At 40.3% G+C, this 115,343-nt stretch carries 83 protein-coding genes, 5 tRNA genes, 1 pseudogene and 1 CRISPR repeat array (1 of these 90 running past the window's edge); of the genes and pseudogenes, 44 read left to right on the plus strand and 45 right to left on the minus strand.

Annotation, left to right across the window (positions count from 1 at the left end; genetic code table 11):
- The 6 genes from BP549_RS06280 to BP549_RS06305 all read left to right on the plus strand — a co-directional run.
- On the plus strand, positions 1-245 hold a 245-nt coding region (locus tag BP549_RS06280; RefSeq protein ID WP_394339068.1), incomplete at its 5' end, for a hypothetical protein.
- 43 nt (positions 246-288) lie between these two features.
- The gene (locus BP549_RS06285; protein WP_349682358.1) at positions 289-2,604 is read left to right on the plus strand and encodes an RND family transporter; all 2,316 of its coding nucleotides are present in this window, start codon (positions 289-291) and stop codon (positions 2,602-2,604) included.
- Positions 2,604-3,752 carry a COG1361 S-layer family protein gene (locus tag BP549_RS06290; protein WP_292379128.1) on the plus strand — a complete coding sequence of 383 codons (1,149 nt, stop codon included), beginning with the start codon at positions 2,604-2,606 and terminating at the stop codon, positions 3,750-3,752. Before BP549_RS06285 ends, BP549_RS06290 begins: the two co-directional genes overlap by 1 nt.
- A complete protein-coding gene (locus BP549_RS06295; RefSeq protein WP_349682345.1) occupies positions 3,739-4,797 on the plus strand; it encodes a hypothetical protein in 1,059 nt (352 codons plus the stop codon). Before BP549_RS06290 ends, BP549_RS06295 begins: the two co-directional genes overlap by 14 nt.
- A 259-nt stretch (positions 4,798-5,056) precedes the next feature.
- Positions 5,057-5,398, plus strand: a complete 342-nt coding sequence (locus BP549_RS06300; RefSeq protein WP_292379129.1) for a hypothetical protein — start codon at positions 5,057-5,059, stop codon at positions 5,396-5,398.
- 140 nt (positions 5,399-5,538) lie between these two features.
- Positions 5,539-5,982, plus strand: a complete 444-nt coding sequence (locus BP549_RS06305; RefSeq protein WP_292379132.1) for a universal stress protein — start codon at positions 5,539-5,541, stop codon at positions 5,980-5,982.
- 213 nt (positions 5,983-6,195) lie between these two features.
- Here BP549_RS06305 and BP549_RS06310 read toward each other — a convergent pair whose 3' ends face one another.
- Together BP549_RS06310 and BP549_RS06315 are read right to left on the minus strand one after the other, a co-directional pair.
- Positions 6,196-6,438 carry a hypothetical protein gene (locus BP549_RS06310; RefSeq protein ID WP_292379134.1) on the minus strand — a complete coding sequence of 81 codons (243 nt, stop codon included), beginning with the start codon at positions 6,436-6,438 and terminating at the stop codon, positions 6,196-6,198.
- Between the two features lie 540 nt (positions 6,439-6,978).
- Positions 6,979-7,608 (minus strand): hypothetical protein, encoded by a 630-nt coding sequence (locus tag BP549_RS06315; protein WP_292379137.1) that lies wholly within the window; start codon positions 7,606-7,608, stop codon positions 6,979-6,981.
- An 866-nt stretch (positions 7,609-8,474) separates the two neighbouring features.
- On the opposite strand from BP549_RS06315, the gene BP549_RS06320 reads away from it, so the two are divergent.
- The 3 genes from BP549_RS06320 (at position 8,475) to BP549_RS06330 (ending at position 13,338) form a co-directional block, all read left to right on the plus strand.
- Positions 8,475-10,862 (plus strand): glycosyltransferase family 4 protein, encoded by a 2,388-nt coding sequence (locus tag BP549_RS06320; protein WP_292379140.1) that lies wholly within the window; start codon positions 8,475-8,477, stop codon positions 10,860-10,862.
- Between the two features lie 7 nt (positions 10,863-10,869).
- The gene (locus BP549_RS06325; RefSeq protein ID WP_292374277.1) at positions 10,870-11,904 is read left to right on the plus strand and encodes a glycosidase; all 1,035 of its coding nucleotides are present in this window, start codon (positions 10,870-10,872) and stop codon (positions 11,902-11,904) included.
- A gap of 93 nt (positions 11,905-11,997) precedes the next feature.
- The gene (locus tag BP549_RS06330) at positions 11,998-13,338 is read left to right on the plus strand and encodes a glycosyltransferase (RefSeq protein ID WP_292379143.1); all 1,341 of its coding nucleotides are present in this window, start codon (positions 11,998-12,000) and stop codon (positions 13,336-13,338) included.
- Between the two features lie 124 nt (positions 13,339-13,462).
- Here the strand turns inward: BP549_RS06330 and BP549_RS06335 are convergent, their stop codons facing one another.
- Positions 13,463-13,807 carry a hypothetical protein gene (locus BP549_RS06335; RefSeq protein ID WP_292374280.1) on the minus strand — a complete coding sequence of 115 codons (345 nt, stop codon included), beginning with the start codon at positions 13,805-13,807 and terminating at the stop codon, positions 13,463-13,465.
- Between the two features lie 294 nt (positions 13,808-14,101).
- Positions 14,102-14,854: an MBL fold metallo-hydrolase gene (locus tag BP549_RS06340; RefSeq protein WP_292379144.1), complete on the minus strand. Its 753-nt coding sequence runs from the start codon at positions 14,852-14,854 to the stop codon at positions 14,102-14,104.
- Between the two features lie 239 nt (positions 14,855-15,093).
- Here BP549_RS06340 and BP549_RS06345 point away from each other — a divergent pair.
- A tRNA-Leu gene (locus BP549_RS06345) sits at positions 15,094-15,178 on the plus strand.
- A gap of 36 nt (positions 15,179-15,214) precedes the next feature.
- On the opposite strand, the gene BP549_RS06350 is transcribed toward BP549_RS06345, so the two are convergent.
- Positions 15,215-16,075: a hypothetical protein gene (locus tag BP549_RS06350; protein WP_292379147.1), complete on the minus strand. Its 861-nt coding sequence runs from the start codon at positions 16,073-16,075 to the stop codon at positions 15,215-15,217.
- Positions 16,076-16,556: 481 nt separating this feature from the next.
- Between BP549_RS06350 and BP549_RS06355 the strand changes: the two genes are divergently transcribed.
- A tRNA-Leu gene (locus tag BP549_RS06355) sits at positions 16,557-16,641 on the plus strand.
- Between the two features lie 431 nt (positions 16,642-17,072).
- On the opposite strand, the gene BP549_RS06360 is transcribed toward BP549_RS06355, so the two are convergent.
- Both BP549_RS06360 and BP549_RS06365 read right to left on the minus strand, forming a co-directional pair.
- Entirely contained in the window at positions 17,073-17,861 is a 789-nt protein-coding gene (locus BP549_RS06360; RefSeq protein ID WP_292379149.1) for a hypothetical protein, read from the minus strand.
- 139 nt (positions 17,862-18,000) lie between these two features.
- Positions 18,001-18,123: a hypothetical protein gene (locus tag BP549_RS06365; protein ID WP_292379151.1), complete on the minus strand. Its 123-nt coding sequence runs from the start codon at positions 18,121-18,123 to the stop codon at positions 18,001-18,003.
- 705 nt (positions 18,124-18,828) lie between these two features.
- Here BP549_RS06365 and fxsT point away from each other — a divergent pair.
- The 11 genes from fxsT to cas2e all read left to right on the plus strand — a co-directional run bounded on the left by fxsT (position 18,829) and on the right by cas2e (position 31,511).
- Positions 18,829-21,792, plus strand: coding sequence for an FxSxx-COOH system tetratricopeptide repeat protein (gene fxsT, locus BP549_RS06370; RefSeq protein WP_292379152.1), 2,964 nt, complete (start codon positions 18,829-18,831; stop codon positions 21,790-21,792).
- Between the two features lie 123 nt (positions 21,793-21,915).
- Positions 21,916-22,000, plus strand: a tRNA-Leu gene (locus tag BP549_RS06375).
- 140 nt (positions 22,001-22,140) lie between these two features.
- A tRNA-Leu gene (locus tag BP549_RS06380) sits at positions 22,141-22,223 on the plus strand.
- 582 nt (positions 22,224-22,805) lie between these two features.
- On the plus strand, positions 22,806-25,538 hold the full coding sequence (cas3, locus tag BP549_RS06385) for a CRISPR-associated helicase Cas3' (RefSeq protein WP_292379154.1): 2,733 nt from the start codon (positions 22,806-22,808) through the stop codon (positions 25,536-25,538).
- A 30-nt stretch (positions 25,539-25,568) separates the two neighbouring features.
- Positions 25,569-27,149 (plus strand): type I-E CRISPR-associated protein Cse1/CasA, encoded by a 1,581-nt coding sequence (gene casA / locus BP549_RS06390; protein ID WP_292379612.1) that lies wholly within the window; start codon positions 25,569-25,571, stop codon positions 27,147-27,149.
- A 19-nt stretch (positions 27,150-27,168) separates the two neighbouring features.
- On the plus strand, positions 27,169-27,675 hold the full coding sequence (gene casB / locus BP549_RS06395) for a type I-E CRISPR-associated protein Cse2/CasB (protein WP_292379156.1): 507 nt from the start codon (positions 27,169-27,171) through the stop codon (positions 27,673-27,675).
- 30 nt (positions 27,676-27,705) lie between these two features.
- Positions 27,706-28,794, plus strand: a complete 1,089-nt coding sequence (cas7e, locus tag BP549_RS06400; RefSeq protein ID WP_292379157.1) for a type I-E CRISPR-associated protein Cas7/Cse4/CasC — start codon at positions 27,706-27,708, stop codon at positions 28,792-28,794.
- Positions 28,795-28,815: 21 nt separating this feature from the next.
- A complete protein-coding gene (cas5e, locus tag BP549_RS06405) occupies positions 28,816-29,559 on the plus strand; it encodes a type I-E CRISPR-associated protein Cas5/CasD (RefSeq protein WP_292379160.1) in 744 nt (247 codons plus the stop codon).
- Position 29,560: 1 nt separating this feature from the next.
- Positions 29,561-30,286 carry a type I-E CRISPR-associated protein Cas6/Cse3/CasE gene (gene cas6e, locus BP549_RS06410; RefSeq protein ID WP_292379614.1) on the plus strand — a complete coding sequence of 242 codons (726 nt, stop codon included), beginning with the start codon at positions 29,561-29,563 and terminating at the stop codon, positions 30,284-30,286.
- A gap of 27 nt (positions 30,287-30,313) precedes the next feature.
- On the plus strand, positions 30,314-31,225 hold the full coding sequence (cas1e, locus tag BP549_RS06415) for a type I-E CRISPR-associated endonuclease Cas1e (RefSeq protein WP_292379163.1): 912 nt from the start codon (positions 30,314-30,316) through the stop codon (positions 31,223-31,225).
- The gene (gene cas2e, locus BP549_RS06420; RefSeq protein ID WP_292372743.1) at positions 31,203-31,511 is read left to right on the plus strand and encodes a type I-E CRISPR-associated endoribonuclease Cas2e; all 309 of its coding nucleotides are present in this window, start codon (positions 31,203-31,205) and stop codon (positions 31,509-31,511) included. The genes cas1e and cas2e overlap by 23 nt, the downstream gene beginning before the upstream one ends.
- A gap of 117 nt (positions 31,512-31,628) precedes the next feature.
- Positions 31,629-35,500: a CRISPR direct-repeat array (repeat unit 29 nt; unit sequence GAGTTCCCCACAAGCGTGGGGATGAACCG).
- A gap of 96 nt (positions 35,501-35,596) precedes the next feature.
- On the opposite strand, the gene BP549_RS06425 is transcribed toward cas2e, so the two are convergent.
- From BP549_RS06425 to BP549_RS06435, 3 genes are all read right to left on the minus strand, one after another.
- Positions 35,597-36,091, minus strand: coding sequence for a hypothetical protein (locus tag BP549_RS06425; protein WP_292379165.1), 495 nt, complete (start codon positions 36,089-36,091; stop codon positions 35,597-35,599).
- A gap of 2 nt (positions 36,092-36,093) precedes the next feature.
- Positions 36,094-36,378: a hypothetical protein gene (locus BP549_RS06430; protein ID WP_292379167.1), complete on the minus strand. Its 285-nt coding sequence runs from the start codon at positions 36,376-36,378 to the stop codon at positions 36,094-36,096.
- Positions 36,379-36,594: 216 nt separating this feature from the next.
- Positions 36,595-36,753: a hypothetical protein gene (locus BP549_RS06435; protein WP_292379169.1), complete on the minus strand. Its 159-nt coding sequence runs from the start codon at positions 36,751-36,753 to the stop codon at positions 36,595-36,597.
- Between the two features lie 538 nt (positions 36,754-37,291).
- Between BP549_RS06435 and BP549_RS06440 the strand changes: the two genes are divergently transcribed.
- Positions 37,292-37,525 (plus strand): hypothetical protein, encoded by a 234-nt coding sequence (locus BP549_RS06440; RefSeq protein ID WP_292379171.1) that lies wholly within the window; start codon positions 37,292-37,294, stop codon positions 37,523-37,525.
- Positions 37,509-37,655, plus strand: a complete 147-nt coding sequence (locus BP549_RS06445) for a hypothetical protein (RefSeq protein WP_292379173.1) — start codon at positions 37,509-37,511, stop codon at positions 37,653-37,655. The genes BP549_RS06440 and BP549_RS06445 overlap by 17 nt, the downstream gene beginning before the upstream one ends.
- Before the next feature lie 109 nt (positions 37,656-37,764).
- Here BP549_RS06445 and BP549_RS06450 read toward each other — a convergent pair whose 3' ends face one another.
- The 7 genes from BP549_RS06450 to BP549_RS06480 form a co-directional block, all read right to left on the minus strand.
- Positions 37,765-37,968 carry a hypothetical protein gene (locus BP549_RS06450; protein ID WP_292379174.1) on the minus strand — a complete coding sequence of 68 codons (204 nt, stop codon included), beginning with the start codon at positions 37,966-37,968 and terminating at the stop codon, positions 37,765-37,767.
- Between the two features lie 21 nt (positions 37,969-37,989).
- Complete coding sequence (locus tag BP549_RS06455; protein ID WP_292379178.1) at positions 37,990-38,184, minus strand: hypothetical protein; 195 nt, start codon at positions 38,182-38,184, stop codon at positions 37,990-37,992.
- Between the two features lie 792 nt (positions 38,185-38,976).
- Positions 38,977-40,692: a DNA polymerase gene (locus tag BP549_RS06460; RefSeq protein ID WP_292379179.1), complete on the minus strand. Its 1,716-nt coding sequence runs from the start codon at positions 40,690-40,692 to the stop codon at positions 38,977-38,979.
- Entirely contained in the window at positions 40,689-44,411 is a 3,723-nt protein-coding gene (locus BP549_RS06465) for a toprim domain-containing protein (protein ID WP_292379182.1), read from the minus strand. Before BP549_RS06465 ends, BP549_RS06460 begins: the two co-directional genes overlap by 4 nt.
- A gap of 155 nt (positions 44,412-44,566) precedes the next feature.
- A complete protein-coding gene (locus tag BP549_RS06470) occupies positions 44,567-44,821 on the minus strand; it encodes a hypothetical protein (protein ID WP_292379183.1) in 255 nt (84 codons plus the stop codon).
- Between the two features lie 272 nt (positions 44,822-45,093).
- Positions 45,094-45,258, minus strand: coding sequence for a hypothetical protein (locus BP549_RS06475; RefSeq protein WP_292379184.1), 165 nt, complete (start codon positions 45,256-45,258; stop codon positions 45,094-45,096).
- Positions 45,249-45,500 carry a hypothetical protein gene (locus BP549_RS06480; protein ID WP_292379186.1) on the minus strand — a complete coding sequence of 84 codons (252 nt, stop codon included), beginning with the start codon at positions 45,498-45,500 and terminating at the stop codon, positions 45,249-45,251. Before BP549_RS06480 ends, BP549_RS06475 begins: the two co-directional genes overlap by 10 nt.
- Before the next feature lie 129 nt (positions 45,501-45,629).
- On the opposite strand from BP549_RS06480, the gene BP549_RS06485 reads away from it, so the two are divergent.
- Positions 45,630-46,775 carry a hypothetical protein gene (locus tag BP549_RS06485; RefSeq protein ID WP_292379188.1) on the plus strand — a complete coding sequence of 382 codons (1,146 nt, stop codon included), beginning with the start codon at positions 45,630-45,632 and terminating at the stop codon, positions 46,773-46,775.
- Between the two features lie 212 nt (positions 46,776-46,987).
- Here BP549_RS06485 and BP549_RS06490 read toward each other — a convergent pair whose 3' ends face one another.
- The gene (locus tag BP549_RS06490; RefSeq protein WP_292379190.1) at positions 46,988-48,103 is read right to left on the minus strand and encodes a site-specific integrase; all 1,116 of its coding nucleotides are present in this window, start codon (positions 48,101-48,103) and stop codon (positions 46,988-46,990) included.
- A gap of 150 nt (positions 48,104-48,253) precedes the next feature.
- Positions 48,254-51,391 carry a PGF-pre-PGF domain-containing protein gene (locus BP549_RS06495; protein WP_292379192.1) on the minus strand — a complete coding sequence of 1,046 codons (3,138 nt, stop codon included), beginning with the start codon at positions 51,389-51,391 and terminating at the stop codon, positions 48,254-48,256.
- A gap of 476 nt (positions 51,392-51,867) precedes the next feature.
- On the opposite strand from BP549_RS06495, the gene BP549_RS06500 reads away from it, so the two are divergent.
- Positions 51,868-51,952: transfer RNA gene (locus BP549_RS06500), tRNA-Leu, on the plus strand.
- Positions 51,953-52,164: 212 nt separating this feature from the next.
- On the opposite strand, the gene BP549_RS06505 is transcribed toward BP549_RS06500, so the two are convergent.
- The 3 genes from BP549_RS06505 to BP549_RS06515 all read right to left on the minus strand — a co-directional run bounded on the left by BP549_RS06505 (position 52,165) and on the right by BP549_RS06515 (position 58,149).
- Positions 52,165-52,410 carry a PKD domain-containing protein gene (locus BP549_RS06505; RefSeq protein ID WP_292379195.1) on the minus strand — a complete coding sequence of 82 codons (246 nt, stop codon included), beginning with the start codon at positions 52,408-52,410 and terminating at the stop codon, positions 52,165-52,167.
- A gap of 74 nt (positions 52,411-52,484) precedes the next feature.
- On the minus strand, positions 52,485-54,755 hold the full coding sequence (locus BP549_RS06510; RefSeq protein WP_292379197.1) for a PKD domain-containing protein: 2,271 nt from the start codon (positions 54,753-54,755) through the stop codon (positions 52,485-52,487).
- Positions 54,756-55,197: 442 nt separating this feature from the next.
- The gene (locus tag BP549_RS06515) at positions 55,198-58,149 is read right to left on the minus strand and encodes a PKD domain-containing protein (protein ID WP_292379200.1); all 2,952 of its coding nucleotides are present in this window, start codon (positions 58,147-58,149) and stop codon (positions 55,198-55,200) included.
- 638 nt (positions 58,150-58,787) lie between these two features.
- Between BP549_RS06515 and BP549_RS06520 the strand changes: the two genes are divergently transcribed.
- Complete coding sequence (locus tag BP549_RS06520) at positions 58,788-59,750, plus strand: glycosidase (RefSeq protein WP_292379202.1); 963 nt, start codon at positions 58,788-58,790, stop codon at positions 59,748-59,750.
- A gap of 518 nt (positions 59,751-60,268) precedes the next feature.
- Here the strand turns inward: BP549_RS06520 and BP549_RS06525 are convergent.
- Positions 60,269-60,538 (minus strand): hypothetical protein, encoded by a 270-nt coding sequence (locus BP549_RS06525; protein ID WP_292379204.1) that lies wholly within the window; start codon positions 60,536-60,538, stop codon positions 60,269-60,271.
- 469 nt (positions 60,539-61,007) lie between these two features.
- Positions 61,008-61,328 carry a hypothetical protein gene (locus tag BP549_RS06530; RefSeq protein ID WP_292379207.1) on the minus strand — a complete coding sequence of 107 codons (321 nt, stop codon included), beginning with the start codon at positions 61,326-61,328 and terminating at the stop codon, positions 61,008-61,010.
- Between the two features lie 351 nt (positions 61,329-61,679).
- Here BP549_RS06530 and BP549_RS06535 point away from each other — a divergent pair, with 351 nt between their 5' ends.
- On the plus strand, positions 61,680-61,997 hold the full coding sequence (locus BP549_RS06535) for a hypothetical protein (protein ID WP_292379209.1): 318 nt from the start codon (positions 61,680-61,682) through the stop codon (positions 61,995-61,997).
- A gap of 68 nt (positions 61,998-62,065) precedes the next feature.
- Here BP549_RS06535 and BP549_RS06540 read toward each other — a convergent pair whose 3' ends face one another.
- Positions 62,066-62,326, minus strand: coding sequence for a type II toxin-antitoxin system RelE family toxin (locus BP549_RS06540; RefSeq protein ID WP_292379210.1), 261 nt, complete (start codon positions 62,324-62,326; stop codon positions 62,066-62,068).
- Between the two features lie 2 nt (positions 62,327-62,328).
- The gene (locus tag BP549_RS06545) at positions 62,329-62,589 is read right to left on the minus strand and encodes a DUF2683 family protein (protein ID WP_292379213.1); all 261 of its coding nucleotides are present in this window, start codon (positions 62,587-62,589) and stop codon (positions 62,329-62,331) included.
- 1,208 nt (positions 62,590-63,797) lie between these two features.
- Here BP549_RS06545 and BP549_RS06550 point away from each other — a divergent pair.
- The gene (locus BP549_RS06550; protein WP_292379215.1) at positions 63,798-64,517 is read left to right on the plus strand and encodes a CDGSH iron-sulfur domain-containing protein; all 720 of its coding nucleotides are present in this window, start codon (positions 63,798-63,800) and stop codon (positions 64,515-64,517) included.
- 560 nt (positions 64,518-65,077) lie between these two features.
- Here BP549_RS06550 and BP549_RS06555 read toward each other — a convergent pair.
- Positions 65,078-65,722, minus strand: coding sequence for a YggS family pyridoxal phosphate-dependent enzyme (locus BP549_RS06555; protein WP_292379217.1), 645 nt, complete (start codon positions 65,720-65,722; stop codon positions 65,078-65,080).
- 741 nt (positions 65,723-66,463) lie between these two features.
- Here BP549_RS06555 and BP549_RS06560 point away from each other — a divergent pair.
- The gene (locus BP549_RS06560) at positions 66,464-66,601 is read left to right on the plus strand and encodes a hypothetical protein (RefSeq protein WP_292374290.1); all 138 of its coding nucleotides are present in this window, start codon (positions 66,464-66,466) and stop codon (positions 66,599-66,601) included.
- A gap of 105 nt (positions 66,602-66,706) precedes the next feature.
- Here BP549_RS06560 and gpmI read toward each other — a convergent pair whose 3' ends face one another.
- Complete coding sequence (gene gpmI, locus BP549_RS06565; protein WP_292374291.1) at positions 66,707-68,254, minus strand: 2,3-bisphosphoglycerate-independent phosphoglycerate mutase; 1,548 nt, start codon at positions 68,252-68,254, stop codon at positions 66,707-66,709.
- Between the two features lie 90 nt (positions 68,255-68,344).
- Entirely contained in the window at positions 68,345-70,792 is a 2,448-nt protein-coding gene (ppsA, locus tag BP549_RS06570) for a phosphoenolpyruvate synthase (RefSeq protein WP_292379219.1), read from the minus strand.
- Between the two features lie 215 nt (positions 70,793-71,007).
- On the opposite strand from ppsA, the gene BP549_RS06575 reads away from it, so the two are divergent.
- The gene (locus tag BP549_RS06575) at positions 71,008-71,922 is read left to right on the plus strand and encodes an aldolase (RefSeq protein WP_292379221.1); all 915 of its coding nucleotides are present in this window, start codon (positions 71,008-71,010) and stop codon (positions 71,920-71,922) included.
- Positions 71,923-72,537: 615 nt separating this feature from the next.
- Positions 72,538-74,853 (plus strand): CDC48 family AAA ATPase, encoded by a 2,316-nt coding sequence (locus BP549_RS06580; RefSeq protein WP_394339069.1) that lies wholly within the window; start codon positions 72,538-72,540, stop codon positions 74,851-74,853.
- 98 nt (positions 74,854-74,951) lie between these two features.
- Here BP549_RS06580 and BP549_RS06585 read toward each other — a convergent pair whose 3' ends face one another.
- Positions 74,952-75,581, minus strand: coding sequence for a matrixin family metalloprotease (locus BP549_RS06585; protein WP_292379225.1), 630 nt, complete (start codon positions 75,579-75,581; stop codon positions 74,952-74,954).
- 376 nt (positions 75,582-75,957) lie between these two features.
- On the opposite strand from BP549_RS06585, the gene BP549_RS06590 reads away from it, so the two are divergent.
- From BP549_RS06590 to BP549_RS06620, 7 genes are all read left to right on the plus strand, one after another.
- Positions 75,958-76,368, plus strand: coding sequence for a hypothetical protein (locus BP549_RS06590; protein ID WP_292374296.1), 411 nt, complete (start codon positions 75,958-75,960; stop codon positions 76,366-76,368).
- A 288-nt stretch (positions 76,369-76,656) separates the two neighbouring features.
- Positions 76,657-78,642: a glycoside hydrolase family 15 protein gene (locus tag BP549_RS06595; RefSeq protein WP_292379228.1), complete on the plus strand. Its 1,986-nt coding sequence runs from the start codon at positions 76,657-76,659 to the stop codon at positions 78,640-78,642.
- Between the two features lie 82 nt (positions 78,643-78,724).
- Positions 78,725-78,835 (plus strand): C2H2-type zinc finger protein, encoded by a 111-nt coding sequence (locus BP549_RS06600; protein ID WP_292374300.1) that lies wholly within the window; start codon positions 78,725-78,727, stop codon positions 78,833-78,835.
- A 408-nt stretch (positions 78,836-79,243) separates the two neighbouring features.
- Complete coding sequence (locus tag BP549_RS06605) at positions 79,244-79,570, plus strand: DUF2769 domain-containing protein (RefSeq protein WP_292379229.1); 327 nt, start codon at positions 79,244-79,246, stop codon at positions 79,568-79,570.
- 496 nt (positions 79,571-80,066) lie between these two features.
- A complete protein-coding gene (locus tag BP549_RS06610) occupies positions 80,067-81,305 on the plus strand; it encodes a phosphoglycerate kinase (RefSeq protein ID WP_292379232.1) in 1,239 nt (412 codons plus the stop codon).
- 338 nt (positions 81,306-81,643) lie between these two features.
- The gene (locus tag BP549_RS06615; RefSeq protein ID WP_292374306.1) at positions 81,644-81,871 is read left to right on the plus strand and encodes a ferritin family protein; all 228 of its coding nucleotides are present in this window, start codon (positions 81,644-81,646) and stop codon (positions 81,869-81,871) included.
- A gap of 147 nt (positions 81,872-82,018) precedes the next feature.
- A complete protein-coding gene (locus BP549_RS06620; protein ID WP_292379233.1) occupies positions 82,019-83,035 on the plus strand; it encodes a type II glyceraldehyde-3-phosphate dehydrogenase in 1,017 nt (338 codons plus the stop codon).
- A 338-nt stretch (positions 83,036-83,373) separates the two neighbouring features.
- On the opposite strand, the gene BP549_RS06625 is transcribed toward BP549_RS06620, so the two are convergent.
- Complete coding sequence (locus BP549_RS06625; protein WP_292379236.1) at positions 83,374-85,311, minus strand: DNA/RNA non-specific endonuclease; 1,938 nt, start codon at positions 85,309-85,311, stop codon at positions 83,374-83,376.
- A 390-nt stretch (positions 85,312-85,701) separates the two neighbouring features.
- On the opposite strand from BP549_RS06625, the pseudogene BP549_RS06630 reads away from it, so the two are divergent.
- Positions 85,702-85,881, plus strand: a pseudogene (locus tag BP549_RS06630) (IS5/IS1182 family transposase); the annotation flags it as partial.
- A gap of 341 nt (positions 85,882-86,222) precedes the next feature.
- Here the strand turns inward: BP549_RS06630 and BP549_RS06635 are convergent.
- From BP549_RS06635 to mtaA (BP549_RS06650), 4 genes are all read right to left on the minus strand, one after another.
- The gene (locus BP549_RS06635; protein WP_292379238.1) at positions 86,223-87,269 is read right to left on the minus strand and encodes an ATP-grasp domain-containing protein; all 1,047 of its coding nucleotides are present in this window, start codon (positions 87,267-87,269) and stop codon (positions 86,223-86,225) included.
- Between the two features lie 562 nt (positions 87,270-87,831).
- Entirely contained in the window at positions 87,832-88,197 is a 366-nt protein-coding gene (locus BP549_RS06640) for a DUF6951 family protein (RefSeq protein ID WP_292374314.1), read from the minus strand.
- A gap of 73 nt (positions 88,198-88,270) precedes the next feature.
- Positions 88,271-89,905 (minus strand): methylamine methyltransferase corrinoid protein reductive activase, encoded by a 1,635-nt coding sequence (locus BP549_RS06645; RefSeq protein ID WP_292374316.1) that lies wholly within the window; start codon positions 89,903-89,905, stop codon positions 88,271-88,273.
- Between the two features lie 410 nt (positions 89,906-90,315).
- Positions 90,316-91,350: a methylcobamide:CoM methyltransferase MtaA gene (mtaA, locus tag BP549_RS06650; protein WP_292379240.1), complete on the minus strand. Its 1,035-nt coding sequence runs from the start codon at positions 91,348-91,350 to the stop codon at positions 90,316-90,318.
- Positions 91,351-91,625: 275 nt separating this feature from the next.
- On the opposite strand from mtaA (BP549_RS06650), the gene BP549_RS06655 reads away from it, so the two are divergent.
- Positions 91,626-91,814 carry a hypothetical protein gene (locus BP549_RS06655; protein WP_292379241.1) on the plus strand — a complete coding sequence of 63 codons (189 nt, stop codon included), beginning with the start codon at positions 91,626-91,628 and terminating at the stop codon, positions 91,812-91,814.
- Between the two features lie 496 nt (positions 91,815-92,310).
- Here the strand turns inward: BP549_RS06655 and BP549_RS06660 are convergent, their stop codons facing one another.
- The 8 genes from BP549_RS06660 to BP549_RS06695 all read right to left on the minus strand — a co-directional run bounded on the left by BP549_RS06660 (position 92,311) and on the right by BP549_RS06695 (position 107,281).
- A complete protein-coding gene (locus BP549_RS06660) occupies positions 92,311-94,206 on the minus strand; it encodes a uroporphyrinogen decarboxylase family protein (RefSeq protein WP_292379243.1) in 1,896 nt (631 codons plus the stop codon).
- Between the two features lie 828 nt (positions 94,207-95,034).
- Positions 95,035-95,808, minus strand: a complete 774-nt coding sequence (locus BP549_RS06665; RefSeq protein WP_292374322.1) for a helix-turn-helix transcriptional regulator — start codon at positions 95,806-95,808, stop codon at positions 95,035-95,037.
- 648 nt (positions 95,809-96,456) lie between these two features.
- The gene (locus BP549_RS06670) at positions 96,457-98,055 is read right to left on the minus strand and encodes a TCP-1/cpn60 chaperonin family protein (RefSeq protein ID WP_292379245.1); all 1,599 of its coding nucleotides are present in this window, start codon (positions 98,053-98,055) and stop codon (positions 96,457-96,459) included.
- Positions 98,056-98,119: 64 nt separating this feature from the next.
- Positions 98,120-100,054, minus strand: coding sequence for a hydantoinase/oxoprolinase family protein (locus BP549_RS06675; RefSeq protein ID WP_292379247.1), 1,935 nt, complete (start codon positions 100,052-100,054; stop codon positions 98,120-98,122).
- 650 nt (positions 100,055-100,704) lie between these two features.
- Complete coding sequence (locus BP549_RS06680; protein WP_292379250.1) at positions 100,705-102,609, minus strand: methyltransferase cognate corrinoid protein; 1,905 nt, start codon at positions 102,607-102,609, stop codon at positions 100,705-100,707.
- A 913-nt stretch (positions 102,610-103,522) separates the two neighbouring features.
- On the minus strand, positions 103,523-104,323 hold the full coding sequence (locus BP549_RS06685; protein WP_292379252.1) for a helix-turn-helix transcriptional regulator: 801 nt from the start codon (positions 104,321-104,323) through the stop codon (positions 103,523-103,525).
- Positions 104,324-104,386: 63 nt separating this feature from the next.
- The gene (locus BP549_RS06690; protein WP_292372370.1) at positions 104,387-106,495 is read right to left on the minus strand and encodes a GAF domain-containing protein; all 2,109 of its coding nucleotides are present in this window, start codon (positions 106,493-106,495) and stop codon (positions 104,387-104,389) included.
- Positions 106,496-106,633: 138 nt separating this feature from the next.
- Entirely contained in the window at positions 106,634-107,281 is a 648-nt protein-coding gene (locus BP549_RS06695; protein WP_292379254.1) for a PAS domain-containing protein, read from the minus strand.
- Between the two features lie 692 nt (positions 107,282-107,973).
- On the opposite strand from BP549_RS06695, the gene mtaA (BP549_RS06700) reads away from it, so the two are divergent.
- Positions 107,974-109,011, plus strand: coding sequence for a methylcobamide:CoM methyltransferase MtaA (gene mtaA, locus BP549_RS06700; RefSeq protein WP_292379256.1), 1,038 nt, complete (start codon positions 107,974-107,976; stop codon positions 109,009-109,011).
- 329 nt (positions 109,012-109,340) lie between these two features.
- On the opposite strand, the gene BP549_RS06705 is transcribed toward mtaA (BP549_RS06700), so the two are convergent.
- The gene (locus tag BP549_RS06705) at positions 109,341-110,204 is read right to left on the minus strand and encodes a helix-turn-helix transcriptional regulator (protein ID WP_292379257.1); all 864 of its coding nucleotides are present in this window, start codon (positions 110,202-110,204) and stop codon (positions 109,341-109,343) included.
- 890 nt (positions 110,205-111,094) lie between these two features.
- Here BP549_RS06705 and BP549_RS06710 point away from each other — a divergent pair.
- Entirely contained in the window at positions 111,095-111,421 is a 327-nt protein-coding gene (locus tag BP549_RS06710; RefSeq protein ID WP_292372381.1) for a hypothetical protein, read from the plus strand.
- Between the two features lie 53 nt (positions 111,422-111,474).
- On the plus strand, positions 111,475-111,957 hold the full coding sequence (locus tag BP549_RS06715; protein WP_292379258.1) for an Ig-like domain-containing protein: 483 nt from the start codon (positions 111,475-111,477) through the stop codon (positions 111,955-111,957).
- Between the two features lie 268 nt (positions 111,958-112,225).
- On the opposite strand, the gene BP549_RS06720 is transcribed toward BP549_RS06715, so the two are convergent.
- On the minus strand, positions 112,226-115,343 hold the 3' portion of the coding sequence (locus BP549_RS06720) for a hydantoinase B/oxoprolinase family protein (RefSeq protein WP_292379261.1). The gene runs 656 nt beyond the window's last position; the window shows 3,118 of its 3,774 coding nt (coding positions 657-3,774); its start codon lies off the right edge, out of view; it ends in the stop codon at positions 112,226-112,228.

Raw genomic sequence — 115,343 nt, forward strand, 5'->3', positions numbered from 1 at the left:
AAATGCTCCTTAAGCTTAAAGAAAACCTAACAAAATTGGGTCACACCATAGATAAAATTGTTATCTACTCACCTCTTGTCGTTTTAAAGCAGGTACCAGCAAGAGAAAATAGTAAAACTGCTGTAGTTCCGAGTTCCAAGATTTGCTGGGCTTTAAAAATGATTAAAAGTAAGAATCTATTAATAAATTTCTTAAGTATTTTGCAACTACAGTTTAAAAAATTAATGGGGGAAATTTGCCATTAAGAATTTTTTTGAAAAACTTGGAGTATTTATCCAGAATAATCGCATAACCATACTTGTGGTCTTTTTCCTTCTGATCTTGTTATCAGTCCAAGGTGCACAGATGATCTACATGAAATCTGGGACAGATACCTTTGTCAGCAAAGATACCCAGGTGTATAAGGACTATGATCACCTTTACAAAAACTTATTTCAAACGGAATCTATTGTAGTGGTGGTGGAAGGAAATGACGTAAGGACAGTAGAGGTAATGCAAGCTATTGATCGGCTTGACAAACAGCTTCAGCCTGTTAACGGGGTTAAAGAGATCATAAGTCCTGCATCTGTCATTAAGCAAATAAACTATAAAATGACAGGCAGGTCCACTATTCCGGATAACGAGAAGGATATCAGGGCGATTGTTGACGGAAACCCCAGCATATTCGGAAAATTGATCCCTGACAATTACCACACGGCGGTTTTTGTACAGTTTAATGGATCCACAACGGAAGACAAAAGAAAAGAGCTTATGTTGGCTACGCAAGAAGCTGTCGAACTTTCTGATTTTCCGCCTTCATACAAGCTCAAAGTAACAGGCGATCCTGCCTTTAAAATCCAGATGAACGATGCGGTGGGTTCAAGTATGGCACCCTTACTTGCGCTTGCTTGCGTTTTTATGCTCATTGTGCTAATGATTGTTTTCGGGCATGTTCGCTGGAGATGGTTACCTTTACCCGTCGTTTTATTAGGCGTATTATATACTTTCGGCACCATGGGCTTTCTGGGAATTCCACTTACCATGGTTTCAATGGCAGCCTTTCCGGTATTAATAGGGCTTGGCATAGATTATGCAATTCAGTTCCATAACAGGATTGAGGAAGAACTGCACAAAGAAGGAAATAAATCTAATGCTATTGTAAGAACGATAAAACAAACAGGGCCCGCTGTACTCACAGCCCTTTTCATGACTTGTCTTGGTTTTATTTCCTTGTTTACATCTACAGTTCCAATGATTCAGGATTTTGGAAAACTTCTCCTGATTGGCGTACTAATGTGCTACCTTTCAGGTCTCTTTGTCGGTGTGATAACTGTTTCTCTCTTTGATGACATATCAGAAAAAGGGATACTAAAGAAATTTAAAGGGAAATTAATACCTCAAAAAACAAATGCAGAAAAAATAACAAATGAAGAGAAAATATCTTCCAAGAAGCCAAAAGGTCGATTAATAGGAGATTCTATCAGAAAGCTTGTAGATATTACAATAAAGTATAACCTAATCGTTATCGGAATTGCACTTCTACTTTGCGTCGTAGGTCTCCATGCTGATGAGTCAGTTGGCATCCAAACTGATGTTTATAGTTTTGTTCCCCAGAACATGCCTTCTCTTGTAAATCTGTACCATCTGAAGAATTACATAGGTGGAACCGATGAACTTAATCTCATTATAAAAATTCACGATAATGCTGATCCTAATATTCTAAGATGGATAGACAAGTTCAGCGAACATGAGATCCAAAGAGACCACATATACAGTGCTTCAAGTATTGTAACTCTTGTAAAACAATACAATGGTGGCACAATTCCTGATAGTAGCGACGAGATTGAGACTATCTATGAAAAAATTCCGGAGTCTGAGAAATCAAAATATCTTTACGGCAACAACATGCTTCTCCTAAATTTCAATATTGGAAATGCTGAGAGAGACATAAAGGCCGTTGGTGTTCAAGATTTAAAAAATAACGTAGAACAGGATATTAAGTGGATGCAGCCTCCTCCTGCTACTGCAATAACTATCACTGGAAGCTCAGTTGTCATGATTGAGGTTATAAGCGCTCTTACAAGCGGAAGAGTCGCAATGACCTACATTGGGCTTATCCTGATATTGAGTGGTCTAATAGTAGTATACAGGGACTGGGTCAAAGCCCTTGTTCCGATTATCCCAATGTTTATGGTAACTGGCTGGTCAGGCCTAGTTATGACTTATATGAAACTTGACTACACTCCCATGACTGCTACCCTGGGAGCACTGATTCTTGGAATTGGATGTGAATACTCAATCCTCATGATGGAAAGATACTTTGAAGAAAAAGGTGAAGGGGCCAGTCCTCTTGAAGCTATACATAAGACAGCTGAAAGTACTGGGGCTGCCCTTCTTGCCTCGGGAGCCACGGTTGTTTTCGGGTTTGCAGCTTTGATCGCATCTCCGTTTCCTATTATTAGTGACTTTGGGCTTGTGACAGTTATCGACATTGTGCTTGTCATGGTTTCAACCTTCACAGTATTCCCGCCCCTAATTATAGTACTGGACTCATGGAGGGAAAAGAAAAGAGGAACACGGGTGTTAGATGGAAAAGCAAATAAGATTCAGGGGGCTGAGCTCTAATGAATAAACCCAATAGTTACAGACCAAAGAAATTAGTAACAACATTTGTTTCAATTGCAGTTCTCCTTTCAGTCCTCTCAATAACTACTGTGTCTCCGGCTCTTGGAAGTGCCGATATAGGAGATTTCCTGATTCCGGGCAATGGGTACTCCGTGGACTATTATAGAAGCTATGGAGAACCAACCATTGAAGCCTCTGTGAGAGGAGATCCAGAATTAGAGAGGGGAGAGATTGCAGATATTCAGGTAATGCTTGTAAACAAAGGTATGGTTGAGGGCATGAAGCGGCTGAATGTAAATCAGAACCTTATCCCTGATTCCAAAGAAGAATTAATTGCTCAGGCCGAGATGAGTGCAGAAAAGAACTGCACAACAGCCAAAGGCATAAAAGCAAACCTGATCTCGGAATCTGATTACATCCATATCGAACCCACAACAACTCCCCAGATAGTAGATGAACTTAAAACTGGGTATATACAGCCTATCAAGTTTACAATACGCATTGATGACAACACCCCTGAAGGAGAGTATGAACTCAAGCTTCCGGTAACTTATCAATACCAGAACAATGTCAGAACGATTACTCCAAATGCTGTAGATATCGGACTAATCTCTGATTCTGTAGCATTCACACAGCAATATGTTACAAAAGAAGTTACCCTTCCTCTTCACATGTCCATTAAAAAAGAGCCGAGGTTTGAAGTAAGTAAGATCTCGGGCAGTCTGAAGCAGGGTTCAACAGGTTTGATTAATGTTACTTATACAAATCGTGGAGAGACTTCAGCCGAAGATGCTCAGGCCAAGATTGTTGTCATGAAACCCCTTAGCACCAGCAAGTCAACTGTCAGGCTCGGGACAATTGGCCCTGGAGAAAGCCAGACAGCTTCATTCAATATTGCGGCTGAATCCGGCGCAGTGGTGAAGAATTACAGTGTTGACAGTGAAGTGAAGTACATTGACGATGACGGGAAAACCAAGTTTTCCGATAACATAAAATTGAATATTCCAATTGAAAAATCAGAATCCAGATTCAGCACAACTATGATAATTGGTTTATTACTAGCTCTTGTCTTTATTTACCAGATTATAACGGTGCTCCGGAACAGAAAAAATTACAGCAAAAATGAGTCAGGTGATGAGAATGATTAAAATAAAAAGTATCTCTGCTATTGCAACTCTTCTTATGTTATTGCTTGCAACAATGCCTGTACAGGCAGAGTTACCCAAAAATTTCGATTTCGGTGATAATTTTTATACCGTGTACGGAGGGCCAAGTTTAGAAGCAACTCCAATTGGAGATAATGAGTATTCCAGAGGAGATACTGTTACCCTGAATGTAGGACTTATGAACAAAGGAGTAGTTGAGGGCTTTAAATCAGAAAAAGATGCTGACACTCAAGTTAATACAGTGCTCCAGCAGGCGGAAATGAAATATGAATCCCAGGCTGTGACAGCTGTTGGTATTCTTGCAACTCTTACATCCGACAACCCGAATATAAAGGTAAAATCAGGTCCTCAGGAAGCGGGCACCCTTCAGCAAGGAAAACAAAGCCAATCTCCAACACAATTCACTCTCAAAATTAGTAAAAACGCCCCTGCAGGTATATACCCTTTGAACCTGAATCTTTCATATAAATATCAGAGTAATACTCAGGTTAGCGGAGATGAATATGATGCTACTACAGGCCTTGTAACTAACCAGGGTGTAGGTATTTGGTATGAGAATAAAACGCAGAACCAGACAATAATGGTCACGGTCAAAAAAGAACCTTACTTTGAGGTCACAAATGTAACAGGTGATCTGTACCCCGATGAAGGGGGAATGCTCTACGTAACTTACAAAAACACAGGTGAAGAACCTGCAAAGGATGCAACTGTAAGAGTAAGTGCCAGCGACCCATTCAGCACAACCGATGATCAGGCATTCCTCGGCACCTTGAAACCTGGAGATAGTGCAGTTGCAGCTTTTGACATGTCTGTAGACAGTACTGCCACGCCGAAACCCTATTCTTTAGACAGTGAAATTCTCTATGAGGATACGGAAGGGCATAATCAGGTATCTGACAGTGTCAAAATCAACACTCAAGTCCTGGCTTCAAAAAGTGAACTTCCAGGATTTGAACTTGGAGCAGGTATTTCATTTGTGGCTCTTGCTGCCTGCTTTATTATGTTAAGAAAGAAGAAACAGGACTGAGATTGAAGAGCTAAAAAAAGCTAATCACAAATAAATATTATGCAAAAATCTCACAAGTTTATAGAAATCAATATGGGGCTTATGCACTTGGGAAACAAAATCAAGTACGGCAATCACTGTTGATTAAAGTCACATTTCAGACAGTTAACGGTCTAAGACAGTTAACAGTCTAATGCTGTTGATTTTTCAGTTCAATTGCGTAAGTCCTACAATCTAAAAAAGGAAGAAAATATAAAAGGTAGTTGAAATGGAAAAAAATTTGAAAATCATAGCAATGCTTCTTGTTATTGCTGCTGTTGTTTCTGCAGCCGGCTGTGCTGAAAAGACAAACACAGCAGAAAATCAAGCTCAGAACGCTTCAGGACAAGTAGCGCCTACACCTGCAGTAACATCTGAAGAAACACCTGCATCAGCAGAAACTTCTGCAGAAACACCTACACCTGCAACACCTACAGTAACAACCGAAAATATAACAGAAAATACTACTGGAGATAATACAGCTCAAACTGTAACTCATATAAGTAATACTGTGCGCAAACGACAAATAGCAATGAATCACACATTGAGCTCCGGCACAGTCACAGTGAATAGCAACAAGTAAAAAAACTGCTGTTTGAGTTACAACAATACCTCTAAAGAAATATGAAAATAGCCTTTTAAAAAGGCTATACATTTTTTGGGAATAATTGAACTATTTCTGTCAATCGATACTTTATACATGAAGCAAATGGAGAACAACATATGACCAGCGATTTTTTCCGAAGTATAGTGATTGCAACAGACGGATCCGAGAATACACAGAAGGCCATTTCTCACGGTATTAAGCTTGCAAAACTCAGCGGAGCCACGGTTCATGCTCTTCACGTCGTAGATACATTTTCCGTTACTCAAAGCTGGACCGCAGGAAAGGGAACAATGAACGAGATCCTGAGAGAGGATGGACTGAAAGCGATTTCTAAAGTTAAAAAATGCGGAGAGGCCTCAGGTGTAGAGGTAAGAGAGATCCTTTTAGAAGGGCGCCCAAGTAATGAGATTATTGATTTCGCCGAGAATAATGATATTGACCTAATAGTAATGGGCACACTCGGAAAAACTGGACTCGATAGGTTTCTAATGGGAAGCGTTGCAGAAAAAGTAGTAAGACAATCAAAAGTCCCAGTTCTCGTAGTCCGGAGTAAAGAATAAAGCTGAAACTTCCTATTTTACTTCGTAGATGTACATAGATGTAAATTTTATTCATTATTTATGGAGTATCCAATTTCATCATAGGCCGAGGTATCAACAGGCATTTCAAAGTCACTGCTAGCATATGGCAGTGTCTAGAATTTGCTGTAAATTTGAAGTCAAGTTTTTGAGTACTATGGAGAAAAATTAATCTTCCGATAGAGAATTTTCTATTCAATAACTTTTTGAGATTTGTGATTTTACAAAAAAATAGGCATGCTGCCCAGTATATGCAGTTAAAATTAGCATTGACAGGGCACAGACAAGAGCATCTATTCTGTCAGGTGACTTTTGATTTCCTGGAATCAAACACATCTGATCTTCCAGCTTAGGAAACGTTCCATAATGATGAACTCTGCCCTGCTCGTAAAATGCACTTACAGGTTCTGCTTTCCTCTGCTTGCATGCTTTCTCCATTGTATACTTTATTTTAATCTATTGGCTGGTTTTCCACCAACGTTGCCTCTTTATGAGATTAGTCAGCCCTTTATCTATTTCGTCTTCTATACCACCCAAGATAGGTATCGCTTCCATTTCGATCTGCCATTTGTTAGGAACTTTTAATACCTCCAAAAAGAGAGACTATATTTAATTTTACAAGTGTTTAATTTTACAAGTGTAGTAGTGTAATAGTCCCAATATTGCCTGGTATGAAACTTTAACCACTCTTATCTCTCGTATTTAAATTCCAAGTTTGATTACACGCTCAACAGTTATTCGGTTTTACTACAACAGTCGGCTGTCTTAGGGTTGTCTTGAGTGATGTATTGAACAAGATTCAAAACCATGTTTCCTATCAAATTAAGTATGTACTATTATAATAATTTTTGGCGACATCGAATATTTAATTTTTATTTAAGTGTTATTATTAGCAAATAAAAACACTTATGTATTAAGTTTGAAAATGAATTAGGTAGAGTAAAATAAGTAAAGGCTATTTAGTAATTATTTTAGAGTTTATAACTTTCCGGCTATTAGTTCTGCAATATAAGGCTCAAAAGCTGCAGTTGAGCCACCTGAGCAACGTGCAATATAATAATCTGCAACAATACAGGCTTGTTGCTCGCGATTATACTCCTGAAAATGCTTTTTTGTCCCAAGCCTGTAGGCATATCCTTCACCTACCTGCGCATGAAACGCTTCAACAAGATATTGCGAACCTACGTGTTCCATCTGAGCGACATGAGCTAATTCGTGTATAAGCCATTTCATATCCGGGTTGCCTGCAGCCGTGTTAAGTTTTCTACTGAAATTAATTGTATGGAAGGTTGTAGTTCCCATGCCTGAATACCCTTTTAGCTTCGCTCTCATCAAGGCAGTTAGTGAAGTTTCGTCGATACGCACCTTCCGGTAATTGATTCTGTTTCCAAATATGCTTCGAGCTTCCTGTTCTTCTATTATGGTAAGACTCCGTGTATCAAGCTTAACAATTTGCCACAAACGATCCATAAACTCAGGGAAGGCACAAACATCGAGAATTTTTGAGATAATCAGGCCGACACATATTGTAAAGGATAACAGCATACATAGTATCGATTTGTAGAAACTTCCATCGTCCTGCCAGATAAGGATTCTGACGGCTTTCAAACAATCACCTGCATTATGAATTAATTTTTCCAAGTCCCATGTTTTTATTCCTTGTTATACTCTGCATAATATCTAATAATATATAATAAAAGCCATAATAAGCATGAAGCTTTAAGAAAGACTTTCTTGAAAAGTCTTTCCTAATTAAACTTTCAGTACTCCATAATTTAAAAATAAGGGTTTACTATTCAAAATACTCAAAACCATCCCATAGCTTTTATTTTATATTTCACTATTAATACTTAAATATATCAGATTTTGATAAAGCAAATATGAGTAAAAAAGCAATACATATCAAAAAATTTGATGTTTATTGTCATAAAAAGACTATGAAAGAAGAAGCAGTGAATACAAGCTAAGATTCAAAGTTAAAATAAGTGATGATTTGGAAAAGGCAAGTGATAGAAAAACCTTCACAGCTTCTAGGGAGTTGTCTGTCCTTAATATTGTTTTAACTTGTTCCATTAACACACACAATTATATTTATAAATAATATTAAATAGCATTGAATACAATTATTAGATCTAATCAATATTTTATTACCATTTTGCTGAAGTTTAGCAAAGTGAGTGATTGGGTGGGTATTATAAATTTATCGCTATTTAGTAACCACTTGGATATTAATCTACGGCTGACAGATAACTATATTCCACAAGTTCTCAGCCATATATTTTTCATTATAAGAAGAATATGTAAGAGTAAATATATAGCTGTATTACCAGATCGAAATAATCCTTTTCGATATGTGTCATATAAATTTACATATAAACTATCTATTGTTATGGGGAATGAACTTATGTAACCAAATAACTATATCGTAAGATCGAAAACGCTACTGAGTTACTTTGAGTTTGGGGGGATATTAATTGAATAAGCAACTGAAAGTGTTATTTATAGGAACCTATGTTCCAAAAGAATGTGGGATTGCCACATTCACATCCGATCTATTAAATTCAGTTTCTGGAGAAAATAACAATGTCCATTGTGAAGTAATTGCTTTGAACGATCCTTCTGAGACCTATAATTATCCCGAAGAAGTCGTTTTTCAAATACAGAGGGATAGGATCGAGGATTATTACCGGGCTGCGGATTATATAAATCAATCTGATATTGATATCGTATGCCTGCAGCACGAATTCGGGCTTTTCTGGGGAAACGCAGGAGACTATATTTTTTCTCTTATTTCAGGAATCAACAAGCCTGTAATAAGCACAATGCATACTGTAATCCGGGAACCTGAACCTGAGTACAGGATAGCCATCGAAAAACTCATCAGGTATTCCCAAAAGCTGATTGTAATGAGCCAAACTGCAGTTGAGATGCTAAAAAATGTATATAAAGCTCCTGATGACAAAATAGAATTAATCTTTCATGGAGTACCTGACTACCCTTTTAACAATTGTGATAAATATAAAAAGAAATTGAATTTAAAGGGAGCCCCTCTTGTTCTTACTTTTGGCCTTCTGAGCCAGAATAAGGGTATCGAAAGTATGCTTGAGGCTCTTCCTGAAGTCGTAAGCCAGTATCCTGACCTCGTTTATCTCATACTGGGTGCTACACATCCTATAATTAAAAAGAACTTTGGAGAAACATACAGACAATATCTCCAGAATAAGGTCTCAGAACTCGGACTTGAGAAAAATGTAGTGTTCCACGACAAGTTTGTTGAGAAAGAAGAACTCTGCAATTATATCCTCGCCAGTGATATTTACGTATCACCTTACCTCTCCAAAGAGCAGATAGTAAGCGGCGCTCTGACCTATGCGATTGGCATGGGAAAAGCGATAGTTTCCACCCCATATTGGTATGCCCAGGAAATGCTTTCCGATAACCGAGGGTTGCTTGTAGATTTCGGAGACACGGAAGGCTTTAGAAAATCTCTTTTGCATTTAATAGAAAATCCAGAAGAGTGTGATAATATGCGCAAAAAAGCATATGATTTTGGTCGAAAAATGACTTGGAAAAATGTAGGTAAGCAATATAATACGGTTTTCATCAAGGCTTTAAAGAACTACGGCACCTATTCCACTTCGAACAAGTTTAATTTCCTTCCAAACCAGCTGCCTGAAGTAAAACTTGATTACCTTAAATTATTGACCGACGACGTGGGCATTATTCAGCATACCAATCTTGGTGTACCGGCTCGTCATCATGGGTATAGTACTGATGACGTAGGCCGTGCGCTTGTTGCACTGACACAGTTGATAGATAGCCAGAAAAAAGCCGAGGAGTTATGGAAGTTAATTACTACATATATGAGCTTTCTTGAACATGCTCAGACCGACACAGGACACTTCCATAACTTCATGAGTTATAAACGAGAATTTTTGGATGAGAAGGGAAGTGAAGATACTCTCGGACGTGCCATATACGGGCTTGGGCATGTGGTAAGCTGCCCTTACCTTTCAAAAAATATACGTACGCTTGCCCATACTCTTATGAGTAAAACCAGGCCTGAAATGGAGAAGCTTAATTATCCGAGGGCAAAAGCCTATACTATTTGTGGTTTGTACGAAATGCTCAGAGCAGGTGTGGATGCCGACGAATTCGAGTCGGTCTTCAACTCTCGCAGGGATGCCATCAAATCCGTAGACTCTCTTGTAAGTAAAGACACCTTTGAATCCATATTTATCAACCACGCGAATTCTTTGGTTGACTTATATGAGGCTAATCACAAAGAAGACTGGGACTGGTTCGAACCTACGGTAACCTATAGTAATGCAAAACTGAGTGAATCTCTTTTATTGGCATATAATTATACCAAAGACCGAACCTACCGGAATGTGGGACTTGCTACCATGGACTTTCTTACTGAGATTCAGTGGAAAGGCGATTTTTTTGACATTGTTGGAAACCAAGGCTGGTACTCTTATAGCGGGAAAAAGCCGATTTTTGACCAGCAGCCTATCGAAGCAGGTTACCTGACTCAGGCTTATGTTTCGGCTTATGAAATATTGCGTGAGAAAAAGTATCTGGAACTTGCAAGATATTCCTTTGAATATTTCCTGGGAAGAAATCGTTTGAAAACTGTTATGTATGACTATTCCACAGGTGCCGTCTGTGACGGGCTCAACTGTGATGGTATGAATTATAACCAGGGTGCAGAATCTGTTATTTGTTTCCTTATGGCTTTGAGCTCTTTAAATAAACACTTTAATAATGCTTCCAGTACAATACTGCAATCCAGCAACGAAGTCAATAACGAAACTCTGCAGAAAAGAAAGAGCCTTTTGTCAGTAAATCATATGGAGTGAGGGAAACATGATCTGGAAAGACCATGGGGAGCTATTCGTAAGATACAATAGGAATCCTATATTAACTGTTGACGATTGGCCTTATCGGGCTCACTCGGTGTTTAACCCTGCAGCTGCTATAGTTGACGATATAACCCTATTGATGGTCAGGGTTGAAGATCACAGGGGTTTTTCTCACTTTACAATAGCAAGAAGTAAAAATGGGGTTGATGACTGGGAAATTGATCCTGAACCAACCTTTGCTCCGGACCCTGTAAACTACCCTGAAGAAATATACGGTATAGAAGACCCACGAATAACATATATCGATGAGATGAGAAAGTGGGCTGTGGCATATACGGCTTTTTCGGACTCGGGCCCCTTAACTGCACTTGCCTTTACAGAGGACTTTCGTAATTTTGATAGAATTGGAGCTACCATGCCCCCTGAAAACAAGGACGCTGCGGTTTTTCCTGTAAGGTTTAACGGCAGATGGGCAATGTTACACAGGCCTGTATCTTTAATAAGCGGAGCAAAGGCAAATATCTGGATTTCCTTTTCTCCGGATATGAAATACTGGGGAGAACATGAAGTCCTTCTGTATGCAAGAGAAGGTGGATGGTGGGACGCAAACAAAATAGGCTTATCCCCCCAACCAATCCGTGTATCTGACGGATGGTTAATTATGTACCACGGGGTACGCCAGACAACGGCTAAGGCAAGTTACAGACTAGGACTTGCCCTTCTTGATCCCGATGATCCTACAAAAGTGCTTCATAGGTCGGAAGGCTGGATTTTTGGACCACGTGAAATGTATGAACGCAGTGGAGATGTCAATGACGTTGTTTTTCCCTGTGGGTGGGTCCTTGTAGGCGATGAGCTTCGTATTTACTACGGGAGTGCGGATACATCGGTATCGTTGGCTACCGCAAAAGTGCGGGATGTTCTGAAGTATATTCATGAGTGTCCTGAGAAACAGTGCCCTGATGAGTATTGTAGATGGTTTGAAGAGGATATAGAAAGTTCCACGGACCCGAAAAGAGGGTATTTTAAATTGAAATGAAGCAATAAAATTAAGAGTTTAAATTAAAATTGAGAATTAAAAATTCAGTTTGGGGATGGGAGTGATTTTGGGGGTATTAGTATAAGAATTGCAATGTTGTCTCCGATTGCCTGGAGCACGCCGCCTAAAAAATATGGTCCCTGGGAGTCCATAGTATCTTTGTTAACAGAAGGACTGGTAAAACGGGGTATTGATGTTACTTTATTTGCGACAGCCGATTCTCATACTGCAGCGAAACTTCATGCCGTGTGTCCGAGACCCTATGAAGAAGATAAAGATATGATCAGAAAGGTGTATGAAGGTCTGCATATATCAGAAGTTTTCGAGAGAGCAAATGAATTCGATATAATCCATAATCATTTCGATTATCTTCCTCTTACCTACAGCGCGCTTGTCGATACGCCTGTTGTAACAACAATCCATGGTATTTCCTCAAGGAAGATTTTGCCTGTGTACAAAAAGTACAATAATAGAACTTTCTACGTATCCATAAGTGACGCCTACCGGTGCCGCGATCTAGACTATATAGCAACGATTCGGCATGGAATTGACATAGAAAGCTTCCATTTCAATGAAAAACCGCAGGATTATCTTCTCTTTTTATCACGCCTGCATAAAGACAAGGGAGTAAGGGAAGCAATCGAAGTCGCAAAAAAGACCGGCAGAAAACTTAGAATAGCCGGTTTCATTGCTGACCAAGCTTATTTTGAAAAGGAAGTACAGCCCTATCTGGACAATGAACAGATTATTTATGAGGGGCATGTTGATCCTGAGTTTAAGAAAGAACTCCTGTCAAATGCTTATGCTTTGCTACATATGATTAATTATGATGAGGCTTTTGGGATTGGCGTAGTTGAAGCTATGGCCAGCGGTACACCGGTAATTGCAATGAACAGAGGCTCAATGCCTGAGCTTATTCGGGATAAAGAGACCGGATTTCTGGTCAATAGTGTTGAGGAAGCTGTTGAAGCTGTACAAAAACTTGGTTCCATATCCCGCAAAACCTGCCGGGAAAGCGTGAAAAAACGTTTTTCGGTTGACAGGATGGTAGATGATTATATTAAAGTGTATGAAACTATCCTCAAAAAGTGCAAACGGGAAGAAGAAAGGCCCTGGGGTTTTTATGAAGTTCTTATGCAGAAGCCAGGATATAAAGTCAAAACCCTTACTATTCTCCCGCAGGGTGAAATATCCCTCCAGCGCCATTCTCATAGAAGCGAGCACTGGTATATAATCAGTGGGGAAGGGCTTGTAACTAAAAACGGGAGTGAAATCAGGGTTCTCCCAGGGGACTCGGTCGATCTTCCGGTAAATGAGATACATCGAGTTGAGAATATAGGCGGCGAAAACCTCGTTTTCATTGAGATTGCACAGGGAGACTACCTTGGAGAAGATGATATTGAAAGACTTGAAGACAAATATGGAAGAGTATAACTAATTTTTAGCAATAAAACGTGTACAGATGATAATGTACAGATGATAATATCGATTATAAAACAGTCTAGCCTTTCCTTGTACTATCCCTGTACATTTCGATTTTTATATTGTTTAATTTACATTAAGCAGGACATTCTGAGTTCTCATAAGATTTTCTTACCTGAGCCGCCATTTCTTCACCCAGCCTTTCAGAGACATTTCCAATAAAAAGCTCGATGTATTCGAATGGTACGCAGCCGAGACTTTCTTCTCCTGATAAGATAAGCCTGACAAGATATTCAAGGTCATACCGGGATAGCAGTTTTATTCTCCTCAGGAAATCCTGAGCATCTTTTGCATAGTGGTTTGCCAGAGGAGGAAGTATGGAACGATAGGCCATTCCTGAGCCTGAACAGAGATATCCCTCGCACTCCGGGGCAACAGTTTTCAGAATACCGATATCCGTTTCTGATAGTAGTCTTGCCATGATAATCACCAGTGATAAAGGTATAAAAGTTTGTATTTCGAGATAACAGATGCATACAGCTGGAATTTCATATATAATAGCTGTATACAAATTAAACGCATTGGACTTATGAGTATGAAGATTTAAAGTGTTCGAAGAGTAAAGTCTGAGGATTGCCGAATGGTTTGCTATTGTTCGGGTTGCCTCTCATTTTAACATTATAGCCCTACTTTACAGCCGGAATTTCGCCATGTAGCTCTCATCATTTTACGCTTCAAACTTCGCTTTATACCTCATATTCCACTTTGCGCTACATCATAATTCAAGTTTCATCAGGTCTTCAGCAAGAATCACTTCTTCAAAATATCCTTGCAGGTAGTTCACTGCTTCTCTTTCATGCCCCCGCATTTCCGGATAAAAATGTGTAAGGCAGATACTTCCGATTTCGTTATTGTATTCTTTAAGGATGCCGGCAAGTGAATTAGGGGTGGTATGGTTTGTGACTTTCATGCTCGGAGGAAACGAGCACTCGTGGATCAGGAGATCAGCCTCGGCTGCAAGGTCCATTATTTCCCTGGAGGGTTCGGTATCTCCTGAGTAAACAAATTCTCCATCTTCTCCGGTCACGCGGTAAGCCAGTGCCGTAACACTGTGCGTGGCTGCTGCGCAGCTGATCTCACAGTCGAATCCCTCGGGAGTAAATTCTTTTCCTGGGACGAGCTCAATAACGTCTACATCAACTTCTTCCTGAAGGTATTCGTATGCTTCAAGCACTTTTAAAAACCATTCTTCTGTTCCTTCCGGCCCGTAGATCTTCATACTAGTGCTCCCTCGGAGCCAGTTTGCCTTGATGAGAGGATGCAGGTCAGCTACGTGGTCAAGGTGAAGGTGTGAGAGCAATACAGTATCTACTTCGGTATGGGAAATCCCAGCCTCAGGAAAATGACTCAATACACCGCTTCCGCAATCAATAAGCAATGGCTTTTCTTCCAGCCTTACAAGCATTCCGGATTGTACCCTATTCTTCTGCGGGATCGCAACTCCAGTGCCAAGAAATGTAATTTCCATATTTTAAAGAATAAACTTTAAATAATTTAACTTTATTTAAAGCATGTCCGCATGACCAATCTTTGCGGTCCAAAACAAAATGTTTTTTTAAAGAGCGAGGGTTGCCCAGCTAGGTCAAAGGCGCCGGACTTAAGATCCAACATACAGGACTAAAAAAAAGCAGGAAGTAAATCCAACCAAAAGGATAAAAAGCAAAGAAATGTAAGAACAGGCAAAAATAAAAATATATTTATCATTGTGCGAGGGTTGCCCAGCTAGGTCAAAGGCGTCAGACTTAAGATCTGATTACGAAGGTATTCGTGGGTTCGAATCCCACCCCTCGCACTAACTTTTTTACATCGAACTTTGGATTTTGCTTTTTTACTTCTTTTTATACAGGAGTACTGCAAAAAGACTGGCTATTCCGGAATATATCTCAAAACTTGGTGTACTCGGAATATGTAATCCTTTATTTTCTGTATCGTTTTCAGGTGATGTAATCCGTGTTTCAGATTGTGTTTCGAGATTACATAAATAGGTTCCTATATTGTTAGTACTATAGCCGTAGTTGGTATCGAAGCCCCAAACAACTATGTCACCATACACATCCGGTGTTGTGTACGTTCCCGGTGGATAATTATATAGTAGAGTGCTTTTTCCTGAAGTGATGTTATACACATAAACGCCAGCTGAGCCTTCGGGGTCAGTACTAATTTTATTATATACAATTTTATCACCTTGTATCGCGATATGTGTTCCTGTACTTGCACCGTACTGATTGCCATTTGCATCAACGTCAGCTTCATGTGTCACATCTATTGTTTTCCCTGTCGATGTGTCATACATCGCAATGTATCCCATAAGATTATACCAGTCTGCCCAAATAATCTTTGTACCCCAGATGTGTGGGTCTTCTGGATCTCCAGATGAATTGACAGTTATTTTTTTCTTTGTATTGATGTCATACATTCTAATATTCATATCCACTTCTGGATCTTCTGAATCAGAGTGGTACACCACTTTGGTATCATAAATATCAGGGCGGCTGCCGTCACCTATTTGAGTCTGTGTGGAAGTTGATATGTCGCGTATATACACATTGGAATCATGATTTGATTCATTGTATTTTGCACTCCACACAATTCTGTTGCCGTAAATGGCAGGAACACTGCGGTTGTCTATATCTTTTGTAATGTAAGACCGAGCACCTGAAGGTATGTCATAAACCGTAAGTCTTGGCACTCCACTACTTTCATCATGCCAAACTAATTTGTTATCGTAAATAGCTGGATGAGATGCTGCAGAAGAGCTAACTGTAGTGTCTGTTTTCGAGGTTAAATCATAAACATGAATAACACCGCTGTCTGTCCACACCACCCTGTTACCATAAACAGCAGGATCAGATCCATTACCAATTCTCGTCACCTGTTCCGCTGACGCCACGGATAAAATCAAAACAGAAAACAAAAAAATTAAAGTTGCTGAAGCTAAAGCTATTGAATACAACTTTTGCTTATTTTTCATTTATTCTCAAGACTCCCATATGATTTTTATCCTGTTGATACTGTATATACTCTAATATTCTTTATACCTATTGTTTTCAAAACTGAATGATACTTAAGATATCGCATACAGGATTAAATAAAAGTCACAGGTAACCCAGAACGAAAGAGTAAAAAGTAGAGAAATATATGAACAGACAAAAAAATTATCCCTTCAATATGCGAGGGTTGCCCAGCCAGGCCAAAGGCGATAGGTTCAGAGCCTATTCTCGTAGGAGTTCGTGCGTTCGAATCGCACCTCTCGCATCAAACTTCTTTATACATTTTTTTGCGGTTTAAGTGGACTTGAGCTAGATTATCTTTCATTTTCACCAGCCGAGTTTTAAATTATCTCTGTTTGTTTTTTTAGTGCCTCTTAACACCTGTGTTTTTTGCCACACAGCCCATGAAGGCTACGTTTTGTTTTAGCCCTACTTGCCTGACCATAACAGAGACTCTTCTGGCAATGCTTTGTATGAGTCCAGCTGCAATATCTTCTTTTTTAAACCTCTTGCCCGAAGAAATATAGCCTCAGACTCGGCAAATACAGTACAACATACTTGTTATGCTTGCAAGTGTTTTTGAGGTCAGAGCTAAAGGCCCAAATTCATCTATAGGCACTTCAAGCGTCCTTGCTGTGTACTACTTGACAGTACCTAATGAATGTCAATTACAAAACATTTGATATATTGCTAGGATTATTCTGTAACCCATCTTATGGGAGCAACTTTTGTTAAGTAAACCCAATATAAATAAAGCTCTAATAATCCAACAAAGAAAGTAACTAGAGTAGCTGTACTTACTCTTCCTAAAATACCATCAAGCCATTCGGCCCAATCTAAAGGAATTAACCATTTACCTGAAAAAATAAAACTGCAATATGGCGAAGTAACCACAAATAATAATAAAGTAACTAAACCTGAACTTAATACAATAATTGCTTGATTAGATTTATCAGCCATAGTAGCTTTAATAAGACTCTCATTCAATATTTCTCCATAGAAAGACTCATGATCTGTATCTTTTTCTAATATTTGAATGGGTGTGGAAAGTTTAAATAAGACCTTATTGTATTCATTGAAAATTTCATGTGTATTTTCGGCTTCATTATTTAGTTTATTTTTTAATGTTTTGTAGGGTATATCTGACCTAAGCTGACTGACAAGTGATTCACATGCTTTCTTAAGTCTACTTGATATCGGATTTTTCAATCTAAACGTTATTCTATACTTGTTTGTTCTTGTAACAATACCCCAAGTTTTAGTATCTCCATCATAGATTGTAGCAAAGGTTGTAGCTTTGAGTGTCGTTATTATTTCAAGAGGAATATTAATGAAAATTTCCTCTTTTCTCTCAGCTATATCTTTCTCTAACTGTGGTAGTTCTTCTGAATTCACACATGTATTGGGGACCCAATTTATATCGCTCAGTATTGCTATTATTTCTTCGTTACTTAAAGGTGTAGTACATGAAATAATTGCTCTCATGAAAACCTCCTCTATTAAAAATAACTCGAAAATAAATTAAGAACAAAATTTATTGGGCAGTATGTTGATTTATTGGCAAATGTACTAAATATAAGTCAAACACTTTACTACCTACTAATGAGCCAAAAAATAATGTAGATCAATCAACAATTGATTCACTTTTACCACCGATCCTTTCTGCGGAGGTGGTCGCTACGACAAGGGCAACTGTAACAATTGCAATAAATGCTAATTTATTTAAGAAGTTGTTTGTTTTACCCACTAAAAATCAACTCTCTAAGTTTTTGTTTTCAATTCGTTACTTATTTTTATTTTTTCATAGTTTTATTTAACGTAACTTGTTCACTTACAAAAGATGCCTCTTATTAATATTCAAACCTTGAAAGGGGCTTTGCATCGTGAACAAATTGATACCTACTTCCCGAATTATTACTTAACTTCTCAGTTAAGATAGATACTTCATTTATAATCAAAGTAAGACCTATGTAGTTGAACTTAAAAATCACTAGCAATAACACTAAATGTTTAAAGTTTAATTTTAAACTACGTGTTTATTGTAGTTGACTTGTATATCCAATATGTAAGCCCTACTGGAGCATTCCGTTTTCGAAACAAACTCCAGTTAATAGTATAGTTGGTGCTTGAAAATGATGATAACGGGTAGTAAACGAATAATTGTGGGGAGTGGGCCTTAAATCAGTTCAGATGTATAACTCTAGAATCTCTGTGTTTTGGATCATTTTTAGAATTAAGTCCCATAAAACTCTCAAATATTACGTATCGTCCCTGTCTAATCATTGACATATCTATCGGAAAAGCTATACCAAAAAAGTCTATTCTAAAAGACGACGTATTTCTTTCTCCAAAAGCGCTCTTATGATTTAAATTATATTGAGCTTATCCACAATTGCACACTCTCGATTTAATTTAACAAATTATATAAACGAATAGCAGCGAATCATCTTTTATGGACTTAAACTCAGAGAAGGAAATAAAAGTACCTTTGATCGAAGAAATAAATGACTTCCATAAAGATAAACCAGTTACGTATAAAGGAAAAAGCATTTCTATTATATCAATGCTTTCTGATATATATGAGCTATATTATAAAAACTGTGGATCTCCAATAACTACAGTAGACTTAGTAAAAAAATCATACGATTTTGATAAAGCTGAGAGATTCTTTGACAAAGTCGTAACACGTCATCTATATCCAGAACATGACAGAGATCGCAGACCTAGTAAACTAGGTCCTCCAAATCTAATAAATCTTATACATAGTGATGATGGAAACTTCATATATCCTTTGGCTATCAGTTTAAAAACTAAAAATGGCAATATATATGATTTCACAGCAATTGATAGCTTTAATACTAATTTTGATAAGATTTCTGAAAAAATAGTAGTGAATATCTGCAAAAGTTCGGTTACATTAAAAGAATTTGTAAGCTCATATAATGAAGATCCTAAAAATGTAACAAATATTTTAATGAGTATAGCTAGGAATGTAAATAAAGCCAAAACTGAATATTTATATGATACTATAAATAAGTTAAAAGGAGATGTATCCAAACGATTAAAAGAAAATAAGTCTTTTTGGAACTTGGATTATTCTAGAAATAAATATTTTGTCGGTAGAGAATTGATATTAAAGGTTATTGATGAATCTCTCTCATCCAGTGAAGGAAATTCGGTAGCAATTGTGGGTCTTAGTGGGCTTGGAGGTGTTGGTAAGTCACAACTTGCAATAGAGTATGCATATCAACACAAAGAGGATAATAGGATTACATGTTGGTTGAGAGCTGAAAGCTCCGACAGCCTTGAAAAAGATTATTTTGAATTGGCTTCATTTTTAAAGATTCCTTTTAACAAAGATATGAAAAAGGAAGAACGTATCAAAAGAATTAGGCGCAAATTGGAAGAGCGAAAAGATTGGTTGCTAATCTTTGACAATGCGCTTACAATAAAAGATATTGACGACTACCTACCAAAGTCGAAGGTAGGTCGTGTCCTTGTGACTTCTCGTAATCCAATTTGGCGAAATATGACAAAGGTTATCGAAGTAGATGTATTTACTCCAAGTGAGTCGATAGATTACATTTTAAAATTACTATTGATAGACGAGACAAATAAAGAAATGGCTAATAATCTAGCAGTTGAACTTGGATATCTTCCATTAGCCCTCTCACAGGCTTGTGCATACATTAAAGCTACCAGGAAAGAAATATCTAATTATTTAGAGCTGTTTAAGGATAAGAGATATCAAAAAGGAATTTTTAACAGAAAAGAAAGCTTATTGGAAGATTACCAGAACACTGTTGAAACCACATGGTCTATCTCTATAGAAAAGATAGAAAAATCTTGTCCTGATGGTGTTTATCTATTGAATCTGTGTGCATTCATGGCTCCTGAAGGTATTCCAATAAGACTGATTAAAAAAGGCTCTAATCTTCTTCCCTGGAACGGTACTGAGATCTTTTCAGATGAGTTTAGAATGGATGACGCTTTATCGTCTCTGATAGAGTATTCCCTCGTACAATATGGAAATGAAATGTTGTCAGTACACAGGCTTGTACAACTTATTACCAGAAATTCCATAGAAGAAGATAAAATGAGTATATGGATTGGATCACTTATCAAGACAATAAGCACAATACTGCCAGTTAATATCAATATAAAAGAAAACAGGGATATATATTACCAGCTACTACCGCATTTATCAAACATTATAAGACTAACTGAGGAACACCTGATTCAATATAAAGGCATCAATAAAGATATAGTATCTTTAGTAAATAAAGTTGGGATCTTTTTATTTAATACAAGCGATTTCAAAAAAGATATAGAATACCAAGAAAAGAGCTTAAAAATCTGCCAAGAGATTGGTGACAAACAGGGAGAAGCAAACTGTTATACTAAACTTGGTACCGATTATAATAGGCTCGGCGATTATCAGAAGGACAAAGAATACCAGGGTAAGAGTCTAAGAATCTGCCAAGAGATTAGCTACCGTGAAGGAGAAGCAAACTGTTATACTAATCTTGGTAAAGCTTTTCATAATCTGTGTTATTTTAAAGATGCCATAGAATACCAAGAAAAAGGACTAAGAATCTGCCAAGAGATTGGTGACAAACAAGGAGAAGCAAACTGTTATATTAATCTTGGAGTTGCCTATTATAGGCTTGGTAATTTTTCGAAGGATATCGAATACCAGGATAAAGGCCTAAAAATCTGCCAAGAGATTGATGACCTGTCAGGAGAGGCAAAATGTTATACTAATCTTAGCAATGCCTATCTTAGTCTTGGCAATTTTAAAGATGCCATTGAATATCAGGAAAAAAGCTTAAAAATCTGCTTAGATATTGGCGACAGACAGGGAGAATCAACATGTTACAATAATCTTGGTGTGGCCTATCACAGTCTTGGTGAATATGAGAGAAATATCGAACACCTAGAAAATGCCGTTGAATACCAGGAAAGAAGCCTAAAAATCTGTCAAAAGATCGGTGACAGAGAAGGTGAAACAAAATGCTATGGAAACCTTGGCAATATATACCATAGCCGTGGTGATTATACGAAGGATATAGAGCACCAGGAAAAAAGCCTAAAAATCTGCTTAGATATTGGCGACAGACAAGGAGAATCAACATGTTATAATAACCTTGGAAATGCCTATTATAATCTTAGTGATTACAAAAAAGACATCGAATACCAAGAAAAAAGCTTAAAAATCTGTTTGGAAACCGGCGACAGATTAGGTGAATCAAAATGTTATACTAGCTTTAGAAAAGCTTATGATAGTCTTAGTGATTATGAAAAGGCCAGAGAATACGAAGAAAAAAGCCGAAAAATCGGTATAGAGATCGGTAACCAGCAAGGTGAAACAAAACATTATACTATCCTCGCAGATGTCTATAACAGACTATCCTAAATTACTTGCAACTATGTGTAATTAATTTTGCTGAAACTTTATAATAAATGAATCGCTATTAGGGTTCATTTCAGAGTTCAACATAGAGGACTATATTTTATTTAGCAGTAAACAAACCAAAATGCAAGAGTTGTCCAGCCAGGTCAAAGGCGCTAGGTTCAGAGCCTATTCTCGTAGGAGTTCGTGCGTTCGAATCGCACCTCTCGCATCAAACTTTTTTCTTTTTTATTAAATTATCTGGTTCTTATTACATCTTTTTTGAGTGCGGTAAGATGGATACTAAGGGGTCAAACTCAAGAGATAATCAGGAAGACTAAATAATATTTAGACAAACATATAAGACAACAAGCGGGAGTAACCAAGCGGTCAAAAGTGAACGACTCAAGATCGTTTCGTGAAGGCGTTCAGGGGTTCGAATCCCTTCTCCTGCACTAAAATTATTATGGTTTTTCTATTCTTGATTAAGATCTTTTTCTCTTTATTTATCTAATCCGGTTTTAATTTCGCTGAGTTACGGCAAGGAACCAAGCCAAGAGCAGCGGATTTAAGATCTGATATAAAAGGATTTCGTGGGTTCGAATTCCATCCCCTATTACTAATTTATATATTAGGAACGGTGGCAAATAAACAACTGTATACCTTTTCTCAATCTCAAGCGCGTTTTTAAAAATTAATTCAATCATTTCCTCAGACCGTAACTTCTTGCCATCCGCCCCTCCTCTGACAGCAGTATAATTTTCGAAGGGGAAAGCCTAGTCACGCAGATAATAACAGGTTCAAGGGAATAGATTGTAGAGATGAGTGTGAGCTTTGACATTAGATGTTTATTATTGTATATTAGGTTAAACGCTTTACTATGTGATTATTGTCCTATATTTCAGTTTAATTCATTTATTATTATAATTAATTTTAGAAATACATATATAAGATATTGGTAATGAGCGTGTAAGGTACACTAGTTTTATTTAATTTGAAAAATACGTGATAATATGGACAACTCATTCAATAATTTAATGTTTAACAATTGGGGAAAATCCGGTCCTATTAAAGAAGATAAGAATAGTTATCACTTACTTGCATATCATTGCTTGGATGTTGCAGCTGTTGGAACTCTATTATTGGAAAAAGACAAGCTTTTGGCAAAAAGAATTACAAAATTAACAGGCTTTAATAAGGAAGAAACTCAATCTCTGATTCCCCTTCTTTTAACTCTTCATGATTTAGGAAAATTTTCAGAAAGGTTTCAGAACCTTAAGCCAGATCTGTTAAAAGAACTTCGCCATCATGAAAGTAACAGGGCTTATATACTGCGGCATGATAGTATGGGACTTTTTATATGGAGTTCTATATGGAAGAGATTGTGGGATGAGAATTGTCTTAATTTAAATAATCTGGATTATGATATCTATGACTGGGATCTAGCGATTGAACCATTGATAAAAGCAGTTGCTGGCCATCATGGAAAACCTCCGGAGTATGAAATTCACGGTGTTCCTGTAAACTGCAAAGAACTTTTCACGGAAGAGGATACTGAGATTGCCTATATTTTCGTAAAGAGTGTACTCCAGTTGTTTTCAGGCATAGACTTCAATGCTGTAATAAGAGATGATGACAGTGGAGACCCTTTTGAGAACCTTATATTAAAATTTAAAAAATCTTCCTGGTTACTTGCGGGTCTTACTGTATTGTGTGACTGGATAGGATCCAATAACAATTATTTCAAATATGTTTCTGAGCCGATGCCACTTGAGGAATACTGGAACAAACATGCGCTTAAAAGCGCTAAGGAAGCTTTATACGATTCGGGAGTTTTGCCTTCTACAGTTTCTTTAAATACAGGAATGGAAGTTCTGTTCCCTAATATAAAAACTCCAAGTCCACTGCAGTTACATGTATCTTCGTGTCCCATAGAAAAAATTCCTCAACTCTTCATAATCGAAGAAGCAACAGGAAATGGAAAAACTGAAGCTTCATTAACTCTTGCACACAGACTGATGTCAGTGGAGCTTGCTAATGGTATATTTATTGCACTACCAACTATGGCAACATCCAATGCGATGTATGAAAGGTTGGTAAAGACCTACAGAAATTTTTTCCAGGAAAACTCAGACCCTTCGCTAGTGTTAGCTCACAGCAGTAACTATCTCTCTGATGAATTTCGGACTTCAATAGGTTTTAGCGAAGTAGAGGAGCTTAAACAATACAGCAGGATTGGAACCACAGAAGATGAAACGATCTCTGCCCAGTGCAGCAAATGGATTGCAGACAGTCGAAAAAAGGCTCTGTTAGCTGACGTAGGAGTAGGAACTGTAGACCAGGCTATAATGGCAGTTCTTCCTACATATCACCAGTCCCTTCGAATCCTTGGTTTGACTCGCAGTATACTGATAGTTGACGAAGTTCATGCCTATGATTCATACATGAACACTTTATTATGTAAATTATTGGAACTTCATGCCTCTCTAGGGGGCAGCGCAATTTTGCTCTCTGCAACTATTCCTGCAAAACTCAGACAGAGATTGGCAGATAGCTTTTGCAAAGGATTAGGAGTAGCCTGCGGAAATCTGAAAGAAACAGCTTATCCGCTCCTGACTCATGTAAGTGAGATGGATGCAAAAGAAATTCAAATTGACACTCGCGAAGGAACTGGAAGAACAATCTACGTAGAATTTTTTAATGAACAGGCTTCAGTCGAAGAAAAAATTGTTAGTACCTCAAAAGAAGGCAAGTGTGTTTGCTGGATAAGAAATACTGTTGATGATGCAGTTGATGCTTATGAAAAACTCGTAAATATACTGGGAGAAGAAAAAGTCGATCTTTTCCATGCTCGTTTTGTCATGGGCGAGCGCTTAGAAATCGAGAATAGGGTTTTGAAGACTTTTGGAAAAGAATCCAATGAATCTATACGCAAAGGAAAAGTCCTGATCTCAACTCAGGTAATAGAACAATCATTGGATCTTGATTTTGATTACATGATAAGTGATCTTGCACCCATTGATCTGCTAATCCAAAGAGTTGGGAGACTCCAGCGGCACTCGAAACATGGTAGCCAGAGAGTGCTCATATTTGGTATTTTTGCTCCAGAGCTTACAGAAAGTCCACAGGAAAACTGGTATGCTGACTTTTTCCCTAAAGCTGCTTTTGTATACCCCAACCATGGAAAACTCTGGCTTACAGCTCGTCTGCTAGCGGAAAAAGGAAGATTTACTGTCCCTGAAGACTTGCGCTTTCTAATTGAGGGTGTTTTTGGAGAACATTCAATAGAAAAAGTTGCTCCAAATTTAAGGATATGGGAAGATAAAGCGGAAGGAGAATCAAGGGCAAAAATTGATGCGGCTAATCTGAATTCATTGAATTTTCAGGAAGAGTACAAAAGGACACTTACTCAGTGGGTTGATGATCTAATAACGCCAACCCGGCTTGGTGAAGAAACGCTATTAGTTAGACTTGCAAAATGGGATGGAAAACATCTTACTCCTTTCTTTAAAGATAAGCGTTATTCCTGGGAACTAAGCCAGGTAAGTGTAAGAAAAAGCAAGATTAAAAAAGTTAGAAACTATGAAAAAACACTGGAAGTTGAAGTTAAAAAAGCATTGGATTCAATGCCGGACAAAGGAAAGTGGTCTATACTTGTTCCAATGTCCCCAGCGGGCGACAATGAATGGACAGGTATTGTTTTAGATGAATACAATCACGAAGTACAGGTACGCTATAAACAGAAAATGGGCTTAAGTGTAGAAAAGTAAGAAGGAGGGAAAAACATCGCATTTAATCTGATTCATGAAAAGTGGATACCAGTCCAAAAAAAAGACGGAACAAAAGAAACCATTGCACCCTGGCAGCTTACTGAAGGCCTCGAATTAGAAAACCCAATTGTGGAATTGGCGTCTTCTCGTCCCGATTTTAATGGAGCACTTATACAGTTTCTTATAGGTCTTGTGCAGACAACAATGCCTCCAAAGAATGAAAGAGCCTGGAAAAATGTGTTAATGAATCCACCATCCCCAAAGATCTTGAAAACTGCCTTTGAAAAAGTAGCTCATGTTTTTGATCTTGATGGAAAAGGAGCACGTTTTATGCAGGATTATGAGCTTAAGGTTGAAGATTTTAAGAAAAAAGACGAAATTCCTATTGAAATGCTCTTACTTGAGAGCCAGGGAAGAGACCTATTTATTAAAAGTGGGACCGTAAAACAGATTTGCAGGCCCTGCCTTGCCACGGCTCTATTCACATTACAGACAAATGCACCTCAAGGAGGGCGTGGGCACCGTACATCATTAAGAGGAGGTGGACCACTAACAACAATAGTTGGAGGAAAATATCTCTGGCAAACTATCTGGTTAAATATTATTGAAAGTGAAGAATTTAATAATGAAAAACATGGAAACGCCATGAAAATTAATGATGCCGATATTTTTCCCTGGATGGCACCAACATGTACAAGTGAAAATGGCAGAGAGGTTTCTCTTTCCAATGTAAATCCTGCCCGGATTTTCTGGGCTATGCCTCGAAGAATAGTAGTCAACTATCCCCCAGATGAAAAAGACTGCGTATGTGATGTTTGTGGGTCTAAAATAAAAAACCCGATAAGCAGTTATTTTACCAAATCCTATGGAGAGGCATATGGAGAATTGTGGAGGCACCCGCTTACTCCTTATTATAACAATAAAGATAGAAAATTTCCCTATCATGTGAATGAAGGAGGAATAACCTACAAATACTGGCCTGGATTTGTTTTTAACAGTAGTGAAATAGGGGAAAATGCCTTAACAATTCACAAATTCCATGAAAGAAGATTAAAACTTTCATATGTAGACTCCTTTTTTAAACATGAACCTCGAATTTGGTTTTTCGGGTATGATATTCACAATAACATTCTTACAAGATGCTGGTATGAAGGGCAAATGCCCTTAATTACAGTGGAAGAAAATCTCAAAATCGAGTACGAGCAAACGACAATACAATTAGTTAAAATTTCTGAATACATTGTAAATAACATAAAAAGTTGCATAAAACTTGCAATTTTTGACTCAAATCATAATGTAAATGGAAGTTTTTCTTTTGTAGAAAGTCGATTCTGGAAAGATACAGAACCCGAATTTTATAACATTCTCTATGAACTGCATAAAATAATACTTAATGGAGAAAATAAAGCTGAAACAAAGCTGAAATGGTTGAATTATCTGTCAAGGAAGGCTGTGGATTTGTTTGATGAATATTCCCAGTCAGATTTCATAGGAATTGCAAACCCTAAGCGCATAGCAGATGCCCGCAGAGACCTTCTCAAATACAATTCTAAGAACGGGAAAAAAGTAAAGGAGATATTAGATTTGCCTCTTAAGAATCCAACAAAATGATAAATGCAGGTGATCCAGATTGGAAAATAAGAACACGATATCCTTTTCCGACCCAGAAACCCGCCAGATATTTCTTGAGTGGTGGGAAAATCTTGATGAAAGTCGGGGTAAGAGAGCAGAGTTAAGACGCTGTCATAATATTAATGAAGTTGCATTTACTCCTTCTTTTCATAGTCTGAGAAAAGAGCTAAGCCGATTCAGAATAAACCAAGAAGCATTAGCTGCAATAGCTGGTGTTCTTTCTCATGTAAAAAGCAATGATACGAATTCAAGTCTTCCAGCCCAAATGGCGACACCTAAACTCGGAAGTAAGAAAGCTGCTGTAAGCGACCTCCGATTTAGAAGACTGCTCACGATAGAAGACAGAAATGAGCTGTTTATAACAATGATACGCATAGTCCGGCTTTTAGATGGATGTGTAAATATTTTCGATCTTGCAAAAAGCATTTACTTCTGGAATGAGTACACAAAGAAGCAATTGGCTTACGAATATTACGAAAACATACCTGTTGAAAGGAAAAAGTAAATTGTTTAAAAATATAAGGAGGAAAATAAATTGACAAACTTTGTACAGTTACACATGCTTACGTCGTACCCGCCATCAAACCTTAACAGGGATGACCTTGGAAGGCCAAAAACTGCAGTCATGGGCGGGACCCAACGCCTGAGAATCTCTTCGCAGAGCTTGAAAAGAGCCTGGAGGGCTTCGGATATTTTTAAAGAAGCGCTTTCAGGTCATGTAGGTATCAGAACAAAAGAAATGGGAAATTTTGTATACAAGGCCCTAACAACTGGTGTAAAATTGACTGATATTCTTGAAGGAAAATCTGAGTTTTCAACTACATATCCAAAAATGGAGAAAAAGAAAGCTGAAGAACTTTCAAAGCAGATTGCATCAGTTTTTGGAAAATTGAAAAAAGAAGGATTTGAAATAGAACAGCTTGCTCACTTCAGTCCTGAAGAAATGGGGACTATTGAGAAGTTAATTATAGACCTTGCACAAAGCGGCAGCGAATTAAATGGAGAAGATAATAATATTTTGAGGACGAATAATACTGCCGTTGATATTGCAATGTTTGGAAGGATGCTTGCAGCTAATACTCAGTACAACGTGGAAGCTGCAGTGCAGGTTTCCCATGCAATAACAGTCCATAAAGTTGCGGTCGAAGATGATTTCTTTACGGCAGTAGACGACCTAAATAATGGAGAAGAAGATATGGGTTCTGGGCACCTCGGAGAAACTGAGTTCGCAGCAGGCCTGTTTTATATTTATATATGCATAAACCGTGATTTACTCAAAGAGAATCTGGGAGAAGATGAGGAACTCACAAAAAAAGCACTCCAAGCCTTTACAGAATCGGCTTTAACAGTCTCACCTACTGGAAAACAAAATAGCTTTGCTTCAAGGGCTTATGCCTCGTACGTGTTGGCAGAAAAAGGAAAACAACAGCCGCGTTCACTTTCGGTTGCATTCCTGAAAGCCCTAGATGAAAAAGATCTCCTTGCTAGTGCCATAAAAGAACTCAATAGTACTCATGAGAAAATAGAGAGTGTTTATGGGAAATGCTGTGAGAACAAAACTGAAATGAACGCTTACACAGGTAAAGGATCAATCCAAGAAGTTTTGAAGTTCGTAACAGAGTAAAGCCAGTTGGAAGGTGAAATTATGAAAAAATATCTTCTCTTTCGGCTTTACGGACCACTTGCTTCCTGGGGAGATATAGCTGTAGGGACACATAGACCTTCATATGACTATCCTTCAAAATCGTCAGTGATGGGACTTCTTGCAGCGGCAATTGGTATCAGAAGGAGTGAAGACGATAAACACAGGAAACTTGCAGAAGCCTATAACTTTGCCGTGCTTGTGAATTCTCCGGGAACTTTTTTGAGGGATTATCACACAGCCCAGATCCCGTCGACAAGTTCGATAAAAAAGCAGAAACATATCCTTTCCCGAAAAGATGAGCTTGCAGTTGAGAAAGAGGAGGTAACAGCAGTCCTTTCTACTAGAGACTACTATAGCGACTCTTTATACACAATTGCTATCTGGGCAAAAGAAAAATGCCCTGAAGCTTGTCCTTACTCTTTGGAACTGATTGAAAACAAATTAACTGAACCTGAGTTTGTCTTATATCTTGGAAGAAAGTCCTGTCCTCCAGCTCTGCCTGTAGAAGCTCAAATAATTAGCGGAGAAAGTCTAAAAGAAGCTCTCGGAAAAGCTGAGTTTAAGTGTGAAGAATTTCTCAAATTACTGAAAAAATCAAAACAAGTAAGGCTTTACTGGGAAGATAAAGAGGACGGACTTGTACCAGTTCATACGGTTACGCGCAGAGATCTTACTCTGAGCCGAAAAAGGTGGCAGTTTGCTGATAGAAAAGAGCACTATACGATGCTGGAATTGGGGGAATAAGATGTATCTAAGTAAAGCAAACTTAAAACCTGATGTTGTGACAAATAAAGAGTTCTGGAAGCTCTCTAAGGATTTTGGAGATAGTTACCGGGTTCATCGTGTCATATGGTCACTATTTGCAAGTAATCCTGATAAACAAAGGGATTTTTTGTATAGGCAGGACGAAAAAAACGGTTTTCCTTTATTTTATATTGTGTCGGAGCAGGAGCCTGAAGCAAATGCAGATCTATGGCATATAGAATCAAAGGAATACAGACCTCTGCTTTCCACAGGTCAGAGACTCGTTTTTTCATTGCGAGCTAATCCTATTGTAACAAGATGGGATGAGGATAAAAATGGGAAACCTCATCAGCATCGGCATGATGTTGTGATGGATGCAAAGACCAGAATGGAAAAAGAAATTATTCCAAAAAACAAGAAACCTCAAGTTCCAGAAATAGTCCAGAAAGAGGGATTTGAATGGCTCCGAAAAAAAGGAGACAACAATGGTTTTGAAGTAGAGGAAGGGCAGGTAATAGCTACAGGATATAGATGTAGTAGGTTCTTTAAGCCCAAAGAGAAAAATAGTGAGGCAAAAGGGAAACACAGTGTAAATATAAGTACCATTGATTTTTCTGGGATATTAACTGTAACAGATCCTGAATCTCTAACAAATGCACTGTATAAAGGGATTGGACCAGCAAAAAGTTTTGGATGCGGATTAATGCTTATCCGCCCTGCAAGATGAGAATTAACTGTGATGAGGACTACCAGCATGCTACCAAAATTGAAACCTATTACAATAAAAGAGAGATTTTCTCTTTTGTTTCTTGAGAAGGGAGAACTCGATGTTATAGATGGAGCCTTTGTCCTTGTGGATAAAAATGGAGTCCGAACTCAGATTCCTGTTGGGGGGATCGCATGCCTGATGCTTGAGCCAGGAAGTCGAGTTTCGCATGCGGCCGCAGTTCTTGCAGCACAGGTTGGTTGTCTCCTGATCTGGGTTGGGGAAGCTGGAGTAAGGCTTTATTCTGCCGGTCAACCGGGAGGAGCGAGAGCAGACCGTCTGCTTTACCAGGCACAACTTGCCTTGAACGATGAAGCACGAAGGAAAGTTGTTCGAAAAATGTATGAGATGCGTTTTAATGAGAAACTTTCAGAGGACTACAGTGTAGAACAAATGAGGGGAATAGAAGGATCAAGGGTAAGGAAACTTTATGAGATTTTAGCGAAAAGAGCCGGAATCAAATGGAATGGACGCTACTATGACTATACAGATTGGGATACTGGAGATCTGCAAAACAAATGTTTGAGCTCTGCCACTTCTTGCCTATATGGAGTCACCGAAGCGGCGGTTCTTGCAGCTGGCTATTCGCCTGCAATCGGATTCATTCACACCGGGAAGCCCAGATCTTTCATTTATGATATCGCTGATCTTTTTAAATTTGAAACTGTTGTCCCTGTGGCTTTTCAGGTAGCAGCCAAAAATCCTTCAAATCCTGAAAGAGCCGTAAGGATCGCCTGCAGAGATGCATTCAGAGAAACAAGGCTGCTGAAGAAAATAATCCCGGCCATAGAAGAAGTTTTAGCTGCTGGAAATCTCCCTATTCCTGAAGAGCCTCCTGAATCCCTTCCTCCTGCAATTCCAAATGAAAGGGGACTTAATGATGTTGGTCATCGTCCTTGAAAACACAACACCCCGGTTAAGAGGAAGATTGACTCTCTGGCTTCTGGAAATCAGAGCTGGAGTATATGTAGGAGAATATTCGGTCAAAGTAAGAGACATGATATGGGAGAATGTAGAAGCCGAATTCAATGATGGGAACATTGAAGGAAGCGCAATTATGATCTGGTCCGCAAGAAATGAAATTGGATTTGATTTCAAAGTCCTCGGAGAAAACCGCAGAATTCCAAGAGAAATGGATGGAATAAAGTTAATATCCTTCATGCCCGAAACTAAAGTAGAAGAGTAAATTAACCGGAGATGTTATGTTTTTTAAATACTTCGTTTTTTATGTTAACTATATCATAAAGGATATTTTATATGTTGACGGAAAATTTACTCCTATTCATAGTATAAAAGACAAACAGAGTTCCCCACAAGCGTGGGGATGAACCGATCAATGTGCGACATGGACTCAGATATCATTCGAGTTCCCCACAAGCGTGGGGATGAACCGGGAGCACAAATTGACGGATTATATACAGTATAGAGTTCCCCACAAGCGTGGGGATGAACCGACGCAGTAATTACCTGGAAGGTAGGCACTGGGGAGTTCCCCACAAGCGTGGGGATGAACCGTATGCAATCGCCTTATTCAAGACGCAATGGCAGAGTTCCCCACAAGCGTGGGGATGAACCGAGTGAATTTGTAGTTACAGGGTCTAATTTTGTGAGTTCCCCACAAGCGTGGGGATGAACCGTAGTGAGCTTCGGGCTTATTCAAAAAAGAAATGAGTTCCCCACAAGCGTGGGGATGAACCGGGTCATGGACTTTGCAAACGACACCTTATGCAGAGTTCCCCACAAGCGTGGGGATGAACCGGAGGCTCTAAAATGTATTACTGTATAGCAACGGAGTTCCCCACAAGCGTGGGGATGAACCGAAATAGAGATCGCCAGGCGAAAGTCCCGAAGAGAGTTCCCCACAAGCGTGGGGATGAACCGTTGATATAATCCGTGCCGTCATAATCTTCGTTGAGTTCCCCACAAGCGTGGGGATGAACCGGTGGAGAACAAGTAATACAAAAAATAAAAGAAGAGTTCCCCACAAGCGTGGGGATGAACCGCTGTATAACTCGTTTTCGGATGGTATCTACATGAGTTCCCCACAAGCGTGGGGATGAACCGAGATTCAAACCTTACTGCTGATGGGTCGTCATGAGTTCCCCACAAGCGTGGGGATGAACCGTCCCCAAATTCCCAAAGAGCACCCCGAATGGAGAGTTCCCCACAAGCGTGGGGATGAACCGAGGGATTGAAACTTATGAATGATTTCGAAATAGAGTTCCCCACAAGCGTGGGGATGAACCGTATTTGCATAGTGCAGTGCTTGGATGATTCCTGAGTTCCCCACAAGCGTGGGGATGAACCGCTGCAATCTTTGAGAAAGCAAAAGAAATAGGAGAGTTCCCCACAAGCGTGGGGATGAACCGCAGCCAATAACGGGGGGAGTGAATTATCCAAAGAGTTCCCCACAAGCGTGGGGATGAACCGTTCCGCTATGATATTGAAAGAATCGTTTCAGAGAGTTCCCCACAAGCGTGGGGATGAACCGCATCTTTTGGCGCGAGATATCCTTCTGCTGTGGAGTTCCCCACAAGCGTGGGGATGAACCGCATCCCTTCTATTTCCAGAAAATGTTAGTAAAGAGTTCCCCACAAGCGTGGGGATGAACCGACATATACCATCTGGTAATAATTATAAAAGTGGAGTTCCCCACAAGCGTGGGGATGAACCGACGATTGGTATATGAATGATATGTGGAAAGCCGAGTTCCCCACAAGCGTGGGGATGAACCGCTCCCAAGTCCCGCGCGCGTCCAGTACTTAGCGAGTTCCCCACAAGCGTGGGGATGAACCGCGTGGTGACATGTCCAGTATGTAACGAAAAAAGAGTTCCCCACAAGCGTGGGGATGAACCGGAAACAATGTCGTTCAACCCATAAATGCAAATGAGTTCCCCACAAGCGTGGGGATGAACCGGCGACAAAAGCACTTATAACACTTGCTACGATGAGTTCCCCACAAGCGTGGGGATGAACCGCTTACTTCCTCTTCCTTGCCTAATGCTTCATAGAGTTCCCCACAAGCGTGGGGATGAACCGCCTTTACTATAGTTATTCTTGCCCTTGCTCTAGAGTTCCCCACAAGCGTGGGGATGAACCGCTGAACCCCCCGCTGTAGTTCATCGGTTTCAAGAGTTCCCCACAAGCGTGGGGATGAACCGGTGAACGTATCGATATACTCAGGTTGATATCCGAGTTCCCCACAAGCGTGGGGATGAACCGAATTAATTCTATAAACTACAATGCTGGAATCTGAGTTCCCCACAAGCGTGGGGATGAACCGTGGATTTAAAAGAGGGACTCCATCCAGATAATGAGTTCCCCACAAGCGTGGGGATGAACCGTTAAGGGCTGAAGCTAGAATAGATGGGTTTGAGAGTTCCCCACAAGCGTGGGGATGAACCTATTTTTGAATACTTGTAATCATGTAAACTTAAGAGTTCCCCACAAGCGTGGGGATGAACCGTAACGAGAGTAATTATTCGATACTGACTAACAGAGTTCCCCACAAGCGTGGGGATGAACCGCACCGGTGCAAGATCCACACTTCGCAGGATCAGAGTTCCCCACAAGCGTGGGGATGAACCGGCAACTGTTCATTTTGCGCTTGAAAAATCGTAGAGTTCCCCACAAGCGTGGGGATGAACCGCTTTTGGGCATCTGAATTAGCTGAAATCATACGAGTTCCCCACAAGCGTGGGGATGAACCGCAAGAAGAATGTGACCTCCTGCGTTTGTGAAAGAGTTCCCCACAAGCGTGGGGATGAACCGAGACTTTTGTAGTTCGAGCAATTTTCGGAGGAGAGTTCCCCACAAGCGTGGGGATGAACCGGGACCTTTTTTTGCAGGGGAATTTGGCATGAGGAGTTCCCCACAAGCGTGGGGATGAACCGTCCTCAATATGGCGTGGGAAAATCCCCTAAAAGAGTTCCCCACAAGCGTGGGGATGAACCGGATGAAATTGTCCGTAGAATCTGGCAGGCCAAGAGTTCCCCACAAGCGTGGGGATGAACCGATCTTAAAATCAGATGTCAGGATGTGATGAAAGAGTTCCCCACAAGCGTGGGGATGAACCGTATACACTAAACAAAACAGGGTTGCTATATAAGAGTTCCCCACAAGCGTGGGGATGAACCGAAGGAGCAACCTGCACAACTATTACAAAAAACGAGTTCCCCACAAGCGTGGGGATGAACCGAGATAGGCATAAGCCCGACCCTCTGGTCCAGAGAGTTCCCCACAAGCGTGGGGATGAAACGGAAAATTGTATGCTTCTGGGCCTGGATAGGAGGAGTTCCCCACAAGCGTGGGGATGAACCGTACGATGATATTTTGATGACAGTTCTTAGGTAGAGTTCCCCACAAGCGTGGGGATGAACCGGGTATCCGATTCCTAAATGTCCCTACGTTAAAGAGTTCCCCACAAGCGTGGGGATGAACCGCTGCTTCAAGGGTTCTGGCTGTTATTGGGATAGAGTTCCCCACAAGCGTGGGGATGAACCGGCATATACATGCCACGAGAGGGAGCGCGTAAAGAGTTCCCCACAAGCGTGGGGATGAACCGGTAACCACATGACGACATACCAGACAAGCGCAGAGTTCCCCACAAGCGTGGGGATGAACCGATATTTCAAATTACTATTTATGCAGCCAAAAAGAGTTCCCCACAAGCGTGGGGATGAACCGAGGCAGCTAAAATACTCGGAATTAAAACAGTCGAGTTCCCCACAAGCGTGGGGATGAACCGTAGGGTAAACGCCCGTAAGCGAGTGGAAAACGGAGTTCCCCACAAGCGTGGGGATGAACCGACGGGAATTAAGGGATTATTCTTTGATCTCCTGAGTTCCCCACAAGCGTGGGGATGAACCGAAATCACGGTAAATTCCTCGGTTGACGACTCCGAGTTCCCCACAAGCGTGGGGATGAACCGTTCGCATGCCGGATGACACCCCGGTCCGTATTGAGTTCCCCACAAGCGTGGGGATGAACCGATACTCTATGAGATTTAAAACACCTTCTCGCTGAGTTCCCCACAAGCGTGGGGATGAACCGCCAAGGGAACCATTTAGATAGTTATCATAAACGAGTTCCCCACAAGCGTGGGGATGAACCGCGTTCAAGGTTGTTCATATTAGAACACTCCCAGAGTTCCCCACAAGCGTGGGGATGAACCGACATCTGAGAAGGTTTTACCTGCTGCTCAACAGAGTTCCCCACAAGCATGGAGATGATGTAGTTTTTTGATATCTCTTTTAAAATATATATGGCCTTCAGACTTCAGTTAAGGACTTAAGTTCTTCTGTTAGCCTATTTAGTTCAGCCTGTGCTTTATTGATCTTAGCTTTCAGTTTCGTTATCTTCACTTCTTGGTCCAGGCCTTTCTTAACCTCTTCAGGCTCCTGCAGATGCAGGATGATGGTAACATCTTTTCCAGCCATGGGAAGTCCCACAGAGGATAACAGGCCCCTTGAATCTGCAACACAGGAAAATACCTGATCATTATCTGAGACTTCCAGGCTTTGCCCAGTGAACATTTCAATAGGTCCAGATCTCTCAGCTTCCTGAAGGCCTTCAACATCCTTATGCCCGGTAATTACAGTGCATCTCTTCCCATGGTGAGCACTGCCTACAGATTCAGGAAGGCCTCTGTCTGTTACCTTCCGAAAGAGCACCCTATCTGAAGGCTTCAGGTGCAGGGTAAGCCTGCCATGATCTGCAGGCCATTCCTGCGTTTTGCTTGGCCTGGTTGAAGGTCTTTGACTCATCTTTATCCCTCGTAAACTTCCGTTTTCCACATCTCATAAAGCTGCCGTTTTTGCTCTGCATCCCTGGCCACCCTCAACAATGTTTCAGCCCGCCCGGATTCCAGAAGAGCAATTATCAGAGCTGGAGTTATTGCAGGTATGCCTCCTTCGGAAAAGGATTGACCAAGGAAAAAAGAATCTTCTTCCAGCATCCTTCTGATACGTTCTGATCCTGGGAAGGCTGATAATACAGCTGCCCTGAATTCCTCTGAATATATAAAGGGTTCGCGCGGTTTTGGATGTTTCATTATATTTTACCTAGGCCAATTATCAGCAATCTCTGATAAATTCTTAATCGCACATTCTCCGTTATCGCCAAGCCAGGCACATTGAAAAACATCACATGGGCCAAATTTTATTCCGGGTCCTTCTGGATCAGGGTAAGCTTTCATAGGACATAACATAATTATTCAAATTCACCTCTTTTATTCACAGGAGAGCAATAAACACACAAAAAAGGAGGCTTAGAAAGGCCTCAGATAATAAGGGTCAATGTGCTCAAGTGCTCCGTCTCCCTCAAAAATAACTTCAATTTCCTCTTTCCCAATTCCCATAACAGTGCCTTTCCACTTCTGATTTTCGTATCTTACAGCCATTCCGATTTTGAAGTCTTGCTTGTTCATTGTGTTACTCCCCAGTTTATTTGTCTTCACTCCATATAACAAATAAGTATTTAAATTTATACGTTGATACATATTGGTATTTATACTAATATGTTAAAGTTGAAAAGAAGTTATTCAAAATCTCTTATTCTAAGCCTCTACAGGACGTTTTTAGACCGGTCCAGGCTTGTCTAATATAACCATGTAACAAAAGCGGGATAGTATGGCTTAGAATGAGACTCTTTTGTTTCTAATTTTTGACCAGTCCGGTTTTAAGTAAGTATAAAGCGTCAAGAGTAGCAGGAGGATTTTTTACGGTATTGAGTGAAGAGGAAATGAGAGAGCGGTGGCGAGATTTTGACCCTCGAAATTTAAGACGATTGAAGAACAATATGCATACATGGATGAAATTTGGCCCCGGAAGGCAGACCCCTTGACCGAGGAAGATCACAGAAGACAGAAGAAAATTCAATGTTGAATACCTTTAGAAACATGGGATCAGATTGTATCCCCGGGATATACCAGCCCCACTATTGCAGTAACTAAAGCCTTTGAGAAATTGCTTGGAGAGAACAGCGAAGATCCCCAGGTATCCCCGGAAGATTATCAGAAGATCCCCGAAATATCCCTGGGAATCCCCATATTAAAAACCAGGAATGAGGTGCTTGAGAGGCAGATAAAAAACCTGAAAGAGAACTTAAGGAAAGCTCCGGACCTATCGGAGTTGTCGCGCCTGCAGGGCAGATCTGAAGAGTTAGAAAAACGCAATTTCTACTTTGAAGGCAGAACTTGAGAAGGCCAGCCAGAGAGAAGAAAACCTGAGGACCATGCACAATAATTACATGCTGCAGGTTCAGAGCTTGATTAATCAGAAAGCCATTGAAGCACCAGGAGAAAGAAAGCCCTGGTGGAAGTTCTGGTAATAGGTTATTTTCAGAAAAATCTAACTACGGATACTGTTTTTGATCATCATACCCTTACTAACAGGCACAAAAACATTATTATTCACATATGAATATGTTTTTGAAAACATCAACCTGGGCCAACTTCCTCAAAGATTATTACATGAGCCTGCCCCCAGGGGTGAGCCTGCTCCCAAGACTTGACAGCTTCCCGTTGGGCCTTTGTCAAAGCCTGGTCTTCACCTTCCTCTATAAAGAAAATCTTTGTTTCCTGAGTCCCAGGGCCACGCTCAAGAGCATCTATTCTTCTTCTCAGGTCTGTAGCTGTGACCATATGATAATTCCCCTACATTGCTTAATCTGTGTACTCCTCATCCTGCTCTTCATCATATTTAGGGTAAGCAAGTTCTTCTTTGTCCTGGCTTCCAGCCTTCTGCAAAGCTTCCAGAACTTCCAGCCTTTGCTTAAGGTCCTCAAGTTCCGAATCCTTCAAGATCGCATTTTGAACCTGGAAGGCCTGCAGAAGTACACGCATATACCCCAGTTTCAAGTTGTCCCCCTCCTGGGGCCTGAAACGTTTTGCCTTCAGTCTGCCCTGCAGCTGTACTATTAAATCAGAGTTAGCCTTTAATAGTGATTCACGAGTACTCAATTCTGTGGGACTTATACGGGAGATGATTGCGCTTTTCATAGTATCGCTTTATAAAGATATGTCTTATATCTTACAATGTAAATTATTTCAAAGATTAAATAGGTTTTTGTTTTTTTCCGTAGCTTCTGGCCCTTTTACGCTGAAAACCACAAGCTCTCATTTCTTGTGGCAAAATTAAAGAAGAAAAGAACATCACAATTGCTCCTTTACAAAATTAAAAGCTAAATATATTACTCTTGGATGGACCTGCGTTTCTTTTCGAATCTACTATATCCAAAGCTGCAAAAATCTGCACTTGGAGAGTCCTCATTATTGCTTTATGGATAGCTAAAGTGTCGTGTTCTTTGTAAACAAAAATTCCAAATAACCCCATGTGATACCTCATTATATCGTCTTCTTGTGGTATTAGCTAAATGTGTTCTTGGATTCTTGCTATGAATAAAGTAGCATGGCCCTTGGGACCTTTAACTGATGTGTAACCCCTGCCAGTCTTAATATATGCATCAACTTTACAGAGATCGTTTAAGAATCATGATAAACTTACAGGCACTATGAAATAATCGGAGTCCAACAAATATTTTATTAAGCTGTCAACCCGAGGCCTTTTTAGCTTTTAAAAAGGATAAGGATAAGTCCTTACTTAATTCAGGATCTACTCGCTAGTTAGTGAAAAATAGTGACTGCATCCCATCACCCCTTCTTCCAACAATCAGAGATAGAAACATCTGCCACACAAGGAATCTGTTTTAAGTATTTGTTTCCTACCTCTTCCATTATTGTTTTTACTTTGATCGCCACCTCATCAGCCTGCTCAGCTCTGCATTCAAAAACAAGTTCGTCATGAATTGTATTAATGAACTTCACCCCCATAGGCTCAAGCTTAGCCTGGATTTTCGGAAGGGCCTCTTTTATCATATCCGCACAGAGAGACTGGATTGGAAGATTCATTGCTTCCCTGCCTGCTGCCCCTTCCTCTTTATCAGTATCAATAATTAAGAGCCTGCCTGCAACATTTCTTAATATTCTATTTTGAATCCCTTCCTGGCTTATCCTGTCAAGATACTTGCTTATGGAAAGATAGCCCCCTTTAAACGCCTCTATGTAGCCCTGTGCCTGTGTTTTTGTGAGTTCAATCCCGGCCTCTGTCTTTAACTTCTTTATTAGCCCAAGGGCAGACATACCATAATTTAGTCCGAAGTTAATTGTTTTTGCAATACTGCGCTCTTTACTGTCTTTTCCCACTTCCTTAATAGGAATATTGAAGACCTTTGAAGCTGTCAAAGCATGAAGGTCAATATTTGCAGCATAGGCCTTAATGATCTCGAGTTCATTTGCTATCTCTCCTAATATTCTGAGTTCTATCTGGGAGTAGTCGCAGGCTATGATTTTATTTCCTGGCTCAGCTGTGAAAATAGTTCTCCATTTCTTGAATTTACTGGGTTGTTGCTGAAGATTGGGGTACTTACAGCTAAGCCGCCCTGATTTAGTACCATATTGGAAAAAGTCAGCGTGTACTCTGCCTGTTAATTTGTTTCTGTGAGCCGGTAGCTTTGAAGAAAAACTAGTTATCAGGTGTTTTATTTTCCTGTACTCTTGGTACTGGTTTATCAAAGGATCCTCATAATTTGCGAGCTCATCCACACTTATAGAAGTGACAGGAATCCCCTTCATGTTGAACTGCTTTACCATATCCTTGGGAGAACTGAGATTGATCTTGCTCGTCCCGAAAGCTGCGTATAACTCATATCTCATGCTCTTCTCCAGGCTCTCAAGCTCTGCCGTTATCTCTCTTAGCTTCACAGGATCATAGTGCAGCCCTGACAGCTCAAGCCACACCATTACAGGGATCATAGCCATTTCTGTTTCTATTACAGATTCAAGATTGAGCTCTTCTATCCTCTCCTGCTGCTTTTTCATGATAATAGGAAGATACTCAAGGTCTTTCTGGCAATAATCAATCTGCTCAGCTGTTAGCTCTTCCCCAAGCTTGAAAGAGCACTGCAGTCCTTTATTCATCCTTTCCCCGTCACAATAACGATAAACTAAATCCTGCAGCTTCATACCTTTTTTATCATGGTCCTCTTGAGTGCGAAAACTACCCCAAGGTGCAGGGCCTCCAGATAAGGTGAGTTCTGCTATCATAGTGTCATAGACAGAGTGAATATTGATTCCGTACTGCTGTTTTAGCATACCACAGTCAAACTTCAGGTTATGGCCTACAATAGTAAAACTTTCTAAGAGTTCTCGATACTCAGGTAAATCATTGAGCTCATCGCCTTTAATGATGTAAAAATCCCCATATTCAGTCAAAAACTGGACTGTGATTATCTTGTCTCTGTGGTAATCCGGCTTCTTGCTTTTGGGGTCAAATCGCATTGTTTCAATATCAAGAAAAAGGAAGCTCATACTACAGCCCCCTTCTTCTCTGCCTGCAATGCTTTTTTGAGAATCTCAATGCCTTTCTTCTCAGCTGCAGGCTTTGAAAGCGTCTTTTCTTCTTGCTGGTTCTGCTCTAAAACAGATGTTTCTCCCCTTTTCGGGCTATTGTCTGAGGAAGAGATTGATTTCAGGACCTTGTGGAAAACATATTCTAGGTGATCCCTGTCCACCCGCTCAAACTCAGGACAGTATTTCTTAAAATCTGTTATATGGCAATCCAGGGATTTGGTTATAGGGTTTCCGTGGCACTCTTTATTCAGGTATTCTTTTATTTTTTCTGTGGTATACCTTAAATTAGAAACTTCTGGTCTATCTGTCACCATTTTGATTTCGGCATCATTAGATGACCCATCACCACTGTCATCAAGTGTCATCAGAGAGCTTGATAATATTATTTCAGTATCATCAGGCCTTTTGGATGAAGTGTCACCGTGATTTTCAGAAAAGAGAGTATTACTAGAATTTTCACACATATTGTCTTCAAGATTTTTGATTCCAAAATTTTCTTTATTCTCGAAAGCAGTGTGTGTGTGAATTTGTGGCTCGGGGGCATTTTCCTTTTTTACGGTGACAGTAGTATCATCTAGATTATTATTATGCATATTGATATTGTTTTTACCTTTTTTATCTGTAATCATATCGTTTGATGACAGTATGGTGGCAGTGATGATATTTCGGCTGCTGCTACTGAAACGATCTCGGTGACAGTTAATAATAGGCAGGGAAGGCATAGCATCCACTAAATCCTTAAAAGCTTCCTCCTTGATCTCATTTATTTCGGAAGTTTCCTGTGCAAAGATTTTTTCTGCGTTTTCTATGAAGGCAGAAACTTCTTCATCACTTTTGAGGCTAGAAAAGGTCTCGTAGGTTTTGAACTCTACGTTTCCTGTGTAGTAAATCAGAGTTTGCCTGGTTCCATCCTTAGAGTCCTCAGACCCAAATCCCATAACTTTACCTTCCAGCCCGTAACCTCTATCCTCCCTGTTACTGAACATATTTCTAACAGTTCCGGTTGCTATCCCTACCTTGTCCGCTATTTCTTTGTAGGTCAACCTTTTTGCTTTCGCAGGGTTCATTTTATTGGCTTTATCATAAAATCCGCTCTCCTGATTCTTTTTTATAAAAAGGTCAATTACTTCCTGTTCTTTTTTTGTAAGGTTTGTATTATTTTGGACAGCGGTCTCTTTATATATCTCACAAGCTTTTTTGTAGTCTTCTGGCTCTGCAAGATAAAATCCATTAATGCACTTTCGCTGATTTATTTTATAAAGGCAGACAGCCCTGATAATGTCAAAAAATTTAGGCTGGTTCCTGCGGTTGTGGGTGTGAGTCCAGTTGATAGCTTGCGCAAAAGGTATTTTAATTTCATATGTAAGCAGCCCAAGCAGGTCATAAATACATTTGCAGATTTCTATTCTATTTTTGAATTTCTTTGAAGTGTCTGCAATTTCTCTGTTTCGTTGCTGTTCTGCAACATCTGCGTCCTGCTCAGCACTTGAGTCTATTTCACACTGCAGGCACCTGTTCTCCATTTGGTCGTCATTGAGTCCAGCAACAGAAGAAAAAATGAAAACATTCCTTTCAGGGGCAGTTAATTCCTTGGGTTCCCCATTGATGACAGTCCCCCACACAGCAGGTTTTTGAAAATTAGTCATGGAGTTTTTACAGAACTCCTTCATCTGTGGGGACAACTCTCTATCATCAAGAAAAGAAATACTCCCTGGAAGAATACTTTCCGAATAGTAGAGATATTTATCTGAGAACCCGGATCTTACGGCTATACCAGGGGGAAGCAAGTCAAAAAAATCATTAACAGCGTTGGACTTACCTTTTCCGCTAGGTCCTGTAATTATTAACGAAAGTCCAGCATTGTCCCCAATAATATAAGCACTGGCGACACACACAGGCAAAGTTTTCCCCACTGCATTATCCCCAACATGTGATTTTTTCCATGTGTTTTGAATAAACTTAAGAGGGTTCCCCTTTATGAGCACCCTTTCAGCTTTGCTTCGGACATATGGAGAGTAGTTTTGAAGCCGGATTAATATACTACTTAATCTTCTCTTTTCTTGATGGTAAGTGTCATTTATCCCCCGGATTTTTTTATAAATCTCTTCAGTCTCATATACAGATAACTGGAAGCTTGCTTTAACTGCAATCATGAACTTTTCATGACTATAGACTTTAGTTCTCGGGTCCACAAGCTTCTTGCTTAAGTATTCCGGTTGCAGCTTCGCAATACTGTACTTAAACTCATTTACCCATGTTTCACAAGCAAACAGACCTTTCCCGGTGTGGGATTTAAGAGAATCAAGTAAAGTGCTTTCAAGGCCGTCTTCCTGTTGATTAGAGCTATCTTCTTCAAAACCAGATTTTTCTGTTTTGCTCTCTTGAACCAAGGAATTAGCTAGTTTGATAAGACACGGCGTTTCTTTGTTGGTAAAGCCGAAATAACGTTTAATATCGTCTGTAATATATGCTTCCCGGTGCGCTGGGCTGATGCTAAGCATTCTTTGTTTTATGAATTCCTCGGCAGTTTCCAAATTTTCTACTTTCGAGTCAGACTTAGGACAGAATCCCAAGGCATAAGGTATGAATCTCAGAGCCTTCTCTTTAAGAGCCTCAAAGTCCTCAGCTGCTTTGCCTTTCATAAACTCGGCAATATCCATCTTCTTCTCTGAGCCTCTGGGGAGATCAATGATTTTTACCTTGATACCTGCATCAAAAAGAAGCTGTCCTACAGCTAGGGCTCCTTTTTGCCCTGATCCGTTCTCGTCATCATCAAAACAGATGTAAACCTGGACCTTAGTTTGAAGAAGATTTATTAAGTGAGGTATTTTTTCCTTTGAGACCCCAGTGGATCCAACTGCCATACAGGGAGACCCAAATTGGTTGACAACAATGCAATCAGCCAGGCCTTCTGTAAGGCAACAGGTTTTCTCTCTTTTAACTTTGTCTTCACCAAAAAAGCTGGTACCTCCCACAAACTCAGAAATCTGCTCATTTTTGTTCTCAGATTTTGTCCGGAGGTACTTGTATCGTGCATGGTCGTCAACTGGGGTTTTCGGGGTTTGCCTGCCTGCCATGTTGACAACTTTCCCATTGATCGTAAAGGGGAAAATGACTCTGCCCCTGTAAAACTCCCCACCAAGGTTTCCAGTGCTGGTTGGATTGGCTAAGCCTGTCTTAACCAGGTTTGCAGGATTAAGCTCTTTGAGGTTTCTTTCAGTGGAAGCATACCCCAGGTTCCACTCGTTTGCTGAATCTTTGGTGATCCCCCACTGATGAAAGATGAAATCATAACTCTCTTCATTCAGGCCTGTGTGATAGATGTTAGCAGCTGAAGTGAGGGTATTGTAGACGTCTTCTCTTTCGGTTAGCTTGTCTACTTGCTCTTCTGAGAGAGAAGCTGGCTGGATTCCTGAAATTTCTGCAGCTTTCTCAAAAGCTTGCCTCTTGGTGAGGTCTTTATCCATGTATTGGATGAAATCGAGAATCCCTCCCCCTACATGATTTTTGTTGCAGTACCAAGTGTTTGTACTAGACCAAACATGGAGGCTTTTCCCGGTACTGCCAACAGGGGGGATAGATCCGTACCATATATTCCCTTCTTTTGTTAGCCTAATTCCATAATATTCAATAATTTTTATTATATCCATTTGGTCAAAAATAGAACCAGAAACCATTTTCAAGTCTCCGGATTTAAAATTAAGTCGGAGGTGAATAGATTTCTCATAGCGTTCTCATTTTCTCTTAAAGCACAACATTCAGAACAACAGCGTTTTTTGCAGTTCACAGGTTGCTTTTTGCAGGGTTTGATATTTTCTCGGCGAGCCATATGTTAAGCCCTCCTGTCCAGTTTCGCTTCCTGCTCTCTGTACACATCACAAAGGTATACAGACCTATTATTCTGCCTTTCACTATAGAAGACTTCCAGAGCTTTTAGAATCATTAAAAAAGCCTCCTGAAATACCCTTGGACCCGCCGTCTTTAGTTCCTTGTGAGCCTGAAGGCTTTTGCGGAATTCCTCAAGAGCATCATAGTCAATATACTCACTGAACACAGGTTCCGTGGGAAAGATATCACAGGCCTGCATTTAAAATCCCCTTCCAGTCGGTAAGATCTGGTAATTTGCGCCCTGTTGTAGTTCTCCGACTCTTTCTTTAGCCTCGCCCAATAATGATAAATACTGTTGCAGTTCTTGCTTTTAATTACCTCGACTCCTGTGGAATTGCATATCACAGGTTTCCCCATCATGCTATCATCCCAGATGCTGAACAGCTAATAAACCAAATGGGCAAATATAACAAAGGGTTATAATAAACGGTTTTGACCTGTGGCCAACTACCCATGGCCACGGTTCCGTTTTTAAGCATTGATTTCAGCCCCCGCATATTGTTTTATTAAAGTACCTATTGCTTTTTCAAAGGGGTCTAAGCTGTTTTCTAGGAAATCTACGGCTTCTTTTTTTGTTGCATAAGTTTGTGCTGCCCAAGTAGCAAAACTTATATTTTCTTGTGTTATTATCTGCATGCTAGCACCTCTTTTTTATTAGCTGGTGTTGAGCTTTCGGCTCCTTTCTCATCTTGGCGGGTGACCGGAGCCGGAAAAATCTTCAAACTATCATCGGTCTGCATTTCTATATTTAGTGAGTCGCTTTTGCCTATTCCTTTATGCTTTATCCATTCAACAGGTAAGGAGACTAGGTAGGAGTATCTTACTTTCTGAATTTTTCGAGTTACAACTTTAAAGATATTTATCACCATTACTAGCATATGCTTTTCAGTTTAAATGTATTTTTTTCAATTTTAATACCCCCCGGGGGTATTAAAAACAAGATATATGTCATATAATAAATCCATAAAATCAAAACATATTAATATCCCAAAACATATGCTGTTTATATGGAAGAAAATGAAATAACTAAAAGAAGTCAAGGGCAACATTATAAAAAGAATGAGATAAAAATCGAAATTATCAAGTATATTCTTGATAAAAACGATGCTGTACCAGGGTCAGAAATACGAAATCACTTAAGAGAAAAATACGGAATAGTAAACAAGAGAAACATCAAAGACCACTTGGAAAAATTAAATAAGGATCATTGTATAGAAAAGTTTGACCTTGTCGCTGATGATTACGGGAACAAATGGGATATAACAAAGTTTGAGAATTTGAAAAAGATTAAAAAGTATTTCTCTGAGATAAGGCTTAACGAATATGGAAAGTCTTTATCTCTAATGTCAGTTGAAGAAATCGGGGCAGATCTAGATTTTTTGCCAAATTTTTTGAGCGATTATAAATTACGAGTTCAATTACGAGTGTCCCCTAAATTTTTTGATATGTGTTTAGATGGCGATTTTAAGACTGTTTACTCTCAAACGTATAGATTTTACCAGCTTTCCGGAGGTTATTTTGAAGATAAATCTCTTAGAACAAACATTAATGATGTTTATGAAACGTTTATAAAAGGAGTTACTATAACCCCAGATATTGAAATATCAAAAGAAATGTTCGAGAAAATGCTGGAAGAGAATTCTTCTCTTTGGGGTATTGAATCACAAGAGGACTCCCAAAAAACATTAATTATTAAAATGTCCCATACAATGGCCGAAGAGATAATAAATGAAATGCTGGAAAAAAACTCTAACATTGTAATAAATATATCTGAAGAAGTCCGGAAAGAAATGTCTAATAAAATAGCTGAAAATGTGTACAAAACAATAGTTGAAGACTATCCTAAAGAACTGTACCATAAAATTATAGAGATAAAATCTCGCCAAGCAATTAGTCATATTTTATGCTACAACGAATTTTTAAAAAGCTACCTTCTACAAGATTTCCAAAATAATTTAGAATCCCCTATAGAAAAAGCTTTCTTGGCTTCATTAGAGAGATCTTTTGCAAAATTTGCTGCTAACCTAGAAACAGATTTAGTGTCCGCATATAGGGCTTATCATAATTTTCGAATGGGAGAAAATAGCTTTTATCTGTCGTTCTATAAATTATACTTTGATCCGGAAGATAAAGAAGTTCTCTTTTTAGCATAACTTCAATAATTATTAGGATTAAACATCAAATTGCATACTGCCGTCCCTAAAGAGGCTGTCCGACAGTTCAACTTCAAGGAATAAACATGTAAAAAATAAGACCTATAAAGCCTTTAAATTGAAAAAGAAGGAATTCAGTAATTATTGATAGTAATTGTCAGACCATATGTAAAGGACTGGCAGTTACCTTCCCCACTCTTGATATAGCAAAATTATTGTTTTTCACTGAATTTTTTCACAAAGTTTAATAATTCCAACATCTTAGCGCTGTCAACCTCTCCCATTGTTTCAGTTTTTACGTCCTGCACTTCTACCGCGAGCTTATGATCCAAGATCATAGAGCAAGTAAAACAGTATTTCGCGCCTGCTGGATTCTTTGTCTTGCACCTGGGGCACTCCATAGGCTTAAGCTCCTCTTCCCTTTCCTTGCTATTATCTTCAATGATTCCATTTTTTTCAAGGATTTTTTTCTCAATGTCTGCTCCGGAGAGATGCAGGTAGGTTGCAGGCATCCCGCTTTCTTTAGTCCATCCTGCAAATATCCTTAACTCCATCTCATTAAATCCTCTTTTAGCAAGATCCGTTAATCTGCCATGCCTAAATGCATGGGGATAAACATTTTTCTTTACTCCGGCTTTTTCGGCAAGTCCGTTAAGCATATTATTTACAGTTTGCTCATTGAGTCTCCGGTAATTCCCATCGTATTTCCTGTCTGTGATAAACACAGGTGCGTTAGGATCGTCTCTTAACGGATGCATGTTAAGCCATAGCTGTAGGTCAGGAACACTGTCAATGAGCCTTATCCTTCTTTTTCCTGTCTTCCCATTAACTATAACAGCAGCTCCGTATTTGTCAAGCTGAATATGCCCTATATTTATGTTCAAGAGCTCGCCTTTCCTGGCCGCAGAGTCCCAGAGCACCATTACTAAGGCCCTGTCTCTCTGATTATTTGCTGCATCCCTGAGCATAATTACATCATGTGATAAAAGAAGTTCATCTACAGGTAAATTATTTTTAGGTTGCTTGCTCTTTATTCCTGAAAAGAAGTCATTACCTGGCTTCAGCCATTTAAAGAATGATCTTAGCGAAATGATTCCATTGTGTACTGTGGTTGGGCTAACCTTCTTTTTTCGGTCAATAATATACTCTTCGATATCCTCCCGGCTGGTTTCATGGACAGGTCTTCCTTCAAGGAAATCAAAAAAAGGTTTTAAGTTCCAGCTTTCGCCGTAAATTGTGCGCTCTCTCTTTCCGATTAAGTGCATATGCTTAAGGTACCTATCCATGGTTTCTTTATTAGGTTCGCTAAACTCCGCTAGCTTTCTCATAAATAATTAAAGGCACACATCCAATAAATAAGTATCTAGGTCTAGTATCGTATTTCATATTAGACTTAAGATCCGGTATCGAAGGATTTCGTGGGTTCGAATCCCACCCCTCGCACTAACTTTTTTACATAAAACTTTGAATTTCGTTTTTTACTTTCTTTTATACAGGAGTACTGCAAGGAGGCTAGCTACTCCATAATATATTTCAAATCCTGTCGTTTTCAGGATATCTTTTTGTTCTGCTTGTGGTTCTTTATTTTCTGTATTGTTTTTATTAATTGTTTCAGGGTAATCAATCTCTATTTTCGTTACAGCTTCTTCAGATGGTTTCACTGTGCCAGTTATTGCAAATGAAGAGAAACCTGAAGTTTTGGCTGTGAAATATAAGTACTTGTTGTCTTTCATTAACAGGTTTACTGGGAATTGTTCCCATTTTTTATCGTTGTATCTGTTAAGAGTGATAGAATCCTGATCAATATTTTTGTCCGTTACCCAAAATCTTTCAACCTTGAGGCAAACAACTGGGTTTTCGATATTCTTTGAGGTTGCAATCCCTCCGTTTCCGACCCAGATATTAAAGGATTTGTAGACTTCACCTTCGGGCAGTCCGGAAACCAGAGAAGATTTCCCTTTGAGCTGTTCAGCAATGGTTGTAGTCTTACCAAAGGTCTTTTTTGCATCAAAGATTACATATACGACACAGGTTGCATTCTTTGGGAAATCAAACTTTACAGTTTTTCCGCTTGTAACATAAGCCTGTGAAAGTTCTTTTACCTGAACACTACTTGCAGGTTCAAGAGAGCCACCTGCTCCACCAATAAAACTGCTATGGCTACTTCCTCCACTACTGCCACCGTTTGAGCTACTTTCCTCAAATACAGTTACTATATTAGTTTTATAGGCAGTTCCTTTTGCATTATTCACTGTTAGATTAACTGTATAGTTTCCTGCTGTTGAGTAAGTATGCATTGGATTCTTTTCGGTTGAAGTTACCCCATCTCCAAAAACCCAGTTCCATCCTGTTGCATTTCCCGACCTATCTGTAAACTGGACGGAAAGAGGAGCATATCCACTTGTAACATTGGCGCTGAAGTCTGCTATATAAGATACTGGTGCATTAATAGGAAGGGTTGATTTTTTCCCTATAAACTGTCCAAAGGCGATAGGAGTGTATCCTACTGCAACTACTGTTTTAACGGTATTTGTGTCTGTGTCAATTACAGAGACATTATGATCAAAGTAGGAAATATTTTCAAAGTACATACCTTTGTTTGCAACATATACATTTTTCCCATCGGGGGTAACTGCAATTCCAAAAGGCTCACTTATCACGTTTACTACGGCTATAACTGTGTTTGTGGCAGTGTCAATTACAGAGATAGTTTTGTCCTCGTTTGCCACATATACCTTTTTTCCATCCGGCGTGACTGTAAGTCCAATGGGACCATACCCCACCTCTATTGTAGCTATAACTGTGTCTGTAGCAGTGTCAATTACAGAGACGTTCTTGCTGCGGTAGTTTGCCACATATACCTTCTTTCCATCTGGACTGACTACAACTCCATAGGTGCCATCTTCCGTGTTCACCGTGGCTGTAACCTTGTTTGTTGCAGTATCAATCACGGAAACATTTCTATTCCAAGAGTTCGTCACGTATACTTTTGTTCCGTCAGGAGTAACTGCAACTCCATAAGGCGAGATTCTGGTATTTACCGTATCTGTTACCTTACTTGTAGCTGTATCAATTACAGAAACATTATTGCTGCCTTCGTTTGCCACATATACCTTTTTTCCATCCGGACTGACCGCAATTCCATAAGGCCATTTCCCTACAGGCACTGTGGCTGTTACAGTATTTATGGAGGCATCAATTATAGAGACAGTGCTATTATCAGTGCTACTGACATCATTAGTCACATATACTTTTGTTCCATCCGGACTAACTGCAACTCCATGAGTAGATGATCCTGTATTTATCCTGGCTGTAACAGTATTTGTGGTAGTGTCAATAACATAAACACCCGTGGAAGTAGTAATGTATGCATAAGCAACAGGTCGTATTACAGTTATTTTATCAAGTTTTGAGTCTATTGTATAAAGTTTTGAATCCGTACTGTTTCCATTGGTTGCGGTTAAGTTAATGGTGTAGTTCCCTGCTGAAGAATAAGTATGCATTGGATTCTGGTCTGTTGAATTATTCCCATCCCCAAAGTTCCAGTTCCATTCTGTTGCATTTTCTGAAAGATCTATAAATTTCACAGAAAGAGGAGGAAAACCCCCGGTTACATTGCTACTAAAGTTTGCTACAAGTGTTTTGAATCCTGAGATAGTACCCATGTAGATATCGTCATTATTATCATTTCGATTATCCAACCATACAATCCTATCATTGTAGACTGAAGGTTGTATCTGATTTGATTTAGCGGTGGTGATACGAGTTATTTTAGGAGTAGAAAGATCATAAATATAGACAACAACGTTTTCGGAACGCCCATTCCGCCATACTATCCTGTCGCCATAAATATCGGGATTGTATGCTATTCCGCTGGTGGTTATCTGAGTTTCTTGGGAAGTAGAAAGATTGTACATGTAGATGTTATGACCACTACGATAATCTTCCCATACTATCTTGTCTTCATGAATAGCAGGATTGTATGCTGTCTTGCCAGTTGTTATCTGGGTTTCTTTGGAGGTGGAGAGATCATACAAGTAAATGTTCCCTTCAGAAATCCACGCTATCCTGTCACCGTAGATAGCAGGATAGTATGCTGTTCCGCTGGTGGGAATTTGAGTTTTTTTGTGAGTAGAAAGATTGTACATGTAGATACTGTTATTAAGATTATCATGCCACACTATCCTGTCACCATATATGTCATAGTCCGTTGGATAGCCCGTTCCATTAGTTATCTGAGTTTCCTTATGAGTGGAGAGATCATACGTGTAGATATCGGGTTCTCCATTGAGATAATTCTTCCACACTATCCTGTTCCCGTAGATAGCAAGCTCACCCTTATATGAGCTATTGGTTGTGATCTGAGTTTCTTTAGAAGTAGAAAGATTGTACATGTAAATATCGTGTTTTCCATTACTCTTATTTATCCACACTATCCTGTCACCATAGATATCAGGACTGTATGCAAATCCACTAGTGGTGATCCGAGTTTCAGTGATCTTGGGCCAAACATTTTGTTCAGTAGCTGCCGAAGCTGTAGACAGAACGATAATTAAAAAAGAAACAGCGGTTATCGAAGCTAAAGCTATCGGATGGATATTTTCTTTATCTTTCACTTATTTTTCCTTCTTCATAGGTCATTAAAATAGTTTCAACAGTTTATACTTTTCAATAATCTTAAAACCATCTCCTTTGAATTTTAACCTGTAACAGTTGCTCAATACGATGATAATTTAAAGTTCTAAAATATAACTGCAAATTTGCATAAAAATGAAAATTCTTCCCTTTTGTTATTGATAAAGGTAAACTTACGACTTGCAAATTAGAGTGAGTTCAGGAAAGAACCAATGTTTACTCATGTGGAAAAGATTTTTTATTTCAAGAAAGACTTTAAAAAGGAGTATCACTTGTGAGTCTTCAATTATCTACTAACTAGTTCTTTATTCCTATTTTTTGCAAAACTGAATAAAACTGAATAATACTTAAGACCTAACATGCAGGACTAAATAAAAGCAGGGAGTAAATCCAACCAAAAGAATAAAAAGCAAAGAAATGTAAGAACAGGCAAAAATAAAAATATATTCATCATTGTGCGAGGGTTGCCCAGCCAGGTCAAAGGCGTCAGACTTAAGATCTGATTACGAAGGTATTCGTGGGTTCGAATCCCACCCCTCGCACTGACTTTTTACGTAGAGTTTTGGATTTTACTTTTTACTTCCTTTTATAAAGAAGTACCGTAAACAGACTTGCTATTCCGTAATATATCCCAAAAACTGGTGTACTCGGATACACAATACAGGTTGCATTCTTTGTGAAATCAAACTTTATAGGCTTCCCATTTATAACAGTAGCTTGTGAGAGTTCCTTTACTTGGACACTACTTTGAGGTTCAGGGGAGCCCCACACCTCCTCCGCTGCTGTGGCTATTTTCCCCACTACTGACACTGCTTGAGCTACTTTCTTCAAATATAGTTATCACAGCAGTTTTTGAGACATTTCCATTTTCGTTGCTTACAGTTAGATTGACAGTATAAGTTCCAGCATTTACGTATACATAAACCGGATTTATATCACTGGAATCGAGCTGTCCGTTGCCACTGAAGTCCCAGATCCTTGAAGTTGTTTTCTGGGACATATCTTAAACTTTACTATCAGGGGAGCATGACCCTCTATAACGTTGCTATTGAGTCTGCAACAGAGAAATATTGGTTATGCTTGGAGAGAACCTATAAACTGCCCAAAGGAGATAGGACCACGTCCTACATTCATAGTTGCTGTAACCTTATTTGTCGATGTGTCAATTACAGAGACATTATTGCTAAGGTAGTTAGTCACATATACCTTTGATCCATCCGGTGTGACTGCAACTCCACTCGGAGTATTTCCTACAAGTACTGTGGCTGTAACCTTGTTTTTTACTGCGTCAATTACATAGATATATCCGTTATTGCTTCCTTCGTCGCACGCCACATATACTTTTTTCCCATCCGGACTTATTGCAACTTCATGAGGATAGTTTCCTACAGGAATTGTGGCTATAACAGTGTTTGTTGCTGTGTCAATTACAGAGACAGTACCCTCGTAGCTTGGATAGCTGCCTGAATTCGCCACATACACCTTTGATCCATCCGGTGCGATAGCAACTCCAGTAGGGCTAATTCCGACAGGAATTGTGGCTGTAACCTCGTTGGTAGCCGTGTCTATAATGAGGATCGTATTGTTGCTGGAATTTCCCATATCGGAATGTGGCATATATACTCTTTTCCCATCAGGGGAAACTGCAACTCCACGAGGAGCGTCATCTACAGGAATTGTAGTTGTAACTTTGTTTTTTGTTGCGTCAATTACAGATATAGTATGGTCAAAAAAGTTAGTGACATATACCTTTTTTCCATCCAGTGTAACAGCAACTCCCACAGGATCGTCTCCTACAGGAATCATAGCTGTAACCTTGTTAGTAGCCGTGTCAATTACTGAGACATTGTTGTCGCCGGAGTTCGTAATATATGCATATGGACCTACACCAACTAGCTGCATTACTGTTATTGTAGTTGACTTTGAATCTGTACCATTTTCATTGGTTGCTGTCAGATTAGCTGAATAGATTCCTGGATCTGCATATTCATGAATTGGATTTCTTTGTGTAGAATTACTTCCATCTCCAAAATCCCAGTTCCATCCAGTTGCATTTTGTGAAAGGTCAGTAAATTGAATTGAGAGAGGAGGATAACCATGGGTAACGTTGCTACTGAAGTTTGCAACTGGAAATGGATTAGTAACGACTATGTAATTTGGCTTCATTACTTTATTATTACCGGCGTTATTTCCCGCAATCAGACTGATTGTATAATTCCCTGGTTTTGTAAACGTGTGGGTTGCATTCATGGCATGTTTTGAGTAAGTCCAGTTACCAAAATCCCAAATCCAGGAAGTCGGTACTCCACCAGTGCTGGTATCGGTGAATAACACAACTAGAGGTGCAGCTCCATAGGTTCTGTTTGCAGTAAATTCAGCTACAGGTGGTAAGGTGTTTGTGACAGAAAGATCACACATATAGATGCCAGTATCATTAACCCCACCATATCCACTATGATCACCGTCTATTCCCCATACAATAGTATCGTTGTAGATATCAGGCGTTGTGTCAGTCCCTCTTGGATAAATATAGACTGGAGTACTTTCTGCTGAAGGAATACCATAAACGTATACACCCGCATAACCAAATTGGTTATCGGCAGATTTTGAATATACGATTTTGTCCCCATTTATATCAAAATGAGTACCGGTATCACAGCCAGTCTCAAGACCCTCGGACCCATTCAAGGTATTAACTGTATGGTCACTTGTAACCTTTGTTGCTTTTTTAGTAACAACGTCGTACATGTCAATATATCCACTTCCTATGAAATTGTCTATCCAAATTACTTTATTGCCATACATATGTGGAATTTGAATAGAACCTGAATACGGGCTTACTGTTATGGTTTTCTTGTTAGTTATATCATACAAAAAGATGTCTCTCATACTTCTACCTTCGGCTGAGTACACTATTTTCGTGCCGTATATATCCGATGAATATCCTTCTCCTTCTGCTATCCAGGTTTGTGTTGAATTAGAGATATCCCTCATATATATGCTGTGATTATGAGTTGATTCATTGTAATTTGCACTCCAAACGATTCTGTTATCGTAAATAGCAGGGATGCTCCTGATGTCTACATCTTTAGTAATGTAAGATCTGCCAGCAGTTTTAATGTCGTAGACAGTTAATCTTGGCATTCCATTACTTTCATCGTGCCACACTACTACATTGCCATAGATAGCTGGATGAGATGCTGCAGAAGAGCTAACTGTAGTGTCTGTTTTCGAGGTCAAATCATAGAGGTGAATAACACCCCCACTTGTCCATACTACCTTGTTACCATAAATAGCAGGATCAGATCCATTACCAATTCTCGTCACCTGTGCCGCTGACGCCACGGATGAGATTAAAATTGAAAACAAAAAAATTAAAGTTGCTGAAGCTAAAGCTATTGAATACAACTTTTGCTTATTTTTCATTTATTCCCAATACCCCCCTAAAACTTAAGTTATGTTAACACTAAATGTACTCTCATATTCTTTATACCTCGATTTTCAAAACTGAATAATATTTAAGATCCGTTTACGAAGGTTTTCGTGGGCTCGAATCCTACTCCTCACACTAAATTAAAATTTTTATCTACCACTTAATGTTTTTCTATCCAACACTTAATGTTTTTTATTTCCATTATTTAGAAACACGTAAAGAAATCCAGTTATCACATAAATTATTCCAAACCCATGAGTACTTTTACTTCAACTTGTCTTTTCGTTATTAGTCGGTTGTTTTTTTCAATTTCCACAACTTCATTTCATTATAAAAGAGTAGGTTTATCACTGGTTACTTTGGAACTACGGTTTTTGTGGCAGAAAACATCTTTTTCCCATCTGGGGCGACTGCAACTTCTCTAGGATAGCTTCCTACTTTAACTGTAGCTATAGCAGTATTTGTCTCTGTATCAATCACAGAAACAGTTTTGCCGGAAAGATCATAGCCTAAGTTTGTTACATATACTTTTTTCCCATCCGGAGTGACTGATACTCCGTAAGGACCATCTCCTGGCAATGTGGCTATCACGGTATTGGTTGTTGTGTTAATTACAGATGTAGTATTTCCCCTATAGTTTGTCACATATAACTTTGTTCCATCTGGAGTGATCGCAACTCCAACAGGATTATCTCCTACAGGTACCGTAGCTGTAACATTATTTGTTTCTGTATCAATTACAGAGACGTTGTCGCTGCCACCATTGGCCGCATATACCTTTGTTCCGTCCGGACTGATCGCAATCCCATCAGGATACTGTCCTACATTGAGCGTAGCTGTAACTTTGTTTGTTGCTGTATCAATTACAGAGACTGTTTTGTCCTCATTTGCCACATATATCTTTGCTCCATCCGGGCTAACTGTAACTCCATGAGGGACGCTGCCTACCTTAACTGTATCCGTAACAGTATTAGTGCCTGTGTCAATGACAGAGACTGTGCCATTTTCAAAGACAGCGCCTCTGTTGTTCGTAACATATGCCTTTTTTCCGTCTGGAGTAATTGCAATTGCATAAGGCGAACTTAATCCTTTAACGGTGGCTATAACCTTGCTTATGTTTGTATCAATTACAGAGACCGTGTTGTTGCCACTGTTTGTAACATATACCTTTGCTCCTGTCGGATTGACTGCAAGTCCCAATAAACTACTTCCCATATCCATTGTGTCTACTACTTTGTCTGTGGCTGTATCGATTACAGAGATATTGTCGCCACTAGTAACATATGCAAATGGTCCTGTGGTTTTGAATACATCGATTACTCTAAACGTTGAATTTGTACTGTTATCATTACTTGCTGTGAGGGAAACCGTATAGTTTCCTGCTGCAGAATATGTGTGGGTTGGATTCTGTTCGGTTGAAGAATCTCCATCTCCAAAATTCCAGTACCAAGAAGTAGGCTTTCCAATGCTTGTATCAGTAAATACTATTGTCAGTGACTTTGGAACAGACACCTTTTCTGAAGTAAAAGAAGCAAATGGCCTTGTAAGTCCGGTTACAGTAATATAATGATATTTTGTTATCGCAGCTCTACCGCCGGCATTGTACTCATCTAAGCTCACGGTATATTGTCCAGGCTCCAGATATGTGTGCTCTACTGTTTGGTTCTCACCAACGCCTTGTTGAGAACCATCTCCAAAAGTCCAATCATTGGAATATCCGGTTCCTCCATAGAACGTTACTTTCAGTGGTGCATCTCCGGATGTTACACTTGAGGAGAAAGATTCTCGAGCAACAGACCCATCACCCAAGCCAACAAGTACATATCCATACTTACTTGTCGTATTACTACCCACAGCGTTCTTAACAGTTAGATTAACGGTATATCCTCCTCCTACATCATACATATGGGTTGGATTTTGCTCTGTTGAGGTATTACCTTCCCCAAAGTCCCAAAGCCAGGAGGTAGGCGAACCTGTGCTATTATCTACAAATGATACGTTTTTTGCGGGAATTGACCCTCCATAAGTGTCAGCGTGATATACTTCTGGAGAAAAGAATTCCGCGATAGGGGCTTGTGGAGGAGTGACAGTAATATAATTTGATTTCTTCAGCGTACTATTGCCTGCGAAATTGGTTACTGTAAGACTAACATCATATGTCCCAGGTTTTTTGAATGTGTGTGTGGCTGTTTGAGCATGTTTTGAGTTTATACCGTCTCCAAAATCCCAATACCAGGATGTTGGAGTTCCACCTGTGCTATTATAAGTAAATAATACAGTTAACGGCATATTTCCGGATTTAGATGTTATATTAGCAGAAAAAGAAGCAAAGGGCATTGTAGGTTTAGCTGAGAAATCGTACATGTATATACTGCAATAGTACCTGTTTTCTCTATCATTACGATAATCTTCCCACACTATTCTGTCACCGTAAATAGCAGGGTTAAGTTGATCTGATTCATCACTGGTAATCTGATTTTCTTTATGGGCAGAGAGATCATACACGTATATATCCCAATTTCCGTTGCGGTAATCCTGCCACACTATCCTGTCACCATAGATAGCAAGCTTATCCTTTCGTGACCCATTGAAGGTTATCTGAGTCTCTATAGAAGTTGAGAGATTATGGAAGTAGATATTGTTACCTTCCATGTACACAATCCTGTCACCATAGACTTTAGGGCTTGATGCTAATTTATTGGTTGTAACTCGAGTTTCATTGGAAGTCGATAGATTATACACGTAAATATTACCAGATACACTTCCAAAACCAAAGCTAGGCTCGTCCTGCCATACTATCTTGTCTCCATAGATAGCAGGGTCCTTGGTTAATTGGTTAGTTGTAATTCGAGTTTTATTATAAGTGGAGAGATTATACATATAGATGTCTCGGTACCTACCCCAGTCTCTCCATATTATTTTGTCATCATAGATAGCCAAAGAGTCTTTTGACCCCTGGGTTTGTAGATCAGGAATTGAAAGCAGAGTTTTATTATTTGTAGAGATATTGTACAAAGAGATATTTTGTCCTCCATATTCCCAGACTATTTTATCGTTATATATAGCAAGATATGAGTACCATGGATCTTCAGTGATCTGTATCTCTTTGCCTGTAGACAAATCCCGCAGGTGGAGACTTCCATTGAAGTAATTGTCCAACCATACAATTTTATTATCATAAATGGCAGGATTAAAGCCTCTCTCGCCATACGGTGTAATTTGAATTTCCTGTCCAGCTGATGCGACTGTTGTGACCAGTAACAAAAGAGCAAAAGCTAACGAAGTCGAAAAAATCTTACTTCTCATTTATTTTCCCCAGATCCCAAAATTAAGTAAATATTTCCTACTATTTTTATCTATAGTAAAGCCTAATATTATTTTCAATATATTTCATCATTTGTTTCAGATAAGTAACTATATTCACGAGGTAACTATCTACAAAAGATAATCGCATTCAACTGCCGCAAATCAAGTACCATATCTGAAAGGATGAGATAAACATCACTCTCTTCTTCTACCTGAGAAAGCAGGGAAGGCAACATTCTGGATACGCAATCATCAGAAACGTGCAAAAGAAAGAGTATCGTGTTTGCTTGAGAAGCTTAAAATGAATAAAGTTGAAGAATTTATGGGCGAGGTTAGACCGATTCTCCCGTCAGGGATTGAAAGGGATAGGCTGAAAGAGTTCCTGCTCCAGACGTAGTTGTGGATTCCCTGCAGATTGTATCTACATTACATAATGAGTTTATCCCCAAACTTAGAGCTTATCCAAAAGTCAGTAAGAGTGTGTTTTAATCTCACAATAAGTCTATAATATTTAGTATAATCAGATATCTGGCATTACCCAGATTGTATATGTGTGGCCAATTGTATAATTTACAGTTGATCACAGCAATTTACAGTTGATTCAAGATAGGTTCTAAATCAGGAGGAATGGGGATAATATGATATGGAAAAATCGTGGGGAACTATTTGTTCGACATAAAAATAATCCGATACTCACCGTTGATTACTGGCCGTATAAAGTCAGTTCGGTGTTTAACCCTGCAGCGGTTATGGTTGACAATACAACTATATTACTGGTACGGGTTGAGGACCACAGAGGTTTTTCTCATCTTACAGTAGCTAGAAGTAAGAATGGAATTGACAATTGGGAAATTGATCCCGAACCGACCTTTACCTCGGATCCAACATATCATTCTGAAGAGATATATGGTATTGAAGATCCGCGTATAACTTACATTGATGAGATGGAAAAATGGGCTATAGCATATACGGCTTATTCGGACTCTGGTCCATTAACGTCTCTTGCCTATACAGAAGATTTCGATAATTTTGAACGAGTCGGACCTATCATGCCACCTGAAAATAAAGATGCTGCTCTCTTTCCTGTACGGTTTAATGACAGATGGGCAATGTTACACAGGCCAGTATCTAACATTATGGGTGCAAAGGCAAATATCTGGATATCTTTTTCGCCTGATATGAAATACTGGGGAGAACATGAGGTTCTTCTGTATGCTCGAGAAGGAGGATGGTGGGATGCCCGTAAAATTGGATTATGCACTCCGCCATTGCAAACATCTGATGGATGGTTAATCATGTATTATGGAGTACGTCAGACAACATCTAAAAGGAGCTATCGGCTCGGACTTGCCCTTCTTGACCTTGAAGATCCCACGAAAGTGCTCCATAGATCAGAAGGCTGGGTTTTCGGGCCTCGTGAAATGTATGAACGTACTGGAGACGTTAATGATGTTGTTTTCCCGTGTGGATGGATCCTTATGGATAATGAACTCCGCATTTATTACGGAAGCGCAGATATGTCTGTAGCAATGGCCAGCGCGAAAATGAGTGATATTATGCAGTACATCCGTGAATGTCCTGGAGAACAATGCCCTGAGTAATACTACAAATAGTTTGAAGAAAACAGAAGAAAGCAGGAAAAATTGGCTCTTCGATGTTTTTATGAGTTGAAAATAATTGTCCAGTTATTAAGTAGCTAGACCAAAAAGAAAAACATCAAGCTTGAATGTGATTTTTAACCGTAATTTACTAAATTTTTTAGACATATTACACAGATATTTAGAGATCAATGTAAGTTACCCGCTCAAAACATCGAAGAATAAAACATTTTTTATGGCATCTGATGATTCTACTTTTCTTAGTTTTTGCCAGTGACCACCAAAAATCTGCTCACTTCTTGAGCGTGTGGGTGTGGAGGGAAGTTTTCAGATAAATTTTAAAAAAGAAATCTGACAACTCCTCCAGAGTCAACAAGGCACTGTGGGACCCTTACGCCTGAAATTTCTCTTTTTTCGTCATCGAAACTATTGTGTTATCCACGCTGAAAACGGGGATGGGGATAGGTTCACATTAACGATTATTGAAAAAACCAAAATGGAAAAAGAAGTGATGAAAATTGTTATTTTTTCTTAAGTTCTTTTTTGTTGACAAACATAATGTAATTTACTGCCGCTATTAGTATGCCACCCAATGCACCAATTAAAAGTGTAGATTGAGAATCTATAGTTTGATGAGTTAATGCTTGATAAGAGATAATCAAAATGTCTATGAAAACCATCGATTTAAATGCAAGTTGAAAAGCACCTGTAACATTTTGATCTGCAACAGCCCAACGATTAGCTGTTGAATTTCCTTTATTATTTGGAGAATTACTTCTAGTAAGAGTCATATTTAATTTGTATTGGCAGTTATTGCATAAATACTTAATTAAAAAATTGAAGAATATTTTACCAAATTTTCCACTAACATTTCTAGTCCCTCATGATCAAAAGCGGTATAATTGGAATCACTGCCAGACAAACAGTATCTTTTTAATATTAACGTGACAAGTTATTATTAATAAAGCAGACTATTTAACAGCAAAGATTTCGATATTTCTATCTAAGCGCTTAAGTTTTCCAATAACAGATTTGACTATTTATTGACAAATACCTTTACATTTTATATCTTGTGCGATAACGTTATTTTTGTTACTACAATAATTTTGACGCAAATTTTACTGTATATTGCATTATACATGATAACTTTTATTATTAAGCATAATTAACCGCAATTGACCGTATAATAAATATGCTTTTACATAGTAATTATGATTTAAAGTAATATTTTCTGGGCGGCAATTTCTGAAAGAACAATTTTTACGATGCAAAATAAATCACAAAGCCTGTTGCGAAAAGAGTTAACCCTATCTGAAACATTTCAGGTGAACGTTTAGTGATTTCAAGGATATTGTATTCAATTATAAATGGTATAAATTGTGATTCGTTATTATAAGGTTGTACAGTGAAAGAATAACTGCCGTCACTATCTATATTGAAAATGCGAGTACTATTGGCTTTTAATCGTAGAAGTTCATTTGTAATGTGATGTCTATAACCAATGGATTGCGCTATAAGTGTTGTTTTACTTAGTCCAAAGTAAACTTCTTGTTTCCAATTCCCCTTCATTTTTAATTTCAAGACAGTCTTGGTAGGGTACTCAAAACTATCTGTTTGTCTTTTTTCTTTTAAGTCTAAGATGCTTTCCTTAAGAACTTGTATTTTCGGTCTACCATAGTATACAGCGGTACTGCTCCGATGAATGATATAAGAAGTCCTAATTGATGCAAAGGAACAACCTCGTTGAATAAGTATAACCATCTTTCTAGTATCAAAGTTTCGGTTTTCAGTAAGTCCTGGAGCCAGTTCGAAGGTCAGCTCCCGAAAACTTTACAGTACTTTGGACAGCATGACTGTGTGTTCTCCTTTGAAATGTCTTGAAGGTCGTGGATTATTTTGGAAACGAGACCTGAAATCTTTTAACGAAACCAGATGTTGTACTGCTCTCATGGAGTACTGGACCTTGAAGATCTCAAGGATTTCAAGGAACCTAAAAAGGGTTTTGAAACAAATCTGAACAATATTGAAAAGCTGGAAGTAGAGAAAGGGGAAAGAACGGAAACGTTCCATATCCTTATTCTGGCGGTTTTGGATGGGCTGAAGCGTTCCCTTTTACTGCATACCCCAAAGAAACCAATGAATATTAAACATTTTAAAAATATGTTGAAACTGGATAACTGTGAAAAAAGGAAAGCAATACTCCAGAAACGCATCCGTAATTTTTACAAATTTTTAGTGCATAATCTTTGAGATAAAACTTCTAGCACTTTGGCTGTTTTAGCTTCAAGTTCAACGATTTACATGAACTTATCTTTTGATTAATAAGCTTCTTTGTGATGGGCCAATTTTACTAACGTCACAGTTTGTTCTTTTTCATCAACAGAAAAACATAGCACGAAGTTAGAATCAATGTGTACTCGCTTGTACTTATTCAAAGGATAGTTGAGATTTTTGTAATGTTGAGGATTGATGCAAATTTCATCAACTTTTTTGAATACTGCTTCAAAAAGTATATGATTCTTTTTGTTTAACTTTCTCAGCTCTTTTGAAAGTTTTCCTTTGATTAATAACTTGTACAAGCTTACTCATCCTCATCAGGCAAGCTTTTGATATATGCTTTTAGTTCATCGGCATTTTCGAATGGCCCGATTACCTCATCATTTTCCGAACTAAGTATTTCTTTTATGAACTCAGGACTGTATTGAGGCTCAAGTATTTTCTCTTCATATTGAGCTACAACTAAGTCAAGAGCTGCACTCTTATCCTTTAGATTATATTTGGCTTTAACAATATTCAGAACCTGGTTTGTCCTGTCTGATATTTTAACTCTAGCTTGTACCATGTGCATTCCCTATGCATATCATATGCACACGCTAAATATAAAACTATCTTATAATTAGATTTTCCTTGAGGTTGAGAAATATAGAGATTTCGCGATGAAACCTCGGCATGTTAGTTGTTTCAGCTACTGAGTTTAAGAACATTTTTATCTAAAAATCGTAAAATTTATGGCAGATATCGATTCTTCTTTTCTTCCTTTTTCCCAGTGACCACCCGATATCTGCTCACTTCGTGAGCATGCGGGCGTGGAGGGAAGTTTAAGATAGTTATTTAAAAAGAGATTTGATAACTCTTTCAGAGTTAATAAGGCGCTGCGGGGTCTTTACACCTAAAACTCTCCTATTTTTCACCGTTGAAATTATTAGCGTTATATCCGTGTATAACAAACTAAACAAATGTTTTTGCAATAAAATTTTAATTTCAAGACCCTCTCTAAGCTGGTTTACGATAACAGTTTATTATTAATATACTCAGAGTTATGAATAAGTACGGAAAGATAGATTCCCATATAGATGCAGCACTTGCACTTATAATAATAAAAATAGGATTGGTAAACCAGAAAGTGTTACACCATGACTTGGTATAGACATTGTAAAACCATGAACTATTATAAACATTATGCAGATTATAAAAGAATAGTGGGATAAAGAAAGCAAAAAACAGTTTTAAGTAACTAGATTTACTCATACAGTGTCTTTCTTTTTTGTCATCCTACAGTATAAATATAAAAAACCAAATAATACAAATAATGCTGGCAATAACAATGTAAACAACCGGTATCCCATATAATGTTACAGCGTGACTCGAAACTACTACTTCTCCTGTACCAGAGCCAATGATTGCACTTTCATTGTTCACGCTTCTTTATATGTTTTAAAAAGTTAAAAGATTTTTTGTTTCACCCAGCACCCTTAGACTTGATAAACCTTATTTTATTTCCAGTGGAGAAGTGAGATTTAGGAATCCGTAATCATCGTCTGTCTCTGATCCCTCTCACTCAGTATTGAAACCGTCAGTTGAGCTGATAGCTATCGAATATGTCCGCAGCAGTAACCATCTTATTGCCTGGTTGAGGATTTGATCAATCCTATTACATGCTCTCTTATTGGGAACAGTATGAATTGGAAAACTATAGAATTTATCAAAGAGGCAAATAGTCAGACTAAATATCCATTACTGCATTATAAGAGATAATGGGGAATTATGATTATGGAAGTCAATGAGAAAGAAATAAGGATTAAGATAATCAAAGATGGACCGTATCGCGTTACAGGTGGAGTACCGCTTTTGGAACAGGTAATTGTCACCGATGATGCTGGCCACACCAGAGAATTAATTGATATAAAGGAACACCCTCGGCGGGAGGCCTATATTTTATGTCGCTGTGGATCATCCAAAAACAAACCCTTCTGTGATGGGACCCACAGCAAAGTCGGTTTTGATGGTAGCGAAACAGCCAGCAGGAAGCCTTACCTGGAAAAAGCGGAAACGTTTGAAGGTCCTGATTTGAAACTCACCGATGTCCACGAGCTCTGCGATCATTCCCGTTTCTGCCAGCGGTCTGGCGGAATAAGGAATCTTATACAAAAATCAGACGACCCAGAAGCCCGACAAACCGCCATAGAGGAAGCCATGATCTGCCCGTCGGGACGGCTGGTCATGTGGGACAAGAAGACAGGTAAACCCTTTGAAAAAGAATTTGAACCATCTATTGTACTGGTTCACGACAAACAAAAAGGTTGTGAAGGCCCCCTCTGGGTTCGAGGCGGTATCCCCATTGAATCTGCAGATGGCAGCATGTACGAATCCCGGAACAGAGTAACCCTCTGTCGATGTGGGAAGTCAGAGAATAAGCCCTACTGTGACGGCAGCCACTGGATGAACAGCCAACAGAAGCTCGAGTTCAGGAAGAAGTGGGGCCTGGAATGAGTGAATTCGTTAACTCATAGAGGTTGTTAACTTGCGGAAATAGTAATCTCGCATAACAATCAGGCAATCCAAAAGCCAAAATGAAGGATCTACGACTCTATCCTCATGAGACGGCAGGTCGATAATAAACTATACTGCATGGAGTGTACCCTTGATAATGGGCTTATCTGTAAGGACTGCGGGGTCAATAAGGATATTTACTCTCCAGTTCGTAGATCTCTCCAATGCTTTTTGATACACAAACTGAACGAATTGCGAATTTCCAAACTGCCTACTCTATTTTTTCTTTTTTTTGCAGGTAACCACCCGAAATCTGCTCAAAAAGTGAGCATGCGGGCGTGGAGGGAAGTTTTCAGATAAATTTTAAAAAGAAATCTGACCACTCTTTAAAAGTCAATAAGGCGTTGCGGGATCTCTATGTATAAAAAACATCTTTTTTCGTCATTGAAGATATTGCGTTATCTACGCTGAGTACTGGATGAGTTTGGTCTCATTTCCAAATTATGATTTTACAGAAAGCATACCAAAATTTTGTAGAAAATGAGAATGATTCTACGTTATCATAATACATCGAAAATTTTCCTACCGACGCGGACGATGCTTGCACTTTCTTCTATTGCTATTTGATAATCGTCTGTCATTCCCATTGAGAGATGCTGAAGATGTTTTTTTAAGTGCTTCTCTGCTTTGTCTTTTAAGTCTTTTAATTCTTTGAAATATTTTCTTGAATCTTCGGGGTCTTCGTTTTTTGGCGGGATTGTCATCAGGCCTTCAAAACTTAAGTATTCGAGGGTTGATATTTGGTCTAGAAGCTTTAAGAGACTACCGGGCTCTAATCCGGTGTGTTTTTTTTCGTCTGTCTTCACTTGTATGAGGATTTTCTGGATTCTTTTATTTTCTTTTGCTGCATTATTTATCTTTTCTGCAAGTTCGTATGAATCAACACTCTCTATCAAGTAGGGATTCAGGTTTACTACTTTTTTTGCCTTGTTTAACTGAAGTGTGCCGATGAAGTGGGTTTTTATCTCAGGTGGAAAATATGGGGCCAAATCTTTCATCTGTTGATAATGATTAAAGCCGATATCTGTAACACCTGCTTTTATGGCTTCTTCTATTTGTGTTTTTGATGCGTATTTTACTGCGGCGACAAGTGTTACATCAGATGGGAGCGCTTTTAAAAGTTCTTTTACGTTGTCTTCTATCATATGTTATCATTCTATGGTTATCATTCTGTGCAGAAATTTTCAGTATTTTGTCTCTTTTATAATAAGTATTTCTGGTAGAAATAATCGTCTTATGGCATCTGAATCGATACTATATAGGAAACTAGACTAAGTATGCCTAAAAGAAGGTTTACATCGATCGTGTAATAGAGCCAGATTTTTTGCACCAGAAACCTTTAACAAATTATATTTAACAATCCTGATCAAAAGATAAAACTTCCAGATATTATCAAAAACTTTCATCAGGACTTTTTTATGATGCATGTATACAGTTGTTTTTCTAAAATATTTCATTATGGATTGAATAAAGCTGTAGTTAAAGACCATTTATCAAGATTAAGAGGAAGAATACAGTAATTTTTCAGGAAAAGTTACTGTATTTTCTTGCCTGCTCTCTGGTAGCTCTTGATCTGGTTTTCTACAGCATTATTCTGCGTGTAGAAGTAATAGCCTGCCTCAGTGGTTCAGGGAATGTCAGTTAATCTTGCGGATACCGAATGGACATACGAAAAAATTCGACCTTGAGTACCTAATTTACAACGATTATCGACTGAGAGAAAAAACCTTGAAGATATTGAGGTATATAAGTGCTTTAAATATTCCAACACAGGAATCTCTCTTCTTGCGATCCCTTGAGTAGCTGGAAAGCACCTCGTTATAGCGGATAGCGGCGAACATGACGAGGAGGGACATATCGTAGAAGATTCCGAGACACGGATCAAAATGGTTCAGAAAAGGCTGTTGAAGAAACTGCCTCTTATAAAGAAAGAGATCGAACCTGCAGTGTATGGTTTTTTACTTGCACTTTACAGAATAAAATTAAAACTTAAGAATAAAGAGAAAGCGAAGGAGAATGAATAATGGGAGTAAAAATTGAATATGAGCTAGTGCTGTCGTTTTTCAGTTCAAGTGCATAAGCCATATCTTAATTGCAGAATCAAACCTAATTTTCATACAGGCTCTTAATCACTCTTTCACTAAAAGTGATTTTCCTGTCATCTCTTGCGGCTTAGGGAGTCGAAGAAGCTCAAGAATTGTCGGTGCAACGTCACACAGTTTTCCATTCCTGAGGGCTTTTACCTCAGCGTTTCCGAAGTAAATGCATTTTACCGGATTTGAAGTGTGTGCAGTATGTGGCTCTCCTGTTTTTGGGTCTATCATCTTCTCTGCATTTCCGTGATCTGCAGTAATAAGTGCCACACCTCCTATTTCTTTTAGAGCTTCAACAATCCTGCCGATACAATTATCCACGGCTTCTACTGCTTTAACTGCAGCTTCAAATATCCCAGTATGCCCGACCATATCCATGTTTGCAAAGTTCAGGATAATAACATCATACTTTCCTGACTGAATTCTTCTGATAACTTCATCCGTAATCTCATATGCGCTCATTTCTGGTTTAAGGTCATAAGTAGCGATTTTCGGCGAAGGGATAAGGCAGCGGTCTTCACCCTTATAGCGCTTTTCTTCGCCGCCGTTAAGGAAATAGGTCACATGGGCATATTTTTCTGTTTCAGCTATGCGTAGCTGGATGAGTCCATGCTTGCTCAATACCTCTCCAAGTACATTTACCAGCTTTATTGGAGGAAAAGCAACGGGCACATCAAGAGTTTCATCGTACTGGGTCATGCAGACAAAGTAAACCTCAGGACGTTTTTCTCTCACAAAGCCATCAAAGTCCTCTTTTACAAAAGCCCAGGTTAACTGTCGTGCCCTGTCTGGCCGGAAATTGAAGAAAATAACAGAATCTTTATCCTGTATTGTTGCAACAGGTTTTTCTTCGGGATTAGTAATTACAGTCGGTTTTACAAATTCATCAGTTTCTCCCCTGGTGTAGGCATTAGAAATTGCAATTTCTGCATTTGGAGCTGTATATGGAGCTACTCCTCTTGTCAGGGCATCGTAGGCAAGTTTTGTCCGATCCCAGCGCTTATCTCTGTCCATTGCATAGTAACGACCTGAAACGGTTGCTATTTTAGCATTTTCATGCTCTTTACAAAATGCGTCCAGTTCCTTTATGTCTCCTATAGCAGCTTTTGGAGGTTCGTCCCTCCCATCGAGAAAAGCGTGTACGTATACGTTTTTTAGCTCATTCTCCTGTGCAAGTTTTATAAGGGCATATAGGTGAGGCATATAACTGTGAATGCCTCCATAGGAAGCAAGGCCTATGAGATGAAGGCTTGAATCGTTAGCTTTAACATTTGAAATTGCATTCAGAAAAACCGGGTTTTTGAAAAAATCTCCGTTCCTGATAGAGATGTTTATTCGGGTCAGATCCTGATATATAACTCGCCCTGCCCCTATTGTCAGATGCCCAACTTCAGAATTCCCCATCATACCCTTTGGAAGGCCTACAGCTTCCCCTGAGGCTTCTAAAAAACACCAGGGATATTCTTTTTCCAACCGATCAAGGTTTGGAGTTCGGGCTGCCAGGATAGCGTTTCCTTCTTTTGCTTTCATGTAGCCCCAGCCATCAAGAATAATGAGCATAAGGGGTCTTCTTGCCTGAGTCATACCACGAACTCCACACATCCATAAGATAGGTCTCTATTACGGATGTGATAGATCTTATCCGTCACGCACAGCAATTATTTTTTTGCCTCTTTATTGTCTTCCAGCTATTTTTTCCACTTCTTTATACCCTTCCAGTTCCTTTTCCGTATCCAAAACTTTAAGAGTGACTTTCATAACCGAGTCCGGATTAAGTGAAATGGAATCTATGCCCTGTTTTACCAGGAACTCTGCTATTTCGGGATAGTCGCTAGGTGCCTGTCCGCAGATCCCGCTATGCCTTCCATTCTGCTTTGCCCCCTGTACGGCCATTGCCATTATTTTCAGAACACCCGGATCCCGTTCATCAAATTCTGCAGCAAGAATTTCCGAGTCCCTATCAACTCCGAGGGTCAGTTGAGTCAAGTCATTTGAGCCTATCGAGAAGCCATCGAAATATTTGCTGAATTCGTCAATTTGAAGAACGTTATTTGGAATCTCGCACATAACATAGACCTGGAGCCCATTTTCTCCCCTCTTTAGCTCATTTTTCTCCATTTCAGCAATTACTTTCTGAGCTTCTTCAACCGTCCTGCAGAAAGGAATCATAATAATGAGATTTTTAAGCCCCATATCTTCTCTGACTTTTTTCAGAGCTCTGCATTCAAGGGCAAAGCCTTCCCTGTAACGCTCATCAAAATAGCGGGAGGCTCCCCTGAAACCAAGCATGGGGTTATCTTCCTTCACTTCAAAATAGCTACCCCCAAGCAGGCTTGCATATTCATTGGTTTTGAAGTCACTTGTGCGGACTACAACATCTTTTGGGTAAAAGGACGCAGCAATGGTTCCAACTCCCTGAGCAAGCTTATCTACGAAATACTCTTCTTTGTTATCGGAGGTTTGGGTAAGTTCCTCGATTTCCTGAAGGACTTTAGGATCTTTGACCTTTTCAGGATGCACTAGAGCCATTGGATGGATCTTGATATAGTTTGAGATAATAAATTCCTGCCTTGCAAGCCCAATTCCGTCATTTGGGATCATGGAAAGGCTAAAAGCCTCGTCAGGATTTCCAAGATTCATCATAATTGCGGTTTTAGGGCGTTTTGTGTCTTTAAGGCTCAACGTATCTTTGTGGAAAGGAAGAATTCCCTCGTACACAATCCCCTCTTCACCTTCTGCACAACTTACGGTAATTTCCCTACCTGTCTCGAGAACTTCGGTTGAGTTGCCTGTCCCCACAACTGCCGGAATTCCCAGTTCCCGGCTAACAATTGCAGCATGAGAGGTTCTACCTCCCTGGTTTGTGACAATTGCAGCCGCTATTTTCATCACAGGCTCCCAGTCCGGAGTTGTGGAATCGGCGATCAGGATCTCTCCCTGTTTAAAAGAAGGCAGATCTGAAACATTAGGGATTACATGTGCCTTTCCAGCAGCAATTTTGTCTCCTATGCTTTTGCCTTTTGCAAGGACATCAGATTTCTTTTCGAGCACATAAGTTTCCAGAACATCTCTTCTTTTCTGGGATTGGACGGTTTCCGGTCTTGCCTGCACTACAAAGAGTTCTCCTGTTATACCGTCTTTTGCCCATTCGATATCCATCGGCATGGGTTTCTTGTCTTTATTTGAGTAATAATCTTCAATGGTAATAGCATACCATGCAAGTTTAAGCACTTCTTCGTCATTGATGCAAAAGCGACGTCGATCAGCCTCAGGAACCTTCACATTCCGAGTAAACGTTTTAGAGCCACCTTGCCCATAGATCATCTTAATTTCTTTATCTCCTAAATTCTTCTCGATGATTGGCTTATATCCTTCCCTGAAAGTTGGCTTGAAAACGTAGAACTCATCCGGATTTACCTGTCCCTGCACGATATTTTCCCCAAGCCCGTAGGAACCTGTAATGAAAACTACGTCCCTGAAGCCGGTTTCCGTATCAAGAGTGAATATAACCCCGCTAGAAGCCATATCAGACCTGACCATTTTCATTATCCCTATCGACAGTGCCACTTTGAAATGATCAAAGTGATTTATTACCCGATAGGAAATAGCCCTATCAGTAAAAAGTGAGGCAATACAGCGTACGCAGGCATCTCGAAGTGCAGGATAGCCACGGATGTTAAGGAAAGATTCCTGCTGGCCTGCAAAAGAAGCAGTGGGTAAATCCTCAGCTGTAGCCGAACTCCGCACGGCTACATCCGTATTTTCTCCATACTGCTCACATAGTCGGTCATATCCATTTTTGATCTCATCCCAGAGGTCATCCGGAATTCCTGCCCCAAGAATCAGGTCCCTTGCAGTTTTTCCCCTTTTTGCAAGTTCTGATACATCCGAGATATCAAGCCCTTCCAGGGTTTGCTTGAGCTTTTCGAGAATCCCTCCGGCTTTGAGGACATGCCAGTAAGCCTCAGCAGTCACTGAGAAGCCGTTTGGGATCTTTACTCCTTTTGGAGTGAGTTCTCTGTACATTTCTCCAAGAGAGGCATTTTTCCCACCTACAAGCGGAACATCTTCAATCGAAGTCTCATCAAACCAGCGTATATACCTACTTTTGTTCTCAGACATTTCCCCTAAATCCCCTTTAAAATGATTATATTTCAAAATATACTTCTAAAAAATTTGAAAATGTATCTAAGGTCCCATACTATTGTCCAAATATTATAATAGATAGGACTTATGCGTTTAGATAATTATTCTATAAATTACATTAAATACCATTATTTATATAAATGGGACTTGCCTGGTTGACTAGAAATGCAAGTACAAAAGTTAGGGGTTTTATGCATATGGATATGGAAAGAATACCGCTAGATGTCCCGAAAACAGAGAGAGAAACATACCTGAAAAACTACACGGAGATTACTCGAGAAAGTGGGAAACTAATGCTGTTTGCAGGGGACCAAAAAGTAGAACATTTGAATGATGACTTTTATGGGAAAGGAATACCCGAAGATGATGCTGATCCAGAGCACTTTTTTGAAATAGCATCAAAAGCAAAGATAGGGGCTTTTGCAACCCAGCTCGGACTAATTGCACGCTATGGTATGGATTACAGAAACGTACCTTATCTTGTGAAGATAAATTCGAAGACCAATCTCATAAAAACTTCTCAGACTGATCCTTTTAGCAATCTATGGTATGATGTTGATCAGGTAGTCCAGTTTAAGGAAAATAGCGGGCTTAAGATCCTTGGGGTAGGTTATACTGTCTACCTTGGTAGTGAGTTCGAAGCTGAGATGCTCGTGCAGGCTGCCCAGGTAGTTTATAATGCCCATCAACACGGGATGGTCTCAGTACTCTGGATCTATCCGCGCGGTACTGCTGTAAAAGATGAAAAAGATCCCCACTTAATCGCTGGCGCAACTGGAGTTGGAGCCTGCCTTGGCACGGACTTTGTGAAAGTTATTTATCCTGAAAAGGAAGGAGCAAACTCTGCTGAGGTTTTTAAGGAAGCTATCAAAGCAGCAGGACGTACTAAAGTTGTTTGCGCAGGCGGTGCCAGTGACGAAGTCGAAGATTTCTTGAGAAAGCTTCATGACCAGATCCACATCTCTGGAGCAATGGGGAGTGCAACAGGAAGAAACATCCACCAGAAACCCCTTGATGAAGCTGTCCGTATGTGTAACGCTATCTATGCCGTAACTATTGAGGGCGCAACCGTTGAAGAGGCTATGAAGATCTACAAAGGGAGATAAAAATGGGACACTTTTTCGAGCACGAAGCAAAACATGTTGGTGATGTGATATTCATCGTACTTGGAATCAGCTTATTGTCTTGACTTAAACATATGATTGATCCTGACTTAAACATATGATTGATATACATATAATTGATATTTTTTAATTGATATTTTTTAATTGATATTTTTGGGATAAATTCGCTGATAAAAAATAAAGAGTTACTATAAAGAAAAAAGTCATCTGCTTCAAACATTTTGATTGAATTCTTTTTTATATAACAATTAATATAGTACTAAATGATGGGTGGACTACTATACAAGGAGTCGCAGCTACCTGAATCTCTGGGGTGAACTTATCTAAAGAGGCCCACCCGAGCTTAAAGGGTTTATAACTAGAGGTATAGGTTGTCCTGCAAAAGTGATGTTCTTGGTCTGCTAAAGGGGATACCTTAAATAGAGTATAATGTCCTTGATGACGTAACCAGATGAATCAAATGCTTGGAAAGCCAGCGTAATAGAGAGTAATATCAGACTGCTGAATTACAAATAGGCTTTCTTTCAAATAAAGCTGGGTCATTTAAAAGCTACTCTAAGTTACTATGTTGCCTTTTTTAATAAATGTTAATTTTTAATGTGGAGATGGGGGTATTGTTTGACTGATAGGGAAAAAATAACTGAAAAACTAAAAGTCGCAGAAGCTGATCAAAGAGATGTTGGAAAAGGAATTGTCAGAGTGGACGACAGTTTCAGGGAAAAGCTGGGCCTCAAGCCCTTTGAAGTAGTGGAAATCAAAGGAGGAAAATCGACCTCAGCCCTGATAGGACGCCCATACCCCAGCGATTCGGGCCTGGATATCATCCGCATGGATGGACTTATCCGAACCAATGCAAAGACCAGCATAGGGGAATATGTGGATATTCGCAAAGCCGACTGGAAAGAAGCAAAGAGTGTGACTCTTGCTCCCGTAGCGAAGGGCATGCAGATCTATGCACCGAGTGAAACTCTTAGAGCCGTATTTATGAATCGTACGGTTTCAAAGGGAGATTTTATTTCCACCACAAGCTTGAGGCGGTCACGGGAAAGGGAGACTTTCGGTAAAGGAGTTATGTTCGAAGATTTCTTTCAGGACTTTTTTAGTCCAGGTATGGGGCAGTCATTTGGTCTGGGAGAAATAAAACTACAGGTGATCTCCACTTCTCCCTCCGGGATAGTAAAGATTACAGATAAGACAGAGATTGAGCTCTTACCTGAAGCTGCAGAAATAACCCCGGAACAGAATGTTCCCACTGTCATGTATGAGGATCTGGGTGGACTTAAAGATGCTATCTCCAAAATAAGAGAAATGATAGAGCTACCCTTGAAGCATCCTGAACTTTTTGACAGGCTTGGGATCGATGCTCCAAAAGGAGTACTACTTTATGGACCGCCTGGAACAGGTAAGACAATGCTTGCAAAAGCAGTTGCAAACGAGTCCGATGCTTACTTCATCTCAGTCAATGGTCCGGAAATCATGTCCAAGTATTATGGAGAGTCAGAAAAGGGAATTAGAGATGTTTTCGAAGAAGCAGAAAAAAACGCTCCTGCAATCATCTTCCTTGATGAAATCGATTCGATTGCTCCTAAGCGGGCTGAAGTAACCGGGGAAGTCGAAAGGAGAGTAGTTGCTCAGCTTCTCTCCCTTATGGACGGGCTTAAGGCTCGTAAGAACGTAATTGTTATAGGGTCAACCAACCGTCCTGAAGCAATTGATATGGCACTCCGTCGACCAGGTCGGTTTGACAGAGAGATTGAGTTGAGGGTTCCAGATACTGAAGGCAGGCTCGAGATTTTCCAGATTCACACTAGAGGCATGCCACTTGCCGAAAACGTAAATCTCATGGACTTTGCTCAGATAACTTATGGATTTGTGGGAGCTGACATAGCTGCTCTTTGCCGGGAGGCAGCAATGAGCTCCTTAAGACGGATTCTTCCAAAGATCAATCTCAATGAACCTGAAATTCCAAGTGAAATCCTTGATACACTTAGGGTCACAAGGGAAGATTTTGAAAATGCCATGAAAGATGTTCAGCCGTCTGCTATAAGAGAAATCCTTATCGAAATTCCTAATGTGAGCTGGGAAGATGTAGGCGGTCTGGAGGGAGTAAAACAACTTCTTAAGGAAGCCGTGGAGTGGCCTCTTAAAAGTCCTGAATCGTATAGGGATATAGGAGTTGAGGCGCCTAAAGGAGTGCTTCTGTACGGCCCTCCGGGTACTGGAAAAACTCTCCTTGCAAAAGCCATTGCCCATGAATCCGAAGCTAACTTTATTACCGCAAAGGGAAGCGACCTGCTTTCCAAGTGGTACGGAGAGTCCGAAAAGAGAATTGCTGAGGTCTTTTCACGGGCAAGACAGGTTGCTCCATCCATTATCTTCCTGGATGAACTAGATTCTCTTGCCCCTATTCGCGGGGCTTCTGCAAGTGAGCCTCAGGTTACAGCCAGGATCCTGAATCAACTTCTTTCCGAGATGGATGGACTTGAGGAACTCAGAGCTGTAGTGGTAATAGGTGCAACCAACCGTCCTGATATTATAGATCCAGCTCTTCTAAGACCTGGACGTTTTGACGAGTTAATTCTCGTTCCCGTTCCAGATGCAGGAGCTCGAAAGGAAATTTTTAAGGTACATACCAGTAAAATGGCGATTGCAGAGGATGTTGATATTGACAAACTCGTTTCTCTGACCGACCAATACACAGGTGCTGATATTGCAGCTGTGTGCAAGAAGGCAGGAAGAGACGCGCTTCGTGAAGACCTCCATGCTAAAGAGGTAAAGCAGAAACACTTCCTTCAAGCAATTGCTGAAACCGGGCCTTCGGTTACTCCTGATACCATGAAATATTACCGCGCTGTACAGGGCGGACTGAGAAAAAGGCAGTCAAAAGAAATAGAGACTCCATTTTATACATGAGAAGAGATGGGAAGTTTAAATTTTCTTTTTCTTTCCCTATTCTTGTTTTCCTTTATTTTCTTCTCTATTCTTGTTTTCCTTTGTTTTCTCAATTTTTTTCATTTTTTCCTGCTAAGTAGCCAGCTTACAGAGAAGAAGACGAAAATTGCAAGACCTAAATAAATTACAAAACGCAAAAAAGCACCGTATTTGCCAAGAAAGAGAGGATTTATGTTATTTATCTGCTCGTTGGTTGGATACATAATATCTTGCTTATCATTGCTGTGATTTAACCCCAAAGCGTGCCCCAATTCATGCTCAGCAATGGCGAGCATTGCAGTATCACTATATGGGACCCATTTGCCCCATTGATAAGTTCCAACTCCAAGTGCGATATCCACGCGTACAAATTGCCCATTGACAATAAATGGAGTCGTAGCGCCTGCAACTCCACTAGGAGCACCTTGATCTTTTTGCAGGTTTTCGACCCACCTTATCCTTATATCAGCTTTTTCGGAATCCACAAGTTTAAAAACAGGAGTGTATTCTAGCTTTCCGTTTCCTCCTTTTTCCCAGTAGTTCAGAGCTTTTTGTACCTGTATATAATAGGAAGGACTATAATGTGGAGGAACATTTTTGTTATTTACATATACAGTGATAGGGGAATGACCCCAGGGATGGTCTAAAATTCTTGGATAATCAGACTCAGAAGCTGCCGAAGCAGTGGGTAAAATAAGTACAATCAGCAACAGTAAAAGGAGTAAATTTATTCCGGACCTACTGCTTCGTGTAATTTAAACTTGCCTCCATATTGTTAGTTAATTAATCCTAAAGGCTTGATACAAAATAGTATTACTCTCTCGCATAAAATCCTTCCCGAAAGTATCTTCAATATTGACAGACCACTTTTTATATTCGCAAATTGTATTCTGTATTAGTAGACAACTTTGAGTCTTTACTTTTTATATATAAATAAAAACGAGATAACGTTATCAGATTAAACTCCTGTTTCTGAATGACAGATTAGAAACTTTGTATCCGAATAAATATTAGCCGATGAAAACTATGCTAAATTGGGGTTATTTAATATAATATTCTGTATATATTATTCCGGGGGAGACATAAATGTCGGGTATAGACACTGATGAATTTATGTCAATTTCTTTTGATTTACAAAAAATAGCCTTGATCCTTGCCATAATAGGTTTTATCATAATGAGGACAGGTAAATTAAGTAAAGGAAAGTTACACAGACACGATATAATATCCACATTAGGGTATTTGCTAGTAGTCTTATCTGTTCCATATATGATCAATTTTACATACGATGCCGTAATCTCGAAAACCATTTCTCCTGTAATTTTAGTTCATTCTTTAATAGGAATTGTGATTTTAATCCTGGGATTTATAGTTGTGATTAACAGGCGAGGCTGGAAAATCAAAAGAAGATGGAAAACTAAAGCGAACATGCAAGTTCTTTTAGTTTTATGGTTGATAAATTTCATCCTAGGGACATATATGGTCTTGTTTACCTAATAATGACTTGTGCTTTTTGACTAAAAAGAAGCAGTAGCAACTCCTTAGTAGTAAACTTTTAGTAGTAAACTTTTAGTAGTAAACTTTTAGTAGTAAATTTTTAGTAGTAAACTTTTAGCAGTAAATTCCTAGCAGTAAATTCCTAGCAATAAATCCTTAATGGAATAAATCTCAACAATTCTACGGAAGTTTCATATACTCGACTTTATCCTTCAAATGCATAAGTCCCACACTTTCCTGAAAGCTCTGATGAACTGTAAAAAGATCTGCCTAACGAAGGTAAAGGCTATGACCCGACATATTGTTCTTGGAAATCAGTCTTTGCTTATAAATATAGATAAATGGTTCCAGGTAAGAGATATTTACTTTCCACATGTTGGAATGGAGAACCATGTGAGGGGACATGCCCATAGGATCGGAGTTTATACAGACAGAAGGCTTTCCTGGATTAATGAAGAAGACTGGGAGAAAAAGCCTGCGTACAAGAAAAACACTCTTGTTTCCGAAAATCAGGCCGTTAACAGGGAGCTAGGAATCGAACTCCTTCTGGAAGAAAGTGTCTGCTGTAAAGACAATATTTTTCTCCGGAAAATAACTGTTAAAAACCTGCAGGACAGGCCAAGAGAAGTCCGCTTGTTCTTCAATCAAGACTTTCACCTTTATGGGGACGGCATAGGGGACACTGCAGTATATCAGATGGACCATAACGTTATTGTTCACTACAAGCGAGCCAGGTACTTCCTAATTGGCATTCTCAAGTCAAATCGAAAAGACGAGATAGCTTCCGATATTGATGATTATGCCATAGGTTATGCCGAGAATGAGGGGTTAAAAGGTACATACGTGGATGCCGAAGATGGAGTTCTCTCAAAGAATCCAGTAGCTCACGGCTCTATAGATTCGACTGTGGGAGTTAGCCTTCAGCTTCAGGATAACGGCACAGAAATTATCTACTACTACCTGACCGCTGGGAAAAATTTCAAAGATGTCTATGAACTCAATGACCTTGTTATGGAAAAGGAGCCTGAAAGCCTTCTGAAGCATACCGAAGACTATCAGAGAGAGTGGGTTAATCATCAAGCCATTGATCTCTCAGGACTTGAACCCAGGATTGTGGATTTGTATAAGCGATCTCTCCTTACGATAAAGACCCAGGCAGACATACATGGAGCTATAATAGCTGCAAATGACTCTGATAATATTCAGTTTAATCATGATACCTATAGCTACATGTGGCCCAGAGATGGAGCACTTGTATCAATTGCCATGATAAATGCAGGTTTTCCTGAACTTACCAAACCTTTTTTCAGATTTTGTAAAAATGTAATCTGGTGGGCTGGCTGCTTATTGCACAAATATAATCCAGATGGCACTCTAGGAAGCAGCTGGCATCCCTGGGTTGAGTATGGAGAACCTTCGCTTCCTATTCAAGAAGACGAGACTGCTCTTGTTATCCACGCCCTCTTGAAGTATTATGAAGCTACCGGAGATATTGAGTTTGTAAAGGAAGTCTATGAGCCTCTTGTAAAAGATGCTGTCTTTTTTATGAATGAATATAAGTATCCAAATGATGTGCCGGTTGAGAGTTACGATCTCTGGGAAGAGAGGAGAGGGATTTTTACCTTCACTGCATCTGCTGTCTACAGAGGGCTTCTCTCAGGAGAAAACCTCGGCCATCTGGTAGGAGACGAGAAATTACCTCATTTATGCAGACTACGCTATTCAAAGTTGAAAAAAGCGATATTACGAGAGCTTTACGACTCTGAAAAGGGAGTTTTTTTAAGAGGTATTAGCTACACAAATCACAATATAAAAAACAAGAATATAGATCGTACGACAGACAGTAGCGTTTACGGAATCTTCGAGTTTAATTTACTCCCGGCAGATGAACCTAGAGTAGTGAGAACAATGGAGAACCTTGAAGAAAAACTCTGGGTTCCGGGAAAAGGCGGGCTGGGAAGATATGAAAATGATCTATATTATCGTCAAGAAGGCAGGCTCAACAGTAACCCGTGGCTTATATGTACGCTGTGGCTTGCGAAATGGTATATTGCAAAAGCAAAAGAGATTAAGGATTTGGAAAAGGCTCTTGAACTGATCAACTGGGTTGCAGACAGTTCCCTTAAGACAGGAATTATGCCTGAACAGATTGACTCTCTTACAGGAGAATCACTTTCTGTTGCACCTCTTACTTGGAGCCATGCTGAATTCGTGGATACAGTTATTCGGTATCAGAAAAAGAAAGCACGGTTAATAGTTATAGAGAAAAGTTGAACATCTTTAATTGTAGTAAAGATTATTTTAGGTTTCTCGAATATTCCTTATAAAAAGTAAAGTCTGAAATGGGGGAAGCAGTTTGCAGGAAAGTGAATCAGAAGAACAAAAATTTGAATGTTCGGTTTGTCATATGACTTTTGCAACAAGAGCTGAATATGAAAAGCATATGAGAGAAAAGCATAATAGATAAAACGATTCGTGTATTAAGTTTTGAAGACAGTTATGTAGAAAAAACTTGAGAATGGAATTTAGAATTACGCAAACCCGAGCTTGCAGAAAAAGCGTTGTCGACAGAGAGAAGAGGAACTAGGTCTATGTTGGTGCACTCTGCTCAAGTAGTAAGTTCGCGCCAGAGCTTTCATATTATGTAATTCTCCTACAGTTCGAGATTCTCCTACAGTTCGAGATTCTCCTACAGCTCGAATTCTGTTATGGTTCCAAGTTTTCTTATTGTTTCCAGATTATTTTACGGTTCCAGGTAAGCTTTGTTATTGATGTATCAGCCTAACCGCATAAGTTATAGCTTTTTCGAAAACTGAAAAGCCTTTTATTATCTAAACCCAAAGTATAAGATGAATATTATTTTTTGGGGGATAAAATGGATACGAGCGAAAGCACCAAAGTTCCGTATACTCTAGCAAACATCAAAAAATGTATGTGTTCAAAGTGTCCAGTCCAGGCTGACAGTAAATGTGCAATGGATAAACTTGATAACTTAGTAAAAGGATTGGAAAGTGCACGGGAAGGAGAGATTCCGGAACCTCAAAACGTTCCGGGAATATATTGTTCAACAGGCAAGGCCACCTGTCAGGATCTTAACCCTGAACAACAGTGCATTTGTTATACCTGCGCAGTCTGGAAAGAGTATAATCTCGGAGAAGGAGTACCATCCATGTACTTCTGCCAGAATGGTAAAGCAACTTGATTTTGAACCCAGAAGATAAAAGATGATATCTGGAAGTCAGATAGCAAATTAGCAAAAATGAAGTCGAGTAAATGAGAGAAGCTAACAGGGTCTATATTATCTAAATTTATCTAAAGCGATTTAGCCTCTATCGATATACAATTGTCAAGGATTTAGTCCGTGTCTTTGAGGAGAAAAAACTGAAAATTAAACTTTTTCTCCTCACCTGAAATTGTCGTCCCTGTTCTTTCTTGTCTGGTGTAACTCAGTTCTATAGACTCAATTTCATAGGTTCAGTTCCATAGGCTCAATTTCATAGGTTCAATTCCATGAGTTCAGCTCCAGAAGTTCAGCTCCAGAAGTTCAGTTCCAGAGGTACTTTTTCGATTTAAAGTCCAAGAACGTCAAGAATCTTGACAATTTCAGAGAGAACTTCTCTGATAATTCTATCAACCTTCAATTACAATCAGCTCATGCCAAGCGGTTTATACCACCATATGCGAGGGGGATACTGTGTATGTCTCAGAAAACAATTGAAAAGGATTATCTGACGATGGGGGACGTTGTACTGGATGATAAAACAATACTTGTAAGGGTGGACTTTAATTCACCCATGGATGATAATGGGAACATCCTGGACGATAGAAAAATTAAGAGTCATTTACCTACGTTGCGATCTCTGGAGCACTCAAGAGTAGTTCTGATGTCTCATCAGGGTCGACCCGGAGATATGGACTATACCACCCTTGAAGCCCACGCAAAGCTGGCAACAGAGCTTCTAGGTCAAGAAGTGACCTATGAGGATGACATATTCAGCTCCTGCGCAAGGAATGCTATAAAATCCCTTGCCCAGGGAGAGATCCTGCTCCTTGAAAATACGCGCTTTAATGCTGAGGAGATCACAAACCTCACTCTTGAGGAACAGGCTAAAAGCCAGATGGTCAAGAAGTTGTATCCTCTGTTTGATCTTTTTATAAACGACGCTTTTTCGGTTTCTCACAGATCTCAATGTTCTGTGGTAGGGTTTACAGAGGTTTTGCCTAGCGTTGCTGGCATCCTTATGGACAAGGAAATTACAGGCTTAGATAAAGCCTTGAAATGTCATGAGCATCCAGCAATCTTCGTATTGGGAGGAGCAAAAGCCAACGACTCCATAAAGGCGATTTCTAATATTCTCAAGCGAGGCGGTGCTGATAAGATCCTTACCACTGGGGTAGTAGCTACAGTGTTTATGATGGCAATGGGCATCTATGTAGGCGAGGTCAACAGGAAATTCATTGAAGATGAGAAATATATAGACCAGATCTCAATCGCTTCCAGGTTACTCAAGGAATATTCAGGCAAGATCGTCGTGCCTGAAGACGTAGCGTTAAACAATGGTGGAGAACGTCAAGAAGTCAAAGTGGACAAGATAAAAGTAGATCTTCCAATAGCTGATATTGGCCGAGAGACCATTGAAAATTATTCCCAATATCTGAAGGAAGCAAAATTATGCGTTTTTCACGGTCCAACTGGTATTTTCGAGCTAGATAAGTTCAGGCTTGGTACAGATGAACTTCTTAAGGCTGCAACTCAAGCAAGCTACTCTGTCGCAGGAGGAGGCCATACCTTAGATGCCATTGATCAACTCGGCTTGGAATCTAAATTTTCCCATGTAAGCATGGGTGGAGGAGCGAGCATAACCTACCTCTCTGGCGAAGCCTTGCCAGGAATCACGGCTCTAAAAAATTATGCATCCAGATCCTCTAAGGGTTAAAAATCTCTACAAGTCGTCTTTATATTTCCTCAAAGGACTCTTTGATTACTTACTTTTTAGACAATTAACTGATGCAAAAGGCTTTGTATTCTATGACATTTTATTTATTTAAATCTAAATGCAGATGGCTCAGGGCTTACGCAGTAAACTGAAATGAATAGCATGAGATCTCAAAATTTTTAATTATTGTATTGTAACAGTTTGCTCATGCTTTTTGTTCTAAAATGCACTAGTCCTAAAACACGTGATAGTTAAATTTATTGAAAAGGGGGGCATTAAACGAGAGTGACGACAAAGCAGAATCTCATCAATGCATTTGGGGGAAAAGTCAAGCATATATGAGGTATGTGCATTTTGCAAATCAAGCCGAAATAGAAAAACTTAATAATGTGGCTCGATTGGTCCGTGCAATCGCTCACGCTGAATATATACATGCAGGAGATCATTTTAGGGAGTTAAAACACCTCGATGGGGGATTTGTTGTAAATAGTATGGCAGTTTTTGGACCGGGTGATACCAAGAAAAACCTTAAGCTGGCCATTGCTGGTGAAACATTCCTGAATTGAATGGAGACTACTCAGTTAAACTAAGAACTTGATGTTGTTAACCTTCAACTGCCTTAGAGCAAATTTAACCATCACGTCTAATCTACCTGATTTTGGACTTTAAGCACATAAGTCCTAAGATATAGAAATAAAAAGGACAGGATAACAATGGCTAAAGCGAAAATATCGGTAAACGGTTACGGAACTATAGGAAAAAGGGTTGCAGACGCCGTAAGGGCTCAAGACGATATGGAAGTTATAGGAATTTCCAAGACAAAGCCAAATTATGAGGCTGCAGTAGCACATCAGCTTGGGTATAACATATACGCCCCTGCTGAGAATGTTGAAGCTTTTGAGAAAGCAGGAATGCCGGCGGCTGGAAGTATTGAAGAGATGCTAGAAAAGTCTGACCTGGTTGTGGACTGCACTCCTGGAGGAATTGGTGAAAAAAATAAGCCTATGTATGAGAAAGTCGGGATAAAGGCAATCTGGCAGGGGGGCGAGAGTCATACCATTTCAGGTTTTTCTTTTAATGCGGAGAGTAATTACGAACAGGCTGTAGGCCGCGACCTGGCAAGGGTTGTCTCATGTAATACTACAGCACTTTGCAGGGCTATTTCAACTATAGACAGAGAACTCGGAGTAAATAAAGTGAGGGTAAGTCTTGCAAGAAGAGCAGTCGATCCCAATGATATTAAAAAGGGACCTGTTAACGCAATCGTGCTTAATCCGGTTAAGCTTCCGTCTCACCATGGACCGGACGTTAAGAGCGTGCTCCCGCACATTAACATAACGACTGCAGCTACAAAAGTCCCAACAACGCTTATGCATGTGCACACTGTAAATATGGAAGTCAACAAGGATTGTACTGCAGAAGACATCAGGAATATCTTTGGTTCCCAGTCCAGGATCCGTTTAATAGGGCAGGGTATTACTTCAACAGCCGAAATAATTGAATTTGCGCGGGATATTGGACGCCCCAGACATGATGTGTGGGAGCTATGTATCTGGCCTGAATCTATTACAGTGACTGAGAAAGAGCTTTACTTCTTCCAGGCTATTCATCAGGAGTCTATTGTCGTTCCAGAGAACGTGGATGCAATCAGAGCAATGATGGAGTTGGAAAGTGACGGTGCGAAGTCGATCGAGAAAACAAACAAAGCTATTGGACTGTATAACAAATAAGGTTGTGGGAGCTCGAAATCTTTATGAGGACTCAAGTTTTTGAGGACTCATTCCTTTTATCTCTCCTATTCCTTTTATTTCTCCTAAACCTTTTCTAGTAAGATTGGAGATTTTATGACCTTTTACTAGTAATATTTTTATGAACTAAGAGAGAAAAATATCAGTCATTGAGCTTGCCCACAAAATGAAGTGAAGCCGATAAGCAAAAAATGGCTTGTCAGCTTGAGACCTTTTAGTTCATTGTTGAGACCTTTTAGTTCATTGTTGAGACCTTTTAGTTCATTGGCAAGGCTGTGCTTCGTTCTTTAATCCGAGGCAACAAGCATCAAATGATTGTATCAGAGCATTATGTCCGCAGCAGAGCGAATCCTCCGGATATAGCTCCTCTGGCTTTCCAGGCCCTTTCCGGCTGCTGCCCGGGCCATAGGATCGGCATCTGTAGGTAAGCCAAATGATAGGCCGGTCAGCGCCTCAACCTGCGCTACCGGCACTTGCCAGGTCTTGAACTCATCGTCGAAGAACTCCATGCTCTCCAAATAATTCTTCTGCGTGCGCAGGTAGGCAGTAACACTTAGCTTCCCGTTTTTATTGACGAACGCCACCGCCTTCCAGAAATCGGCAGGCAGGAGGTACTCGTTGCGGTAAATCATATCGTCTTCGCGGAAGACGGGACCGGTGAATACCGATATCTTCACGTTGGCATTATCTGCGGTCTTCAGTATGTAGTCTTCCACTTCGAGCCAATCATGCTGGTTGAGGCGCTCATGCTGAGGCGAGCAGTTCGTGTAATGGAACGTATCCTCTCCCGCGTCCTTGGCATTTGGCCCCCAGCAGGGATCCAGCCGGCGAACCAGATGTCCGCGGTCAAGTGGGTTGCCTTCATATAGTTTGGGTCCGGCCTGATATTTCTGGTCGAGACGTGGATCTAAGTACCATTTGTCGCGGTCACGTTTGATGTTCACCAGCTTCTTGCCGTCAATATTGGCTGCGGTATAGAAGGCCAGCCTTCGATCGGCATTCATCACAATCGAGAAGTGCAGGTAGGTGAGAATCTCGCCCCCGTCCTTGAGCTTTGCGACTTTGGACTGGAGATTCTCGGACAGCTTGGGAAGCGGTAGATGGTACAGAGAACCCAGAAAATCGGGATCGTAGCCATCCGCCAGGCGGTAATGTTCCATGGGTAGTTCTCCCAGCTCCATTGCTGTGCCGGAGATGGGGGCTGGGGCGGTTATGATCACAGGTCCGACCGGACCAGTGCCATGGCTGCGAAGCCTACGCAGAGCTTCGGCCACCATCGGCTCATTCTCGCTGCGCGACTCCAGTGCCTGGAAGATGCAGCTGATTCGTACGCCCTCATTGGCCACCCAGGCTATGGTACTGGGATCATCGATGCCTTCTCGATAGGGCTGACCGTCTGTCTTGAGGACGTTGCCCTGGGCATCTTTCATCGGCACTCCTGAATGGTGCAGGCCCACAACCAGCCACTGATCATTGAATACGGGCGAGCCTGAGGCTCCGGGCTGAGTGTCGGTCAGATAATGCAGCCAGTCATCGAATACATCTACAACTTCGTTCTCCCGCAGGCAGCAATGCTTGAGACCGCCCTCAGGATGCTGAATGATGGAGACGTATTCGCCTGCCCGGACCTTTCCGGTATCTTCCACGAGACGCAGTAATCCGTAATCGGTAAGCTCTGTCCCTTCTGTGGCAATGGAGGTTACAGATACCAGTGTGAAGTCCAGGTCCGGATCAGTGACGAAGACCTCGTCGGGCCGCAGGTCGAAGGATCTGGATATCTTTTTTCGACCGTTTAGATCTTGTTCAAATTCAAACTCTATAAAACTCTTCCTTGCCAGCTCTGCTGTATCGAGGACATGGTTATTCGTCAGCAGCAGATTTGGGCCAACAAGAAAGCCCGTGCCGTAACCCTCTGGCCTGCCGAAGGGGTTCACGATATGGATCCTGCAGACAGCTCTGGCCGCGAGCAGTCCAAGTTCCAGATAGGAGATGTCGACAAGATCGCTCTTTCCCATGATTCTCTCCAGGGCCAGGCTATCACCTGGTTCAAGAAAGAGCAGGCGCCTCTCTATGGGTTGTGCCTCCGTCAAGGGCCTGATGATTTCACGTCCGAATCTCTCGCCTGGCCGTTCCACTTCAGCAGCTTTCGGCCGGCTATAATACCTTTCAGAGGCTTTTCTCTGTTGCTCTTCTTTTCGGGAATAATACCTTTCAGAGGCATTTCTCTGTTGCTCTTCTTTTCGGGCATTTTCAAGCATATATTTCCCCCATCATAACCCAACAGTTTGAAATAATTATATTAATTTTATTTTTCTGAAACCTATTTTGAGTCTTGGAATGAGTTTAATACAACTTGGGTACTATATTAACAAATTCATAATATAATATCCAAGCCACATCATTTTTACAAATATTCCAATATTATATTGGCAAGAATAAATATAATAATTTTGAACTTTATATTAGTATTAGGGTTCTCTTAAACTCTCTATTAAACTGAAGATTATTTCTCTTTTTTTCCATTAATTAAGGTGACTATTGGTTTCCCCAAAAAGTATATCTTATTTTTTACCGAAGTTCAAATTAAAGTAATTAAAAATCGTAAATTTTGTTGAGCGGGACTTATAATCTTCCTCTGGCGATATATTATGAAAGCTCCGTTTATTCCAGTAAACGAAGATTTCAAATGGAAAATTATTGTCCGAAATATAAATTTTTTTGTCTGAGATCTTGCAGGCAAATCCTTACAAGGAAAGACAGAATGCCCCTCTTAAAATCGGTTCTTACTATTAAAATTGTTCTTCTGAGCATGTTTTTCTTGTGAGATCTAATATGCGATAAGAGAACTCGAAGAAAGGGAAAGCTTGAGAAACTTTTTAAAAAATTAGTTCAAAAGCCCTCTTTGAATGAAGAAATAGAGAGGTCTATAACTTTAAGTTCAGAACGGAAAGTTTTCAGAATTTCAGGTACACTTTTACTATGTAACCTTAACTATGTAACCTTAAGCACTCGATTACCAATGGGCTCAGGCACTACTTACCTTTGTTTTGCACTCTATAAAAGTCTTTATTCTCTTTGCCCCCTTTTCAAGGGACAAGATTGCAGCTTCTCTGGTAGAGGTGCACGAAAACAGGGAAGTAAGAAACCAATCAGGCCATACATTCGTTCCCTAGGGAGGAATATCTGCTCCCTTTTCCCTGAGAATGGCAGCTAAGAGCTGTCTGTCTATAAAAAGTTCTCGATCCGAATAGATTATTCCTCTTGCAGCAAAGCAATTTGCTTTAGGTTTGGAAGGAAGTTCGCCTCTGAAGCAGCCAACATGGGCTTCAAAAAGGTTAATATTCATTGCTTTCTCGATTGTATCAAAGCTCCCCTGGAACCTGGGATTTATCTCAAGCACTATAGGGCCAGCTTCCGTAACCAAAAAGTCCACCCCATTTGAGCCTAGGAGCTTAAAATCAAGTATCAGTTCTTCAGCAAGAGCTTCCATTTCCTCAGCTTGATCGGTCCTGAAAGGAGTTATGTTCCCACAATAAGCAAATGGAAGTCTTGAGAGCCAAGGTATCCCTATTAACTGCTCATTTACTGCCACTGAGAGAGCTTCTTTCTTGGTAGAAAGTAAAGAGACGCTTGAAGGAATACCTTCCAGAAAATCCTGTATAACAACTGTCTCTGCCATGAACTCCAGATCCAGCCTGCGGTGACATAGACTACATAAATTTACAAGGACAGAAAAAAGCTCCTGTTTGTCTCTAGCAATCCTATTAAAGAGTCCTCCTGAACTAAAGGCAGGTTTGACAATTACCGGATATTCAATTGCATCTATTTCGTCCAGAGAATAAAAGTTAGGATGCGAGATACTAAGGGCTTCAAGTCTTTTTGAGAGGTACTTTTTGTTTGAAGCTTTCTGTTTATTCTCCGGACTGCTGGCAAGTACAGGGCAGGAAAAGCAGTTATGATCAAACATTTCCGTGCCCGAACCCGGGACAATGGCATCAAACTCAAGCCCGAAGGCAACCATTTGAGCCTTTATCTTAGAAACATCCAGTTCAATCAGTTTTGGTTCAGCCTTGTGCTCCAGAAGAGCTGAAGCATATGCGCATTCTTGTAGGTCTAAGCTACGGAAAGCATCAATAGAACAGACATTATAACCAGCTCTTCGAGCGGAACAGACAATGTTCCGGTTATTGTATCCGATTACAAGGATATTTTGCATCTTTCCTCGATTTATTTCATTAATATCATCAATTAAACTCTAAGGTGCTGGTTTTTTTTCGGCTTAGAGCCTATCCGAAAAGTCAATAATTGGATGGTATTAAAGTTACTCCTGAAATATGGATACTCATCGACCTTAAGGTATCATTTATCCCATAGGATTTACGTACTCAATATATAAAATCGATTACAATAACCATAAAATGCTACCGTTTTAGGTTTTACCGTTTTAGGTTTAAATGTAAGAACTAATCCACTTGTATGATCAAGTTTAATTTTAAGACATACTCTTAGTTGTCGTTTAGCTCAAATCTGCTAGGACATTGGTTTTTTGGCTCTGTAGAAATCCTATTAAATAACAAATCTACATTAATTTGAACTGAACTATAATCTGTATTTTCATAGTTAGTTTCTATCTCTTGATGCTTAGATAGGTTTTCTACAAAGCCTACAAAGCTTAGATTAATTTATGTTATATTCTTAAAGATTAAATTTGAAAAGGGTGTGCTTTTGTTTAGGAAGCTCTGATTAATATCTACTTTTAGAATAAGCAATATAAGCCCTTAATTTGTACTCTCATTTAGAAGGACTCCAGCATCTTTAAGAGGAAGTATTTGCAGGCTCTTTTTTGCAAGCTCATTCTCTATGTTACATACATTAAACACTGCACCAGGGATCAGACATTTTCTGGTACAGTCCAGAGCACATTCCCTGGTGCACTCAAAGGAGCAATTAATTTGTCTTTCCATCTCCAAGATAATATCGTTCTGATTATCTGGAAGTTTCTGAAGAGGAACTTCCAGGAAGGTGAAGGCTCTGAATTTTTCACATGGGGTATCAATCTCTATGATGATACTGTCTCCTTCAATCCTTCCCGTTACTGTATGGGTTAAACCACAGATTCTGGAAGATACGCTGATTTGTGTCATTTTTGCAGCTCTACCTGTGATATGTGCTTCTAAGAGTTTCTTGTCAGTAAATCTCGCCTTTTATGCAGTTTCTTTAAAGGCCATTTATACCCAGGGCTGCAATATCCTTGAAATCTATTGCATTTATCGGACAAGCCCGCACACAGCGTCTACAGCTTGTTCCGAGGCAGTCCTGAGTACTGCAGCTTACAAAGGATCTTCCTTCTTTCTCGACGGTCACAAGGGCATTTTCTGGGCACTCTTCATTACAGCGTTTGCAGTTAAGGCATCCTTCCACAGGGACTTCAAGGGTGATTCCTATATCCTCTACAATCTCTATCGGAGCGTTGCCTGTTTCCTCTATATCCCTGGCTGCTCTTTTCTCCATTACGGCATTTTCTACGGGCTCCGGGAAGGGCGGATACTTATACATTTTCATATATTTTTTGTATAGTTTCATGCTCATCCCCTCGGTCCAGTAGGAAAGCTCGCAGGTATAGATGTTCTTGAAGGTCTCGCTGGTCGCCATCATTAGGTGATCGGCTTTTATAGTGCCGGCAAGGGCGATAATTTCGTCAAGCCTTGATTCATCCAGAAGAAGCTCTCTCGCAAGCGTAATGGAAGTATTTCCAAACTGAACGACTTTGTTTGAAAAATCCGGACAGGAACCTATTTTTCTGGCTTTTCTGCTATCTACGTATGTTCCAGATGCCCCAGACATATAGACGTTTTCTAGATCTTCGAAGGAGGCGCCTGCCTCAAGCAGGAGAGTTAGCTGCGCCGCACGAATTGCTCCTATAGCTTTTCCGGCTTCCGAAATATCATCATTGGTGATTTCGATGGAATCTCCCAGGATTAGCTTTCCATTGGGCAATTTAGGTGGCTGCTCCATCAGACCTGTTTCCATGGCAACGGCAATAACCGCAATTACACCTGTGCCCGTAATTCCTACAGCTTCGATTTCCCCTTTCTCAAGAATTTCTCCGGTAATCGGGTTTACAAGAGCTCCGGTTTTGCCTTCCATTTTTTCATCCAGAACCGTAAGCCGCCAGTATTCTCCTTCAGGGTTTACATCCGAAATCGCACCCGGACTTGCAATCATTCCACAGCTTATTCCTTGTCCTTCAATGGCGGGTCCTGCAGCCGCACTGCCTGTGATAATCCTATCCCCCACTTTTATTGCCATCTCCGCATTTGTGCCATAGTCCGTAACAATAGAAATTTCTTTCTGGTTCAGAAAATCGGTTTCTATCATCATTGCCAGGGCATCAGCTCCGATTTCGTGGGCAATTGCAGGAGGTATAGTAATCTCACAGTTCGGAAGATCCAGAACGCCTTTGAAGAGTTCGTTTGCCGGAAAGACCCTTGCACTTCTGTCCACATTCTCTACTCCAAGCCGCCGTTGCATATTTTTTCCGGCAAAGGCGAGATCTCGGATCTCCGAGTTTTGGAAGAGAGAAAGCTGGATAGGATTTCCACAAACCACGATTTTTCGGATGCAAGCAGGTTCTACGTCAAGGGTTTCGATTATCTTCTTCACTGCATCCAGTATGATATTGTTTGCAATATCTTCCCCTATTTCCAGGGCAAAGTCCAGATGATCTATAACATTGCCTCCAGGAAGAGGATGTCTCATTGTCATTGCGGTTCTTACGACTTTTCTTGTCTCCAGGTCTATAAGCTGCGCTCTAAAGCCGCTTGTTCCCAGATCAAGTGCGATCCCATACATTTTTTTCACTCCACACAGGCTTGAAAATTAAAGTTATTGAAGCCTATCCGTGATCAGACTGTTATGAGCCGGATAGGACTTAAATCAGTGAAATGAGCTGCGCAGTATTCTCACGTTGATTAATCCTTTTATAATTTAATTTAGACGTAAAAATATATAACATAATTTGGGGTTTATTGTGAGGGAGTTTTATTTTCAATAGGGTATTGATTTTTTAGGGGGCATTGATTTTCAATAGAGTATTGATTTTCGATAAAGCATTTATTTCGTGGAGGGTTAATTTTTCAGGGGCATTGACTCTGTAGAGATCAACTTCATAAGCACGGATTTATAAAGAATCGCAAAGAGGATAAAGCCTGTAGTGCTGGCAGGAATGAAAAAGACTAGAATTCTAATCAGAGCAATTAAAATTATTTATTATAAAACTCATCTCTGGCATCAACAAGCGCTCTGAGATTCGCAAGAGGAGTTCTCGGGGCAATCCCGCAGCCCGGAGCAAGTATATCGATTCCCCCTTCCAGGCATTTCTTTGCCTCGTTTTTGACTTCCTCGCAGGTTCCTGTAAGCAGAACCCCTGATGAGGAAAGATTTCCTATAAGGCTTACTTTTTTCCCAATAAGCTTCTTTGCAGCAGGCAAATCAGTAACCTTCTCTTCTATGCTAATTCCGTTAAACCCGCATTCAGAGAGCATTTTGAGGATTGATGTGGAATTGCCACATATATGTATAAGCTTCATTCCTTTTCCGACTCTGTAGAAATGTTCATACTCGGGCTTTATTAGGGAAGCTAGATGCTTCGGGTCCAGCATGTCAGGACCTGCTATCCCATCAACTATGCAAACCGCGTCTGCTCCGGCTTCGGACAGTACAGCAGAATATTCTGAACAGGCAGTTCCTGTAACCTCAAGACATCTCCGGATCAATTCGGGTTTTTTCATTACCCAGGTAAGAAAGTTATATGTCCCAAGCAGCCTTGAAGCCAGAGAAGCAGGCCCTTCTATGCCCGCAATCAGAGGAACTTCTTCTCCTACCCTTTTTCGGAGGGTGGAAGTTACATCAACAAGGAGCGGTATCCGTCCCCTATCCGTAAGATCTGAGGGAAGCTCCAGGTTTTCTGCATCCTCTGCAAAAGGCCGAGTTCGTGGGAAAGGCTGAACATCACGTCTTCCCTGATTAATACTGCATCCCATAGCTTCAGAAAGTACAGTTAGACAGAAAGGATAGCGTACAGCCTCAAGCCCTGCAAATTTATGGGCTGCAAGGGCAAGATCTGCCATTTTATCAGCGTTAAAATTAGCTTCAGGCCAGGCTGCCCCACTTTTTTCCATAAGTTCTAGAGTGCCGGTCTGGGTTACCGACAGAGCAGGTACTTTATCCACAGCTTTGCCTTTCAGGACATTAAGAAAACGATCTTTCAGGTCGGGATCTGCCATAAAATCTGCCATTTGATTTTTTTTATGACGTTAAGCCTTTGTAACTTTTTCTGTAAGCTAATACAAGCAGGATCGCGTTTATATTTTTCATTTAAAATATCTGTGAACTAGTTATATAAATTAATTCGCATATGCGACATTTTTTCTGAAGATAATACGTCTTCAGCCCATTATCTGATCCTGTAGAAACAAAAATCTAAAACCAAGATTCAAAGGAATCCTGTCAAATAGAGTTTATAGAAAAAACTAATCGATTCACAAAGTGATGGAGAAAACTTTATGAAAACTTGCAGAAAACAAAATGTGAAAAAAGTTCCTGTATCTTTCATGAAGTGAGGTATCTTACCATTAACGATTGGATTGCTGCCCTTTCTCCTGCCTGGAGGGTTACGGCAGTTTGGGGGCATACCAATCTTTTGAAGTACTTCGGGATCCTAAGCATTTTTCCAGCTCTTAAAATGGCAAAAAGAGCCTGATAGCGCTTTGATCCTGAATTTTTCGGTTCATAGCCCCTTCTTGCCTGGAGGTTTGAGGCTTAGAGCATTGAACCTTTTTCGTGGATTTGGACCTTCCTTTTCCTAAGTCACACTAAAATGGCAAAAGTGTGTTCTGAGGAATTCTTAGGTCTATCTACTTTTTAGGTTGGGATAACAATGCCTTAGAGAGGGAGAAGCATTGTTATCAGCGTGATTTATCTAATATTTCAGGATATCATGGAATGTGGAGATCCCATTTATTCCTGTTTTTCCTGTCTCACAGGTTTAACTTAAAGTTCATGTGGAAATAGTGGAGATTTTCGTTGGACTTACTTCTAGAGATCTAAATTTTAATTAAGTTGGTACAAGTCTTATTCTTGACATATACGGGAAATTCCTGAAATGCAATTAAATAAAAGAAAGGACGGAATGTTTTGCCCGTCCTTTCAAGCAGCAATATTCACATTGCTTTTTTGACTGAATGACATCAACGGGTTTATCCGATGATCTTCTTAAAGAGTTCCGGACCTGTCTGTGCAGCGGTATAGGTCTGGGCGGCAACGGTGTCGCACGGGCCCTTTGGCGGCACTTCGCATCCAGTAGAGATCACATACTTGGACTGCATGCCATTCTCTTTGAGAGTGTTCAGGACGCTCTCCTGAAGGGCAACGGTGTCTGCCTTCATCTTCTGGATACCTTCGGGGCTGTTATCAAGGAAAACAACCGGGCTGACTTCACCTGCGAACATGACGTCTTTGCCATAGTTCTCAATAAGGTACTTGTGGTCCTTTGAACCTTTGTTTACCTTGTCGGGATAGAAGGTATAGCTGTAGTATTTGGTGTCCCACTTTTTGATCAGATCCCAGTGAGGAGCATCTGCACAGTTGTGGATAACCATTGGCTTGTTGTATTCCTTGTAGAGCGGGGCGAAGACATCCTGCATGACCTTACCTTCTGTCTTCATGTATTCATCTGCACTGAGAATGACATTGTTAGTCCAGAGCGTTGCCAGACAGAGATTGTCGGGCTGGGCTTCTTCGAACATCATCTTGGCCATTTCCTTGCAGTACTCTGTGGTCTTCTCGAGACCTTTGAGTACTACTTCAGGGTTTGTCCTGAGGTCGGAGAGGATACGGGTTGCTCCCATGATCTGGGTCAGGGCTACTAGTGGACCTTCGAAAAGGGCGGTGACAGGTGCGCCAATTTCCTTTGCCTTCTCAGTTGCAAGCTTATTGCCTTGGATCAGGTTGTAGGCACGGGTGCCTTCCTTGATTTCTGGGACTTCGATTTTCTCGTAGTCTTCAAGGTGGCCTGTAGCTGCAGGTGTGTCTTCTTCAGGGACTCTAATAGTTGCACCGAAGTCGCTTGCAACCACACAAAGGTCAGTAAGGCCGACGAAGTTGTCAATGTTGAAGTACTTGGTACCTGCAACTACACTGGCTGCATACTTCTCGGCTTTTGTGGAGTAATCTGCATAAGTGCAGGGCACAAACTTCCTAGAAAGACCACAGATGAGAGGTGCTATCGGGAGCCTGTCTACCTTCTTGTCCTGGAAAGCGGAGACGAACCTTTCCTTCTTGGTCATGGTCTCATTGAACTTGGGTACAACTGAATCGTACTCTGCGAGGATCTTCTCAGCTGTGACGAGTCCTATGTCGATTTCTTCCTTGGCACCCTTCTTTGCGAGAATTTCTTTGTACTTCATCTTGCTTGCTACAACTGCGGAATCGTTCCACGCATCGGCAGGAAGTGAGCTGACAAGAGAGGTAAGGGTATCGACCGCGCCGCTGGCGTCACGGGAGGTGCCGTCTGCTCCGATGGATTCTGCATATTCATTTGAAACAGGTGCACCGCCTACCATAACCACAAGAGAATCTCTTATACCTTCTTCCTGAAGCTGTTCGATAACAGTTTCCATTCCGCCCATTGTGGTGGTCATCAGGGTGCTCATGGAAATTGCTGCTGCTTTATTTTCTTTTGCAGCCTCTGCGAATTTTCCGAGTGGCACATCGACACCGAGATCGATCATATTGAATCCAGCTGCAGTCATCATTGTCTTAACGAGGTTCTTTCCTATATCGTGGACGTCTCCTTCAACAGTACCTATGATGACGTTCTGGGGACCAGCGCTTGCGTCGACCTTCATGTGAGGGGTCAAGATTTCCATTCCTGCATACATTGCATCGGCTGCAAGAAGAAGACTTGGCACGAATGCTTCTCCCTTTTCATACTGGTCACTGACAATGTTCATACCCTTTGCGAGGCCGTCAACGATTGCTTCATATGCGTCGAGTCCCTCGTCAAGAGCTTTCTGTGCAAATTCTTCTGCGAGGTCGTCATCTCCTTCGACGACAGCATCAGCTAAAGCGTTTAATATTTCTTCTTTTGCCATATTAAACCTCCATTTTTTAGGATTAGAAAGGTTCTGGAATCCCGTTTTTACTGCTTCAGGAAGGGTTACTTAAAGGTGGTTCCTTCCTCTATTTCCATAGATCTACTGATGTCTATCCAGCAGCTGTTTTCTCTAACCTGATGGTCTTTCTTCAGTGCGCCTGAAAAAAGCCTTTTTCATCTCTGGATCTTCATCTTTCTACTATGGTTTACATTTAGATATTATTCCCTCACTAATATATAGCATAGCCGATACCGTTTTTGTAAAATCTGTGAATATTAGTCCTGCTCTTATTTTTTGGCGTTTCTTTTTTTGTGCGTGTATTTATGTTTTTCAGGCATCTCATTTTTAGGATACTGCTATCTATGGCAGAGGGATTTTTCGGGAGAGGGTAGGAAGATTTGTAAAAGGGGCTTTTAGGTGAATCAGGAAAATTAGTTAACCAGGAAATTTTAGGGTAAAAGAAAATCGTTAAATGAAGGCTTTTTAGGAAATGAATGAGAAAAATCTGTTCTTGCCAAATAATCAGGCTCAAGTAAAATAGATACCTTCAAAATAACTCCACCTTGAAATATTTGGGGGTATTGTTTTTAGTGTACGAATCAATCTTATGGGGCATGGGATCAATTCTGTAATATAAAAAAGAAATTGATATAGTGAAATTAATAACACTAAAGAAGGGAAAACTTTCGATAGCATTGAAGTTTATGAATAATCTCGAAAAAGAGGAAAAAGTCGAATAAAACCAGGTGAAAACTATCTATTTTGAATTGTTGGCGGGACGCCATATCAGCTTCTGGTATTGCAATTGAATGCACAACTTTTTATTTAATTTACTTTTTCAGAAAGTCCTATGTAGTAATCAGCAAGTTCGTTTCCCCATTCAATAGCGCTACTGTTGAAGCTCATGATGTTTCTGTGGTCAAACTCCCCTTCCTTTCCGAAAAGTTTCAGCATCATAAATTCATTTGAAATTATGAAGGAAGAAGGCTTTATTTCTCCTCTGTAAATATAAAGTGAAACATTGTTTTTAAGCAGCAACCGATATTTATCTTTAAAATCATTCTTTAGTCTGAGGTACACCTTTTCATCCAAAATCAGATCTACTTCTGCCCCGTTCTCTGCACAGGTTGCCTGAATTGAGGGGCAATCAGGGCAAAAAAATGAGTAAAAGCTCCTTAACCTCTGGGACCTGAATAATATGCCTTTCAGATCTTTTGGAAATTCAAAGAGGTGATCAAGGTCAGGCTCATTCAGTTGACATTTTCCCAGCATGTACATTTTCTTTATCAGATGCTCAGGAATTGGTCTTCTGTCGTGCTTTGACCAGAAGTCCTTATTTCCCTCAAAGACCTGAAGAAGGTCAGTTAGGGGCAGCATTTTCTTACTAATTATTTCTCCGATGTCAGAGAGTTCATAAATGTCCCCTTTCTGGACAATCATATCCATATCTTTCAACTTTTTTAGCTGTGGCATTATGGATAATCCGCCCCCGTGAAGTCCTTTTTTGATCTCATCGACACTTTTTGGTCCTTTTGCCAATAAGATCAAAATTTCCTTTCGTTTTTCAGAAAAAAAGATCAAATCTACAAGTTCACTCATAATATCAACTTCCACCGTCGTAGTCGGGATAACTATTTAAACCAATTCCTTGCAGCATTAAGTCTTTTTTATACCGCAGCGATTAGAAATTGCACATAGGCCAATTAATACAGGAACCTTCAGGTTTTCTGTTTTCTGCAATCATATCCATATAATGCAGGTTTCAATAGTAAGACAACGACTCCAAATTATTTGGTATCGGGAGTTTCTCCTATCTCTGGGATTAACTCTATATAAATGACTCTATATAAATAGCTTTATATAAATATAATTGGCAGATTTTATACAAAGGCCTCTAGATTTTCAGAGGTCTTGGTTTTACATGTGGCCTACTTTTTTTCCATGTACATGTTTTTCAGGCCACTTCGATTTTCTGGGGCTTATTCTTTTTATCCAGTCTCAGAATTTTTTCCTTTGATAAAAAAGAAAGCCGTTGAGTAATAATCATTAAGCTAAGAGTACCTTAGAATCAAGCATTCTGAAAAGAAAAACACAAGTTTCCTTCATGAGAATCCTTGGACATTTACTTTTCAGGGGATACATTAAAAATGGCAAATTTGTGTCCCCCTGAAATGTATTTTATTTTTTATTTTTAGGAGGTAGATATCAATGCATTTGAGAGGGATTTGCATTGCTATCATCGTGATATCATTTTTTAGGGATAATTTCATCTATTCTGAGTACGTTTCTTGCTGTTTCCGTTGCTGCTATTATTGCAAGTTTTTTTACTGCTGCCGAATCGTATACCTGTGATCCTTTTTCGGTAACTTTTCCTGAAATGTCTATCCTGGCTTCAATTCCTTTTGAATATGCATTTCTCATCTGTACCAAAGCGTCGATTGCATTCATTCCCATATTACGCGCCAGAATGGTTGGAATTTTTTCAAGAGCATCTGCATAAGCCTGCACTGCAAGCTGTTTTTTACCGGTCTGTGTTGCTGCAAACAGCCTGAGCATATGTGCGAGCTCAAATTCGATTGCGCCTCCTCCGTTTACAATTTCCTTATTTTTGAGGAAGAAAGCCGCATTATTCAGGGCGTCGTCAACTGCTTCTTCAACCTTGTCAAGCCCGTATTTCACAGGTTCCCTTATTAAAATAGAAGCAATTGCCTTTTCTCTGACAGCAATAAACACAAAATTCTCCCCATTCTTCTTTTCAACCCTTATACTGTCTGCTTTACCAAGATCGTATGGGTGAATCTCATCCTGCTGGGTCATCAGAGTCGTGCCTGTAGCTTCTGCAAGCTTTTCGAGGTCTTTCATCTTCAGTTTCTTGAAAGCCAGGATATTATTGTCTCGAAGCAGGGTTTCTATATACGGATCAATGTCTCCCTCAGAAAATAGCACGTTTGCACCCGAACTTATGATTTTCCGGGCAATTTCCCCACACATTTTCTTTTTCCTCTCCTCAAACAGAAGTGCAGTGTTCACTGAATCCATTTTGAGGTTATGCTGGGGATTTAAGTATCCGCTCTTTATCTTGAGGTCATAATTTGTAATAAGAACTGCCGGATTTTCGAACGCTTTTGACATATCCTCTCTTGCAGGGTTTTCATCCAGAATCAGACCTTCAAGGGCAAAAACTTCGGTTCCGCCGGTTTTTTTGAGCACTTTTACGTTTCTGTTAAGGTCAATCCTTCCTGACTGCATTTCGTTCAAATGTTCAACAACTTTCAGGACGATATCAGTTACCGCTTCTGCCTGTTTTTTTTCAATACCTTTTCCTGTTGCCGAGCACAGAATTGTTGTCCGCACATCTTCTTCTGTTGCCTGCTTAACACTATACTGGATCATCTCGTACGTTTTTTTCAGGGCAAGCTCATATCCTTCTATAACGGTTGTTGGGTGTACACCTTGTCTTATCAGTCCGATTGCGTTTTTTATAAGATTGCTTGCGAAAATAACAGCAGTTTTTGTTCCGTCCCCGCAGGCTTTATCCATCGATTCGGCAAGCTTTTTGAGTGTGGTCACAATCGGGTGGAGCACATCCATTTCCTTTAAAATTACCTTGCCGTCGCTTGTGACAAAAATATCCCCTACAGGGTTTACTATTATCTTGTTCATGCCTTTTGGACCAAAAGACGAGCCCAGCAAATCATCGATTTCAGTCGCTGCTCGCTCAAGCTGGTCGATAAGCCCGTCTTCTTTTACAGGCTCGTCAATCAGGATTTTCTCTCGAACTGTTCGAGCAAGTTTTGCAATACCATCTTGGCTTTCAGGAGAAGTTGTTTTTAATTCGCTTGCCATCTTTTTTCCCCGATTGGTTGATTTTAAGGTCGATTTTGAGAATCCGAGTTGTAAAAATTCCTCTTCAGACCAGTTTTCCTGTTGTCCCTATGCCAGTTCCAATGAGGCGGGTTTCAAGAGGGGTTTTTCCCATGCTTCCCACGTCATTTTGTTTCAGATTGAACTCTACATTGTCCATTTCCAGACCGTGTTCATCCATGTATTCCAAGACCAGCCTGCGGCTGAGCTTGAGTCCATAATCAAGGGCCTTGTCGTAATCTTCAAAAACTTCTTTTCCGATCATAGAGAAAACCGAATACTCTTCCCCTCCTGCGGCATACGGACGAATAAGGACTTCAGTCCTGTGGATTATCTTTCCTGCAAGGGCTCCCACGGCATTTCCCACTTCATAGAATGCGGGAATCCGGATATCCGCATCTACAGCCTCATTAATCTCTTTCAGGTAAGCTTGTACAGGAGCTCCTACGAGCACCACCGGGACTTTTATATGGAATTTCAGAAAAGCCTCATTTTCGACCAGCTTTTCAAGATCCTCTTTTTTTACATCGTTCGCGAAGAAAGACACGAGTTCCAGAGTGAATTTTCTTACCACTTCGGCTTTAATGTGCACCGAAAATTCCTCTGCTCCTTTTTTCAGAGCCTTTCCAAGAATGCTTGCTCCTATAATAGAAGCTCTTTTATCCCATCTCAGGTATTCTCCAAGCACGTGAAGGGCATCGGTAGGAGTAAACCCTATCTGGGCCACATGCCTCTTTTTTATAAGGTTTTTCAGGGTTCCTGCAAACATAAGAGGGTGCTTTCCTGTCAGCTCAGAAAGCTCAAATACGGATCGGGGTTCTGTCCCAAGATGCTTGAGAATTACTTTTTCATCATCTTCGAGTTCTCCTGTCAGGAGTTCAGGGGAGTTTTCTCCGTTCCTTATGAAAAACGAGGTTGGCTGTATAATTTCATCCATTATGCGTTCATTTGGAGTTTCGATATTCTCCAACTTTTCCAGAAGGCCTGGGAATTCCGATGCTGCCAGGCAGAGAGGAATCACTCTTGCAGGTCCGAGATAGGTTTTTCTTTTGATCCAGACCAGGCTGTCTCCTCCAAGGGCTGAGGTTTCCATCCTGATCGCTTTTACCATGGTTTTCCAGTCCCCTACCTTTGCTCCCGAACTGCTTATCTCAGGGATACCTTCTGAAATCATGGAGATATCAGTGCTTGTCCCCCCTACGTCCACGGTCACACAGGTATCGAGACCAGTAAGGTGGGCAGCTCCTACAAGACTTGCCGCAGGGCCGGAAAAGATTGATTCTACAGGTTTTTGCAGGGCTTCTTCTATGCGGACCAGCGACCCATCGCATTTCATCATCATCAGGGTGCCCTTAATCTCCTTTTCATGCATTACGGTCTGGACGGAGTCAATGAACTGTTTGGTGACAGGAATAAGTTCTGCATTTAGGAGTGCGGTTACAGCTCTTTCATAAGCTCCGAGGCTCATAGAAAGCTCATGCCCGCAGACTACGGGCAGGCCAGTCATTTCCTGAACTACTTCTTTTACCTTAAGTTCATGTTCAGGATTCCGGACCCCAAAATACCCGGAAACTGCAAAAGCCGCTACTTTATTTTTTACCTGTTTTACGAAATCTCTTACGGTTTCCAGGTCTTCAAGAGGAGCGATTTCGTTTCCATTGGAATCATGCCCTCCCTGGATTGAAATCACGTAATGGCTGGCAAGCTTTTTGGGAATAGTATGCCCTATCAGGATCAACCCCGCAGGATATCCTTTGCCTTCCAGCGTAGTATTGGTAGCGAGTGTAGTCGAAACCGAAACAAATTTTATGCTTTTAAGGTATCTGGGATCCAGTCCTTCAATTGAATTTTTTATCCCCTTTATGAGGTCAGGATAAGTTGTAAGTGCTTTATTTGAATCGATAATGGTCCCATTTGACATATCCATGATGGCAGCATCGGTATACGTTCCTCCCGTATCAATACCCAGTCCCAGATACATTGTATTCCTCCTGTCAAGTTCTATGGCTGATTATCTCCTGTTTTCCGGATTTGACGCTTATACTCGCTTTCCTTGGATGATCCTGTCTCTTCAATCACAGAATATCCTGGTTCCGAAAGGCACAAACCTTTTTTTAAAAAATACTTGCAATCTGCATCGGTTTCACAATAAAAAGAGTGGACTTTCTCCACCCTTCAACTTCCTTTTCTCTTTTGCCTTTCTCAAAGCTCTTTTGCCTTTCTTGAAGGTTTTTCATTTTTTGAATATTTTCCTTTTGATTTAAGGGTTTTCCTATTTTCTTTGGGTTATTTTCGCTTTGAGGTTTTTTAATGAGTCTATCGGTTTTCCAGCTCTATTTTATTTATTTCCTTTATATAAAGATTGTTTTTAGGTAGTATATGCTGCAGATTACGTTTTTGGGTAACTTCGCTTTTCTTAAATGGAGGTTTATTATTGTACAATTCTTTAGAGGTAGAATAGGGTATTTTTTTGAAAATTAGGAGAATCAGGAGCGAATACACTCCTATTGGAGGTTCAAACTTATTTTCTATTCATCTCTTTTTTCAGTTTTTGTTTTTGAGATTTTTACAGTTGAGATTCAGGGATTGCCCTCAATCTTTTATTTTAAATTGAAATGGGGAGAGGTGGGTTCACCCCATAATCTTTTTCTGAAGTTCCGGGCCAATTTCCTTTACCGTGTTCACCATTGCCTGCACTGTGGTCAGCGGGCCACCTGGCGGGACTTCACATCCTGTAGACAACACATACTTGGACTGCAGCCCGTTTTCTTTGAGCAAAGGCAGCACATTTTCAAGCAAGGCTTTTGTATCGTCCTTTACCTTCTGCACACCGGCTGCCGAGCCATCCATGAACTCAACAGGATTTACTTCTCCCATCATACAGCAGATATCTCCGTACTTCGGGATAAGATCGGCATAGTTCTGGGACCCTTTTTCTCTGGACTTCTCATAGTAGGCATAGCTGTAGAGGGCTGTTCCGAACTTCCGGATCTGAGTCTCAAAGTGCACGGCGTCAGCGCAGTTGTGGATAATGTAGGGCTGGTTGTACTGCTTGAAGATTGGGATGTGCTGGTCATAGACAAACTTCCCATCAAACTTCCAGTAGTCCTCCTCGCTCATGATGACATTATTGGACCAGAGATTATCGATACATAGGGCATCACAGGCCCCTTCATTGAAGAAGAGTTCGGAAAGCTGGCAGATGTAGTCCGAACACTTCTGGACAGCTTCAAGAACAACATCCGGTTGGGTCTTCATATCCATTAGCACGCGGTCTGCACCCATAAGCTGAGTGAGGGTAAGCAATGGCCCCTCGTGGAAACCGATAAAAGGAGTGTTGAGTTCCTTGTTGAGTTTTTCCTTTGCCTGCTTTGAAGCCATAACGAGTTCATAACCACGGGTACCTTCCTTAAGCTCGGGAACTTCGATTTTCTCGTAGTCCTTAATGTGCCCTTCGGAAGATGGGGTGTCGTCTTCAGGGTATTTGATTTTGCATCCAAAGTCTGCAGATGTAGCTGAGAGGTCGGCGAGTCCTACGAACATATCAAGGTCAAGGTACTTACACCCAAGGAAAGCACTCTCAGTGAAGGCTTCGGCCTTTGTTGCATAATCCCTGTAGTTGACTCCGGCAAATTTTCTTAGGACTCCACAGGCAAGCGGGTAGACAGGTAGGCGGTCGACCTTCTTGTCGGACATCGCAGATATGGTCCTGTCGATATGAGTCATTTCCTCCTTGCTCTTTACGCCAATACTTTCGAATTCTTCTTTGATCCTGTTTGCAGTCTCAAGTCCAATATCGACCTTATCGGAAACTACTTTCTTTGCAAGGATTTCCCTGTACTTAATCTTCCCAAGGTTGATTCTCTCTTCACTCCATCTCGCATCCCTAGGATCAAGCTCTTTTACGGCTTCGGAGGCCCAGGCGCTTGCGTGCATTGCATCGGGGTGTGTGGAGTCAGCCCCAATTCCTGTGGCAAATTCATCCGAGACAGGCGCTCCTCCAACCATAACCTTGAGAGAGTCGCGGATACCTTCTTCCTGAAGGACTTCAACTACCTTTTCCATATTGGTCATAGTTGTGGTCATCAGGGCACTCATGGAGATAAGATCGGCTTTGTGCTCCTTTGCGGCTTCGATAAATTTCTCAATGGGAACATCTGCACCCAGGTCGATCATTTCGAACCCACCGGCACTGAGCATAGTTTTTACGAGGTTCTTCCCTATGTCGTGTACATCTCCTTCAATTGTTCCTATGATGCCTACGGACTGTACACCTTCCCCTTCGGTCTTCATTGCTGGAGTGAGGATGTCCATGCCTGCATACATTGCCCCAGAAGCCAGAAGCAAGTGGGGTACAAAGGCTTCTCCTTTTTCGTACTGGTCGCTTACGATCGCCATACCTCTTGCCAGGCCGTTAACGATTGCATTGTAAGGATCAAGTCCCTCATCCAGTACCTGCTGTGCCAGTTCTTCTGCAAGGTCGTCATCTCCATCGACGACAGCTTCCGCTAATTGGTTTAAGATATCTGCTGCCATAAAAAACTTCCAACATATTTTTATTATTATTATTATTATTATTATTCCCTTAATAAAAATAAACAGCCAGATCGGGAACTCACTCCTCCAGTAAGTTCCTGTATAACTGTTAACTTATACAGGTTTACATTAACTCCAAAACATATAACATAAACTCACAGATCTAATTAACGCGGTTAACATCTTTTCTGATGCTTAATTCGGTGAATTATGCTGATACTATAAATTTGCCAGATCTTTCAGGATCTTTGGATTTTGTTAACCCCTCAGATCTTATAATACTGCGCAGTTCTATGGATTTACCTGATTTTATGCAGGACCTTTACTTGATCAATGGCTCTTATCTGATCAAAGGCTTTGATCATCTCAGGTGAATCTTCAAGGTAAAACTTCAAAATAAGAGGAGATTATAATATTCTGGCAATTTAAGAGAGATGTTAAGGCTATTCTGTCAACTGAAAAGGAGATTTAAGGTTATTCTGTCAACTGAAAAGGAGATTTAAGGTTATTCTGTCAACTGAAAAGGAAATTTAAGGTTATTCTGCCAGCTTTGTTTCTTGAATAAGGTAAAGAACTGAAATATATAGCACTGAAGAAAATAAAAAAGTGAATTTTGGGTAACTTTAAAGTCAAAGTTCTCAAGTAGCTTTCTAACACTTGCTTACTGCAACAGGTTAAACTGTAAACTGATTTGAGTAAAACTGTAAACTGATTTGAGTAAAACTGTAATAACTGATTTGAGTAAAACTGTAAACTGATTTGAGTAAAACTGTAATAACTGATTAAGAATTAAATTGGAAATTGGTTAAAGATTAAGTAATAAGGCTGGAGTACTCGCATGCTTTGCAGATTATTATCACACGTTTTTTAAGTGTGTCGTAAAAATCTTTGAGAATTTATCTGCATTTGGTTTTCAGGCAATTTCACACTCAATCTCCTTTATTTCCTTTGAGTTTTTCATATAATGCAAAAAGAGGTCTTCTCCCCATTTCAGGGCGGTTTTTTCCAGACTCATCATTGCGTGGTTGTGATATATCCCATTCCTGTAGAAAAGGGAAAGAGCCATAAAATGATCTGTAACTACGCTTGAAGCTAACCTTATAGGGCAGTCGCAGACAAAGATTTTCGCGTTATCTCTTGTCAGATATTCCTGGAGGGATGTGCTATATTCCTTTTTCAGCCTTTCAAATATTGGTTTTGTAACTATAAGGGATATCTGGGTTCCTTTTTTGATAAGTTCGACATAGGTTGAAGGATAACCAGGGTTGAAATAGGAAGAGACTTCCATGACGTGAACTGAAGAGACCAGTTTTTCTTCTATTTTTTGGGGAATTTCATACATCCGATCGAGGTCGGGCTCTATGAATTCGCAGCTTCCCAGATCGTCAATTCGATCAAGGAGATCGACAGGAATTGCACTTATGTTATGGTTTTCCCAGTAATCCATATGTTCCGAAAACACTTCAAGAGTATTTAGCAGCGGCTTCATTTTTTTAACGACTACCTTCCCAATGTCCGAAAGTTTGTAAAGGTCGTCCTCATGAATGATAAGCCCCTGGCTAATGAGTATCTTAATCTGGGTCATGATCGCACTTGAGGTTACATTGAGGATATTTTTTATTTCATCAATATTTCTGGGTTCCTCCATCAATAGCAGAAGAAGATCTTTCCGTTTGTCCGAAAGAAAAAGAGTGCCCAATAGTTCCAGTTTCATTGTAAATCTCCAGCCACATCATCTGATGTTTTAATTCAGACTCTATTCATTGTGATTTCGGTTTCAGGATCTTTTTGGAAGCCTTACATGCATTCTGGTGCCTGAACCTTCTTCACTTTCTGCCCAGATTTCACCATTATGAGCGTTTACAATATTCTTACAAATATAGAACCCCGATTCAAGACCCTGGTACCTGCGAGTGAGGGAGTCGTCCACCTGGTAGATCCTGTGGAAAATATGAGGAATAAGCCTTTTCTGGATACCCGTTCCACTGTCTTTTACCGTAATATGGATATTTTCATCTTCTTCGACAACTTTTACTTCCAGGCTCCCGCCGGGGGGTGCGAATTTGATAGAGTTACTGATAAGGGTTGTAAAGAGTTCTGTCAGCTTGTTCTTGTCTCCCCTGATTGGGGGCAGGCTATGGGGCAGTTCACTTTTAAAATTCAAAGCTTTCTCATCGATCAGGAGGACCAAATTGAGATAGGCGTCTAAAATGATTTTCTTGAGCTCGACCTCGCCGAAAGAATATTCAATCTTTCCTGCCTGTTCCAGACTCATGTAAAGCAGCGAATCCACCATATGCCTCAATCGGTCTGAACTTGTAATAACCGAATCTATAGCTTTCTGCTGCTGGTCCTCAATTGCTTCCCAAGTTTCATAATCTATTATCTTACTGAAATCAAGTTTGAGATTGGGCAGGTTTTCAGTTACAAATTCCGCTTTTATCCTGTTAAGGGACCTTAACTCATCATTGGCTTTTGAGAGATCTTCAGAGTAAATTTTCAGGGCGTCTTCAAGCTGTTTTCTCTGGATAAGCTGCCACATTCCCTGCATCAGCAGAGTAAGCTGGCGGAGATCGGATTCATCGTATGGATCGTCCTTATTTCCTACACCTGCAACGGCAACAATCCTGTCCCCGTCAAATATGGGCACATTCATATGTCTTGTCAGTCTAACGTGATTCTCAGGATATCCTTTCTTCAGCGTGCTCGGAACTGTATAATCGTTTGTAATAATGGGTTTGCGCTGCCTGACTGCTTCTCCCCAAAGCCCTGTTGTTTTTATGGGATAGATGAAGCGTTTGTCTTCAATAGCGCATTCTTCCATAGCACTCTTTGACCAGGAATGCATAATCAGGGAGGTTTCGTAGGCATCCATGAATGCAAGGTATCCGAGTTTGCTTCCCGTAAGCCTGACTGCCTCTTCCCGTGCAAAGTCGGTGATCTCTTTTAAAGAGGCTCCTGTCATCTGGTTAAGTTTTACCAATGCTTCGAGCCGAGCCTCGTTAAGTTTCTGTGCAGCTTCGGCTTTCTTGCGCTCTGTGATATCCCTGGCAACCGAGAGAATTGTTTTCTTACCGTCGTAATCAATAATCCTGGCACTCACTTCCAGAGGGACAACAGTACCATCCTTGCAGACAGCTCCGGAGTTATAAACTCGAGAACCTTCACTCTGAATTTTTTTGAGATTATCTCGAACGGAGTCCCAGTATTCGGCAGGGATAATCTCTTCAGCTTCCATTTTCAGAATGTCTTCCTTGTCGTATCCAAGCCGGTCTACCACTGCCTGGTTTACGTCCATGTAGTTTGTCCCTTCAGGTTCGCGGATATACAGCTGGTCGTTGATGTTATTGAAGACAGTCCTGAACTTGTTCTCGGATTCTTTAAGGGTCTCTTCTGCCAGCTTGTGCTCCACTGTAATGGCTGCCATCTGAGCGCTTGTTTTCATGAACTCAAGGTCTTCTTTTTCAGGTCTATGCACTTCACCATAATACATGGAAAAAACGCCCAGAACCTCTCCGGAGGATGAAACTATGGGCTCTGACCAGCAGGCTTTCAACCCGACTTCCGAAGCCAGTTCTCTGTATTCGGTCCAGTAGGGGTGCTCCATCACGTTTTCTACTGTAACTCTCTTTTTCATGTACACTGCTGTTCCAAAGGAGGCAGCCCCAAAACCGATCTCGATTCCATTAGTCCTGTTTACGTAATAAGTAGGAAGGTTGGGAGCAACGCAGTAAAAAAGATGCCTTTTTTCCCGGTCAAGCAGCATAATCGAGCATATTGAGCCAGACCTGATACTTTCCACAGTTTGAATCAGAACCAGGAGAATTTCGTTTAAGGGAGCTCCAGACGCCAGTTTCTCTAGTACCTGGTTTTGCCCTCGGATCATTTCCTCGGCCAGCTTACGTTCGGTAATATCGAGGATAATGCCCTGGTAATTGACAATTTCTCCTTTTTCGTTCCTTTTTATGAGGGTTCTGTCGTCTATATATCTTACTTTTCCAGACTTTGTCAGAACCCGGTGCTCCTAGGTGCAGTCCTTATATCCTTCTATTGAGAATCTTGCCACTTCCGAGCGGATTCTTTCACGGTCGTCCGGATGTATCAGATCTTCAAAACGGATCTTCCCTGAAGTGAAATCTTCAGTGGTATATCCCAGCTTTGTGATATTTTCAGAAACAAATTCGACAGGCCAGTGTTCCTCCGGCTTACACAAAAATACGAATACCGGGCTGCTTTTTATAATATCTTCCAGTTCGTTCTTTTTTTCCAGAGTCCTTTGCATCGACTCTTCGACCTTTTTGCGCTGGGTAGTATCGCAAAGGATGCCCTGGTAATGGCTCACAAATCCGTCTTCATCTCTTCGAATACTGAGTTTTACTTCAACCCAGCGTGTTTCCCCTGAAGCTGTCAGTATCCTGTATTCCTGCGTTAGTTCTGTACATCCGTCTTTCAGGCATCTGGCTATTTCCGAATTTACCTTTTCAAGGTCTTCAGGGTGAATAATGTCAAGGTACTGGATTCTTCCGGATATTAAATCTTCAACCTGGTAGCCGAACTGACGGACATTTTCAGTGATAAGTTCTAGAGGCCAGCTCCCAGTTGATTTACATAAAAAAATAACTGCAGGGCTGCTATTTATAATTTCATCCACGTTTATATCCAATTGTCTCATCGGTTCATTTCCTACACTTGAATTCTAAAGATTATCGGATTGGTGAATTAATGGCACTGAGATACTGTAAGGCTTTCAGAGTGAATACATTCCATATTTTTTAATATAGTTTTAATTTCGGCAAGCTGAAATTCTGTAATTGCTTTTATAATTAGCCGGAAAAAATAACAACTTGATGGCCCGGAAAACTTCTGAGACTTAAAAATTTGATTATTCTGGAAAGATAAACCCTTTACAAATAAATAGAAGTACGGTTTATTTATCTTTTTCTATTTATTATTATATCAATAATTATTAATTTAAATTAATTTGTTTTTATAAGGTTAATATCATAACAAAATTATAGATTATTTTATCCCACTTCCGCAGGTGTACACAAGAATGCCATTAATTTTCTTTTGAAGAGTCGTGTTACCAACTTCTGTAAACATGACGCTAAGAAACCTCACTTTACAAAGAAGCAACGGTACAGAGGTTTAAACGAAATCAAAAAGATGTGAGGGTTCACTTCATCCCTATCTGAAGGACGGGTATTCGTGACCCTCTGCGCTCTCGAGGTAATAAAAATAGTCTCGTCACTTAAATCATTAATTTAAATATCATTATTTCATCTTTATACTATTCCTACTTTATACCAGAATTCAGATATGTCGTTAATTCCGATATTCATTTTTAGTCTTGGAGGTCTCCAGATGGAGCAAAGCTCGAAAAAAAGGTTAATAAATGTCCTTCAGGGAAAAGCTGTCGATAAAATTCCCTGTCTCTCTGTAACTCAGACTGGCACTGTTGAGCTGATGGATAGAACAGGGGCGGCCTGGCCAGCTGCACATTCCGATCCTGAAAAGATGGCAGATTTAGCTCTTGCAGGGCACGAAATTGCAGGGCTTGAGGCCATACGCTATCCTTACTGCCTGACCGTGCTTGCTGAAATTATGGGCTGTAATGTAAGAATGGGCACAAAAGATATCCAGCCTTCGGTTTTAACCCATCCTTTCTCAGACGGGCCTGAAAAACTTAAAATTCCGGAAATACTGCTCGAAAAGGGAAGAATTCCTGTTATCCTGAAAGCAACCGAAATCTTGAAAGCCCGCACAGAAAACGGAACTGATTATGAAGTCCCCCTTATTGCAGGAATGGAAGGTCCCCTGACGGTTTTTACACATCTTGCCGAAATAAAAAACTGCCTGATCTGGACTATAAAAAAACCCGACTATTTCGATGTATTTATGGAAACCTGCACTGAGATCTGTATAGAATACGCAAACGCACTTTTCGAGCACGGCGCAGATGTCGTTTGTATGCCAGATGGTGGAATAGTCGGCTCAAGAATGATGCCTCCTTCAGTCCTGGAATATTCTGTCAAACCCTTCTACAAAAGGTTCTGCAAGAAAGTGAAAGGCCCAAGAATTCTCCATATCTGCGGCGATATTGGGGATTCCTTGAAAACTCTCTCAGAATGTGGTTTCGATGCTATCAGTATTGAAGAAAAGGTTAGCATAAAAGCTGCAAAAGCGTCAATCGGAGACAAGGCAAGAGTTATTGGAAACATTTCCCCCTCACAAACCCTGCTCCTCGGAACTCCTGCTTCTGTGAAAGCCGAAGCAAAGCAATGTCTTTCAGAAGGCGTGGATATCCTCGCCCCAGGCTGTGGAATTGCTCCGAGAACCCCACTTGCAAATATCAGAGCGTTAGTGGAGGCAAGAGATGAATGGTATAATGAGAAGAATTGAACAAAAGCATGAGAAAGCGCAAAATTTAGAAAAATAAGACCGAGCAACCCGGTACAAAGAGACCGCGATATCTGAGGGAGAATATAATACAGTTCTTGATAAATATCCTGGACTAAGCTAACCTGATAAGGGAAAAATATGCTTGCATCCGTCAAACTCTAACCGAATAAGAAAAGATCGAGACTGAGGAAGTGTGAGAAAAAATGACCACTCAGGACTAGAAAAATAGTAAGCGTGGTAATTAGGAGCATGTACCGACGGCTTTGAATATTAGAGTTAAAGACTAAGATGAAGAAATAAGTGAGTAAAATTCGTTTTACTCACATATTTTAATTGATCTTCGTTGAGCGGTCTATATAATACTGAGCCAGCTCGTTGCCCCACTCTATGGCACTCGGAGCAAAACTCGTGATCTTCCTATGATCGAACTCCCCGTCTTTTCCGAAGAGTTTCAGAAGCACGAAATTATCTGTAACCATGAAGGAAGAAGGCCTTATTTTACCTGAGTAAATATAAAGTGAAACTTTGTTTTTAAGCAGCACAGAATACTCTTCTTTAAAATCATTTTTCAGTCTATTATAGACTTTCTCATCGAGGATTAGGTGCACTTCTGCTCCATTTTCCGCGCAACTAGCCTGAATCGAAGGGCAGTCAGGACAGAAATATGAATAAAAAGATTTAATATTTTTTGAGCTCCTTAGCTTGTCACGCAAGTAATCAGGGAACTCAAAAAGGTGATCAAGATCAGGTTCATCCAAGTTACACTTTCCCAGCATATCGATTTTTTTGATTAATTGCTTAGGAATAGGAGACCTGTCATGCTTTGACCAATAGTCCTTGTTTCCCTCAAAAACGTCAAGAACGGATTTAAGAGGAAGCATTTTTTCAACGATTACTTCTCCTATATCCGAAAGTTGGTATACATTTCCCTTCTGCACTATCAGATCCATATCTTTTAGTTTTTTAATCTGCGGCATTAGAGCACAGGATTTTACGTTAAGAATTTCTTTAATCTCTTCAATATCCGTCGGTCCGTTAGCTAATTGAACGAGAAGGTTTTTTCTTTTCTCAGAGAAGAAAATCAGGTCTACAAGGGAACTCATATTTATCAGCTTCCAATTATTCGCATGTTGTCTAAACCGGACAAATTCGCCAGAACTTGTCCTAAACCCACCAGGATCCTGGAGCAGCATATTTTCAGCCTTGAGCCAGGAAATAACGCAATTAAGAGCGTTACATATCAATTGATAGCTATCACGTCAGTATTAGAAGCAATTAAGATTTTACTCTACTTTATCGGACCCTGATCAGAAATATCTGCGGGTGAACCAATAAAACGCTCTTGTCTTAAAAATATTGAATAGTTTTCAACCTGAACTATATAATATTGTAGAAATTGAATATAATTTTTGATGGCACATAATATAATATAAATCGCTGATATCCTATTTAAAATGAGACAATAAATAATAAACCAAAAATTATAAAGCCCACGCGCTCGATATTATTATTATTTTCAATTATACAAAATGTTTTATTGATCAATCATCCTACATTTTTATTACTCAGAAAGTTTTCTGGAGAAATTCAAATTCTTATTTTATTTCTTCAAGAATTTAAATCTTTTTCTCATTTCTTCAAAGACGTTCCATTCTACACAAATATTTCCACATCTCTCATTTCATATATTGGTTCCATCTGTACTTATTAATCTGTACTTATAATCTGCACTTATTAATCCGCACTTATTATATGGATCATATCTGTAACTAAATTCAGTGAAAGCTTGTCTTTTTACTGTTTCTAAAGATTTTTTTTCTTTACAGACTCTTAAAACAGTTTTTAATAAGGGCTACTGCACCATTTCCGATTGTTTTATGTTTTTTTCGTCGGGCATATGAAAGCATCACTAGTAAGGATTCAATAGAAAATTATTGAATATCTTCTATAGTTGTCGTTATATAATATGCGAGCTATAGGATATGTACAGGAGTATTAAATTCATTACTCCTCTTTCCGGACGAAATTACGATAAGGGGCTCTCCGGTAAGAGACAAATCATGGGGGTGCAAGATTGGAAAATATGAGAAAATACGGTAAGCTGTTGCTTAGTGCATATATAATGAAGAGAATGAAGTCAGGCAGATCTCCAAGGAGCAGGGAAACGATGCGTAAATATGCTAAGCTTGCCCTTGGCGCGTATCTCCTTAATAGACTCAGGTCAGAGAGGCTTGAAAAGGAAATAGAACCTGAAGAAATGATGCTTGGTGAAGAAGAAGCTGAAAAGGGTAAGGAGCCTTCAATGAAAATCGAAAAAATAATTCTGGGCGGTATTGTAGGCGCCACACTCCTATACGCTATTAAAAAGCTTGCTGAAAAAAAGAGAGGACATCAAATCGAAGTGGAATAAGCTTAGAGGAGGGTATAAACCTGTACAAAATGAGCAAATGGTGTAAACTCCTGTTGGGGGTATTTGCAGGAGCTGCCATTCTACATGTCGTTAAAAAACATATGTGCTTTAACAGGTTCCTTCCAGAAACTTTGAAACCGTTTTTCACTCCTTTTGAGCACAAGCAGGTTCCTCCTAAGGTAAAATCCATCTATCCTGATAGGCAAACATTTGCTTTCAGGCATGACTCACCTATCTGGATTGAATTCGATACACCTATGAACAATGCAACCATTACGAAAGAAACCGTAATAGTTAGAAGTTCTGCATCAAAAGAGCCTGTGGACGGATTACTGGACACAGGATCCAGAATGCTGATGTTCCGTCCTTATAAGGAATATCCTATGGATGAATCAGGTGCTGAGATAACAATCACTTTACTTGGAAGCGAAACCGGATCCGGATTCATAATGGATGAGCGCGGTATTGCTCTGGATGGGAATGAAGACGGCAAGCCTGGCGGAGATTTTGAATATACTTATAGAATTATAAAATAAATTATAAAATAAACTTTAAAATAAGCTTTAAAATAAACTTTAAAATAAACTCAAAATAAACTCAAAATAAAAGGGCTTATCCCAAAATCAATTTTACTTTCAAATCAATGAGAATTTCGGAACTAATTCATGATCCTAAAATCAATTGATAACTCCAAGATCAAGATTTAAATGTGATTTTGAGTTTTGGGATGAGTTTAAATTAATTTTTTTATTTTAATTTGTTCCAGTTTATTTCATCTTCTGTTCTTGTTTTAGTTCACAGTTTTCAGCCTCCCTTGCTCTCCTTTTCTCCATATCCCCCACCACCTGGAGTTTCGATCACAAAAAACTCGCCAGACTTCAGCTCAACTTCAGCCTGGCCTTCAATTTCGAGAACACTGCCGTCCCTGCGGATAAGTGCGTTTCTCCCGCATTTTCCAGGCATTCCGCCTTTGAGTCCGAAAGGTGGAAGTTTCCTATGGCTTGAAAGAATAGCAGCATTCATATCTTGCAGGAACCTGAGTTTTCGGACAACCCCGTTTCCCCCTTTAAATTTGCCGTCTCCGCCGCTTCCTTCCCTGATGGAAAATTCCTCTAATAACACCGGAAACCTTGTCTCAAGAATTTCAGGATCGGTAATCCTGGAATTGGTCATATGAGTGTGTACAGCATCCGTTCCTGAAAATCCCGAGCCTGCTCCCGAACCTCCGCAAACGGTCTCATAATACTGCAAATCGGCATTTCCGAAGGTGAAATTATTCATCGTACCCTGGGAAGCCGCAAGCGTGCCAAGAGCTCCGAAAAGGGCATCAACAATGTATTGTGAGGTTTCAACGTTACCTGCAACAACAGCAGCAGGCGGTTCGGGCCTGAGTAGAGAACCTTTGGGAATAATAATCTCAAGCGGCCTCAGACAGCCCGCGTTCAGGGGAATATCACTTTTTACAAGCGTTCTGAAAGCGTAAAGTACGGCAGCTATGCAAACCGATGCGGGAGCGTTGAAATTGTTTGAGAGCTGCGGAGAAGTACCTGTAAAATCGATTCTGGCACCCCGGTTTTTGCGGTCGATTGTTACCTTCACTTTAATAACGTTTCCATCGTCGAGTGAATAGGTGAATTCCCCGTCTGTAAGCCTGTCAATGACTCTTCTGACTGCTTCTTCAGCGTTATCCTGCACGTGTTCCATGTAAGCTTCAACTGTTTCAAGGGAAAACTCTTCGATCATTCTGCGCAGTTCGAAAAGCCCCTTCTCATTTGCTGCGATCTGGGCGCGGATATCTGCAAGATTCTGTTCAGGGTTTCTTGCAGGATATTTTCCCGAGCCCAGCCAGGCTTTTAGCTTTTCTTCACAGAAGCGGCCTTGATTTACGATTTTCGTGCCCTCGCTCAGCACCCCTTCTTCCTCAATGCTCCTGCTGCCTGGAGGCATGGAGCCAGGACTGATTCCTCCTACATCGGCATGATGACCTCTGGAAGCCAGATAGAACAGGATTTCCCCTGAACTTCCGAACATGGGGGTAACAACTGTGATATCAGGAAGATGAGTTCCTCCATGATATGGGGAGTTGATCAAATATACATCTCCTATATGCATCTCCTTTAATTTCGTTTGGATAAGGGCTTTTACGCATTCACCCATTGAGCCCAGGTGCACAGGGATATGAGGGGCATTTGCTACTAGATTTCCTTCTCTGTCAAAAAGGGCACAGGAGAAATCCAGTCTCTCCTTTATGTTTACCGAGTGCGCTGTGTTCTGAAGGGTAAAACCCATCTGCTCGGCAACAGACATGAATCTGTTATTGAAAATCTCAAGCATTACAGGATCAACATCGGTTCCTATAGCTCTAAGGGCTGAGAGTGGAATTTCTCGTTTAAGGAAAAGATGGTCGCGTTCAGTAATCGCGCCTTTCCAGTCGGGTTCGATGACAATAGTCGTGTTTTTCTCTATAAGCACCGCAGGTCCGCTTATACAAGTTCCGGGCTTAAGTTCCTCTCTCTGGAAAACCGGGGTCTCATGAAACTCTCCATCGCTGTACATCTGCACAGTAGCGACAGGAGATAAGATCGGATTCTCTTCTATTTCTAGCAGAGGGTCCAGAACCCTTTCATTAATTCCTATGGTTTCCACGGAAATGGCTTCAACAATCAGGGCTTTGCCTTCCATTATAAACCCGAAGCGCTTCCTGTGGTCTTTCTCAAAGTCTTTCCTGAGACCATCCTTGTCCGCAAAGTCGATAACAAGCTGCGTATCCGAGCCTGCATAACGCATATGCACCTTATAGAGTGCAGTAATTCGGGATTCCTTCATGCCCTGTTCGCGCATTAGCAGGCGGCCTTTGTGTTCAAGCCCAGAAAATACGGATTTCAAACTCTCTATTAATGCATCAGAGAGCTCGCTGCCAATATAACGTTCTTTTATAAGCCTCTGGTCTGCGAGTCCCATGCCGTATGCTGAGAGCACGCCCGCATACGGATGAATGAAAATGCTTTTGATTCCAAGACTGTCTGCGACCCTGCATGCATGCTGAGGAGCAGCGCCTCCGAAGCAGCAGAGGGTATATTCCTTTATGTTGTATCCCCTCTGGATTGAGATTTTCTTGATGGCATTGGCCATATTCTCAACCGCAACCGAAAGGAAGCCTTCGGATACCTGCTCAGGCGTCCGGATATTTCCTTCGTTTTTGCCTTTGCCTGAAACCCTTTCTGCAAGCTCTTCAAATTTCCTGCGAACAAGTTCGGAATCAAGGGGCTGGTTTGCCTCGGGCCCAAAGATTCTTGGGAAAAATTCAGGCTGCAATTTTCCAAGCATGACATTGCAGTCAGTAACCGTAAGCGGCCCACCTTTTCGGTAACACGCCGGCCCAGGGTCCGAGCCTGCCGAATCCGGACCTACCCTGAACCTACCTCCCTCATAGTGAAGTATGGAACCTCCACCTGCTGCAACCGTATGAATACGCATCATAGGCGAACGCAGGCGCACTCCTGCAATCTCAGTTTCAAGGCTTCTCTCGTATTCCCCACTGTACTGGGCTACATCCGTAGATGTGCCACCCATATCGAAAGTAATGATTTTTCTTGCTCCTGCCATTTCTGAGGTTGCAACTGCCCCAACGATTCCCCCAGCCGGCCCGGACAGGATACAGTCCTTGCCTTGAAAAGTTTCCGCATCCGTAAGCCCTCCGCTGGACTGCATGAACATAAGCCTGGGACTTCTTTTAACTTTGTTCTCTTTTCCGTCCCCACTATCATTTTTTGTCCCATTTCCATTTTCTTTTTCTGTCCCATCTTCACTTTCTTTTTCTGCACCGTCTCCACTATCTGTTTCTGTCCTATCCCCGTTTTCTTTTCCTTCACTTTCATCTTCCAGAGATTTCTGTACCATATTAACGTACCTGCGGAGCACA

Origin of the sequence: Methanosarcina sp. UBA289 (assembly GCA_002496565.1) — an archaeon.
In the GTDB taxonomy this organism is placed as follows: domain Archaea; phylum Halobacteriota; class Methanosarcinia; order Methanosarcinales; family Methanosarcinaceae; genus Methanosarcina.

Excerpts from the sequence above, each read along its gene's own strand:
- BP549_RS06550 (WP_292379215.1), top strand. The coding sequence starts at position 63,798 with ATGGAAGTCAATGAGAAAGAAATAAGGATTAAGATAATCAAAGATGGA.
- BP549_RS06695 (WP_292379254.1), bottom strand. The coding sequence starts at position 107,281 with ATGAGACAATTGGATATAAACGTGGATGAAATTATAAATAGCAGCCCT.
- mtaA (WP_292379240.1), bottom strand. The coding sequence starts at position 91,350 with ATGGCAGATTTTATGGCAGATCCCGACCTGAAAGATCGTTTTCTTAAT.
- BP549_RS06615 (WP_292374306.1), top strand. The coding sequence starts at position 81,644 with ATGAGGTATGTGCATTTTGCAAATCAAGCCGAAATAGAAAAACTTAAT.
- BP549_RS06535 (WP_292379209.1), top strand. The coding sequence starts at position 61,680 with ATGTTGTACTGCTCTCATGGAGTACTGGACCTTGAAGATCTCAAGGAT.
- BP549_RS06505 (WP_292379195.1), bottom strand. The coding sequence starts at position 52,410 with ATGTCCCAGAAAACAACTTCAAGGATCTGGGACTTCAGTGGCAACGGA.
- BP549_RS06555 (WP_292379217.1), bottom strand. The coding sequence starts at position 65,722 with ATGATAGAAGACAACGTAAAAGAACTTTTAAAAGCGCTCCCATCTGAT.
- BP549_RS06545 (WP_292379213.1), bottom strand. The coding sequence starts at position 62,589 with ATGGTACAAGCTAGAGTTAAAATATCAGACAGGACAAACCAGGTTCTG.
- cas5e (WP_292379160.1), top strand. The coding sequence starts at position 28,816 with ATGAAAAAATATCTTCTCTTTCGGCTTTACGGACCACTTGCTTCCTGG.
- BP549_RS06335 (WP_292374280.1), bottom strand. The coding sequence starts at position 13,807 with ATGGCAAGACTACTATCAGAAACGGATATCGGTATTCTGAAAACTGTT.
- BP549_RS06290 (WP_292379128.1), top strand. The coding sequence starts at position 2,604 with ATGAATAAACCCAATAGTTACAGACCAAAGAAATTAGTAACAACATTT.
- BP549_RS06620 (WP_292379233.1), top strand. The coding sequence starts at position 82,019 with ATGGCTAAAGCGAAAATATCGGTAAACGGTTACGGAACTATAGGAAAA.
- BP549_RS06705 (WP_292379257.1), bottom strand. The coding sequence starts at position 110,204 with ATGCTGCTCCAGGATCCTGGTGGGTTTAGGACAAGTTCTGGCGAATTT.
- BP549_RS06670 (WP_292379245.1), bottom strand. The coding sequence starts at position 98,055 with ATGGCAAGCGAATTAAAAACAACTTCTCCTGAAAGCCAAGATGGTATT.
- BP549_RS06640 (WP_292374314.1), bottom strand. The coding sequence starts at position 88,197 with ATGACACAAATCAGCGTATCTTCCAGAATCTGTGGTTTAACCCATACA.
- BP549_RS06325 (WP_292374277.1), top strand. The coding sequence starts at position 10,870 with ATGATCTGGAAAGACCATGGGGAGCTATTCGTAAGATACAATAGGAAT.
- BP549_RS06310 (WP_292379134.1), bottom strand. The coding sequence starts at position 6,438 with ATGGAGAAAGCATGCAAGCAGAGGAAAGCAGAACCTGTAAGTGCATTT.
- BP549_RS06470 (WP_292379183.1), bottom strand. The coding sequence starts at position 44,821 with ATGCAGGCCTGTGATATCTTTCCCACGGAACCTGTGTTCAGTGAGTAT.
- BP549_RS06360 (WP_292379149.1), bottom strand. The coding sequence starts at position 17,861 with ATGAGAGCAATTATTTCATGTACTACACCTTTAAGTAACGAAGAAATA.
- BP549_RS06425 (WP_292379165.1), bottom strand. The coding sequence starts at position 36,091 with ATGAGTCAAAGACCTTCAACCAGGCCAAGCAAAACGCAGGAATGGCCT.
- cas6e (WP_292379614.1), top strand. The coding sequence starts at position 29,561 with ATGTATCTAAGTAAAGCAAACTTAAAACCTGATGTTGTGACAAATAAA.
- BP549_RS06305 (WP_292379132.1), top strand. The coding sequence starts at position 5,539 with ATGACCAGCGATTTTTTCCGAAGTATAGTGATTGCAACAGACGGATCC.
- BP549_RS06580 (WP_394339069.1), top strand. The coding sequence starts at position 72,538 with ATGTGGAGATGGGGGTATTGTTTGACTGATAGGGAAAAAATAACTGAA.
- BP549_RS06660 (WP_292379243.1), bottom strand. The coding sequence starts at position 94,206 with ATGGCAAAAGAAGAAATATTAAACGCTTTAGCTGATGCTGTCGTCGAA.
- BP549_RS06575 (WP_292379221.1), top strand. The coding sequence starts at position 71,008 with ATGCATATGGATATGGAAAGAATACCGCTAGATGTCCCGAAAACAGAG.
- BP549_RS06675 (WP_292379247.1), bottom strand. The coding sequence starts at position 100,054 with ATGTATCTGGGACTGGGTATTGATACGGGAGGAACGTATACCGATGCT.
- BP549_RS06685 (WP_292379252.1), bottom strand. The coding sequence starts at position 104,323 with ATGAAACTGGAACTATTGGGCACTCTTTTTCTTTCGGACAAACGGAAA.
- BP549_RS06610 (WP_292379232.1), top strand. The coding sequence starts at position 80,067 with ATGTCTCAGAAAACAATTGAAAAGGATTATCTGACGATGGGGGACGTT.
- BP549_RS06635 (WP_292379238.1), bottom strand. The coding sequence starts at position 87,269 with ATGCAAAATATCCTTGTAATCGGATACAATAACCGGAACATTGTCTGT.
- ppsA (WP_292379219.1), bottom strand. The coding sequence starts at position 70,792 with ATGTCTGAGAACAAAAGTAGGTATATACGCTGGTTTGATGAGACTTCG.
- BP549_RS06295 (WP_349682345.1), top strand. The coding sequence starts at position 3,739 with ATGAGAATGATTAAAATAAAAAGTATCTCTGCTATTGCAACTCTTCTT.
- BP549_RS06710 (WP_292372381.1), top strand. The coding sequence starts at position 111,095 with ATGAGAAAATACGGTAAGCTGTTGCTTAGTGCATATATAATGAAGAGA.
- BP549_RS06645 (WP_292374316.1), bottom strand. The coding sequence starts at position 89,905 with ATGTATGGGATCGCACTTGATCTGGGAACAAGCGGCTTTAGAGCGCAG.
- BP549_RS06520 (WP_292379202.1), top strand. The coding sequence starts at position 58,788 with ATGATATGGAAAAATCGTGGGGAACTATTTGTTCGACATAAAAATAAT.
- gpmI (WP_292374291.1), bottom strand. The coding sequence starts at position 68,254 with ATGACTCAGGCAAGAAGACCCCTTATGCTCATTATTCTTGATGGCTGG.
- cas3 (WP_292379154.1), top strand. The coding sequence starts at position 22,806 with ATGTTTAACAATTGGGGAAAATCCGGTCCTATTAAAGAAGATAAGAAT.
- mtaA (WP_292379256.1), top strand. The coding sequence starts at position 107,974 with ATGGAGCAAAGCTCGAAAAAAAGGTTAATAAATGTCCTTCAGGGAAAA.
- BP549_RS06475 (WP_292379184.1), bottom strand. The coding sequence starts at position 45,258 with ATGCAGATAATAACACAAGAAAATATAAGTTTTGCTACTTGGGCAGCA.
- BP549_RS06590 (WP_292374296.1), top strand. The coding sequence starts at position 75,958 with ATGTCGGGTATAGACACTGATGAATTTATGTCAATTTCTTTTGATTTA.
- BP549_RS06430 (WP_292379167.1), bottom strand. The coding sequence starts at position 36,378 with ATGAAACATCCAAAACCGCGCGAACCCTTTATATATTCAGAGGAATTC.
- BP549_RS06485 (WP_292379188.1), top strand. The coding sequence starts at position 45,630 with ATGGAAGAAAATGAAATAACTAAAAGAAGTCAAGGGCAACATTATAAA.
- BP549_RS06525 (WP_292379204.1), bottom strand. The coding sequence starts at position 60,538 with ATGACTCTTACTAGAAGTAATTCTCCAAATAATAAAGGAAATTCAACA.
- cas2e (WP_292372743.1), top strand. The coding sequence starts at position 31,203 with ATGATGTTGGTCATCGTCCTTGAAAACACAACACCCCGGTTAAGAGGA.
- fxsT (WP_292379152.1), top strand. The coding sequence starts at position 18,829 with ATGGACTTAAACTCAGAGAAGGAAATAAAAGTACCTTTGATCGAAGAA.
- BP549_RS06560 (WP_292374290.1), top strand. The coding sequence starts at position 66,464 with ATGGTTCAGAAAAGGCTGTTGAAGAAACTGCCTCTTATAAAGAAAGAG.
- cas1e (WP_292379163.1), top strand. The coding sequence starts at position 30,314 with ATGCTACCAAAATTGAAACCTATTACAATAAAAGAGAGATTTTCTCTT.
- BP549_RS06625 (WP_292379236.1), bottom strand. The coding sequence starts at position 85,311 with ATGCTTGAAAATGCCCGAAAAGAAGAGCAACAGAGAAATGCCTCTGAA.
- BP549_RS06595 (WP_292379228.1), top strand. The coding sequence starts at position 76,657 with ATGACCCGACATATTGTTCTTGGAAATCAGTCTTTGCTTATAAATATA.
- BP549_RS06330 (WP_292379143.1), top strand. The coding sequence starts at position 11,998 with ATGTTGTCTCCGATTGCCTGGAGCACGCCGCCTAAAAAATATGGTCCC.
- BP549_RS06515 (WP_292379200.1), bottom strand. The coding sequence starts at position 58,149 with ATGAGAAGTAAGATTTTTTCGACTTCGTTAGCTTTTGCTCTTTTGTTA.
- BP549_RS06340 (WP_292379144.1), bottom strand. The coding sequence starts at position 14,854 with ATGGAAATTACATTTCTTGGCACTGGAGTTGCGATCCCGCAGAAGAAT.
- BP549_RS06690 (WP_292372370.1), bottom strand. The coding sequence starts at position 106,495 with ATGATCCGAGGGCAAAACCAGGTACTAGAGAAACTGGCGTCTGGAGCT.
- BP549_RS06665 (WP_292374322.1), bottom strand. The coding sequence starts at position 95,808 with ATGAGTGAACTTGTAGATTTGATCTTTTTTTCTGAAAAACGAAAGGAA.
- BP549_RS06435 (WP_292379169.1), bottom strand. The coding sequence starts at position 36,753 with ATGAACAAGCAAGACTTCAAAATCGGAATGGCTGTAAGATACGAAAAT.
- BP549_RS06450 (WP_292379174.1), bottom strand. The coding sequence starts at position 37,968 with ATGGTCACAGCTACAGACCTGAGAAGAAGAATAGATGCTCTTGAGCGT.
- BP549_RS06490 (WP_292379190.1), bottom strand. The coding sequence starts at position 48,103 with ATGAGAAAGCTAGCGGAGTTTAGCGAACCTAATAAAGAAACCATGGAT.
- BP549_RS06605 (WP_292379229.1), top strand. The coding sequence starts at position 79,244 with ATGGATACGAGCGAAAGCACCAAAGTTCCGTATACTCTAGCAAACATC.
- BP549_RS06460 (WP_292379179.1), bottom strand. The coding sequence starts at position 40,692 with ATGAGCTTCCTTTTTCTTGATATTGAAACAATGCGATTTGACCCCAAA.
- BP549_RS06480 (WP_292379186.1), bottom strand. The coding sequence starts at position 45,500 with ATGCTAGTAATGGTGATAAATATCTTTAAAGTTGTAACTCGAAAAATT.
- BP549_RS06465 (WP_292379182.1), bottom strand. The coding sequence starts at position 44,411 with ATGGTTTCTGGTTCTATTTTTGACCAAATGGATATAATAAAAATTATT.
- BP549_RS06680 (WP_292379250.1), bottom strand. The coding sequence starts at position 102,609 with ATGGCAGCAGATATCTTAAACCAATTAGCGGAAGCTGTCGTCGATGGA.